The organism is Mycobacterium sp. (assembly GCF_044223235.1).
In the GTDB taxonomy this organism is placed as follows: Bacteria; Actinomycetota; Actinomycetes; order Mycobacteriales; family Mycobacteriaceae; genus Mycobacterium.
In genome coordinates this window covers 173,015-273,511 of sequence record NZ_JBGAME010000005.1, presented here as the reverse complement: position 1 = coordinate 273,511, position 100,497 = coordinate 173,015, and the positions used below count along the sequence as shown (strand labels likewise).

Here is a 100,497-nt window from a genome sequence, read left to right as displayed (position 1 = left end):
GTGCGGCACAACGTGGACTTACCCGAACCCGACGGTCCGAGCACCACCACCACCTGACCCCGATCAACCTCCAAATTGATGTCCTTGAGCACATGCAGACTGCCGAAATGCTTGTTCACAGCCTGAATCGAGACCATCGGGACGGGCTGCATCATCGAACCGCCTTCGCGTGCAGTTGATCTCGCACCACGAGGTCGCGAGGAAGCATCAACACCCCCAGGCGCCCAGGGATGATTGGATATCTGAACAACACGCTTACTTCACCTTCCGCTCCGGTTCCGCACTGCACAACCGCTGTAGCTACCGCGCTCGGCACCATGACCCAGCTCCACGTCGAAAATGATTGATCATCAATAACTTTCAATGATGCGGACATCTGAGATAGGGCGGCGCTCCAACGCTGACACCGCAAAGCCGCCCGACCCGGTTCCGCCGTAATGGCACAGAGCCCTCCTCAGTACCCGCACTCCCTCCATCGCCCAACGTGGAAAGCCAGGCGTTAGGCCGAATTAAGTAAGATGTATCAAATATTTGATGACACCTTAAACGGTGCGCCAACATCGCAACATCCGGCTGTGTTAAGTCTGGGTAATTCCTGGCAGCCGCGTACGTCGGGAACGGTGATCCCGATGTCGGTCAGCCCGGCGACACGTTGACCGCGCGCGTACTGTGCCGCACGACGAGCTGGGTTACCAGTTCGGCATGGCGCGGCGGCGCGCCGTCCATCTGTTCGATCAGGAGCTCCGCCGCGAGCGCTCCCTGCCCGCGAACCGGCTGTCGCACCGTCGTCAGGTCCGTCAACTCGGCCATCGGGTGGTCATCCACAGCTACCAGCGACATCGACTCGGGCACAACAATTCCCGCTCGTCGCAGGGTCCGCAACGCACCCATCGCGATCTCGTCGGAGAAACAAAAAACCGCCGTCGGCCCTACGGCCGCGCTAAGCAGCAACTCCATCCCGCGCGCTCCACCGTCGATGCCCCACGGAACCGTCGCGACCAGTTCGCTCGACGCCGCGATGCCGGCCGCCGCCAGGGATTCGTGGTATCCCGCCACCCGCGCCACATCGGCGGCCCAGGATGCGTTGTCAGGATCGACGGTGCGGATCATCCCGATACGGCGGTGGCCCGCCCTGACAAGGTGGTCAACTGCTTGGCGCGCGGCGCGAGTGTCGTCCACGCATACCGAGCCAAACACAGTTGACCGGCTCGAAATGACGACAACCGGCAGACCCAGTGAACGCAACCGCGATTCCGACCGGACTTCGAGCGGGAAACTGACCACGATCACCCCATCCGCGCGGCGCCGAAGCGGCATCCGCTCGAAGAACTCGAACCGGTCACGGGAAGTGGGTAGGCAGTACAGCGCGGTCTCCAGCCCCGCTTCGTGCAGTTCCTTCTCCGCGGCGGCGACGACCGTGGAGTAGTACCAGGTGTCCAGCTGGGGTATCAGCACGGCGACCCGCCCGGTCTTGCCCCCGGCCAATGCAGCGCCCGCGGGCGACACGACGTACGAAAGCGCCTGCGCCTCACGGAGTATGCGGGCCCGAGTAGCGGGGGCCACGCCGCGGTTGCCCCGCAAGGCACGTGAAACGGTGGAAACGGACACGCCGGATCGACGCGCCACATCCTCCATGCTGACGTCCTGTTTCGGGATCACCGCGCACATCATCACAGTTGGTGCAAATACTTGCAATCGCCCGCGCCCACGAGACGGAAGCCAGGCGACGACGCTGGTGAGATAGCTTGGAACGCTGCACAATTCGCCCTTCGCTTTGACAGCGGCCGTGCTAGCAGTCACAGTTGACCACCGCAAGCGATTGCGGTCACAGCAGGGTTGGGCGACATGATCAATCCCGCGTCGCGCACGACGGACTGACGGCGTCAAGGGGGATGAGCACTATCGAGTACTGGAAATCCATCGAGATGATGCTGCCGTCTACGCTCAGCGCCGACGACGTGCGGACATACGCGCGCGACCAGATCAGGATCGTGGCGTCGGAGGCGGGCGAGTTCGTACAACAGATCCGCGTCGGCGTCGGAGTCGACCAAGCCGGCGGATACACGAAATGGACCGCGTCATACCTGACCGGGCCACCGGGGGAATTTCCCGCCTGACCAGCACACTCGCACGGGCCCGCCCAGCCATACGGCGCTCGGAGGATCGTCTTTACTTCGGACTTCGCAGATCACCCGACGGCGATCGGCCAGAAGCTGTCCGGGCACGCGGTATTCAGCTGACCGCAGGTTCCGTTGGCTCCCGGTGAGGGCCTGCCGGACGCAAGATCGGTCCTGCCGCCGGATGGCAGAATCTGGTCGTGTCGCACATGACCGCCGAGGCGTACGCCGAGTCGGCGGTCGCGCAGGTTCGGGACAGCCCGGGACAACGGCTCGCGTTCCTTCGTGACCTCTACGATGTCCCCGCCGCGGCACATCGCCGCCACCTGCCGTTCCGGCGCGCGGCGTTGGCGTTCATGAATTGGCAGCTGCGCCGCGGCTTGCTCAACCCGATCGACAGTCCACTGCCGGGCAGCCCGTGGTGGCGAGCGATCAACGAATCACTGCTGCGCGACACCTGTGAAGCCAGTGCGCTGGCCCACGGCCACCCCGGCACGCCGAGCACCCCCGGCGTCGCCGCCCACCTCGACTTCATCGAGCATCCGACTGCGAGTCATTGGTATCGCGCACACAACATCACAATCGTGACTGGCTACCTCGCCAATCAGCAGGCCGCGCGCGACGAAGGCCGCGTCGAGCGGTTCTTCCTCAACGTCGTCCTGATGCGGGTGCTGTTCGCCCACGCTCTGGTCGCCGCGCCCCGGCTGGCGCTGAGCTGGCTGGCACCGATCGGCAGACCGCTCGGCGACCCGAGACTGGGCATGACCGGGATCTTCCTGTCGCTGTCGCGGGTGCTACCCGACCGCTATCCCGTGGGATCGGACGTCTCGCCCTACATCGCCGCCGAACTGCCGTTCGCCCACATGCTCGACGTGGGCGTCATCCTGCCCAGGGTCGGCCAGCTCTACGAGTGGTCGGCCGACGGACTCGCCCAACCCGGGCTCAGGACACTTCTCGACGGACCCACCCCCGCATACGCATGGGACCCGGGCGACGAAGCGGTCTGGCGGATGCAGCCGTCGACACTGGCACGCACCGCGATGCGCTTTCTCCCCGCGGCAACCTCACCCCGCTAGGCTCATCGGTCGTGCGGGCCGTGCTGATCGTCAACCCCAACGCGACATCGACAACCCGGGCCGGGCGCGACCTACTCGCGCACGCGCTGGAAAGCCGGGTAAAGCTCACCGTCGAGCACACCGATCATCGTGGCCACGCGATCGAGATCGCCCGTTCGGCCACCCGCGCCGGCGTGGACGTGCTGATCGTGCACGGCGGCGACGGCACGGTAAACGAGGTGGTCAACGGCATCCTCGGGGAATGCGGACCCGCGGGTGCCGGGCCGGCGGTCGGCGTCGTGCCGGGCGGGTCGGCCAACGTGTTCGCCCGGGCCCTGGGCATCAGCCCGGACCCGATCGAGGCGACCAACCAGCTCGTCGATTTGCTCACCGAGCACCGCCGCAGCAGGAGCTGGCGCCGCATCGGACTGATGGACTGCGGGGAGCGCTGGGCCGTGTTCACCGCGGGCATGGGTGCCGACGGCGAAGTCGTCGCGGCGGTGGAGGCGCAACGGGCGAAGGGCCGGACCGTGACGGCCGCCCGCTATATCCGTGTCACGGTGCGCGAGTTGCTGGCCAGTACCCGCAGAGAACCCGCGCTCACGCTGCACCTCCCCGATCGTGAACCCGTCTCCGGTGTGCACTTCGCATTCGTCTCCAACTCCAGCCCGTGGACCTACGCCAACAGCAGGCCGGTGTGGACGAACCCGGACACCACCTTCGAGACCGGGCTGGGAGTGTTCGCGACGACGAGCATGAACGTGTGGGCCAACCTGCGCCTGGCACGGCAGATGCTGGCAAGGGATCCGCGGCTGGAGGCCAAGCACCTGATCCGCGACGACGACCTGCCCTGGGTCAGAATCACCAGCGACACGCCCATCGCCTGTCAGATTGATGGAGATTATGCGGGGCGACGTGACGCCATGCGGTTCACCTCGGTGCCCGATGCGCTGGGCGTCGTCGCACTACCCGCGAAAGCCCGTTGACCTGCCAGAATGGCGAGAACTCGGCCGATTTAGGGCGCAGATGGGATTAGTGTAGTACAAACAGGTAAGGGTCTCGGTAACGAACCTCGGTAGTGAGATTGCCCACGTGTTAACTGATCGCTATTGACATCTGTTCAGCCTGTGAAAGCATCGGATGCAACAGCGCAGAAACATTTCGTGTGCATGCGTTAACAGCCGAAGAAAAACTCGTGCGCCCCGCCGCGCACACAGTAAGGAGTTAGATCAATGGATTGGCGCCACAAGGCAGTGTGTCGCGACGAAGATCCGGAACTGTTCTTCCCCGTCGGAAACAGCGGGCCCGCCCTCGCGCAGATCGCGGACGCGAAGCTGGTGTGCAACCGGTGCCCTGTCACCGCCGAGTGCCTTAGCTGGGCGCTGGATTCCGGTCAGGATGCGGGCGTATGGGGTGGCATGAGCGAGGACGAGCGCCGCGCACTCAAGCGCCGCAATGCGCGCACGAAGGCCCGCAGCGGGGTCTGACCGGCAGCCGATTCCCCAAACGGCTACGGCCCCGACGAGAAAGTCGGGGCCGTAACTTTGTGCGCTGACGGCGCGAGGGGAGTCACTGTGCGGCGCGCGTGCGGCGGCCGATGGGCACCCGCAGGACTACGTCGGTCCCCCCGGTGGGGACATCGTGGACACCGAGGGAGCCGTCGAGTTCGGCCGACACCAACGTTCTGACGATTTGTAGGCCCAACCGGTCCGACTTCTCCAAGCTGAAGCCTTCCGGCAGACCGACACCGTCATCATGGACGACGACGTCCAGCCAGCGTGCCGAACGGTCCGCGCGGATGGCCACGGCACCCTTGCGGGTGGCGTCGAACGCATGCTCGATCGCGTTCTGGACCAACTCGGTGATCACCATGATCAGCGCCGTGGCCCGATCGGCATCCAGCACGCCCAGATCCCCAACGCGGGTGATGCGGATCGGTGTATCGACGTTGGCGACATCGTTCATCATCGGCAGGATGCGGTCCACCACCTCGTCGAGGTTGACCTCCTCATCGACGGACATCGACAGCACATCGTGGACGAGGGCGATCGACGACACCCGGCGCACCGACTCGATCAACGCCTCACGGCCCTCGGCGTTATTGGTGCGGCGAGCCTGGAGCCGCAACAACGCGGCCACGGTCTGCAGGTTGTTCTTCACCCGGTGATGGATCTCGCGGATGGTCGCATCCTTGGACAGCAGCGCGCGATCGCGGCGCTTGACCTCGGTGACGTCGCGGATCAACACCGCGGCACCGACAGCGGTGCCGTCCACGACGAGCGGCAGGGTGCGCAGGAGCACCGCCGCGCCGCCCGCGTCGACCTCCATGCGCATGCTGGATCCGCCGGCCAGTGAGTCACGGACATGGTTGGCCAGCTCCTGCGCCTCGAAAGGGTCGGAAATCAGCGGCCGGGTGACCGTCACCAAGTTGTGCCCTTCGAGCTCCGACGTGAACCCCATCCGGTGATAGGCGGAGATCGCGTTGGGACTCGCGTAGACGACGGCGCCTGCCTCGTCCAGACGAATGAAGCCGTCGCCGACCCGTGGGCTCGACCGTGACATCGCCAGGTCGCCGACGTTGGGAAAGGTGCCCTCGCTGAGCATCACCAGCAGGTCGCCGGCGCAGTCCAGATACGCGGTCTCCAGCGGGCTTGCACTGCGCCCTTCGGCCAGCGCGGTTTCGTGCGTGAGAACCGCGACTACCTGATCGCGGTATCGCACCGGCACCGCCTCCACCTTGAGGCCGGGCGCGAAGCGGAGTCCGTCGGCGCTGTAGCGGCCTATCGTTCCCGACAGGAACGCCTCGTTCACCTGCCGGAGTTCGTCGGCCCTAGCCAGCGTGCCGACGGAATCCGCGACCAATGCGGTCGGAGCCGTGTTGGGGCGGATCTGCGCCACGCACACCAACAATTCGTCGTCACGGCGCACCCACATCAGATAGTCGGCAAACGACAGGTCGGCCAGGAGCTGCCACTCCCCGACCACCGCGTGCAGATGATCCACTGCGTTACCGGGTAGGACGGTGTGCTCTGCGAGCAGATCCCCAAGGGTCGACATCAGGACCTACGCGTACGACCGCGGCCGCTAGTTGATGACGGCGATGAGGTCGCCCGCCCGGATGACATCGCCCTCGGCCACGTTCACCTTGGTCACGACGCCGGACACCTCGGCGAGCACGGGGATCTCCATCTTCATCGACTCGAGCAGCACCAGGGTGTCGCCCTCGCCAATCTGATCACCCTCGTGAACCACGACCTCGAGCACGCTGGCCACGATCTCCGCGCGCACATCCTCGGCCATCCTCACCCCACTCTCCGGAGCCGCATACCGCTCAGTGCCGAGCGCCGCCGGTCCGCCGCTCCTATAGAACCACAGGGTGGGTGGGCGAAGCGGTAGGCGGGCCAGCGATATGGCCAAGTGAGAACCGGAGCACGGGTGCGGCCGTGCGATACTGGCGTGTAAGCACCAACCAGACGGAGGACCATCATGGCCAAGCGTGGCCGCAAGAAGCGCGATCGTAAGCATTCGAAGGCCAACCACGGCAGGCGTCCCAACGCATTCGCGGCGGTCCAATGTGTATCAGCCCCTGATGATGGTGGTTCGGCTGATCTGGATCCGCAGCCGCTCGCGCAACCCGTCGGGGGCCTTCTCTCCGCTGCACTTCGTGGCGATCAATCGTTTGACCCGATCCTCGACACCGTAGTAACGCAGGCAGGTCGGGCACTCTTCGAGGTGGTGGCGCAGCTTGTCGCGGATCTCGTCGGTGCACTCACCGTCGAGCAGCGTCCACACCTCGGCGATGACCGCGGCGCATTCGGGATGGTTTGGGTCGACGGGCCCGGTCGGGGGGCTCCAGCGCTCGTCGTCGGAAGGACCGGTCATGACGACACCTCCTCGGCATCGAGCTCGCCACCGCGGAGGAACCCGCGGTCGCGCGCAACATCGGCCAGTAACTCGCGGAGCTGGCGGCGGCCCCGGTGCAACCGGGACATCACCGTCCCAATCGGCGTATCCATGATTTCGGCGATCTCCTTGTATGGAAAACCCTCGACGTCGGCGTAGTACACCGCCATCCGGAATTCTTCGGGCAATGCCTGCAACGCCGCCTTGATCTCGGTGTCGGGCAGTGCTTCCAGCGCTTCGACCTCCGCCGAGCGCAGTCCGGTGGAGGAATGCTCGGCATTGGACGCGAGCTGCCAGTCGGTGATCTCGTCTGTCGGGTACTCCGACGGCTGGCGCTGTTTCTTGCGGTAGTTGTTGATGTAGGTGTTGGTCAGGATCCGATACAGCCAGGCCTTGAGGTTGGTGCCCTCGCGGAAGGACCGGAAGGCGGCGTAGGCCTTGACCATGGTTTCCTGAACCAGGTCCTCGGCGTCGGCGGGATTGCGCGTCATCCGCAAAGCGCCGCCGTACAACTGGTCGAGCAGCGGAATCGCGTCACGCTCGAACCTCGCCGTCAGCGCGGCGTCGGTCTCTTCGACGTTGGGCACGTCCGGCATGTCGTCCGGCATGTCGATGTCGGTCATCTCGGGAACCACCGTCCCTTTCGTTGCTGTGCCACCGGAGAGCCCCGGCCGATCCACCGGCCGCTCGAGGCATACCGTCGGCACCAAGAAGTCCTTTCACTCGATCCTAGAGGCTGCGACTGACAACATGGCGTCTGCGCCTTACCCTGCCGCCCCGAACAACACCGCACACCGGCAGGCTTGTTCCCGCCACGTTCCCGTCGCCGCGGCGGCACACCGTGCGCCGACGCTAGTGTGATGGCCGTGGCACGAGCGGCGACACCGGCGATCAAGGTGCTGGTCACCGCGGGTGTCCCGCACGATGTGCTGCAGTACCACCACGATCCGCGGACCGAATCGTACGGTGAGGAGGCCGCCAGCGAGCTGGCCGCGGTTGAAGGCGTCGACCCCGCACAGGTGTTCAAGACGCTGATCATCGAGTTGCCGAGCGGCTTGGCGGTGGCGGTCCTGCCGGTGCCCAAGAAGCTGTCGCTGAAGGCCGCGGCGGCGGCGCTGGGTGTCGCGAAGGCTCAGATGGCCGACCGGGCCGCGGCGGAACGATCGACCGGCTATGTGCTGGGCGGTATCTCGCCGTTCGGGCAGCGCAAGGCGCTGCCGACCGTCGTCGACGCATCCGCCCTGGAGTGGGACCGCGTGTTGTGCAGCGCGGGCAAGCGGGGCTGGGATGTCGCCGTCGGCCCGCAGGACCTGATTCGGCTCACCGGGGCGTCGACCGCGGATATCACCCAGGGCGGCTGACCGGCCCCGGCACCGGATTAGGGTGACCCCATGTCGCTCTCCGGGAAAACCATGTTCATCTCAGGCGCGAGCCGCGGCATCGGTCTGGCGATCGCCAAGCGAGCGGCCGCCGACGGCGCCAACATCGCCTTGATCGCCAAGACGGCAGAGGCCCATCCGAAGCTTCCCGGCACCGTGTACACCGCGGCCAAGGAAGTCGAGGAGACGGGTGGGCAGGCGTTGCCGATCGTGGGTGACGTCCGTGACGAAGATTCGGTGGCGGCTGCGGTGGCTCGAACCGTCGAGCAGTTCGGCGGCATCGACATCTGCGTCAACAACGCGTCGGCCATCAACCTCGGGTCGATCGCCGACGTGCCACTCAAGCGTTTCGACCTGATGAACAGCATCCAGGTGCGCGGTACCTACGCGGTCTCGCAGGCGTGCATCCCCCACATGAAGGGACGGGCGAACCCGCACATCCTGACTCTGTCGCCGCCGATTCGGCTGGAGCCCAAGTGGCTCACCCCCGCCCCGTACATGATGGCCAAGTACGGGATGTCCCTGTGCGCGCTCGGCATCGCCGAGGAGCTGCGGGACGAGGGCATCGCCTCGAACACCCTGTGGCCACGCACGCTGGTCGCGACGGCGGCGGTGCAGAATCTGCTCGGTGGCGACGAGGCGATGCGCAGGGCCCGCAAACCCGAGATATACGCCGACGCCGCCTATGCGGTCGTAACCAAACCGTCGCGGGAGTACACCGGTCAGTCGCTGTTGTGCGAGGACGTCCTGCTGGAATCCGGTGTCACCGACCTGTCTGTGTACGACTGTGTGCCAGGTGCCGAGCTCGGCGTCGATCTGTGGGTCGACAGCCCTAACCCGCCCGGCTACTCCGGGTCATGACGCCCGCCCGGCCGCGGTCGGCGACTCCGTCGCTCACAGCAGGGTGGCCTGCTCCGGCTCGGGGTTGGCCGTTTCGATCAGCTCGGGCCCGTTGTTGCGCACGCTGTTGACCAGCCGCGACACCTCGCGGATGTCGATCCTGTCGAGGTCGCCATGGCCGCGCAGCAGGCCTTCGTCGATGGGCGCATCCGGGTCCAACCAGCGGTCCCAATCGTCGGCGCTGATTGTCAGCGGCATGCGGTCATGAATGTCGGCCAGCGGCCCGACGGCATCGGTGGTGATGATCGTGCAGCTCAGCAGCGGTGGACGCATCGCGCCCGCGTCCTCGCGGGGCCGCCAGCTCGACCACAGCCCCGCCATGAACAGCGGTTCACCATCGCGGCCGTACATGTAGAACGGCGTTTTGGCGGCCTTCTTCCCGTCGGCACGCTCACCGCCGGACCGCCATTCGTACCAGCCGTCCATCGGCACCAGACAACGTTTGCGCTTGGCGGAGCCGCGGAAGGCGGGTGATGATGTCACCGTCTCGGAGCGCGCGTTGATCAGCAGCGGGCCCTTCGTCACCGGCCCGCCGTCCTCGGCGGTCTTCGCCCATGGCGGGACCAGGCCCCAGCGCATCAGCCGAACGCGCCTCGTCGGGTCGTCGTCGGGATCGGTGTGGCGCCGCACGACGGTGGCGACGGTACTCGTCGGCGCCACGTTGTAATTCGGGGCCGCTGGTTCCTTCCTGGCGGCCGTCGCTTCGTCGATCGCCTGGATCTTCTGCGCCAGCAGCGCGGGGTCGGTGGTCACCGCGAATCGTCCACACACGTATCCGATAGTGGCAGAGGATCCCGACAAGGCAGGATGGACGCCGTGAACAACTGGCCGGCCCCATCGACGTCGAGCCCGGTCCACGCGACGGTCACCGTGCCCGGCTCGAAGTCCCAGACCAACCGCGCACTTGTGCTCGCCGCCCTGGCGACGCTGGAGGGTTCGCCGCCCGCCGATGGCACGTCGACGATCAGCGGGGCGCTGCGCAGCCGCGACACCGACCTGATGATCGGCGCCGTCCGGTCCCTTGGCGTCACCGTCGACACGACCGGCGAAGACACCGAACTGACGATCGGCGGCAGCATCGCACCCGGGCCCGACGCACGCATCGACTGCGGGCTGGCGGGCACGGTGCTGCGGTTCGTCCCGCCGATCGCCGCGCTGAGCAGGGCATCGGTCACCTTCGACGGCGACGACCAGGCCAGGGCGCGGCCCATCGCTCCCCTGCTGACGGGGCTCCGCCGTCTCGGGGTGGACGTCGATGGCGACGCCATGCCGTTCACCGTGCGTGGACGCGGAGCCGTCGCCGGCGGCACCGCCCAGATCGACGCGTCGGGGTCATCGCAGTTCGTCTCCGGTCTGTTGCTGTCCGGAGCCGCATTCGAGGACGGCCTCACCATCGTCCACACCGGCACCTCGGTCCCGTCGGCGCCGCACGTCGCGATGACCGTCGCAATGCTGCGCCAGGCGGGGGTCGACGTCGATGACACCAGGGCGAACCGATGGCGGGTCCGCCCTGGCCCCGTCGCGGCCCGGCACTGGACCATCGAACCGGACCTGTCGAACGCCGTGCCGTTTCTCGTCGCGGCCGTGGTCAGTGGTGGCACGGTCCGCGTCACCGGCTGGCCGCGCCAGAGCATCCAGCCAGCGGCCGCCATCCTCGCCCTCATGGAGAAGCTGGGTTCCGTTGTTCGCCAAGCTGATTCGTACCTCGAAGTGTCCGGACCGGGCAGCTTCGCCGGCTTCGACGCGGATCTGCACGACATCGGCGAGCTCACCCCCGCGGCCGCGGCGCTGGGGGCGCTGGCCAGCCCCGGATCGGTGACCCGACTGACCGGCATCGCGCACCTGCGTGGCCACGAGACCGACCGGCTTGCGGCACTCAGCACCGAAATCAACAACCTCGGCGGCCGATGCGAGGAGACCGACAACGGCCTGATCATCACCGCCCGGCCGCTGCACGCCGGAGTGTGGCAGTCCTACGCCGACCACCGGATGGCCACCGCGGGCGCGATCGTCGGCCTGCGGGTGCCCGGTGTGGAGATCGAGGACATCGGCACGACCGCCAAGACCATGCCCGACTTCGCGCAGCGGTGGTCGGATATGCTCGCCGGCCAGGCCGTCGGGCCAGAGGCAGGCGATTGAGCCGTCCCGATTACGACGAGACCGATGTCCGGATCAGACCGGGCCGGGGTTCGCGGCCACGCACCAAGACCCGGCCCGACCACGCCGACGCGCGCTGCGCGATGGTGGTCACCGTTGATCGCGGCCGTTGGGGATGCGCGATCGACCGTGATCCCGAACATGTCGTCACGGCGATGCGGGCGCGGGAGTTGGGGCGAACGCCCATCGTCGTCGGGGACCTGGTCGATGTGGTGGGAGACCTGTCCGGTCGCCCGGACACCCTCGCGCGCATCGTGCGGAGGGGCGATCGCCGAACGGTGTTGCGCCGCACCGCCGACGACACCGATCCGACCGAACGGGTGGTGGTCGCGAACGCCGATCAGCTACTGATCGTCGTGGCGCTGGCCGATCCGCCGCCGCGCACCGGTTTCGTCGAGCGCGCCCTCATCGCCTCCTACGCAGGCGGGCTGACGCCGATTCTGTGCCTGACGAAGACGGACCTGGCACCGCCCGCGCCGTTCGCCGCCCAGTTCGACGGTCTGGATCTGACCATCGTCACCGGCGGGCGTAATGATCCGCTGTGCGCCGTCGCCCGCCTGCTCACCGACGAGGTCACGGTGCTCCTCGGTCACTCCGGGGTGGGAAAATCGACGCTGGTAAATCGTCTTGTGCCGGAAGCGGATCGGGCTATCGGCGACGTCACGGGCGTCGGCAAGGGCAGGCACACCTCAACTCAGTCGGTGGCTCTGCCGCTGGCCAGTTCCGGCTGGGTGATCGACACGCCCGGGGTCCGGTCATTCGGTTTGGCCCACATCGAACCCGGCGAGGTGTTGATGGCCTTCTCCGATCTGGCAGAGGCGGTGGCAGACTGCCCGCGCGGATGTGGGCATATGGGCCCGCCCGCCGATCCCGAATGCGTGCTGGACACGCTGCACGGAGCCGCGTCCAATCGGGTCGCCGCCGCCCGGCGTCTGCTGGCGGTGCTGAAGGATGCCTGAGAAGTGTCCGTCCCCGGAAGGATCACGGAGCGATAGCCGTTGCATCCTTTGGTAGCAACGATTGAGTACTCGACGAAGGGTTTGAATGTGAGCAGCGTCCCGACGATCCGGCTGAACGACGGCAGGGATATCCCGCAGCTGGGATTCGGAGTCTTCCAGGTCGCTCCCGACGACACGGCCGAGGCCGTCAAGACGGCGCTGGACATCGGCTATCGCCATATCGACACCGCCGAGATGTACCGAAACGAGAAGGGCGTCGGTGACGGTGTTCGGGCTGCGGGTATCGACCGGGGCGAGGTGTTTGTGACGAGCAAACTCAACAACGGCTTCCACAAGCCCGAAGACGCCCGACGTGCATTCGACGAGACGCTGTCGGCGCTCGACTTCGACTATGTCGACCTGTTCCTCATCCACTGGCCGCTGCCGACGCTGTACGACGGCGACTTCGTCTCGACCTGGAAGGTCCTCGAGGACTTCCACAGGGACGGCAGGGCACGCAGCATCGGCGTGTCGAACTTCCAGGTCCCGCACCTGGAACGCCTCGCCGCGGAATCCGACGCCGTACCTGCGGTCAACCAGATCGAGGTCCACCCCTACTTCACCAATGAGGACGTGCGCGCGTACGGCGCCCAGCACGGCATCGTGACGGAAGCGTGGTCGCCGATCGCCCAGGGCAAGGTCCTCGGGGACCCGGCAGTCACGCGGATCGCCGCGGCCGTCGGAAAGTCGCCCGCCCAGGTCGTACTGCGCTGGCACATTCAGCGCGGCGACATCGTGTTCCCCAAGTCCGTGACACCCGCCCGCATCGAGGAGAACTTCGCCTTGTTCGACTTCGAACTCAGCGCCGCCGACATGGACGCACTGAGCGCGTTGAACAAGGGCGAGCCGGGCCGCACCGGGCCGAATCCCGATGTCTTCGACTACGTTCCGCGCTGAATCGCCGGGTCAGCCCTTGCCCTTGGTCTGGTTGGCCGCGGCGGTGGCCTGATCCTGTTGGGCTTGCTGTTTCGCCGCGGCGATGGCTGCCCTGCCCTCGGGACTCGCCGCGGAGTTACCCGGGGTCTTGGCGGTGGCTACCTGCGCGCTGCAATCCAGGAACAGCAGGACGGTGTCGGTGACCGGCGAAAAGTCGTCGCCCTTGATCCACGGCGCCTTCTGCGAATGGGTGACGACGCAGTCGTCGTCGGCGACGGTGTCCCCTTCCTTGGTGGCGATCACACCCTTGAGGCCGGCGTCGCCGAGCGCCGACGAGACGTCCGAATACTTCTGGCCCTCATAGCTATCGCCGTCGGCCGCGGCGACACCGGCGCTGAGCATGCTCACCGGTACGGCGGCGGAACCCAAAACGAGGGCGGTCAGACCGCGCAGCTTCTTCACGTGTGTGACCTCCTGTGACGACCGGTTGCCTTGAACATCGGAGCGTACGGACGGAGGCTGGTGAATCCCTTGGATGTCGTGTCGCGACACCTGACAATGCGCTGACGATCGGCTGTGCACCGAGGCGAAGGGGTGTTCGGTGCGGGGCACCTCTCAGCCGCATCGCCGCCGGACGCGCGGCAGCGCCCGTGAGCCCATCGAAATCTGTTGCTGTACGAGACTTCCGCCACCCGCGGAGTCGGGACGCGGCCGCGGCCCGGCCGCTTGATGCGGCCGGGCCGGGTCGAGGTGGCGCTAGGCCGCGAGGTCGGCTTCGATCGACGTCCGCTTGGTGTTACGCCGATCCCGGCGCCAGGCCCGCACGGTCGCGATCGCCGTCTTCAGGCCGCGACGGTTGCCGGTGAGCGGGTCGGTGCCGCCGGCGCCGGGATCGAGCCCGGGACCGAGTACGGCGAACATCCGCTCGCTGCGGGTCTCCGGTGCGTCGTCGACCGTGTCGCGCAGGAACCGGTCCGGCAGCGACAGTTTGGCGATCGTGCGCCACGCCTTGCCGTACTGCAGCAGGAACGATCCCGTCGTGTACGGCAGGTCGTACTTGTCGCAGACCTGACGCACCCGCACCGAGATCTCGTGCAGCCGATTGCTCGGCAGATCCGGATAGATGTGATGCTCGATCTGATGGCACCAGCACCGGACCATTCTCGAAGTTGGCGCTGCCCAGCATCTGCCGCAGATACCACTGACCCTTGGACTCGCCGACCATGTCGGTCTTGGTGAACTTCTCCGCGCCGTCGGGGAAATGGCCACAGAAGATGACGGCGTTGGACCACACGTTGCGGATGATGTTGGCGACCGCGTTGGCCTTCAGAGTCGATTTGAAGGTGGCACCCGGCGACAGCGAGGTCACCGCGGGGTACAGGACGTAGTCCTTGACCACCTGATGACCGGCCTTGACCGAGAACTCCTTGACCCGCTGCTTGGTGGCTTCGCGGTCATCGCGACCCTTGAAAACCTTGCCGAGTTCGAGGTGTTGCAGCCCGACACCCCATTCGAAGAACGACGCCAGCAAGGTGTTGTACACCAGGTTGCCCAGGTTGAAGGGCTTCCACCGCTGGTCGCGGGTGACGCGGATCAGGCCGTAGCCGATGTCGTCGTCCATGCCGAGGACGTTGGTGTACTTGTGGTGCATGAAATTGTGGGTGAACCGCCAGTGCTTGGCGGCCCCGCTCATGTCCCATTCCCAGGCCGAGGAGTGGATCTCCGGATCGTTCATCCAGTCCCACTGGCCGTGCATGACGTTGTGACCGATCTCCATGTTCTCGATGATCTTGGCCACGCCCAGGGTCGCGGTGCCCGCCCACCAGGCGGACCGTCGCGAACTGGCCGCCAGCATGAGGCGGCCCGCCACCTCGAGTCCGCGCTGGGCAGCGATGGTGCGGCGGATGTAGCGCGCATCGCGCTCACCCAGGGAGTCTTCGATGTCCTGGCGGATCGCATCGAGCTCATTCGCCAGATTCTCGATGTCGGCGTCGGTCAGATGCGCGAATGCCGGTACGTCGGTAATTGCCATCGGTCAGCCTCCTTTCGATTACCTACGCTAGCGTAACCTACGCTGGCGTAGGTTACCAAGCAGTAAAGCTTAGACGTCGAGCACACAGTCGCCGGACGCGGCGGAAACGCACGTCTGGACCCGGGTACCCGGTTCGTATTCGTCACCCGTGCGCAGGTCACGGACATGGCCTTCGACGAGCCCGACCACGCACGACTGACAGATGCCCATCCGGCAGCCGAAGGGCATCTGTACGCCCACCCGCTCACCCGCGTCCATCAGAGATGTCGCGGCGTCCACGGTCACCGACTTGCCGCTGCGGTCGAAGGTGACCGTGCCGCCTTCGCCGTGCGGCTTGGCCCGCGACACCGCGAAGCGTTCCAGGTGCAGGTGGTCATCAAGCCCGGCCGAATGCCAGACCTTCTCGGCGTCGTTGAGCATGCCCTCCGGCCCGCAGGCCCAGGTCTGCCGCTCGCGCCAGTCGGGCACCACGTCGGCCAGTCGCGACATGTCGAGCCTGCCCTGCGTCCTGGTCGCGCGCAGCTCCAGTCGGTAGCCGGTGTGACCGCGCTGCAGCTCGGCCAGCTCGGAGGCGAACATCACATCGGATTCCGTTGGCGCAGAATGCATATGGACGATGTCGGTGACCTGTCCGCGACGCACCAGGGTGCGCAGCATCGACATAACCGGGGTGATCCCGGAACCACCGGTCAGGAACAGCACGGAGGCCGGGGCGGGATCGGGCAGCACAAAATTTCCCTGGGGCGAGGCCAACCGCACGATCGTGCCGGGGGCAACGCCACCCACGAGATGCGTCGACAGGAACCCCTCGGGCATCGCCTTCACCGTGATGGTGATGGTGCGTCCACTCCGGCCGGTCGGCCCAGAGCGGCCGCCGACGGTCACGGGACTGGAGGTCAGCGAGTACGAACGCCACCTCCAGCGGCCCTCGACCAGCAGGCCGATGCCGATGTACTGGCCTGGTTGGTAGTCGAACGAGAAGCCCCAGCCGGGCTTGATCACCAATGTCGCGGAGTCCTCCGTCTCCCGGCGCACCTCCACCACGCGTCCGCGCAGCTCCCGCGCAGACCACAGCGGGTTGGCAAGGTGCAAGTAGTCGTCCGGCAGCAGCGGGGTGGTGATCCTGCCCGCAATGGTGCGGAGGGCATTCCAGCCGGGATGCTGATTGGCGACGGTCGGCCGGACCGTGTCGGCGACATTGGCCGAGACCTTGATGTGGTTTTTGGCCATGAGTAACTCCTGCTCCGAATACCGGGTGCGAGTGTCGTCCCGCAGGATGGAACCTACGGTACCGTAACTTACGGTTCCGTATCCAGTCGTTCAGAGCAAATCGAGTAGAAACGGCAGCTCTTGTGTCGCATACCACGCCAGGTCGTGGTCCTGCGCATCGCCGACGGTGAATTCGGCGTCCTCGTCACCCAGATCGGCGGCATCGACGACGTCGATCGCGGCCCGCACGGCCGGCTCGGCGTCGGCATTGTCGACGTATACGGCGATCACCTCGTCGAGGTCGACCGGCGCCGACAACCTGACCACCGCGTCATCCAGATCCGGCCGGGCGGTCGCCCCTTCGGCGTCGGCGACCAGCACCGCCCGCCGCTGCGGAAGCCCCGACGACCCGTCTTCGGCGGCAAGCAGTCGCAGGGACGCAAGCGCCGCCTCCGCCAGTGCGACTTCGGCCAGTTCGTCGTCGTCCCCCTCGGCGTAGGCCTCACGCAGCGACGGGGTGACCGCGAAGGCGGTGCCGTTCACGGGGCGAACGGACCGGTCGGCCACGAGTTGCTGCAACATGGCCAGGGTGCAGGGAACGTAGACACGCACCCCGCGAGGGTAGCCGGTGACGATGCCGGCGAGGCACGAGCCGCAGAAGGAACCGGCCTACAAGCCCAGCCGATCACCCGGCAGGATCATTCGCGATCGCCGGTCAGCGCCGCCACGTGGCCGTCGACGTAGGTCAGGACGTCCCGCGAGGTGCGCCGGTAGTTGCTAGACACCACCGGCTTCTCGGGCAGCTCGACCGTCGGCTTCTCGACGTCGGTGTAGTCGATCGTGGACAGCAAATGGGCCATCATGTTCAGCCGCGCATGCTTCTTGCTGTCTGATTCGACGACATACCAGGGGCTGGATGTGGTATCGGTGTGCACCATCATCTGGTCCTTGGCCCGCGAGTAATCCTCCCAGCGGTACACCGATTCGAGGTCCATCGGCGAGAGCTTCCACTGCCTGACGGGGTCGTGCAGACGCTTGCGGAACCGGCGCAGCTGTTCTTCGGCCGATACCGAGAACCAGTACTTTCGCAGGAGGATCCCCTCCTCGATGAGCATCTGCTCGAAGATGGGTGTCTGCCGAAGGAACAGCGTGTGCTCCCGCGGGGTGCAGAAACCCATCACCTGCTCGACCCCGGCGCGGTTGTACCACGACCGGTCGAACAGCACGATCTCACCCTTGGCGGGCAGGTGCTGGATATAGCGCTGGAAGTACCATTGCCCGCGTTCGCGGTCATTCGGCGCCGGGAGAGCGGCGATGCGGGCGACCCGCGGGCTGAGGTACTCGGTGATCCGCTTGATCGTGCCGCCCTTGCCGGCTGCGTCGCGCCCTTCGAAGATCACGACGATGCGTGCGCCGGTGACCTTGACCCACTCCTGCAGCTTCACCAACTCAGTCTGCAGCCGGAACAGCTCGGCTTCGTAGACCTCCTTCGGCAGCTTCTGCACGTCTGATTTCTTACGCTTGCCCACCGCCAGATCCTACGGCCGAACACCCGGTTAACGTGCGATGTCGAGGAGCTCGTCGAGTGCTTCACGCAGGAGGACGGGCAGTACGTCGACGTCGCTCATCGCGTCCCTGTCGGCGTTGATGCCGAAGTACACCATTCCGTTGTAGGACGTGACACCGATCGCCAGCACCTGGTTGTGCAGCAGGGGCGGCACAGCGTAGGACTCCAAAAGCTTTGTGCCTGCGATGTACATCTGTTTCTGCGCCCCAGGCACATTGGTGATCAGCAGGTTGAACAGCCGCGCCGAGAAGCTGGTCGCGACGCGAATTCCCATGGCGTGCAACGTCGGCGGCGCGAACCCGGACAACGTGACGATGGTCCTCGCGTCGACCAGGCTCGTCGCGGTCGGATTCGCCTCGGCGGCGTGGGCGATTTGGGACAGCCGGACGACGGCGTTGCCCTCCCCGACCGGCAGGTCGACCAGGAACGGCGCGACCTCGCTGATCGGCTGTCCCGGACCAACGGAATCCAGCTCGGCCTCCGCATATACCGACATCGGGGCCATCGCCCGCACGGTCGACGTGGTCGTCACGGGTTCACCACGGGAGAGCAGCCAGTTGCGCAGTGCACCGGCGATCACCGCCAGCACGACGTCGTTGACGTCGCAGTCATAGCGCGAGCGCAGCTGCCGGTACTCCTCGAGTTGATGGCGCGCCACGGTGAACCGCCGATTGCGTGACACCGTGGTGTTCAGCGGGCTGCTCGGTGCGGCACCGCGCGCGACGATGCGTGCCAGATCCGCGACGCGCCGGCCGACCTCGGCGAGCTGGCCCGCGTTGGTAACCACCTCGGACACCGCGTCACGCACCGCCGTGACCTGCGCGCCGGGCCTGGCGATCCACTCACCCACCGCCCCGATCAGCAGCTGGCGGTCGCTCGGCTCACGGGCCGGGATCCAGATGTCCTCGCCGAAATCCGGCGGCTTCTGGGTACGGTCGGCGATAACGTGGCCGATCTCCAGCGCCGTCATGCCGTTGACCAGCGCCTGATGCGATTTCGTGTAGATGGCGACGCGGTTCTTGGTCAGCCCCTCGACCAGATACATCTCCCAGAGCGGCCGCGACTTGTCCAATGGCCGCGAGCCCAGGCGCGCCACCAGATCATGCAGCTGCGCGTCGGTGCCCGGCGACGGCAACGCCGAGCGACGGATGTGGTAAGTGATGTCGAAGTCGCGGTCGTCGATCCATACCGGCCGGGCCAGCCCGAGCGACACCTCACGTACCTTCTGCCGGTAGCGCGGGATCTGCGGGAGCCGCTGCTCGACGGTGGCCAGCAGCGTCTCGTAACTCAGGCCGTTTCGAGGTCGGCGAAGAATGGACAGCGACCCCACGTACATCGGCGTCGCGGTGTTCTCCAGGTGGTAGAACGATGAGTCGGGCGCCGACAGCCTCGTCACCATCCCCGCGCCGTCCTCCCGTCACCCGTGCCACTTCGGCCAGACCCCGACACGGTAACCGCCTCCCATGTGAACGCGCATCGCGGGTGCATGGGCCATGCCTCAGGGCGTGCGATCATGACAGGTGTCCGCTCCTCTCCGGTGGACGCCGTCCTGCTGCGCCACATCCCGGAGAGCTCGTGCCCACACCGCGTGTACCCGCGTCGTTCATATCGCCCATCGTCGACTACGAGCCGCCTGCCACGCCAGCGGCGGATGCTGCGTGCCGGACCCCGTCAGCCCTCACGCTGCGCAGGCACACCCCGCGCCCGCTGCGCCACACCCGGCCGCCCGACCAGGAAACGCCGTTGCCCCCGGCTGCGTCGCTGTTCGCCGACGCGACGCTGCGCCGGGTGCTTGAAGTTCTCGATCGGCGCAGGCCCGTCATCCAGCTGCGGGCGCTGCTGACGCCGGCATTGGTGGACGCGGTGACGTCAACGTTGCGGACGTCACAGATGTCGCCCTCGCGCCGCACCGCACCCGCCACACTGCGCCGCGTGCGACTGCGTCCCGCCGGCCCGGACGCGACGGCGGCGGAGGTGTTCGCCACGTACACCCGTGGCGGCAGGGTGCGCGCGCTGGCCGCACGCATCGAACTGTCCGAAGAAGCGGGACGCTGGCAGGTCGTCGCCCTGCAAATCGGGTGAACCGGGCAGGACGGCGACGGTTCAGCCCCGGCCGCGGGCCTTCGCCTGCTTGCGCGCAGCTTCCCGGCGCTCCCTGCGGGAGCCGCCGGCCTGGGCCGCGTGCCTCGGGCCGCCGTTGTCCTGCTGCACCTGGGCACTGCCGTCCTCGGCCGGGCCGCTATAGGTCAACGGCGGGGCATCGGTCTCGATGCCCTTTGCCCGCACCGCCGCCGGCGCCGGGCGCTCCTTGGTGGCCACCCCGGCGGGCTGGCCGGCGTCCTGGGCTTTGGCCGCGGCGGCCTCCGCGAACTCGGCCAGACCGGTTGGTGGCGCCATCGCCGCCACCTGGGGTGCGGGCGACGCCTCGACGGTGACGTTGAACAGGAAACCGACCGACTCCTCCTTGAGCGCATCGAGCATGCCGACGAACATGTCGTAGCCCTCACGCTGGTACTCGACGAGCGGGTCACGCTGCGCCATCGCGCGCAGGCCGATGCCCTCCTTGAGGTAGTCCATCTCGTAGAGGTGTTCACGCCACTTGCGGTCGATGACATTCAGCAGCACATTGCGTTCGAGCTGTCGCATCGCGCCCTCACCGGCGATCTCCTCCAGCTGCTTCTCGCGCTCGGCGTAAGCCCGCTCGGCATCGGCGATCAACGCATCAAGCAGTTCGTCGTGCGTCAGCTCGCCCGGCTCGCCGATCGCGTCGGAATCGAGGAGGTCGTGATGGTCGATGCCGACCGGATAGAGCGTCTTCAGCGCCGTCCACAGTGCCTCGAGATCCCAGTCCTCGGAGTAACCCTCGGCGGTGGCACCGTTGACGTATGCGGTGATCACGTCGGTGAGCATTTTGTGGGCCTGCTCCTGCAGGTTCTCACCCTCGAGGATGAGCCGGCGCTCGTCGTAGATGACTTTGCGCTGCTGATTCATCACTTCGTCGTACTTGAGGACGTTCTTGCGGATCTCGAAGTTCTGCTGTTCGACCTGGGTCTGCGCGCTCTTGATCGCCCGGGTGACCATCTTCGCCTCGATGGGCACGTCGTCCGGCAGGTTCAGCCTGGTCAACAGGGATTCCAGGGTGGCGCCGTTGAATCGGCGCATCAGCTCGTCACCCAGGGACAGGTAGAACCGCGATTCGCCGGGATCCCCCTGGCGCCCGGAGCGGCCGCGTAGCTGATTGTCGATGCGGCGGGACTCGTGGCGTTCGGTGCCCAGCACGTAAAGTCCGCCGACGGCGCGCACGTCGCCGGCCTCGGCTTCGGCTTCCGTCTTGATCTTCTTGACGTTTTCGTCCCAGGCGGCTTCGTACTCCTCGGGCGTCTCGACGGGATCGAGGCCCTGCTCGCGCAGCCGTTTGTCCGCCAGGAAGTCGACGTTGCCGCCGAGCACGATGTCGGTGCCGCGCCCTGCCATGTTGGTGGCGACGGTGATCGCGCCGAGCCGTCCCGCCTCGGCGATGATGTTCGCCTCCTGCTCGTGGTACTTCGCGTTGAGCACGTTGTGCGGGATCTTGCGCTTGGTGAACTGCCGAGATAGGTACTCGGAGCGCTCCACGCTGGTGGTGCCGATCAGGACGGGCTGCCCCTTTTCGTACCGTTCGGAGACGTCGTCGACGACCGCGATGTACTTGGCCTCTTCGGTCTTGTAGATCAGGTCGGACTGATCGGTTCGGACCATGTCCCTGTTGGTCGGGATGGTGACGACGCCGAGCTTGTAGATCTCATGCAGTTCGGCCGCCTCGGTCTGGGCGGTGCCAGTCATCCCCGAGAGTTTGTCGTAGAGCCGGAAGTAGTTCTGCAGCGTGATCGTGGCCAGCGTTTGGTTCTCCGCTTTGATCTCGACGTGCTCCTTGGCCTCGATGGCCTGGTGCATGCCCTCGTTGTAGCGGCGGCCGATGAGGACGCGGCCGGTGAACTCATCGACGATGAGCACTTCGCCGTTGCGGATGATGTAGTCCTTGTCGCGGGCGTAGAGCTCCTTGGCCTTCAGCGCGTTGTTGAGATAGCTGACCAGCGGTGAGTTGGCGGCCTCGTAGAGGTTGTCGATACCCAGCTGGTCTTCGACGAACTCCACGCCCAGCTCGTGCACGCCGACGGTGCGTTTACGCAGGTCGACCTCGTAGTGGACGTCCTTCTCCATCAGCGGTGTCAGGCGTGCGAATTCGGTGTACCAGTTCGATGCGCCGTCGGCGGGGCCCGAGATGATCAACGGGGTCCGGGCCTCGTCGATCAGAATCGAGTCGACCTCGTCGACGATGGCGAAGTAGTGGCCTCGCTGCACCATATCGGCAACGGAGTGGCCCATGTTGTCGCGCAGATAGTCGAAGCCGAATTCGTTGTTGGTGCCGTACGTGATGTCGGCGGCGTAGGCGGCGCGACGCTCGTCGGGCGTCATACCCGACAGGATCACTCCGACGTCCAAGCCCAGGAATCGGTGGACGCGCCCCATCCATTCGCTGTCGCGTTTGGCCAGGTAGTCGTTGACGGTGACGACGTGGACGCCGTTGCCCGACAGCGCGTTGAGGTACGACGGCAGCACCGCCGTCAGCGTCTTACCCTCACCGGTCTTCATCTCGGCGACGTTGCCGAAGTGCAGCGCCGCGCCACCCATCACCTGGACGTCGAAGTGCCGTTGGGAGAGCACCCGCCAGGCGGCCTCGCGGGCCACCGCGAACGCCTCGGGCAGCAGGTCGTCGAGGTCTTCCCCACCGGCGACGCGCTTCGTGAACTCGTCGGTCTTGGCCCGCAGCTCGGCGTCGGAAAGCTTTTCGACGTCATCGGACAAGGTGTTGACGTAGTCAGCCACCTTCTTGAGGCGTTTGACCATGCGGCCTTCACCGACACGGAGCAACTTCGACAGCACGCTTCATCCCCTGTGGGTTGAGGTATCAGACGAGGTCCATGGTAGGTGACACGCCCGACGGCTCACCTCGAGCGCCCGGCGGAAACTATCGCGCCGAGCAGACGGAAAGGTCCCGCCCACACGCGGTGGCCGGGACCTTTCCGTCTGCCGGTAACGGGTCAAGCCAGCCGAATCAGCCCGTAGTCATAGGCGTGGCGCCGGTAGACGACGCAAGCCCGGTCCGACTCCTTGTCGTGGAACAGGAAGAAGTCATGACCCACCAGCTCCATTTCATAGAGGGCGTCGTCCACGGTCATCGGCGTGGACGAATGTTCCTTGATCCGCACGACACGGCCGGGTTCGTGGTCGTCGAGGCCGACGCCGTCGATGGCCGGCGCGTCCCCGTCGGTCGCCGGCGCGGTGCCGGGAAGGGGGTTGAGCGCCGTCGCCTCGGCCAGCGACACCGGCGTCTTGTCGCCGTAGTGGATCTTGCGCCGGTCCTTGCTGCGCCGCAGCCGGCTCTCCAGCTTGCACACCGCCGATTCCAGGGCGGCATAGAAGCTGTCAGCGCAGCCCTCGCCGCGCACGACCGGCCCGCGCCCACGCGCGGTGATCTCGACGTGCTGACAGTTCTTGCGCTGACGCCGGTTGCGTTCGTGGTCAAGTTCGACGTCGAAGAGATAGATGGTGCGGTCGAATCGCTCGAGGCGCGACAGCTTCTCTGAGACGTAGATGCGGAAGTGCTCAGGGATCTCCACGTTTCGGCCCTTGACCACGACCTCGGCCTTGGCCTCGGGTGCAGGCTTGTCCTCCTCGACCACCATGGTGCGGTCGGGTTCCACGTGCTGGGTTGACATGCTTGGCAACTCGTTTCTCTCACACGTCGCACGCGAATCGCGTGCCGGGCTTGTCACGAAACGCGCCGACGGGTCATTGGATGTGGCTCCGCCCACCGGCGCAAGGTGTCGACTACTCACCTCCTACCGTTGTGCGGCGAAGTGGCGCCTCGTTATCCCCGGGCGCCGCCGTGAGACGTTCACGGATGGTTGGTGCCGACGGTAGTCGCTGTTCACCCGGTAGTGCCAGTAATTTCGTTGACGCGTTTTCAGTTCTTCATTTCCGATTGACCTTCGGGTAACGGCGGGCCCTTTTCACGCGTTCGCGACGGTCAACACGGCGACAACACGCGAGCCGGAGGTCTGCAGGCGGCGCACGGACTCCGCCGCGGTGGCCCCGGTGGTGACGATGTCGTCTACGAGCACAACGTCTCCCGCGACGGGTGCGATCAGCCTGACCCCGCCGGCGACGTTGCGTGCGCGGGCAGGTCCGGACAGCCCGACAGAGTCGCGCACGAGCGGGCGCATTCGCAGCGCGGTGACGATGGCGATGCTGTCGCCCGATGCTGCGGCCAGGGCCGCCATCCTGGTGACGGGGTCCCCGCCGCGGCGCCTGGCCACCGCGCGGCGGGTGGGGGCGGGGACAACCGTCAGCGGCGTGTCGACGATGCCCCAGCCCAGGAGGCGCGCGAGACCGGCGCGGAGCGCGCCACCCAGTGGCGCGATGAGGTCGGCGCGGCCGTGCTCCTTGACCGCGATGATGGCGCGGCGACGGGCGCCCACATAGCGACCCAGCGAGAACACCGGAACCCCGGGGTCGATGCGCGGTGCGACCAGCCGTGGCTGGTCCACACCGACGTGCAGGGCGCGGGCACAAGCCGGGCACCAGCGAACAGACGGTGCGCCACAGCCGCCGCACTGCAGCGGAAGGACGAGGTCGAGCACGTCCGCAGTGTGGCCGGCGGGTACGACATCACGCCCCGGCAGATCGCACCCCCCGGACAGCACGAGTGATCGCCCGGTCGCCGAATCAGGACGCGACGATGGAATCACCGTCGACGGTGATGTTGACGGCGGCAAGCGGGCGCTCGGCCGGCCCGTTGGCGACGGTGCCATCCAGGTTGAACTTGCTGCCATGGCACGGACAGTCGATCGTTCCGTCGACGATCGCGTTGACCGTGCACCCCTTGTGCGTGCACTTCGCCGACAGTCCTTTGAACTCACCGGCCGTCGGCTGCGTCACGACGATGTCGCCGACGATCACGCCCGAACCCACCGGGACGTCGGCGGTGCTGGCGATCGCTTCGGGACCCGCGCCCGCCGCGGGCGATGACTCACCGGTGCCGGTCGCCGCCGGCGTGCTGTCACCGCTTCCGCAGGCCGCCAGCGCGGTGGCAGCAACGGCCGCGCCGGCGCCGACGATGAACTGCTGGCGTGGGATGCGAAACTCCTCGAGATCCATCGTGAACCTTTCGTGTTGGGCTGTGCACGCCATCATCTCCGCTCGTCCGAGGAGGTGCGGACGGTTTACTCCCTGTCCACGTTGGACACCAACGGATGGTTCATGCCACCAGCCCGGCATCTCCCATGGCACCGCTGCACGGGGCGTCCGCGGGAGACGCGGGGACGGGACTGAGCGGACTCAGCCGGGCAGCACTGGGATCACCCCGCCGATCATCAAGGGACGAACCTCGGCCCAGGCCGCGTTCCCCTCCGCCGCGGCGCCGGAGAGCTGAAGCACGCCGCGCTGGTCGGCGACGTACACCGTCGACGGATTGGCGGCCACCGTCGTCACCGGCAACAACAAATTGCGGCTCGGGCCATCGGAATTCACACCGTCGAGGTTGACGTAGGACACCGGGTGCTGCGGATCGGTGCGGCTGACCACCATGTCGTCACCGGTCCGCCAACACAGCGACACCACCGAATTGCCCAGCCCGTAGCCGAGCCTGCGCGGGTAGGTGAGCACGTACTGCCCGTCCTGCGTCAGCTTGACTCCGGCCAGGATGACCTGACCTTCGACGATCAGCGCAGCCCGGGTGCCGTCACGGGACAGCTGCAGCTCGGTGATGGTGCCAGGAAATCTCGTCGAAATCGCGGTCGTGTCAACGGGAATCCGTGCCGATTGACCGGACGCGGCCTCCTGGATGACTCGCACGACATTGTTGCCGTCGACAACCACCCAGATGGCCTCGTCGAGTGACCAGCTGGGTCGGGTCAGGGTTCGGCCCTCGAGGGCCTGAGCGGCGATGCCGTCGAGTGGACCCACCCACAGGCTCGACGCCATGTCCGGCGCGCCCGGTCGCAGCGTCACGACCGATGCCCCGTCCATACCGGTCCGGGACACCGCCGCCGCCGTCTGATTCGGCATCTCCCCGAACGAACCCGGCACCCGGGGGGCCTGCTGGCCGTCCAGCGACACCATCGAACCACCCACGAGGGCGTGCAGTCCCGCCGCCGCGCCGGCGTCAGCGCCGGGGTCGGTGGCCGCGACATCGGAAGTCTCCCAGCCGTCGACGAATCGGTCGTCCAGCGCCGCACCGTCGGCGTTGATTACATACGGGCCGTTGATCCCCGCCCGGGATAGGGTCCAGATGAGCTGCGCGGCAAGCAGTTGCCTGCTATGCGGATCGGTCGTCGACAGGCTCTCCAGATCGATTCTCGCGCCGCCGTATCCCTTGCCGACGCCCGCCTTGCCACCGTCGGCCCTGGTCACCGGACCCCGAAGCCGCAACGGTGGCCCCAACAGGTTGCGCACCGTATCGGTCATCTCCGGGCGGGGGCCCGCCGTGAGTTTGGATACCAGCTCGGTGGCCAGCTGATCGGGGTCGGACACGGCGACGTAGCGAGGGTCGGGCACCACGGTGGTCCCGGTCGGGTCGACGAAGTACAGCGTGTTGCGCTTGTAGGTCTGCTGAAACTGTTGCCAGTCAAGGAAAACGCCGTTGGGCAGCCGGTCGATCCGCCAGCCGCCCGACGTCCGCACCAACTCGATGGATCCCGGGTCGGGCAGCGCACCTTCCGCGGTCTCGAAAACCCCCATGTCGGAAAGCGATCCGAGGATGTCGGCGCGCATCGTCACCGACACCCGATCGATGCGACGCGTCTCGACGAACACCACACGGTCGATGAGCAATGCGCTACCGGCGTCGTCCCACGCCTGCGACGCCGACTCGGTGAGGAACTGCCGCGCGGCCAGGTGCCGGTTCGCGGGATCGGCGGTTGCCTTGAGGAACTCGCGCAGCAGCACGTCGGGGTCCATGTCCGGCGTCGGTGTGGGCAGGCGAGGCGGCGCGGGGCGGTCGACTGTGCCGATGGCCTGGGGCGCAGAGGAACTGGGCACACCCGCACAGCCCGCGACGGCGATCGTGAACAGCAGCACCCACACCACCGCAAGTGCGCGCTTCACACATTCTCCCCGGCGGGCTCACGGGCAGGAACCGCCCGCCGCGGCGGGCGGTCCGGCCGGATGGGTTTGAGCGGCAGCGGGCTGGTGGTCACCTTGTGGCCGCGCACGAGAGGAAGGGTGAGCCGGAAACAGGCGCCTTTGCCGGGTTCGCCCCACGCCTCCAGCCGGCCCTGATGCAGCCTGGCGTCCTCGATGCTGATCGCCAAGCCAAGCCCCGTGCCGCCGGATCGTCGCACCCGCGACGGGTCAGAGCGCCAGAATCTGCTGAAGACCAGCTTCTCCTCCCCCGGCCGCAGGCCAACTCCGTAGTCGCGCACCGTGACCGCGACGGTGTCCTCGTCCGCGGCCATGCGTATCCGCACCGGCCTGTGCTCGGCATGGTCGATCGCATTCGCGATGAGGTTGCGCAGAATGCGTTCGACCCGCCGCGGATCGACCTCCGCGATCACGCCCTCGGCGGGGAGGTCGACGATCAACTCGATACCGGCGTCGTCGGCCAGGTGGCCCACGTTGTTCAGCGCACTGCGAACGGTGCTGCGCAGATCCACCGATTCGACGGAGAGCTCCGCGACACCGGCGTCGTGGCGCGAGATCTCCAGCAGATCGTTGAGCAGGGTCTCGAACCGGTCGAGTTCGTTGACCATCAACTCGGTCGAACGGCGCAGTGCGGGATCCAGGTCATCGCTGTGGTCATAGATCAGATCTGCGGCCATCCGCACCGTTGTCAGCGGGGTGCGCAGCTCGTGGCTCACGTCAGAAGTGAAGCGGCGCTGCAAGTTACCGAACTCTTCGAGCTGCGTGATCTGACGGTGCAGACTTTCGGCCATGTCGTTGAAGGACACCGCCAGCCGGGCCATGTCGTCCTCACCGCGCACCGGCATCCGTTCGGTGAGATGGCCCTCGGCGAACCGCTCGGCGATCCGCGACGCCGATCGCACCGGCAGCACGATCTGACGGGCCACGAGCAACGCGATGGCCGCCAGCAGAACGAGCAACACCGCGGCGCCGGTGGCCATCGTGCCGCGCACCAACGCGATCGTGCTCTCTTCGTTGTTCAGCGGAAAGATCAGGTAGAGCTCGAGATTGGTGACAGGTGAGGAGGTCGGGCTGCCGACGATCAGCGCCGGGCCGGAGAACCCGTCGGTATGCACTGTCGCGTACTGATAGCTGACCTGACCCGCCTTGACGAACTCGCGCAACGCGTCGGGCACCTGCTGCACCGGCCCCGCGGCGGTCGCGGCGCGGGGTCCGTCCCCCGGAACCACCAGTACCGCGTCGAACGCGCCTGCAAGGCCGGCGCCGGCGTCGGCCTTGCGGTCGACGAGGGTGTTACGCGCCAGCTGCAGGCTGCTGTCGAGCGAGCGGGTCTCCTCACCGCCGACAATGCCGCTGACGGTGTTGCGGGCGCGTTCGATCTCTTCGGTCGCGGCGTTGACCTTGACTTCGAGGATGCGGTCGGTGATCTGGCTGGTGAGGACGAAACCGAGGACGAGGATGACAGCAAGCGACAACCCCAGGGTGAGCGCGACCACCCTCAACTGGAGGGAACGGCGCCAGGCCAGACCCATGGCCCGACTCAGCGCCCCCAGTCCGCGCAGCAACGGGCCGGAACGCCCCCAACGGCCCCGGCTGCGTCGCCTCGATCCCCAGATCACGGCCACTGCCGAGGGTTCGGGATTTCGGCCACCGCGGGCGGTGAAATCACGGCCACCGCGGGCGGTGAAATCACGGCCACCGCGGGCGGTGAAATCACGGCCACCGCGGGCGGTGAAATCACGGCCACCGCGGGCGGTGAAATCACGGAGGTCCGGCCTTGTATCCCACTCCTCGAACGGTCAGCACCACCTGCGGATTCTCCGGATCCTTCTCAACCTTGGCGCGCAGGCGCTGGACATGCACGTTCACCAAACGGGTGTCGGCGGGGTGACGGTATCCCCACACCTGTTCGAGCAGCACATCACGAGTAAACACCTGGCGTGGTTTACGTGCCAACGCCACCAGCAGGTCGAACTCCAGCGGGGTCAGCGAAATCTGCTCACCCTGCCGCGTCACCTTGTGCGCGGGGACGTCGATGTCGACATCGCCGATCGACAGCAACTCGGCGGGCTCGTCCTCATTGCGGCGCAGCCGCGCGCGCACCCGCGCGACGAGTTCCTTGGGTTTGAACGGCTTCATCACGTAGTCGTCGGCGCCGGACTCCAAGCCGAGGACGACATCTACCGTGTCGGTCTTGGCGGTCAGCATCACGATCGGCACACCCGAATCGGCGCGCAGCACGCGGCACACGTCGATGCCGTTCATGCCGGGCAGCATCAGATCCAGCAACACCAGATCGGGGCGAAGTTCGCGCACCGCCGTGAGTGCCTGGGTGCCGTCGCCGATGACCGCCGTGTCGAAACCCTCACCGCGCAGGACGATGGTGAGCATCTCGGCCAGAGATGGGTCGTCGTCAACGACCAGAATCCTTTGCCTCATGGTGTCCATGGTGTCACCAGATCGCGACAAAACTCAGATACCACACGGGGCGTTTTGCTCTTTGGGACTCAGCTCCGCCGTCAGGACGCTGTCAGGGTTTGCGCGAGCGCGTCGGGATCGACATCCGGCCCGGCGACGAACCAGCGTCCGCACCACTCCGCGGAGGCCAGCGCGCTGTAGACCTCACCCGTACGTCTCTGCAGTCCGTCGTCACGCTCGTAGGCGTCCTTGGCGCGGTCGGCCTCGTTCGCCGCGCGGTGGGTGGCGCGTTCGGCGGCGAGCTCGGTGGGCACGTCGAGCAGCACCTGCCAATCGGGGGCAGGCAGCCGCAGGCGTCCGTACTCCAGCTCGCGCACCCATTCCACGGCCTCACCGTCGGCGCTCTGGTGCAGCCGCGCGGCGCTGTAGGCGGCGTTGGAGGCGACGTAGCGGTCGAGAATCACCACGTCATAGGCGGCCAGCAGGTGGCTGATCTCCTCGCGCGCGCCGGACCTGTCCAGGGCGAACAGCACCGCCATCGCGTACACGGACGAGGACAGGTCCCCGTGTGCGCCGTGCAGCGCCTCGGCGGCCAGATCAGCGGTGACGGAGTGCTGGTAGCGGGGAAACGACAGAGCGCCCACCGACCGGTGCGCTCCCTCCAGCGCCGCGCGCAGCCCGTTGGTCAGCGTCCGCTTGCCCGCGCCGTCGACGCCCTCGATCGCGATGAGCACGCGGCGAGCCTACCGGGCGGCCATCAGGGCGCGAACGTCACGACGTTCTGATCGAGAACCAGCTGGTCGCTATGCTCGCTGGTGGGCACATCCGGCACGGTCACCAGCGGGATACCGGTGCCCTCGGAGGCGTCGAAGGCCGCGGTGCTGGCCACCTGCGCGGTGATCGTGAACCGGTCGTACAGGTAGGGCAGGCCCTGCGCGGCCAGCGGCGACGGTCCGTCCATCACATGCAGATGCAGATGCGGCGCAACCGAATTGCCCGTGTTGCCGACCAAACCGATCACGTCGCCACGCGTGACGGTTTCGCCGACGGCGGGGCGCACACTGCCTGGCTGCATGTGCGCGTAGTTGACGAAGAAGCCGTCCCCGATATCGAGCACGACGAAGTTACCGTCCGCCTCGTCGATCGGAATGTTCGCCGGGTACGTCCCCGGCGTCTGCTCGGGAAGGTCGTTGCGCGCCCCGACCACGGTGCCGTCGGCGACCGCGTATACCTGCTCACCGAAGATCGCATAGCTCGCGGGATCCTTCGGGTCTCCGGCGAAGATGCGGTTCTGCTCGTCGGCCTGCTCGAAATCGATCGCGTAACGCTGCGCCAGGAAGGTCTGGCCGTTGACCGGAAGAACGGCGCGGGTGTGCCGAACCGCATCGCAGCAGCCGTCAGCGGCGATGTAGCGGTCTCCGGCCAGCGGTGCCGACACCACGGGCAGCCTCCGCCGGTCGACGGCCGTTGCGCCAAGCGTCTCGGTTACGCGGTCCTGCCCCGGCGGCATCGCGGCGCTATGCAGCTCCGCCCGATGAAGCAACCGGCCGGGCACGGCGTCACCGTCGTCCAACACCAGGTGGATGAACACCGTCCCCGATTGTCCCGCCAGGAGTTCGCCGGTGCCGTCGCGTCGGCCGGCGGGGGTGAGACGCTGCCTGAGTGCGGCCCCGTCAAGCCGCCCGACGGGTTGCCCGGTCGCGGCGTCCAGCACCGCCAGATCGTTGACGGTCAGCGGCCCGTCGGTGAAGTTGGTGACGAAGAGCTCGTACACCAGATGGGTCTTTCCATCCGAGCCGGCGAACGGGATGGGAGCAAAGGGGACCGACCCGATCAGCGGGGTGAGCGCGTCGGGTGCCGGCGCCGCCGTGACAGTGCCTGCCGGCGACGGCGCCGCATCCGAAGTGGAACTGGCCGTTGGCTGAGAACCACACGCGCTGACAATTACGAGCAATGCCGGAATGACGAAGCACCGGCGAACTGTCACGATGGTTTCCGTTCGTCGCTGCCGGACACGTGTCATTGCGAAAGTGGCCCGGGGGCGGCGCGCTCAGGCCGCCCTTCTCAGTAGCGGTAGTGCTCGGGCTTGTACGGACCCTCGACGTCGACGTTGATGTACTCCGCCTGATCCTTGGTGAGCTTGGTCAGCGTTCCGCCCAGCGCCTCGACGTGGATGCGCGCGACCTTCTCGTCGAGGTGCTTGGCGAGCCGGTACACCGCGTTGTCGTACTCGTCGTTCTTGGTCCACAGCTCGATCTGCGCGATCACCTGGTTGGAGAAGCTGTTGCTCATCACGAACGACGGGTGGCCCGTCGCGTTGCCCAGGTTCAGTAGCCGGCCTTCCGACAGCACCACGATCGACTTACCGTCACCGAAGATCCATTGGTCGACCTGAGGCTTGATGTTCAGCCTCGTCGCACCCGAACGCTCGAGTGCGGCCATGTCGATCTCGTTGTCGAAATGGCCGATGTTGCCGAGGATCGACTGATCCTTCATCGAGCGCATGTGCTCGATGGTGATGATGTCCTTGTTGCCGGTCGCGGTGATGACGATGTCGGCCTCGCCGATGCCCTGCTCGACGGTGACGACATCGAAGCCGTCCATCAGCGCCTGCAGCGCGTTGATCGGGTCGATCTCGGTGACGGCCACGCGCGCGCCCTGACCGGCCAGCGACTCCGCGCAGCCCTTGCCCACGTCGCCGTAGCCGCAGATCAGCACCTTCTTACCGCCGATCAGCACGTCGGTGCCGCGGTTGATGCCGTCGATCAGCGAATGCCGGGTGCCGTACTTGTTGTCGAACTTGGACTTGGTCACCGAGTCGTTGACGTTGATGGCCGGGAACGGCAGCTCACCGGCCGCCTCGAACTGGTATAGCCGCAGCACGCCCGTCGTCGTCTCCTCGGTGACGCCCTTGACGGACTCCGCGATCTTGGTCCACTTGGTCTTGTCCTTATCGAACCCCTCGCGGACCAGTGCCAGAAAGACCTTCCACTCGGCCGGGTCGTCGTCCTCCGCGGGCGGCACCACGCCGGCCTTCTCGTACTGCGCGCCGCGCAACACCAGCATGGTGGCGTCGCCGCCGTCGTCGAGAATCATATTCGCCGGGGCAGGCCCGGCTTCGTTATCGGGCCAGGTCAGCATCTGCTCGGCAGCCCACCAGTACTCCTCGAGCGTCTCGCCCTTCCACGCGAACACCGGGGTGCCCTTGGGCTCCTCGGGGGTCCCATGCGGCCCGACAACCACTGCTGCCGCCGCGTGGTCCTGGGTGGAGAAGATGTTGCAGCTCGCCCATCGAACTTCGGCACCGAGGGCGACCAAGGTCTCGATCAGCACCGCAGTCTGCACGGTCATGTGCAGCGAGCCCGAGATGCGTGCCCCCTTCAACGGCGCCACGTCGGCGTACTCACGCCGCAGCGACATCAGACCCGGCATCTCGTGCTCGGCGAGCCGAATCTCCTTGCGCCCGAAATCTGCGAGAGACAGGTCGGCGACCTTGTAGTCGATGCCATTGCGGACGTCGGCGGTCAGAACAGTCATGTGAATTAGAGCCCCTTTTTCGTCAATGCATGTGAACCGCACAGATGTGCGCAACGACGACATCCGTGCCGAAACACGTAGCCTGCGGGCTCGCGGGACAGGCGCCTATGTGCATTAACAGCGGCGGCGCACTGACAGCTACGGGTTGTCTATGACACCGTAGCGCTCCGCGAACGGTGTCATCAATCGGGCCAGATCTCGGGCCACGTCATGGTCGGCTTCAGGGGGCATCGAGACGTAGCTCATGCACAGGCGCACGACGGCCCGAGCCAGGATGCCTGCGTCCTCGTCGCTGGCCCTGACCCAGCTGTGCTGGAAGGTCGCCGTCAACCGCTCCGAGCAACGGGTGATGATCGGCCCGCTGTCGGTGGTGATGATCTGCAGCAGATCCGGCTTCGTGCCACCTGTGAGCAGCGAGATCACCAGGGGGTCGGCCGCCGACTCGGTGAAGAACGCCCGGAATCCCTGCAGGAAGGCCGCATAGACGTCACCCACGTTCGCGTCGATCGCATGGTCGACGGCGTCGACGAGGCGGTCCGCCAGCCGCAGCGCGTAGCCCTCAGCCAGGCCCTGCCGGGACCCGAATTCGTTGTAGATCGTCTGTCTGCTGATGCCGGCCGTCTTCGCGACGTCGGACAGCGTGATCGACGACCAGTCCCGGGCCGTCAGCAATTCGCGCATCCCGTCGAGGATGGAATCGCGCAGCAGCACCCTCGACGCCTCGGCGTAAGGGATGCGCTTGTCGCTGGGACGGCTCACACGCGCGACCCTATCCCTTTCCGGTGCCGTTCTCACCGCGCCACCGACCTGCGCCGCGGTCACGGACGGGCGACCTCCACCATCTCGAAATCCGACTTGGCCGCGCCGCAGTCCGGACAGCTCCAGTCGTCGGGGATGTCGTCCCATCGGGTGCCCGGCGCAATGCCGTCCTCGGGCCAGCCCTTGGCCTCGTCGTACTCGAATCCGCATTGCACACATACGAACAGCTTGTAGTCGGTCGCGCTCATTGCTTCACTCCCATCGGTTCGAAATCGACCTTCTCGCGAACGCCGCAGTCCGGGCAACACCATCCGTCGGGGACCACCTCCCACGGCGTGCCGGCCGGAAATCCCTCCCGCGGCGCCCCATTGGCCTCGTCATAGACGTAATCGCATACTGGGCAACGGTATTCGGCCATCAGACTGTCACCCCGTACTTCGCAAGCACCTTGGCCCGTACCCGCGGGTGCAGGTTCACTCGGGTGATGTCCCCGTCGTAGTGGTCAAGCACGCGGTGATCCATGACGCGCCGCCACAGGGGCGGGACGTAGGTCAGCGCGATCATCGAGGCATACCCGCTTGGCAGATTGGGTGCACCGTCCATGCTGCGCAGCGTCTGGTAGCGGCGGGTCGGGTTGGCGTGGTGATCGCTGTGCCGCTGCAGGTGGTAGAGGAACAGGTTCGTCACGATGTGGTCGGAGTTCCAACTGTGTTCCGGCGTGCAGCGCTCGTAGCGCCCGCTCGCGGTCCGCTGCCGCAGCAGTCCGTAGTGCTCCAGGTAGTTCACCGTCTCGAGCAGCGTGAACCCGAATACCGCCGAGATCACGATGTACGGGATGAGGGCCGGTCCGAAGACAGCGATCAGTACGCCGTAGAACACCACCGACATCGCCCACGCATTGAGCACATCGTTGCTCCAATGCCAGGGACTCGTACCGACGCGACGCAGCCGCTGCGCCTCGAGTGCCCACGACGACTTGGCGCTGCCAACAACACTGCGCGGCAGGAACTCCCAGAACGTCTCTCCGAAGCGTGCGGAGGCAGGATCCTCGGGCGTTGCGACCCGCACGTGATGGCCGCGGTTGTGCTCGATGTAGAAGTGGCCGTAGAGGGTCTGGGCCAGCGTGATCTTGGACAGCCAGCGCTCGAGCGAGTCCTTCTTGTGGCCGAGTTCATGCGCGGTGTTGATCCCGATCCCGCCCAGTACGCCCACCGACAGCGCCAGGCCGATCTTGGCGGGCCAGCCCAGAGCGCCGTCGAAGCGCAGCCAGCCAAGGTCCGAGGCGGTGAACAGGTAGGCGCCCATGATCACGCTGGCGTACTGGAACGGGATGTAGGCGTAGGTGCAGTACCGGTAGTACGTGTCGTTCTCCAGGCGCTCCATCACCTCGTCGGGCGGGTTCTGTCCGTCGGGGCCGAACCGCAGGTCGAGGGCGGGCAGCAGCACGTAGAGCAGAATCGGCCCGATCCAGAACGGCACCTGCGCCGCGACGTGCCAGCCGAGCCGGTTGAATGCCCACACCACCGGCAGCATGACGAACAGCGCCGTTGGTGCGATCAGACCCATCAGCCAGAGATAGCGCTTCTTGTCGCGCCATTGCCCGACGGCGGCTTCCATACCCACACCTCCATGTGATGGCCCTCACGTCAATGACTTGACTATAGCTCGCTATTTGTCGCCTGCATAGACATATATCCATGCTTTGTAAACCCACCTCCCGCGCTGAGCGTGTACCTATGACACGCGTCGGGCGGTCCGCGTGTGATAACTCGACACTCGCCGAGCCAAGGGCAGTCAGCCGCCCGCAGTGCCTCAACGACCCTGTGCACGATCAGCCACGGCCGGTTGCGCAGCAGCGCCGAACTCACCCGGACGATGGACCACCCGTCGGCACCCAGCGCGATATGCCTCTCGATGTCGTATGCCCGCTGCCGAAGGGTCCGTCCAGTGCTGTTCGCCGTCATACTCGACGCCCACCTTGACGTCCTCGTAACCCATGTCGATACGGGCATACGCATAACCCGTCTCGTCGCGGACGGCGATCTGGGTGCATGGCCGTCGCAGCCCGGTTTTGAGCAGAGTCAATCGTGTTCGGGTCTCCTGCGGCGATTCCGCGCCGCCGTCCATGATGGCCAGCGTGCGGCGAAGTTGTACCAGGCCACGCTCACCCGGGTGGCGGATGACCAATGGCTCGACGTCCGCGGCGGTCAGCCCAGTGGCGTTGGCGAGCGCATCGAGCCGCACGGCGGCGATCGTCGGACCCGCCCTCCTGCCGAGGTCGAACGCGGTGCGCGCCGCGGTGGTAACCGACATGCCCAGGATCGTGCACACCTCGTCGGGTTCGGGAACGCGGCGGTGGATGACGAGGCCCGAACAACCCGCGTCGGGCCGCATCAACTCAGGCATTCCGCGGTCCAGCCATTTGTCTCCGTGCAGTGCCGCCGCCGATATACCCGCGAGGACCGCCTCGCGACCTGCGAACAGCCACGCCGCCTCGGCGAGGGTGACCGGCGTCAGCATCGCGTCCGCGTCGATGTACACGTTCCGGAAGATCCGCCGGTGCCGCGAGATCAGCGTGCGGCGGGTGACAAGCCCCGCAGAGAGTGCCTCGGTGCCCAGGAACGGTCGAGCGGTAGTAGCCATGGGCGCAGCGAATCGGTCAACTCCGACAACGCCGCGCCGAACGTGGACATTTCGCACGCGAATCGGCCTCCCGCGTGCGAAATGTCCACAGTCACGGATTCATTCACAGGCGACGCTCAGCGCGGGAGGAGGCCCCGTTCCCGCTGACCCAGCACCGAGTGACGGCGGCCGTAGAACACGTAGACGAGCACCCCGATACCCATCCAGACGAGGAACCGGATCCACGTGAGCCCGGTCAGGTTGAGCATCAGCCACAGGCAGGCCAGTATCGACGCGGTCGGCAGCACCGGAACCCAGGGTGCACGGAAGCCGCGCGGCAGGTCCGGCCGGGTCCGGCGTAACACGATGACCCCGGCCGAGACCAGGACGAACGCGAACAGGGTCCCGATGTTGACCATCTCTTCGAGCTTTCCGATCGGGAACACCGAGGCCGCGATGGCAACCAGCACCCCGACGAGGACGGTGATGCGCACCGGGGTGCCATGCGAACCGGTCTTGGCGAGCTGGCGCGGCATCAAGCCGTCGCGCGACATCGCGAAAAGGACCCGCGTCTGCCCGAGCACCAGCACGATCACCACCGTCGTCAGGCCGGCCAGTGCCCCGATCGAGATGACCTTCGCGGCCCAGTCGATGCCGTTGACGGCGAACGCACTGGCGAGGTTGGGATGGCCCTCCTCGCGCAACGTCGTGTAGGACACCATGCCGGACAGCACAACCGCGACCGCGATGTAGAGCACGGTGACGATTCCCAGCGACGCCAGGATGCCGCGGGGCACATCGCGCTGAGGGTTCTTGGTCTCCTCCGCGGTGGTCGCCACGATGTCGAAGCCGATGAAGGCGAAGAACACGATCGACGCGCCGGCCAGCACGCCGTACCAGCCGTAGTGGCTGCCTTCGGCGCCGGTCAGCAACGAGAACAGGGACTGCTCGGTGCCCGAGCCTCCCTTGCCCGCCTCACCGGGCGGGATGAACGGCGAGTAGTTTGCCGGGTTGATGTAGAAGGCACCCACAACCACGACCAGTAGCACCACCGCGACCTTGATCACCGTGATCACCAGGCTCACCCCGGCCGACAGCTTCGTCCCCATCGCCAGGAGCATCGTGACGGCCGCGATGATCAGCAGCGCTCCCCAGTCCACCGAAACTCCACCCAGATCGGCTATGCCACCGCTGAATCCGAACACGGTGCCCAAGTAGCTCGACCAGCCCTTGGCCACGACGGCCGCTGCGACGGCGAATTCGAGGATCAGATCCCAGCCGATGATCCACGCGATGAATTCACCGAAGGTCGCGTAGGAGAATGTGTACGCGCTACCCGCGACCGGCAGTGTCGATGCGAACTCGGCATAACACAGCGCCGCGAGTCCGCACGCAACGGCCGCGATCAAAAACGAGATCGATATGGCTGGACCGGTGAGATTGGCTGCCGTCGATGCCGTGATCGTGAAGATGCCTGCGCCGATGACCACCGAGACACCGAAAACCGTGAGATCCCACCAGGTCAGGTCCTTGCGTAGCCGGGTCGACGGTTCGTCGGTGTCGGCGATGGACTGCTCGACCGATTTGGTGCGCCACCTACCTGACATGGGAGATCCCTTCTCCAGGCTGATCTCCGAAATCTACCGACTACCGTGCCGGCCACGGGCCAGAGTTATGAACACGCAACCGTCATCGCCGAATTGTGCCGCTCGATCGGGCCGTCAAGCGACTGCTAGATCCCGATCGTGACGCGGAAGATGCGGGAGGGGCCGTGCGCGACGAGCCGGATCGGTCCCTCGTCGGCCGCGACCCAGGCGGCAGCGCCACGGACGAGCGTGACGCTGCTGGCCTTCGCGTGCACCACGGTCGTGCCCTCGGTGCACAGCAACACCTGAGGTCCGTCATGGCGCGACGGAGCATCGACCTCGTGGCCGAGCATCCCACCGTCGATGCACAGCACCGACACCGCGAACTCCGGTGCGGGTGTCTGGTAGATGAGTTCCATTCCTTCCCTGGCGATTTGGGCTCTCAGGGCGGACTCTGGCGTCGGCGTGAAATCGAGCACGCGCAGCAGCTCGGGCACATCGACGTGTTTGGGCGTCAGACCGCCGCGCAACACGTTGTCCGAGTTCGCCATCACCTCAACACCCACGCCGTGCAGATAGGCGTGCAGATTTCCGGCGGGCAGATAGATGGCTTCGCCGGGCTGGAGGGTAATCCTGTTCAGCAACAGCGACGCGAGCACACCGGCGTCGCCCGGATAGCGTTCGCCCAGTTCCAGCACCGTCTTGGTGTGCGCCGCAAACTCGGTGGCCCCGGAGCGGATATAGGCGATCGCACCCTCGAGGACCGCGGGCACGAGCACGTCGAGGTCCGGCTGCGGCGCGGTGATCCAGGTGGTGAAAAGAGCGCGCAGGCCGTCGGCGTCCGACTGACCCGACAATAGGTTGATGTAGGGGTCGAGGTCGGACACGGCCAGCGCGCGCATCAGCTCGACGGTCTGCACTGCGGGCCGGAATCCGGCAAGGGCGTCGAACTGATCGAGCGCCACCAGCAGTTCGGGTTTATGGCTGCGGTCGCGGTAGTTGCGCGTCGGTGCCGATACCGGGATGCGCGATCGATCCTCGCGGGCGTAGCCCTCGACGGCCTGCTCGGCACTCGGGTGGGCCTGCAGTGACAGCGGCTCGTCAGCGGCCAGCACCTTCACCAGGAACGGCAGCGTGTCACCGAAACGGGCTACGGCCGCCGCGCCCAGCTGCCCCTCGGGATCGCCGCGCAGCGACTCGAGCAGGGACTGCTCACCTTGCTCGGTCTGCAGCCAGGCCGGGTCTCCGGGGTGAGCGCCGAACCACAGTTCGGCCTCGGGATGCGCTGTGGGACTTTGCCTTCCGGTGAACTCAGCGATTGCAGTCCGCGAACCCCACGCATAGGTTCGCACCGCTCCGCGTAGCAGGTGCACTCGATCAACCTCGAACCAGTCGCAGGTAGACGGCCGCCATCTCCAGCCGCACGGCCAACATCGCCAATTGCTGTTCGGGGCGGCCGGCGGGCCGCGACGTACCAGCGCCGTCGGCAGCGCCGGGCACATCGAACGCATCGATGACGTCGATTCCATCGAAACCGCTCACGCGTGCCGTGACAGCGGGCCTGTCGGCGTCGGTCGTCAGCACGAAGGTCCGGACCTGGGCCGGTAACGGGCCATCGAGCTCCTCGTCGTGGAACAGCGACCGCTCGTAGTCCACGCCCGAACGCCCAAGCCCCATGCGCATCGCCACGAGCACATCACCCAGCCCGACCGCGGCAACCGTGTCCTGGGCGATGCGCAGCATGGCCGCGGCGCCGTGCCTGGCCAGCGCGAGCATCGCGGCGTTGTCGCCGGCGAGCACCACGGACCTCCCCGACATCCGGTCGGCCAGCGATTTGGCGGGGTTGGTGAACAGCTCGCGTCCCGCGCTGTTGCGCAACACCTCGGCGTCCAGCTCGTCGGCCATCACAGCCAGGTCCGACCGCAGGCCTGGGTTCACGATCGACAGCGCGCCGAGGCCGGCGGCGAGGTAGTGGGCGAGCGCGAAATCGTCGGAGACGGCCACACGCGGGGCGACGCAGACCGATCGCCCGACGGTGACGTCGCGCAGCGGTCCCTCGTAGGGGGCGACGACGACCACCCGCGCGCCGCGCCGCACCCCGGTGGCGGCAGCGGCGACCAGCACCGGGTCGCCTGGGTCATCGCCGGCCACGATGAGGACGTCAAGGGCGCCGATCCACGGTGGAGCTTCGGCGGCGACCACGATCGGAGACGCCGAGGACGCACCGAGTGCGGCCGCCAGCATCGCCCCCGCAGACTCGGCGGTGCCGCGCCCGGCCACCCAGATCACGGTGCGCGGCGGTTGACCTGAGCGCAACGAGTCAAGGTCCGCCTCATCGAGCGCCGCCGCGGCGGCGCGTACCTGCGCCCCCGCCATCGAGGCGGCACGCAGCAAGCCGTGCCGGTCGGCGGCCAGTAAGCCGTCGCCGTCGTCGAGATCGACGATGGCGCGGGTCACGTTCACGGCGCGGCTCCGCCTTGGGAGGCGATGGTGGTGGATACCTGCCCGACAACCCCGTCGACCTCTTCTTCGGTGCGGGCCTCGACGTTGAGCCGCAGCAGCGGCTCGGTGTTGGACGTGCGCAGATTGAACCAATTGCCGCCGCCCAGGTCGACCGTCACCCCGTCGAGGTGGTCGATGGAGTGGATGCGAGGGCCGAACGCGCTGAGCACCGCGTCCACGCACGCGGCTGCGTCACTGACCGTGAAATTGATCTCACCCGAGGCGGCGTAGCGCTCGTAGTCGGCCATCAACTCCGAGAGCGGCCGCTCCTGCTCACCGAGCGCCGACAACACGTGAAGCGCGGCGAGCATCCCGGAGTCGGCACCCCAGAAGTCCCGGAAGTAGTAGTGGGCGGAATGCTCACCGCCGAATATCGCTCCGGTGTCGGCCATCAAAGCCTTGATGTAGGAGTGCCCCACACGCGACCGCACCGGGGTGCCGCCACGCTCCACGACGAGTTCCGGGACGGCACGCGAGGTGATGAGGTTGTGAATCACCGTTGCGCCGGTCTCACGATTGAGCTCCCTGGCGGCCACGAGGGCGGTCACCGCCGACGGCGACACCGGCTGGCCCTTTTCGTCGACGACGAAGCAACGGTCGGCGTCACCGTCGAATGCCAAACCGATGTCGGCACCGGTGGCGACCACATGCGCCTGCAGGTCGACAAGGTTGGCCGGATCCAGCGGGTTGGCTTCGTGGTTGGGGAACGTGCCGTCCAGCTCGAAGTACAGCGGCAGCGCGGTGATCGCCTCGATCGGCCCGAGCACCGCAGGCGTCGTGTGGCCTGCCATACCGTTGCCGGCGTCGACGGCGACCCGCAGCGGATGCAGGGCGCTCACGTTGACCAGCGATCGCAGGTAAGTGCCGTACTCGGCCAGGACGTCACGGTCGTCGGCGGTCCCCGGAGACCCGTCGTACTCCGGGATGCCCGCAATGACGTCCTCGGAGATAGCGGTCAGCCCGGTGTCCTTTCCGACCGGCTTGGCGCCCGCACGGCACAGTTTGATGCCGTTGTAGGCCGCCGGGTTGTGACTGGCCGTGAACATGGCACCCGGGCACTCGAGCAGCCCCGACGCGAAGTACAGCTGATCGGTCGACGCGAGCCCGATCCTTACGACGTCCAGGCCCTGCGCCATCACGCCTTCGGCAAACGCATTCGCCAGTGCCGGCGAACTTGACCGCATATCGTGGCCGACGACGACCTGCTTGGATCCGCGTCCGGCTGCCTCATCGCGAACCAGCCGCGCGAAGGCGCCGCCGACATCAGCCACGAAGAGCTCGTTGATCTCCTCGCCAACCAAGCCGCGCACGTCGTACGCCTTGATGACACGATGAACCGCCGCGGCCGGCCAGGACATAAGACTCCTCGCAACAAAGATCGTTGCCGTCAGCCTAACCGCCGCGGCGCTACGACGCCTCGGCTACCTCGTCGGCTACTCCGCCGGATCGGGCAACACACGCAGGTGGCCGCGTCTGCGGCCGGTCGATTCCGGTCGCCTGGCGGGGGCCGCCATCACCGAGCCGCCGTGCACGCCGGTGGCGGGGTCGGAAAAGCCGGCGACCATGCCGTTGACGGGGGCGGCACCGTCGCGCCCCTCCCGTACCGCGTCGGCCAACGCCACCAGATCATCCTCGTCGGGGTGGGACGGCAGCGGTCCGGCGTGCCGAACCAGTTCCCAACCGCGGGGCGCGGTGATCCTGCTGGCATGCCCGACGCACAGGTCCCAGGAGTGCGGCTCGGCCACGATGGCCAGCGGACCGACCACGGCAGTGGAATCGGAGTAGACGAACGTCAGCGTCGCCACCGCATAGTGGGGGCACCCGGGCCGGCAGCAGCGACGGGGAGCATTCACGGACGAGAGGTTATCGTGCGGAAACGCCGCGAGGGCACGGACACGCGCAGCGTCGGGACGGCCGATCTCCAACCGTTACGATCAGTCGCGTGGCCGAGCGTAACCATCGGGTATCGCGCCGCGGCCGGGATTTGCGCGGCCCGCTGCTACCTCCGACGGTGCCGGGCTGGCGCAGCCGGGCTGAGCGGTTTGACATGGCGGTGCTCGAAGCCTACGAGCCCATCGAGCGACGCTGGCAGGACCGGGTGTCCGCGCTCGACGTCGCGGTGGACGAGATTCCCCGCATCGCGCCGAAGGATCCCGATAGCGTGCAGTGGCCCGCGGAGGTGGTGGCTGACGGGCCGATCGCCCTCGCCCGCCTCATACCCGCCGGCGTCGACGTCCGCGGTAACGCAACGCGGGCGCGGATCGTGTTGTTCCGCAAGCCCATCGAGCGCCGCGCGAAGGACAGCGAAGAACTCGCCGAGCTGTTGCACGAGGTGCTGGTGGCGCAGGTGGCCACCTATTTGGGAGTCGAACCTTCTGTCATCGATCCGACGATCGACGACGACTGACGTCGTTCGTTGAATGCCAGGTGCCGGACGTCAGATGATGCCGCGCTTGAGCCTGCGGCGCTCCCTCTCGGACAGGCCACCCCAGATACCGAAGCGTTCGTCATGGGCGAGCGCGTACTCCAGGCACGCATCGCGCACCTCACACCCCATGCAGATCCGCTTCGCCTCGCGAGTCGAGCCTCCCTTCTCGGGGAAGAACGCCTCGGGATCTGTTTGCGCACACAATGCGCGGTCTTGCCATTGATCTTCGGTAGTTGCCGGTTCAACATCGAACTGGTCCGGGACCAAACTCAATTGAGGACGTCCCGCTGCCCCCATCGGTGTCTGCCCGGTGTCGATGTGCGGTGCACTGCCCACTGAGCCGTACATCCGGCTGTCAAACCGGACTAGACGATCGAAATCGCTTCGCTCATAAGACATGTCCCGCCTCCTCACTCGGTCTCGTAGGTCCTCAATGGAGCCCCACTGTGGTGACGTGCGGCCGTCTCAATCGAACAAATGGTCGAATCTCGGTATGCGGCACCGGAATCGGGAGCCAACCGGGAAATGACACTGGTGTGATTACACACGCGTTAGCTGCCGCGGTCAAGCGCAGGAACAGGAATTCATACCATCTCGTGACACGAATTCGGCGCGTCGTTTCATCGGCGTGTCCTTGGCGTGACGCGCGCCGCCCGTGCGCCCCTTTCGACGGCCGGTTCACATCCGGGTCTGCGTGCCCTCACAGCCGGTCCAAACCCACTTTCGTGCGGAGGCCTAATGTCGAACGCTGTGAAGGTCACTGTTTTGGTCGGCGGGGTCGGCGGGGCCCGGTTCCTGCTGGGAGTGCAGGCCCTGCTGGGGATCGGCGGCGGCAGCCGCCAATCCGAACACAGCGGCGCGAGCCCGTCAGACGCCGGCGGCGATCATGAACTTACCGCGGTGGTCAATATCGGCGACGACGCCTGGATGTTCGGCGTTCGCATCTGTCCGGATCTCGACACCTGCATGTACACGCTCGGCGGCGGAATCGACCCCGACCGCGGCTGGGGCCATCGCAACGAAACGTGGAACGCCAAGGAGGAACTCGCCGCCTACGGTGTGCAGCCCGATTGGTTCGGCCTCGGCGATCGCGACCTCGCCACGCATCTCGTCCGCAGCCAGATGCTGCGTGCGGGCTATCCGCTCTCGCAGGTGACCGAGGCGCTCTGCGCGCGGTGGTCACCCGGGGCGCACCTGCTGCCTGCCAGCGACGACCGCAGCGAAACCCATGTCGTGATCACCGACCCCGCCGACGGCGAGCGCCGCGCGATTCACTTCCAGGAATGGTGGGTGCGGTACCGCGCGAAGGTTCCCACCCACGGTTTCGCGTTCGTCGGCGCGGACAAGGCGACCGCAGGGCCCGGCGTCACCGAGGCCATCGCCAACGCGGACGTGGTGCTGTTGGCTCCGTCGAACCCGGTGGTCAGCATCGGTGCGATCGTGGCCGTTCCCGGCATTCGCGGTGCGCTGCGTTCCACATCGGCGCCGGTGATCGGCTACTCTCCCATCATCGGCGGAAAACCGTTGCGCGGCATGGCCGATGAGTGCCTGTCCGTCATCGGCGTCGAATCGACCTCGGAAGCTGTCGGTCGCCATTACGGGGCCCGGTCGGACACCGGGTTGCTCGACGGCTGGCTGATACACGAGGGCGACAGCGCGCAGGTCGACGGGGTCGACGTCCGCGCCGTTCCGCTGCTGATGACCGATCCCCAAGCCACCGCCGAGATGGTGCGCGCGGGAATGGAATTGGCGGGCGTCACCGGGGGCATGCGGCCATGACCGAACACGGTTCGGCGGCGGCCATCGAGGTACATCCCGTGGCCGGACTGCCGGAGTTCCGACCCGGGGATGATCTAGCCGGTGCCATCGCCGCCGCCGCGCCCTGGGTGCTCGACGGCGACGTCGTGGTGGTCACCAGCAAAGTCGTGTCCAAGGTCGAGGGCCGAATCGTCGCCGCGCCAAGCGACAGTGACGAGCGGGATGCGTTGCGGCGCAAACTAATCGATGCCGAAGCAGTACGGGTGCTGGCACGCAAGGGCCGCACCCTCATCACCGAGAACGCCCTCGGTCTTGTGCAGGCCGCAGCTGGAGTCGACGGTTCCAACGTCGACTCGACGGAACTTGCCTTGCTGCCGGTGGATCCCGATGCCAGTGCCGCGGCGTTGCGAGCGAACCTGCACGGCCTCCTCGGGGTCACCGTTGGCGTGGTGGTCACCGACACGATGGGCCGCGCATGGCGGAACGGCCAGACCGACGTTGCGATCGGTGCCGCGGGCCTGACGGTGCTGCACGGCTATGCCGGGGCACGCGACAGCCATGGCAACGAACTGTTCGTCACCGAGGTGGCCGTCGCCGACGAGATCGCCGCGGCCGCCGATTTGGTCAAGGGCAAGCTCACCGGCCTGCCCGTCGCGGTGGTGCGCGGATTGAAGTTGCGCGACAACGGATCCAATGCGCGAACTCTCGTGCGCGCCGGCGAGGAGGATCTCTTCTGGCTCGGGACCGAGGAGGCACTGACCCTCGGTCGCCAGCAGGCCCAGCTGCTCCGCCGATCGGTCCGCGCGTTCACCACCGAACCGGTGCAGGCGGATCTCATCGAGGCCGCGGTCGGCGAGGCGCTGACCGCTCCCGCACCCCATCACACCCGCCCGGTGCGATTCGTGTGGGTGCAGGACGGCGGCGCTCGCACCCGGCTGCTGGACCGGATGCAGGAGAGGTGGAAAGCCGATCTCAGCGCCGACGGCAGGACGCCCGACGCCGCCGAACGTCGTGTGGCTCGCGGTCAGATCCTCTACGACGCACCGGAATTGATGATCCCGTTCATGGTGCCCGACGGCGCACACAGCTATCCCGACCCGAGGCGCACGGCCGCCGAGCACACGATGTTCACCGTCGCCGTCGGCGCGGCGGTCCAGGGTCTGCTGGTGGCACTGGCGGTGCGGGGCGTTGGCAGCTGCTGGGTCGGGTCGACGATCTTCGCCGCGGACCTGGTGCGAGACCAGCTCGGACTGCCGGAGGAGTGGGAACCGCTCGGCGCGATCGCGATCGGATACCCGCGTAACCCGTCACCCCCGCGCGGCCCGGTTCCGACCGACGGCCTCCTGCTGAGACGATGACCCCTCCCCCAGCGATTTCGGCGCGCTTTCGTGCGCTCACCGTCGAAAAGCGCGCCGAAATCGCGGAGCGATGACCGGCTTGCACGCGTCGGTCGTCGCACTCCTCACCTCGTGGGATGCCCCCGATCCCGCACAGGACGCACTGCGGCATGCGGTGCTGTCGTTCCTGATCGCCCGGCCTGACGCCTGCATGCGCGAGTGCGTGCCCGGCCATATCACCGCGTCGACGCTGGTACTCGACGCGGCGGGCACCCACGCGCTGCTCACCCTGCACCCCCGTTTCGGCCGCTGGCTGCAACTGGGCGGACACTGCGAGCCCACCGACACCGACATCCACGCCGCGGCGCTTCGGGAGGCGACCGAGGAGTCAGGGATAGAAGGGCTGACGGTCGACCCCGAACTGGCGGCCCTGCATGTACACCCCGTCACCTGCTCGTTGGGTCAGCCGACCCGACATCTCGACGTGCAGTTCCTGATGCACGCCCCGCCAGGCGCCGAGATCAGTTGCAGCGACGAATCATTGGACCTGCGGTGGTGGCCGATGGACGCGTTACCGCATGACATGGACTTCGGCCTGACCCAGCTCGCCGACGCGGCCCGCCTGCGCCGGGACGGCGGGCGGGGGCGCAGAGCCCGTCACACGTCAGATGAGTAGCGGATGCCGCCGTCGGGGATGGTGACGCCGGGCCAGACCCGCGCACCGCGCAACAGCTCGCACCGCGCGCCGATGTCGGCGCCGTCTCCGATGACACCGTCGCGGATCAGTGCCCGCGGCCCGATCCGGGTTCCGAAGCCGATGATCGACCGCTCGATCACCGAGCCGGCCTCAACCCGGACGCCGTCGAAGATCACCGCGCCGTCCAGCCGCGCGCCCGCGCCGATCTCCGCGCCACGCCCGACCACGGTGCCGCCGATGAGCACCGCGCCCGGCGCGACGGCGGCTCCGTCGTGGACGAGCGACTCCCCGCGGTGGCCGTGCAGAGCGGGCGATGGGGCGATCCCCCGGACCAGGTCGGCGGAACCGCGGACGAAGTCCTCCGGGGTGCCCATGTCACGCCAATAGGTGGCGTCGACGTAGCCACACACCCGCAGGCCGGCGGCGAGCATCGACGGGAACACCTCGCGCTCCACCGATGAGGCGCGCCCGACGGGAATGCGATCGATCACCTCGCGCCTGAAGACGTAGCAGCCGGCGTTGACCTGATCGGTCGGCGGGTCCTCGGTCTTCTCCAGGAAGGCGGTGACCACGCCGTCGCCATCGGTCGGCACGCAGCCGAAGGCGCGGGGATCGCCCACCCGCACCAGGTGCAGGGTGACGTCGGCCCCGTGAGTGATGTGGTGATCCAGCAGCGCACCGAGATCCGCACCGGACAGCACATCGCCGTTGAACACCATCGCGGTGTCGTAGCGCAGCTTGTCCTTCACGTTGGCGATCGCGCCGCCGGTCCCCAGAGGCTCGGTCTCGGTGACGTAATCGATCTGCAGCCCGAGCCCGGACCCGTCGCCGAACTCGGCCTCGAACACCCGGGCCTTGTAGGAAGTGCCGAGCACGACATGCTCGATGCCCGCCGCGGCGATGCGCGACAGCAGATGGGTCAGGAACGGCAGCCCCGCCGTCGGCAGCATCGGCTTCGGAGCGGACAAGGTGAGTGGGCGAAGCCGGGTGCCCTGGCCACCGACCAGGACGACGGCGTCGACCTTCGACCGATCGACCGCGTCGGACACCTCAGCCACGCCCTTTCGCCTGCTTGCGTCGGCAACCCTGTTTACGTCGGGAACTCTGCACCGCCAGACCGCTTCGCGCGGCAAGGGCGCCCCGTATCGTCCATCGCAGCGGCGCCTGCCACCGCCTCGGATACCGATCCGCGAGGAAAGTGTAGGTACTGGTGTGATGGGCCGCCAGGTTGCGGGCCGGGTCACGACCGGTGGAGTGACCCTTGTCGTGCAGAACCTCCGCCGAGGGCACGTATACGTTCTGCCAGCCCGCCTTTCCCAGGCGATCTCCCAAGTCGACGTCCTCCATATACATGAAGTAGCGCTCGTCGAAGCCACAGACCTCATCGAAGGCGTCACGGCGCAGCAACAGGCACGAACCAGACAGCCAGCCGACGGACCGTTCGCTGGGGTCCAGCCGGTCCTGTCGGTACGCAGCCGTCCACGGATTGTCGGCCCACCACGGCCCCACCACCGCGTGCATGCCACCACGGACCAGGCTCGGCTGGTGGCGAGCCGACGGATACACCGATCCGTCGGGGTCGCGGATCAGGGGGCCGAGCGCACCCGCGGTCGGCCAGCGTACGGTCGCCGCCAGCAGCGCGTCGATGGACCCGGGCCCCCATTGCACGTCGGGGTTGGCCACGATGAAGAAGTCGACCCCCGGCACATCCTGAAGATTGGCGGCCACCGCACGATTGACCGCCCTTCCGTAGCCCAGGTTCGAACCGGTGCGAAACAGCCGGACGTTGGGATAGCGCCGCTCGGCCGCCTCCGGATACCCGTCGGTCGACCCGTTGTCCGCCATGACGACCGTGACCGGCCGTTCGGTGGCGTGCGCCAGCGACGCCAGGAATCGGTCGAGATGCGGACCCGGGGAGTACGTCACCGTGACCACCATCAGGGGCCGGGCCGCTCCGTCACTCACGGCGTAGAGGGTAGCGGGCGAACGTCGGCGAGCGCTGCGGTGAGGGCCTCGCGCCACGGCCGAAGGGGGGTGAGGCCCGCCTGCGCCGAGCGCACACCCGACAGCGCCGAGTACATCGGCCGCGGGGCCGGACGCGGATGGCGGTTCGTGCCGACGGGGCGGATCCGCTCGGGATCGGCACCGATCTCTTCGAATACTGCCCTGGCCTGCTCATAGCGGCTCACCGCGCCCTTGTTGGCGGCGTGCAGCACGGGTTCCCGGATCGCGCCGTCGGCCACCTCGAGCAGCGCGCCCGCCAGGTCCGAGACGTAGGTCGGGGAGCTCACTTGGTCCGCCACCACGTCGACCGTCCCTTCGCCGGGGGCGAGGCGGCGGATGGCGGCCACGAAGTCCGCCCCGTCGCGGCCCTCGAAGATCCACGCGGTCCGGACGATGTGTGCGTCGGGCATGGCGGCCAGCACCGCGAACTCACCTGCGAGTTTGGTGCGCCCGTACACGCCGAGCGGACCGGGCTCGTCATCGAGCTCGTACGGCCGCGGCTCGGCGCCCCCGAAGTCTCCGCTGAACACATAGTCGGTCGAGATGTGAACGAGTTCCGCGCCCGCGCGAGCGCATGCGTGCGCGACATTCTCGGCGCCGACGCTGTTGACCGCGTGCGCGCGGTCCGGATCGGCCTCGGCCCGATCGACCTGGGTATAGGCCGCGCAGTTGACCACCACGTCACCGGCGGCCACGAAACGCTCGGGCGCGGCTGGATCTGTGATGTCACACTGCGCCGACGTCAGCGTCAGCACCTCACGCCCTTGCCGGGCCGCCTGACCAGCCAAGACGCGGCCGACCATACCTCCGGCGCCGGTGATCACGATTCGCTGCGACATAGTCATGAGTCTGGCACGCCGCTTGTCGTTACCCATTCTCTGCACGTCTCGCAAGTAGCCTTGGCTGATGCCCGCTCGCCTTCTCCGCACTATCGCCGTGACGATTGCGGTCGTCGTGGTGCTTGGAACCGGGGTGGCGTGGAGCCGGATCCGCTCGTTCGAGTCGGGTATCAACCACATTTCGTCCGCCGCGCTGGGTGAGGGCGGCGATGACGGCGCGGTCGATATCCTGCTCGTCGGGCTTGACAGCCGCACCGACGCCCACGGCAACCCGCTGAGCCAGGACGAGCTGGCCACGCTGCGGGCCGGCGACGATGTCTCGACGAACACCGACACGATCATCCTGGTGCGCATCCCCAACAACGGGCAGTCGGCCACCGCGATCTCCATTCCCCGCGACTCCTATGTCCAGGCTCCCGGCCTGGGCAAGATGAAGATCAACGGTGTATATGGCTCCGTTCACCTGGAGAAGATGAAGGAGCTGGTCGAGACCGACGGCATGGACCCCGCGCTGGCCGCACCGCAGGCCACCGAGGCCGGCCGAGAGGCGCTGATCAAGACGGTCGCCAAACTCACCGGAGTCACCGTCGATCACTACGCCGAGATCGGGCTGCTGGGTTTCGCACTCATCACCGACGCGCTCGGCGGTGTGGATGTGTGCCTGAAAGAGCCTGTCTACGAACCGCTTTCGGGCGCCGATTTCCCGGCCGGCTGGCAGAAGCTGGACGGTCCGCAGGCGCTGAGTTTCGTCCGCCAACGTCACGACCTGCCGCGCGGCGACCTCGACCGGGTCACCCGCCAGCAGGTCGTCATGGCTTCGCTGGCGCACCAGGTGATCTCGAGTAAGACGCTGTCCAGCCCCGCCACGCTGAGCCGGCTGGAGGCCGCCATCCAGCGCTCGGTGGTCCTCTCCGACGACTGGGACATCATGCAGTTCGTCGAACAGTTGCAGAACCTGGCAGGCGGCAACGTGGCATTCGCAACGATCCCCGTGCTGCGCGAGGACGGCTGGAGCGACGATGGGATGCAGAGCGTGGTTCGAGTCGACCCGGATCAGGTCCGCGGGTGGGTGCAGGGACTCCTGCACGATCAGGATGAGGGTAAGACCGACGAATTGGCCTACACGCCAGGCACAACCACGGTCGACGTGATCAACGACACCGATATCAACGGGCTGGCGGCCTCGGTGTCGGAGGCGTTGACCGCCAAGGGGTTCGTGGCGGGCGACGTCGGCAACAACGAGGAGGCCAGGGTCAGTTCCAGTCAGGTCCAGGTAGCCGACGCCGATGACCTTGGCGCCCAGGCGGTCTCCCGCGAGCTCGGCGGCCTGCAGGTGGTCGAGAACTCATCGGTGCGGCCCGGCTCGGTGCGGGTGGTGCTGGCCGACGACTACACCGGCCCCGGTTCGGGGTTGGACGGCGCGAGCGCCGCCCTGACCACCGTCGACCACACCGCGGCAAGCCCGACCGAGACGGCACCGCCGCCGCCCACGATCATCACCGCGGGTGCCGACGATCCGCAGTGCGTGTATTGACGCCGGGCGCACACCGATGACCACCCTGAGTTCGGCGGTGCTGGATCCGCTTCTGGCGTCCGACCCGGCGGGGCCGCGAATCACGTACTACGACGACGCCTCCGGCGAGCGCATCGAGCTATCCACCGTGACGCTGGCCAACTGGGCCGCCAAGACCGCGAACCTACTGCGCGACGAGTTCGGCGGGGGACCCGTCAGCCGGGTGGCGGTGCTGCTGCCGGCCCACTGGCAGACCGCGGCCGTGCTGTTCGGGGTGTGGTGGATCGGGGCGGAGGCGGTACTCGACGGTGGCGACGCCGACATCGCGCTGTGCACCGCCGATCGGTTGGACGAGGCCGACGCAGCCGTCGGCGCCGGCGAGATCGCCGCACTGTCACTCGACCCATTCGGCAAGCCGGTGCCCGGACTGCCGATCGGAGTTACCGACTACGCCACCTCGGTGCGCGTCCACGGCGATCAGGTGATACCCGAACGGAAGCCGGGTCCGGCGCTGGACGGCCGCTCGGTTGCCGACGTCCTCGTCGGCGGCCACGCATCCGCGGCGGCGCAGGGCATCACCGCGGCCGACCGGGTGATGTCGTCGGCCGGCTGGGCGACCGCCGACGAACTACTCGACAACCTGCTGGCCATCTACATCGTCGGTGCTTCGCTCGTTCAGGTCTGCCATCCCGATCCGGCCGCGCAGGAGCGGCGCCGGGTGACGGAGAAGGTGACCCGCGTCCTGGGCCGGTGACATCCGTTGACATCAGGTGACATTCGGCCAACGGGAACGTCGTGGGAATGGGCGCTCGGAAACCTGTGGACTCTGGCGGCGATGGTGTCGTTCGTCTGTGGCTTCGACGCGCTCAACGCATCGTCGCGGCACCAGAGGCAGACTGCTCACGATGTGGAGACGCTGGGCAAACCGCGCACGTGTGGAACACGATGCGAACGGGACGGTCGGCACGGCCGGCGGTCAACAGGCGGGGCGGTCGGTGCGCCGGCACCGGACAGCACGTTAAGGTCGGGGCCATGTCCGACATTGTCCGAAGCCCGTTGGACCAGGCGCGCTTGCAACGCGCAGCGGTGTCAACCGGGGTGTGGCGGCGTCTCGACGTCGTCGCGGAAACCGGCTCGACCAACGCCGATCTGCTCGCCCGCTCGGCGGCGGGAGAGGACATCGCGGGCGCGGTGCTGCTGGCCGAGTACCAGTCGGCCGGACGCGGACGGCACGGTCGCACATGGGTGGCTGCCCCGCGGTCGCAGATCACGATGTCGGTGGGCGTCGACGTCGCAAATGTAGCCCCGGCGTCGTGGGGCTGGATACCGTTGTTGAGTGGTGTCGCGGTGGTGGATACCGTCCGCGAAATCCATGGGGTCTCCCCCACCCTCAAGTGGCCCAACGATGTGCTTGTCGGCTCGGCAAAGCTGGCAGGTATTCTTGCCGAAGTGGCAACTCCGGCGCCCGTCGTGATCGTCGGAATCGGCCTCAATGTGACCCTGACCGCCGATGAAGCCCCAGATTCCGTCGCTACGTCACTGGCCATGCTTGGCGTCACGGACATCGATCGCACCGAGCTGACGGCCCGACTGCTGGCCAATTTGGCAGCGCGATTCGAGCACTGGAAATCGTTGGGCGGGAACGATGCCGACCTCGCCGCCGACTACACGAGCATGAGCAGCACCCTGTCGACTGAGGTGCGCGTGTTGCTTCCCGGGGGCCGGGAGATCACCGGAGTGGCATGTTCGATCGACGATTCGGGCCGGTTGTTGATGAACGAAGGCGATTCAGTGGTGCCGATTTCGGCGGGCGATATCACCCACCTTCGACCCGCTTCCGGCGATCAGCGCAACAGTGCTCGAGACATCACGACGCGCTGAATCTGGTTGGTGCCCTCGTATATCTGAGTGATCTTGGCGTCGCGCATCATCCGCTCGACGGGGAAATCGGTGGTGTAGCCCGCGCCGCCGAACAGCTGGACGGCGTCGGTGGTGACCTCCATCGCCACATCGGAGGCGAAGCACTTCGACGCCGCCGAAATGAAACCGAGATCGCCCTCCCCCCGTTCGGCACGGGCCGCCGCCGAGTAGACCATCAGACGCGCGGCCTCCACCTTCATCGCCATGTCGGCGAGCAGGAACTGCACGCCCTGAAACTCACTGATCGCCTTCCCGAACTGCTTGCGGTCTTTGGTGTAGGCGATGGCAGCGTCCACCGCGCCCTGCGCAATGCCCACTGCCTGAGCGCCGATCGTCGGGCGGGTGTGGTCCAGGGTCGCCAGCGCGGTCTTGAACCCCGTCCCCGGCTCACCGATGATCCGATCCCCCGGGACGCGACAGTTCTCGAAGTACAACTCGGTGGTCGGCGAACCCTTGATCCCGAGCTTCTTCTCCTTGGGCCCCACCGAGAATCCTTCATCGTCCTTGTGCACCATGAACGCGGAAATGCCACTGGCGCCCTTATCCGGATCGGTCACCGCCATCACCGTGTACCACGTCGACTTACCGCCGTTGGTGATCCAGCACTTGGAGCCGTTCAGAATCCAGTCGTCACCGTCGGCGCGCGCCCTGGTGCGCATCGCCGCCGCATCACTGCCGGCCTCCCGTTCCGAAAGCGCGTAGGAGGCCATCATCCCGCCGGTGGCCAGATCCGGCAGCACCTTCTTCTTCAGCTCGTCACTGCCCCTCAGAATGAGCCCCATCGTGCCCAGCTTGTTGACCGCCGGAATCAGCGACGCCGATGCGTCCACCCGCGCAACCTCCTCGATGACGATGCACGCCGCCACCGAATCCGCACCCTGACCGCCGAACTCTTCAGGGATGTGGACCGCGTGGAAACCGGAGGCATTCAACGCATCCAACGCCTCCTGCGGGAAGCGGGCATTCTCATCGACGTCCGCGGCATGCGGCGCGATCTCCTTCTCGCACAAGCCCCGAATCGCCGCGCGCAACTCGTCATGCTCCTCCGGCAGCTTGAACACATCGAACGTTGGATTCCCGGCCCAACCAGCCATCGCAGCCTCCTTATTACTCACGGGTAACGTAACGGTACTCCGGCCTCGGACAGCGAAGGCAGACCAGTGCCGTCACGCCGACTCGCTCCCAGATCTCAGGATTCCATCAGTATCGTTGCGTCTTTGTCTAAGGCAGCGCGAATAATCTGCGTGACATGGACATTCACGTGAACGCAAGCCCGTTCCGAAATCGGGCCGCGTGCGAATGCGGGTGGCTGGGCAGATCGCGGTGGTTCCGCGGATCCGCGTCGGTGGACGCGGGGATTCACGCCGCACACAGTGGTCATGCGCCGGCTCCGACAGCTCTGATGAGCACTTCGGCCGTCCCGCTTCACATACGAGCCTCGTGAGCAAGCGACCGCCTCAGATCGGATACCGCTGTCAGTCGGATGGAGTGCCGAGAATTCGCTGACGAAGCGCCTCGTCCTTCTTTAGTACCAGCTCCTCGAGCGTCGCCTGATACCGCAGCATCTTCTCGCGCAGCGGGATATCGGTGGCTCCGAGAATCCGAACAGCGAGCAGACCGGCGTTACGGGCCCCCCCGATCGAGACGGTTGCCACCGGTACGCCCGCAGGCATCTGCACGATCGACAACAACGAGTCCAGGCCGTCGAGGCGAGCCAGCGGTACCGGCACTCCGATCACCGGCAGCGGGGTTGCCGCGGCGACCATGCCAGGCAGGTGCGCTGCTCCCCCGGCTCCCGCGATGATCACTTCCACACCCCGCGAGGCGGCGCCTTGGGCGTACCTCAACATCCGCTCCGGGGTCCGGTGCGCCGAGATCACCCCGACCTCGAACGGAACCTCGAATTCCGCGAGCGCCTCCGCCGCGTCGGCCATCACCGACCAGTCGCTGTCGCTGCCCATGATCACTCCGATCCGGGGGCTGGTCGTCATCCGTGTGAATCCCATCCGTCGGTCCATTGCGCGTGCGACAGCCAGTGTGCAGCGCGTGCGGCGCGTTCGCGCACGTCGGCCACGTTCTCGCCCGCCTTGCCCACGACGTTGACATGTCCGAGCTTTCGACCCGGCCGTTCGCCTTTGCCGTACAGATGGACCTTGGCGTCGGGCAGGCGGGCAAACAGATGGTGCAGGCGTTCGTCAATGCTCATCGCCGGGGTTTCCGGCGCACCCAGCACGTTCGCCATCACGGTCAGCGGCGCCCGTGCGGAGGTGTCGCCGAGCGGATAGTCCAGCACCGCCCGCAGGTGTTGTTCGAACTGGCTGGTGACGGCGCCGTCCATAGTCCAGTGCCCGGAATTGTGCGGGCGCATCGCCAATTCGTTGACGAGCAGCGTGCCCTCGACAGTCTCGAACAGTTCCACAGCGAGCACGCCGACCACCCCGAGTTCCTCGGCCAGCCGAAGACCCAGCTCCTGGGCGGCGACGATGACGTGATGGGCCAGGTCGGGCGCCGGGGCGATGACCTCGACACAAATGCCGTCCTCCTGCACCGTCTGGACCACCGGCCAGGCCGCACCCTGTCCGAACGGGGACCTCGCGACCAGCGCAGAGAGCTCTCGGCGCATCGACACCCGCTCCTCGACGAGGATCGCGACACCATCGCGGAGGTACTGAGCCGCGATGGCACGGGCCCGCTCGGGGTCGCCGGCCATGATCACACCGCGGCCGTCATAGCCGCCACGAACGGTTTTGATCACCACGGGCCGGTTCACTTCGCGTGCGAAGGCCTCGACGTCCTCCGTCGTCGCGACGGCGCTGAACCGCGGCACCGGCACCCCCAGCTCGGCCAGCCGCCGACGCATGACGAGCTTGTCCTGGGCGTGGAGCAGCGCCGACGGTGGCGGTGCGACGTTGACGCCCTCGGCGACGAGCGTGTCCAGCATGTCCGTGGGCACGTGCTCGTGGTCGAAGGTCATGACGGTGGCGCCGTCGGTGACGCGCCGCAGCGCCGCGAGGTCGGTGTGCGAGCCGATCACGATGTCGGGACTGACCAGGGCGGCGGGATCGGCGCCGTCTACGGCGAGCACACGAAGCGACTGGCCCATGGCGATCGCCGCCTGATGGGTCATCCTGGCGAGCTGTCCGCCGCCGATCATCGCGACCACGGGCGGGTCGTTAGCAGTTCTCGGCACGCCATCATCGTGTCATGGCCGCCCCGGCGGCGTTACGCGGCGACCCGCCCTCGACACGCGACGATTACCGTCACCAGGGACCGGTCCGTACACTGGTTAGTTGTGTCCTTCGCTGATGCCACCGTCGCGCGGCTGCCTCGCCCGCTTCGTCCGTTCGCCGAGCGGCATCATGAGCTCATCAAGTTCGGCATCGTCGGCGCCACCACATTCATCATCGATTCGGCGATTTTCTACACTCTCAAGCTGACGATCCTGGAGCCCAAGCCCGTTACCGCCAAGATCATCGCGGGCATCGTGGCGGTCATAGCGTCGTACATCCTCAATCGGGAATGGAGCTTCCGGGACCGGGGCGGGCGTGAGCGACATCACGAGGCTTTGTTGTTCTTCGGCGTCAGCGGTGTCGGAGTGCTGCTGTCGATGGCGCCGCTCTACTTCTCCAGCTATGTGCTGCAACTGCGGGTGCCCGACGTCTCGCTGACGGTCGAGAACATCGCCGACTTCATCTCGGCATACATCATCGGCAACCTGCTTCAGATGGCGTTCCGGTTCTGGGCGTTCAGACGGTTCGTGTTCCCCGACGAATTCGCCCGGAGCCCAGACAAGGCCCTGGAGTCAGCGCTTACCAGCGGCGGCATCGCTGAGGCCATCGAGGACGAGTACGAACTCCGTCATCGGGACGCCGCGAACGTGACCCCGATGCGCAGGCACCGCGCCGGTCAGCCGGGAGAATCCCCCGACTCCAGGGTGTCGAAGACCTCGTGATATAGCAGCGAGTGGACCTGCTCCACACGCGGAATGTCGTAGAACTCCAGCGGATCCTGTGACGCGGATTCGATCGTGAGCGTGCCCGTGCGCAGAATGCGGTCGAGCAGACCGTGGCTGAACTCGACGCTGTTGATCCGAGCCAGCGGGATGTCGATTCCGCTGCGTGTCAACATCCCGTGGCGGAACATCACTCGGCGGTCGGTGACGACGAAATGCGTCGTCCACCAGCTCAGAAGGGGTGAGGCCACGAACCAGCCGACCAAGATGAGCCAGATGGCCAGCACAACGAGCGACACCACCATCTTGGCCGTCTGATCCCAGCCGGTTTGGTTCACCACTGCCGCGCAGAACGAGGCGATCGCGGTCACCGACAGCAGAACCAGGATCGGGCCGACGAGCCGTTTCCAATGCGGGTGGCGATGCAACACCACCTGCTCACCCTCCGCCAGGACGCTGTCGGGATAACCCACGAGGGCACTCTAAACGACCGCTATGCTGCGTCCTTCACCTCGGGCGCATCGTCAGACCGACTGGTGCGAGTTCGCGTTGGTGCGCCCGGCGAGTCACCGGCCGGGGAACTGACCGGGGCCTTCGGGGCTGCCGGGGCCTTCGCGCCTCTCGGGGCTTCCGGGGCTGTCGAGGGGGCTTTCGGCGGGGCTTTCGGGGGCTCGCTGTCGTCCTCGACCGTCGCACGGCTGACCGGCGAAATCGCCGCGGGCGACGAGGTGTCTACAGCGCCGACCTGCTTCGTTCCCGGCACCGCTTCGCGGGATTCACGGCGTGCTATTGCGGGTCCTGTTGGCCGCTGCGGATCGTCGGCTGTGTTTGCCGATGCTTCGGCGGACACACCCGACCGGCGTGTGCCGTTCTGCGCGCCGGCACCGGGCCGTGCAGACCCAGCGTCGCCTTCGGGCTCCTCCGCACCGGCGACGGTGGTCTGCGTGGATCGTGCCACGCCAATTGTCCCAGTCATCCCAGCTGGGGTTGCCCCGGCCTGCGTGCCGGCAACCGCGTTGCGAATACCCTGCTCCGCGGCCTTGGCCAACGCAGGACCAAGGGCGAGGGTCGCCTCAAGCGATGGCGACACCTTGGCGCTCTGTAGCTGCCCAACAGGGATGGACCGGTCGTAGCCGTAGTCGACCCAGACCTTCAGGGTCGGCTCGACGAGGTCCAGCGCCGGTGTCGGGAATCCCGCGTCGTAGAGCGGTCGGAGCAAGGGCAGGCGCTTAGTGCCGACGGTGACATACTTCGTCCCACCATGCGTTGTGTAGGTCATGTTGGGGTTGTCGACCGCGTCATCCAGATCAGCTTCGTAATAGTTGGTGTGCTGGTACAGGAATGCCATTCCCGAGTTCGCCGTCGCGAGCAAATTCAGCGGGTAGGTGGGGAAGTCCGAGATCGGGTCGTACTCCCAGCTCACGTCCATCAGCGGATAATCGGTGTCCGGATTGGGACCGTCGTAGGTGAAGCCAAGCGCGGATACCAGATCCGGAAAGCGGTTGTAGATCCCCCCGTTGGGCCTGTTCGGACTACCGAGGACGATGAAACTGAGGTCTGCCCGGTGCGGGCTGCCCTTGGCGTCGAGACGACGGATCTCACGAATGATGACATTGGCGCTCGACGAGTAGCCCACGACGACCACATCATCCCCGGGCTGCCCCGCTGCAAACGCCTTCGAGATCGCGGCAGCGATCTTGCCGCGCCCCTCTTCCTGGGAGGCTTCGTAGTCACCGATGTTCGCCGACCACGTGACCTTCTCGAGCTGATAGCCCGGGAAGCCGTACTTCGGGCTTGCCGGATTGAGGTAGCCGTCGAGCTGGTACTCCATGGCCTGACCCTGAGGATTGGAGTTCCCGCCCATCACAAGCACCGTGCCGAGCAGCCGAACGCTGGGAGACGATGGGAGCCAGAGCGCGGCAATGAAGGCCGCCGCAGAAAGCACTACGGCCAGTGACCGCGCTCCGCGCACCCACGATGGATTCCAGCGAACGACGCCGTACGCCGACCCGTGCGTAGACACCGTTGTCCGGGACTCGTGGGTCGTCAGTACGCGCCCGACGGGGCGATCATGGTCTTCACCGTCTTGAAGACGATGACGAAGTCGGCCATCATCGACCAGTTCTCGACGTAGAACAGATCAAGTCGGACCGAGTCCTCCCAGGACAGGTCGGATCGGCCGCTCACCTGCCACAACCCGGTGATGCCGGGGCGGACGAGCAACCGGCGCTTGACATGGTCGTCGTAGGCCACCACCTCACGACCGAGGGGCGGCCGCGGGCCGACAACGCTCATGTCCCGCTTCAGCACATTGATGAATTGGGGCAGCTCATCGATGCTGTACTTGCGCAGGAACTTGCCGACCGGCGTCACACGAGGATCCTGCCGGATCTTGAAGAGGACCCCGCCCTCGGATTCGTTCAGATCTTTCAGCGAATCCACCATGGTGTCAGCGCCGTCGACCATCGTTCGAAACTTCACCATTTGGAACGGCTTACCGTCGAGGCCGATTCGCTCCGAGAGATAGAAGACCGGGCCCCGGCTGGTGAACTTCACCGCGGCGGCGATCACGAGCAGGATCGGTAGCGCCAGCAGCAGGACCGCACCCGAGAAGACGACGTCGAAGGCGCGCTTCTCGAATCGCTTCGCTCCGTTGTACTGCGGCTTCTCGACATGGATGAGGGGCAGACCCGCCACCGGACGCATCGTCAGGCGTGGTCCGGCGACATCGACCACCCCGGGCGCCACCATCAGATCGACGTCAAGTTTCTCGAGTTGCCAAGACAGATCCCGGATCCGGCGGCTGTTGAGCCGTTCGGTCGCGGTGATTGCGACGGCGTGACTTCCCGTGTCGGACAGCGCGGAAAGCACTTCGGCTTCGTCGCCGTAGACCGGAATGGTGCCGACCTGCGGAACGTCGATCGTCTGACGGAAATAATGCCCTGGGACGCAGGCACCGACGACCTGGTAGCCCGCACCTGGGTCGCGGGCAAGTGACCGCGCAAGATCGCGCACCGCGGGCGGATTGCCTACGACGAGCACCCGTGTCATGCAAGTTTCGTGGCGTTTCCGGTTGTTAGCAACCACGTACCGGGCGAAGTACCGCCCCGCGAGCAGTAACACCACGCCCACGGGCAGGGCGATCATGAGGTAGCCCCGCGCGATGTCCAGTTTGAACAGCGTGGACACAATCGCCACCGCGCCGAAGACGGATACCGTGGCCAACCAGACCCGACGGTATTCCTCTGCGCCCGCACCGATGATCCGGCGCGAGCGGGTGCGGAATATCGCCAGCGCCGCAAGCCAACCTGCGGCGATGATGATCGAAACGGTGGTGTATCCGAACTCGCGATAGGTATCGAACGGGCGGTAGGTCAGGTCAGTCCCGAGCAGTCCGCCGAAGCGCACCCACTGGGCGACGCCGACCGCGGCCACAACCGCAACTGCGTCTATCACCAGCAAGCGCTTCGAATACGTTGCGCGCCACAACTGCTGCGGCACGTTGCGCTCCGAAGTCGGCTCCGGCAAACGTTTGTTAGCCTCTGCCGATGTCAAGCGAGTCCCCCTACCATCTACGTGGTCCTTCAGACAAATATGCTTGTTCCGCCGTTGGACTTACTTATCCTCGCAAAGGCCTCGGCATTTCGCGAATTGTGCGATGCGACCTTCGCCACACATGACGTCGCATATTTCGGATCATAATGCTGACGTGGCGATTGTCCAGCAAACGGGGGAATTTCGTTACCCAGCGTTAACGCCGAAGGACCGTTCTGGCCATCGACTGCCGAGTGCGGGCCGTGACCACGCCCGGACGCCCACCCGTGGAGAAGACACCGCGTATGCCGCGCTCCGAGGCCGTATCGCGTTGCTCAGCGCAGTTCGCCGGATGGGATAGCGTTGGCCGCAATGATCATCCCGGGACCCCGCCTGCGCGTGCGCGAAGCGATATGGATCCTCGTTGGCGGCGCTGCCGGTGCGGCGACGCGGTTTCTGTTGAATCGCACCTGGCCGTCACCGCTGGAGAAGCTGCTGATCACAGGCGCCGTCACGATGGTGACGATGCTCGGCATCGGGCTGCTGATGGCACTGCCCTCGAGGCCCTTGGTCCGGATGCTCGCGTGGGGAATCGCCGCCGGCACGGCGAGTGTAAGCGCCTACGCCACCTTGGCTGTGGGCCAAACACCCACGCGCGCAATTGTTTTCGCAGTCTTGCTGCCAGCATGCGCGATCGCTGGCCTCGCCCTCGGCCTCATGACGGGCCTCGCGATCAACGGCCGTACGGAAAACGAAGCCCGGCCCTGATGCAATGGCTGGTGATCTGCTCCGGCGGAGCGCTCGGCGCCTTGCTCGCCGCGACGCTGCTGCGGCGCGGCGAGCAGGGCGGCGACACGTTCCGCACCATCGCATTCAACTGCCTGATCTGTTTCCTGGCGGGCGCCATCGCCGCATCGAGATACACAAGTTTTCTGCCGGTCGGGTCTCTCCTGGGTTCTGGCTTCCTGATCACCGCCGCCCCGATGGCATCGCTGATCCGGTCGGCGAACGAGACGAGGCCGACTGACCTGTGGCCCACGGTACGTGGATTCGCGCGATCCCTGCTGATCAATAGCGTGTACGGATTGGCCTCAGCGGTGCTTGGCTATCTCACTGCCTTCGCAGTTGTGAGCATTGTCTACAAGCTGACGTGGTAGTGGCACCGGTTACCGTTCATCGGCCGAACAGTCCAGCGTGGCCAGTGCCTTCGCGAATGCCAGGAATTGATAAAAGTAGATGTATTCCCACAAGGCAGTGGGCAGGCGATACTGCCGCGGAACGGCGCGCATGATCATCATCGCGGAATCCGCAGTAAAGCAACGTTCAAAGACGTACCGGGTCCGCGGGAGGTGGTATTGCCAGGTGACGACCACCACGCGTTTCCACCGATGCTCCGCCACGAGTTCCTTGATCAGGAGCGCTTCACCGTAGGTCGTTGACGGTTCGGGCCGTCGGCAGATAACCGGGACCTGCGCCTCTCGCGGGTTACACATCGTGCGCATCAGTGAATCCGACGACGGATAGGGATTGGAGAGCACGAGCATCGGAGCGACACCGTCGCGCACCAATTGGCGTCCGTAGGACTCGCGCCCATCGTGCTCACCACCCAGCACAAACACCGCGTCGGCTGGACCGAACGGATCCTGCGGTGCGTTCCGGAAGATCGCTGTCCCGCCGATGCCGAGGAACGCGAGCACCACCACCACGACCGTCCCAACGACGGAGACAATTCGTCGCATCAGCGCGGCTTCCGCGTTGCGCAGCCGTTCTCAACGGATTCACCGGCGAACCGGCCTCGGAGCCACTCCAGTTGGCTGAGAGTGTCCAGGTCCGCGTGGCCCTTTCCGGACTCCGCGGTCTCAAGAACGATTCCACCCAAATCGCAAGCCCGATCGATCGCCCGCTCAGTCCACTGGTGGTCGACGAACTTGTCGCTCGTGCCGTACACCACCGACAGTGGAGCATTCAACATTCGCTGAGGTACCGCCCACGCTTCGACGAGACTACGCAGCCGATCGGCGGCTTGCGCTGAGCTCGGGGAGATGTCGGCAGGGGGTATTTTGCGGGCCAGGGAGGTCCGCTTCGCTGCCGTGCCGGAGCCGTCGCAGGCTAGGAGCGCACCCCAGTTCTGCGCCGCAAACCCACGCCGGTAGTCATCCAGGTTGAGGTCCGGGTGAATCTGTGCCAACGAAGCGAGTACCCACAGGAACGGGACCATCTGCTCTTCGGTCAATCTGTTGTCCACGGCCTTGTCGACGGCACCCGACACATCCGCCGTTGGCGCCATTGCAACCGCGCCGACCAGGTCCAGTTCCGGAGCGTAGTCCGCGGATTGCTCGTCGGCAGACCAGACCGCGCCGCCGCCTTGGGAGAGGCCGAATCCGGACCAACGCGACGATACGCCGGGAAAGGTGGCCCGCAGCGCCCGCACGGAATCGATGACGTTGTAGCCGGCGGTGTGCGAGTCGAGATAGGGGTGCACCCCAGCGGCCCCCAGGCCCTGATAGTCGGCGACGGTGACAGCAAAGCCGGCTTCCACGATCTGCTCGACGAGCGGTGCGAGGTCCGAGAGGTTCGGAGAAAGCGAGGGGGCGCACGGTTGCTGTATCCCCGTCGTGCCGTGGCCGATCGCCACGACCGGCCAGCCATCGGCCGGCGGCGCGTCGGCCGGCACGGCAACGATGCCCGAAACCACGGTCGGCTGGCCCGTGTTGGCGTCAGTCGATCGGTACGTGATTCTCGCCACTCTCCCGCTGTCAACGATCGTTTCGACTGCGGGAGCGGACATGGCGGTGACCACCGATCCGGGTGCCGCTCCAGTCAGATCGGCCGAAGCGATCGGCGTAGGCGGGCCCGCCGGCTGCCTCGTGATGCCGCCGACCAGCCCACATGCGGTGAGTCCGAGCGTCAACACCGACACCAGACATACCACAGCCCTGGGTCGGTCACGGGTAGCCACATCGTTACGCTACCCATCTGCGGCACAGCCGTCCTGCGCTGCAGATCGTCGCCGTTGCCTCGTTCGAAGATGCCTGCCCCATCTCCCCTCTTCGACAAAGGGGAGATGGGGCAGGCATCTTCGAGCGAACTACGCCGTCGACTGGACGGTGTCGATGACGCTGATCGTTCCCGTGTCGCGGTTGGCGATATACGCATACGTACCGCTTGGCGCAATCGCGGCAGCCCATGCGTTCTTGCTATCCGGGACCACCGCGACCGTTGCCTTGGTGGTGGTGTCGACAACCGTCACCAGGCCGGCGGGCTGCGTCTCACTGACGATGCTGGTGACGTACAGGTAGCGGCCATCAGGGCTGAGCGTCACCGACTTCGGCAGCGCCGTCACCGGCAGGCTGTCGACCACCGTGTTGGTGGAGGTGTCGATCACCGAGACGGTACCTGAGCCGCTGTTGGCGACGTAGGCACGGTTGCCCTGGGACGCCACCGAAACAGGTGCAACCCCAACGCCGATGGTCTTCGTCACGGTGTTTGTCGTGGCGTCGATGACTGACACGGTGTTATCCAGCTTGTTGGTCACATACACGCGATTTCCGTTGACGGCAATGCCGTTGGGCTGCCGCCCCACCACGATGTTCTTGACGACGGTGTTGGTTGCCGTGTCGATGACCGACACATTGTGGCTGTCGGAATTGGTGACATACAGCTGGCTACCTCCGGGAGATACCACGGCGTTCCAGGGTCGTCGACCCACGTTGACCGTGCCGATCACCGCGTTGGTGGCGGCGTTGATCACGGAGACGGTTCCCGAGTGATAGTTCACGACATACAGGCGTGTGCTATCCGGATTCGTTGCGACACCGAGAGGTCCATCGCCGACCGTGATGGTCGTCATCGGAACACCCGTGCTCGCGTTGATGACCGTAACGGTATCGGAGTTTATATTGCTCACGTATGCCCGCGTCCCGATGGGGTTGAACGTCACGCCGATCGGATGAGCACCGACGTTGATCGTCTTGGTCACAGGCAGGCTCGGCGGTGAGGCCGCCTGCCACGTGTAGGTCACGGTTTTGGTGGAAACGCCGCCGTGATTGTCGCTTGTCGTGACGGTGAACGTGTCGGTGGTACCCGCGCCGCTGCTCTGGAAGTAGGCGAGATCCGGTGTGTAGGTGAATCGTCCACCACCGTTGTTGGTAACCGTCCCGTGTGCGGCCTGGCTCGACGAGCTGACGAGCTCATCGCCGTCGTCATCGGTACCTGACACCTGATACGTCGCTACACCTGTTGTCGGAGTGGAACTTCCGACTTGGCCGACGGCCGTCGCCGGGGCAACGTTGGCGGCATCGCGATCAATGGACAGTGTGGTGCCCACGATTGAGACGGCGCCGTTGTCCCGCTTGAGGACGTAGGCGTATGTCCCGTTGGGCGCCACGGCGACAGCACGCGCCTTGGCGGTCGGCAGTACGGCGACCGTGGTGTTGGTCGCCGCCTCGATCACCGAGAGCGTGCCGCCCTGCGTGCTTGTACCCACGGCTGCGACATACAGGTACTTTCCGTCGGGGCTGACGCTGACCGACCGTGGGTTAGCACCCACCGCCATCTTGCCAATCACTGTGTTCGTTGCCTTGTCGATGACCGACACGGTGTTCGAGGTGCCGTTCGTGACGTAGATCCGCGTGCTGTCAGGAGACACCGCAACAGCCGACGGACCGTTGCCGGCGCCGAGGTTGATCGTGTTCGTGACGGTTCCATTCGTCGTGTCGATCACCGAGACGGTGTTCGACACGCTGTTGGTGACGTACGCGCGGGTTCCCTTGATCGCTATGGCAGTTGGCGATTGACCGACATTGATCGTCTTGGTGACGGTGTTCGTGGCGGTATCGATGAGCGAGACGGTGTTGCTTCCGGAGTTGGTGACGTAGACGCGCGTTCCGTCCGCGGTGGTCGCCAGGCCGGAGGGCGCGTTGCCCACGTTGATGTTGCTCGATACCGCGTTGGTGTTGTTGTTGACAACGGAAACAGTGTTGCTCTTCTGATTCGCCACGTACACGCGAGTGGCGTCCGGGCTGATAGCGATAGCGGTTGGGCCTTTACCGACGACGATATGCCGGACCGCGTTTGTCGTCGTGTTGATCAGCGTGAGCGTGTTGGAGTCGTAGTTGGTGACATATGCCCGCGTGCCGGACGGCACGAAGGCCACCGCACTCGGACCGTTGCCGACCTTGACCTCACCCGTGGTCGGCACTTCCTTCGACACCAGCGATACGGTCACCGGGATCGAGACCTGGCCACCGTCCGCATCGGACACCTTGATCGTGAATCGGTCCACCTGCTGTTCGGCGGTGGCGTTCAGAGCGACCGCGTTGTGGCGAGCTTGGTAGGTAGGTGTGTACACCCACGCCCCAGTGGACGAATTCACACTCGCCGTACCCTTGGTGGGCGCCTTGACCACCGTATAGGTCATCGGATCGCCATCTCGCTGAACCACATTGACGATTCCCGTCACCACCCCGTTCGTTCGGGACGGGACGCCCACCGATGCCGGGGACGTGACGACGAGCCCGGATGGGCCGTCGAAGACGAGGTTGTAGGTGGTGTTGGTTGCGGGCGTGACGATCGTGTGTGTCTGCGCCTTTCCATCGGACCAGTTGTTGAAGACCAGCTGCCCGCCGTCCACATACTGCGGCGAGGGGGCATCGAGGATTCGTTCAACGCCGACAACGGCTCGCTCGGTGTAGACGCCCTTCCTCGGTATGCCGTCGATCGTGTATATGGCGTCGGGATTGTTGGGATTGAACGTGAGGTTCACCAGACGCGGCTTGACGTCGACGTACTTTGTCGTGGACAACCCGCTGCTGTCGGTGACGGTGAGGTTGATCCGGTACCAGGTCGTGTCGATGTTCTCCGCGCTGCGCGGGATGGTGACACTGCCGGACGGGCCGATGATGTTGTCTTCGAACGGATGCGTGTGGTCGGCGTGGTGCAGCACGACTGACCATTTGTAGGCGCTGTCGGGAAGTGTGCCGTCTTCTGCATCGGTGGCGGTAGCCCGGAACGAGATGATGTCCCCCGCCGAGTACAGCGAGTTGTTCGCCGGCGTGATGATGTTGACCGTCGGCGGAGTGCTGCCCACGGTGATCTTCTGGGTTGCCTGGCTCGTCCTGACACCGTCACTGACGGTCAGCGTGACGTTGTAGGTGCCCTTGGTGTTGAACGTCTTGGCCGGGTTGGCCGCCGTTGACGTGGTGCCGTCCCCGAAGTTCCAGGCGTAGGTCAGCGGGGCGCCTTCGGGGTCGCTCGAGCCTTGAGACGAGAAGTTCACCGCCAAAGGCGCTTGTCCGTAGTTCGGCGTCGCGGTGATGACCGCCGTCGGTGCCCGGTTGCCGCTCGCCGGGGCGATACGCCAGAGCTTGCCGTCGGCGATGGTCAATTGGTAGATGCTGCCGTCCGGCGCCTGGACCATCTTCACCGTGGATCCAGCCTGGGTGTCGAACATGCGTTCACTGATCAAGCTCGTAAAGTTGGGATCGAAGGTGAGTTCTTTGATCCAGCCGACTGCGTAGTCGGCAATGAAGACCTTGTTATTGGCACCGTCCCCCCCGAACGCCGAGCCGTTGTAGACCATCACCGAAGTGATCGCTCCGGCGCTGGCTGGCGGGTCGGTGTGCTTGTAGACGTAGATCGGGTTGATGTACGAGCAACCGGTGCAGGTGCCTTCGGCCTGAGGCCAACCGTAGTTGCCCCCCGGCGTTACGAGGTTCAGCTCTTCCCACGTCGCTTGACCCACATCGCCGACCAGCATCTTGCCGTCCGGCGTGAAGGTGAAGCGGAATGGGTTGCGGAAACCATAGGCGTAGATCTGCGGGATCGCGCCCGGAGTGTTGACGAATGGGTTGTCGGCCGGGGCACTGCCGTCCGCATTGAGCCGCAGGATTTTGCCGTGAATGTTCGACAGATCCTGGGAGTTCGGCCCGTAGGTGTTGTCACCCACCGCCCAATACAACTTGCCATCGGGACCGAACTCGATCTCACCGCCGTGATGAATATTGTTGGCCGGCTGGTCTGATTCCATGAGCACGTATTCCGATGCGGGGTTGGCAACATCTCCCGTCACCTTGAATCGCGACAACCGGTCGCGGTTCGCCGCGGTCGTATACGCGATATAGATATAGCCGTTGCTGCTGAAGTTCGGATCGACCTCGATTCCGACCAGTCCACGCTCGTTATCCGTCTTGGTCGGTACCGTCAGCATGGGTTGCTCATGCAGGTGCCCGTCGTGGTACACCATTACCGTTCCGTCTTTTTCGGTGATCAGAATGCGGCCATCGGGCAGCACCTCGAAGTCGGTCGGCTTGTCAAGCCCCGTAATCAGTTCGGTCCGCTCGAATTCGGCCGGCACTGCGGCAGGTGCCGCCGCCGCCGCCGTCACCACGGGTTCCACCGGCTCCACCTTCGCCGCGGCGACCGGCGCGACGACCTGGTTGATCTCGGGGAACGCCTCGCCCAGCTGGCGACGGGCCCACCCCAACACCGCGAGCAGTATCGGCGACTCCGGCGGTGTGCCAGCTGGATCCTGTGATGCCAGGAAAGGAGATAGGGCAGCCGTCAGCAGATCAGTCACGACTTTGGTGATCGTCTGCGGTACCACCTTCTGCTGCACGGTGGTTGACTCCAGCGTCTGCCCCGGGGTCGAGGCGAACGCCTTGGGGATGGGCGCCGATCCGCCAAGATTCCCGGCCAGCGTCACGTGCGACAACGGCACGACGACCCCTTCCGACGAATGCTCCGACTGCTGTTCGTCAAGGGTTGCTGCGTCCTTGTCCGTCAAGCCACCGTCAGCGTCGCGCTCCGTACTCTTCGACGTTGACGTTGATGTTGACGTTGACGTTGACGTTGACGTTGAAACAGACGAACCGATGCCGCGCGTTGGAACCGATTGGAAATCATCATATTTCGAATCGGAGTCCTTGACGGGTCGCACCATCGTCGTGACGGGGGTGTCAGTCGGCGCTTCGACGTCCGGTGTCAGCTCACCGTCGCCATCACCCGTATCCGGAAGGCTGGGCTCGTCGTCATCGCCGTCCGCCGCGACCGATCCATCGTCTGCAGGTTGCGGCGTGTGTACGTCGGTGACGTTCGGTTCGTCGTCCGTTTTGACCGCGTCGGTGTCGGTGTTGTCCGTCTGGACGGAGCCTTCGTCCCCGGAAGCATCGTCGGTGTCAGTTGTATCGGTCGTCGTCCGGCCGCTGTCGGCGCGGGATTGTTCACCCCGCTTGTCGGGCTTGCTCTCCGATGGGGAGGTCGAAGTGGCAGGATCACTTGCCCCGCCGTCAGATTCGTCCGTCGCCGTCTTGGTGGCCGGTCGATCAGCCGACTGCTTGGAAGTGCTCTTCGTCGCCACTTTGGGACTCTTGGATGATGACGACTCGGACTCGCTGCCGGTCGAATCAGACGAGGACGAGGAGGCACCGGACGAATCGTCCGCCAGCGCCACCGGTGGAGCCGCGACAATCGCGCCACCCACGCCGAGCATGACCGCGAGTGCACCGACCCTGCCAACGTATTTGGCGTAGGTACTGGTCTTTGACCGTCGCGAAGCCGAAGCATTCGCCAGCACCGACCTTGCCGGCAACGCGGTGGCAACCGCGCGCTCAGCTGAGCCGGTCAGTTCGCCGAGATGAGCTACCAGCGCCCCCGACGCCTCGACCGCAGCATGATCCGTGTGGCGTGCACGTAACTCTGATGACATCGTCCCCCCTGCTCGAAACACCGCGATGCGGCGGCGTTTATTTGTCGCTCTCTTTGTTGTGTTCGCACCATGAACCGCACAGCATTGCATTTGACGTGAAGTCCTTGGCGAACGCTGCGCCTAGTTAATGGGTGTGACAATTCGTATCGTGTCTGCCTGCAGCATAGGACACTAGGTTACAAAGTGCACCCGAATGTGCGAGTTTGGCAAATTTTCTCTCCATAACTGTTCTCGCATGTGGCGGTACAAACGACGACTTGGGGCCCTCTGCGAGGGCCTCCAGGAAATGGGAGAGGCATGATCGTTACGGAATGCCGCGGCCGCTTGCGATCGGCGATGCCCCACATACTCAAACCGATTCGGTGATTTCCGCGGGATGCGCCGCATTGCCACCTCATCGTCGAGGCGTCGTGGCACCTGTCACCGGGCGCCGTGCGGCAGTGGGGGGGCGCGCGAGACTGCACAGATTTGGTTGGACGGGCCAACTTGGCGCACGCATGGGCTGTCCGCGCGGGCGGTCATGCGTCGGCGGCGGACCGCGGCTGGTCGCCTGACGATGCCGTGAGCGATTGACACGATGGGGCCGCGACGATCACGGCAAACCATCACCGCGTAGTCGACCATCGGGCAGTGGACTTCTGTCGGGATCGACCGCGCCGCGGGGTACCGTCACATTTCTTCGAGCTACTGCTCGGCGAATGCCGTTGCGACCGCGGTCATCGCGCACCGTTGGGCGATAGTGGCAACTGTGACCGCCACGTCGAGCTGTCCGGCGATCCGGTCTCGGTGCACCGCGACTGACTCCCAGGTCGCGCAGAAGCGGTAGAACCGGTCAACGGCAGTGGTGATCTCGTAGCGCAGTCCGCCGCGGTCAGCGCACGAAAGCAGTTCGCGCAGTAGCTCTTTGGCGATCCATGCTGCGGCGATGTCCTCGTTGGGGTCGGCGGACAGCAGCTTGGCGAACAGCGTGGCGCGCTGGTCTGCGGTGAGCCGCTGGGCACCGCGCAGCAGCCGGCGGCGGGTTGATCCACTCAACGTCGGCCTTGCGGCCGCGCCGGCCCCGCTGGGCCCAGGTGACCCGGCGGCGCACCGCATCGATCATCTCGTTGGCCCTTTTGACCAGATGGAACCGGTCGGCGATCACGACCGCCTGCGGCAACGTCTCGCGCGCGACCCGGGTGTAGGCCGCTGAGCGGTCGATGGCCACGTGGGTGATCGCCGTCCTCCACGTGGGATCCTGAGCCGCCAGCCAGTCAGATCACCACCGCGGAGTTTCTCCCGTTGATCTGGGCCAGCAGGCCCCGCTCGCCGGTGATGTCGACCAGACCGGTGTCCCAGCGATCCACCCACACCCGCCGCCCGGTGGCTGGGTCGGATTCCCATTTCGCTTTGCCCCGCCGGGTCTCGTCGATGCCGAGCACCGCAACCGGAGCCGGCTCGGTATTCAGAACACCCAGCTCACAGGGGCGCGGCCCCCAATCAATCACCGACACGAAACAATGTCGGACAACACCAGACCCCCACCAAGTGCGAGGAGCGCTATTTCATCGAAAAGCCTCACCCGGTGCCGGCGCCCGCGCTTCGGCGATGGCCGACGCTAGGTACTTGTGGATGGTTTGCGATCGACGCCCAGCGCCCGATGAATCTGCACCTCGAGATCGCCCGGCATGCCAATGCGGAACATCTCCACGAAATAAGTGACCGCTGACAGCCGGCCCACCCGATGGCTTGTCTCGAGGGTCGGGTGGGCGATCGCCATGTGCTGACCAGGACCGTGCGTGTGGCCCTATCGTGAACCGACCGCCGTCACCGGCCATCGCGCCGAATTCACCTGTAGCACTTCGATATCGATGAGTTCCGCCCTGCCGTTGGCATGTCGATCCCCGGCCGACCATCGGCGCGCACCAACGCGGGTCGCACGAGCGAACGGGGCGAGTTCGCGTGCGGAGCGAATCTAGGGGGTGTCGATGGGCGCATCGTCGCGCATGAACCCGGACGCCTGGATCCTGTCAGCGGGGACGTTCGAATAGATGGCCGGTAGGTCGGTCCTGGTCAGTCGGATATCGTGGATCGAGACGTCGCTGACATCACCCCCGCCGACCGCCTCGACGGTGATGTTGCGCTCAGCGGTCGCGGGGGTGTCGGCAATCGTCAGGTCGGAAATTCTCACACCCGCGATTGGCAAATACCCGCTGTAGACGGCGATCGCACCCTTCATCACCCTCGGCGCGGTGTTGGCGTTGGTGATCGATCCTCCCGATATTTCGACTCCGTTCACCGGACTCGTGAATATGGGATCGGCCTGCGAGGTGATCAATACACCGGCGCTACTCGTATTCGAGACGTTGATATTCCGGAACACGATGTTCTCGCCGCCCGAGACGATCAAGCCGCGTGCCTGCGTCGTGCCGTTCACCACCGGAGAATCGATAACGATGTCGCGGCACGGTGGACCCCGATAGCCCCGATATCGATCGGTGTAGGACACGACGGAAATACCATCGTCCCCGGTTCTCTCCGTGAGGGCGTTGTTGACCTGCCCCGCACTGGAGCCGGCCGACATCGCGATTCCGTCGGCGCGCGTATCCCGCACCGTCACTTGATCGAGGCGGAAATTGCTTGCGCCTGCGATGTAAACACCCGCGGCAGCCGAACCCGTGATCGTCACATTACTCAACGTCACACCATCGGCGCGCACCAGAAGTTTATGTTGATCGGTGCCGTAATAGCGCTGGCCCGCCAAGGGAGCGGCGAGATTCATATTGCGAATCGACACGCCGTCCGCCCATATCTGAAGCCCGGAGCGCGCGTCGTTGGTGGCGACCAACGTCGCGCCGTTGCCGTCGATCTGAACGCCGGGCACGCGAATCGTGAGGATATCGCTGTGCTGGTAGGTTCCCGGCTCGAGGACGAGCGTCTGGCCCGGGGCGAGTTGATCGAGTTCGGCCTGGAGATGTGCCGTGGCGTCACCGGGCGGAATGCCTGACGCCGCCGGGGCCAATACCACCCCCGTGGCGAGCGTCACGACGGCCGCCACTGCCGCAATAATGGCGACAAACGGCCTTGGCGTGCCGTTACTACCCCGGTATCCGCTCCACCGCATATTGCGCCGCACGCCCTTCCAGTTCCCTCTAATGCCGGGATTTCGCTCCCGGCTTATGCGAGGCCCCTGATCGAAGAGTACCGGTAGAGGTCTAGCCCTTCTGCGGGCAATAGGCGGTGATGGCCAACCGGCCGAACGCGACCATCTGGTCTTGGCTGTAATTGGTGCGGCTGTGCAGGTACTTCGCCGCTTCGTCGATGTTGCTCATGCCGGGTCCGACTATTCCGCACAGCGTTTTGGCGTACGAAATGGCGCTGGCTTCGGTTCCATAGTCCAGGCCACGGTCGTTGAGTGCAGCTATGAAAGCATCATCGGTGGGAGTAGCCGACGCCGGCGCGGCCAGGGCCGACTGCAGCCCGAAGGCAACAAAACCTGCGGCGAGTACGCGAAGCAATACCGGTGAAAATCTCATTCGACCAGTATCCCCCATAGCCGCGCTCGCCGCCCATTTTGGAATGGCACAAACCCGGGGGGCAGCGAATGGCGAGGACGCGCGTGCCAAACGAGCTGCACAGCGCCGTGGCGGCTAGGCCGTGTCGATCGCGTCCGGATTCGCGTGAGCGTCGTGCGCGGCAGGCAAGTCCCGCTCGTCAGGCACGATGAGCGCGGCCCTCAGTGCCCGCTCTACCTTCTCGCCGTCGAACTGGCTCGGGAAGTACGTCGCGCTCAGCTGCAGCTCCCCTTTGGCGGCGCTGCAGATTGCGATCGTGAGGTGAGAACCCGTCGCGGGAGGTGCCGCGATCAGGACCTGCCGGTTTGTGCTCGCCGAGAAATTGAACAGTTTCGGGATCCCCGCCCTGCTGACATCGGTGAACGTGATCGTCGCCTTCCCGTCCGGCCGACCGGGCGCCGGTGCCCAACCCCGGCGCGGCTTTCGTGACGTGAACACCGAACGAACCCGCTCAAGTGCGATGTGCCCCAACAGCTTCACAACCGGACGCGTAGATCTGATGCTCTCTGCCACATCGGACCCGAATTGCTCGTACGTCGAGTTCTTCCCGTACCGCACGGTCACGACGCCAGCCAAGTTGGCGTAGGTGTTGCGACCGCGAGGCAGAAAGCGGCGGAGGTCAACGAGCACTTCGACACCGGAATCGACGGCAATGCCTTCTGCCTCCAGAGCCCTGCAGACCGAGAGCATCGTCACCGCCGACGGGCTCGCCGCGATACCGCTTGCCTTCATGAACTGGTTGAGTCGCGATATGTGATCCGACGCGCTTGTCGCGACGACCGCTTGATAGGGCTCTTCGGGCGCACGCACTCGTGCCTGTCCCGTGCCGCGGCGGAGTACGGAGCCCACGATCACGCGGAGTACCCGAGCAAACGCGTCGAACAACGCAGAGAAGGCGTCCACGGCGCACTGAAGCGGGGCCGAGCGCACGGAGTTCAAGAGCGCCAACGCCAATGGGAATCTGACGTTCGGCTCAACTGCCGGCGTGTACGTGTCGACACTGGATGCCCACGTAATTGCGGCCGCGACATCGACCATGAAGCAGGCGTCCCCCACGCTGTGGTCGAAGTAAAGGATGAGGGTATCGCCCTGTTCGGCAACGGCCATCGGTACATCCGGCGAAGTTCCCAGGACGGCGTTCAGCATGCCAACGCGCTGATCCCTCGATCGCGCACCCGCAGGGACTTCGATGACTGCCCGCTGCGGATAGTCGTGGTCGAACTCCCAGCCGCTGGTTCCCGGGCGGGGCATCAAGCCGATTCTGTTCAGTGCATCCTCGCGCGAGAAGGCCTTGAGCGACTTGACAATCGCCTCGCGGCCAGCGGGTGCGACCGGACCGACACAAACCCAGACGGGCGTACCGACGAAGAGCCGATCGAGCCCACCAATCCGGACCTTATCGGACATCGGTCACTCGATCGGGCGCACAGCCATACGTCACCATTCCGCCCCGTCTCGTATAGCGCTGGCTACCTCGCGGGTCGGGTCCCATACCTCGCAGTAGTGTGCCTTCGACATCCCTTGATCCCTCCACCCGGGCTGCCCGACGGCGCGCAGGCCCGAGCCCGACTGCGCCGCTCGCGTATGGTCCGCGCGGGCCCAGGCGGGCACAACGAGCGTAACCTACTTTGCCGCCGGGCAGTCGGCAAGTTCGCCCCTGGGCGAAGGCCGCTTCTGAACCGCAGCGTCCCGCCCGTGGGTGCGACACATGGGTCGTCGTCCTGCTGGAATGGATCGGTTGCCAAACCCGCACCTGGCGGTGACACAGCGCGGGAACCGAGCGCACCGGCAACCTCTGAGCGCCCTCAGGCCGAGCGCCGCTCCACCGAGCGCAGTCCGTTCGCCACAGGAAGCTCGTGGGTGGATGCGAGGGTACCGGCCGCTTCCCCGGCCATCTCACGGCACCACCTGTCATAGCTTGCGATCGCGCTGCCGGCGCTCAGTACATCGTCGGCGTAGGACTTGCCGCGGGCACCCAGCCGAGACCTGAGTTGATCGTCGGCTCCCAGTTGCCGCGCCGCGTCGAGAAGTGCGCTCGGCTGCCCTGGTGGCACGATGATTCCCGCTCCCGACGCCCGGAGCTCCTCTGCCGAGCCACTGTGCGGATCCGTCGCCGCCAGAACAGGTTTCCCTGCCACGAAGTAGGACGTGAGCTTGCTCGGCACCGCCATCTCGCCAACACCGGGCCGTTCGTTGACGAGCAGCACGTCGGCGGCGTCCAGCGCGAGCCGGAATTCATCGGCCGGCAGCGGGTTCAACAGGTTCACGCTCTCGACACCCGTGGACAGTTCGTCGAGCAGTTCGCGCTGATTTCCGTCGCCCACCATGACGAACCGCACCCTCTTGTCGTGGGCGTTGGAGCTGTCGGCGAGCCGTCCAGCGGCGACGACGTTCTCCAGGCCCTGCTTGACGCCCATGTTGCCGGTATGCAGCACGACGAGCTCGTCCGGTTTCCAGCCGAGCCGACGACGCGTCTCAGCGGGATCCGCACTCTTCGGCGACTCGCCGATGTGAGTCCAGTTGCGAATCACGTTGATCTTGTCTTCGTGCAAACCCATGTCCTGCAGGACCTCGGCGAAGCGATGGTGAATCGCCGCAACCGAACTCGCGACGCGAAGCGCCCCGACTTCCAGCCGCTTCGTCGCGTTCGCCGCCCGCCCGCTCATCGCGCCGGTCTCGACCACACCCTTGCTGTAGATGTCCTGGACGATCACGCCGACGGGGATTCGCGCCATTCGGGCGCGAGCCACGACCGCCACCGTCGACAGGAGCGTCGGGCTCACGGCGATGACGGCGTCGGGCTTGTTCAATCCGTGCATCGACACCGCACGGGCGAAGCTGGCCTCCATCAGGATGCGCCCACGCGCACTCGGACGCTCCGGCACGTGATGACGCAAACGTCGGACATCGACACCGTTGATGCGCTCCGTATAGCTGCGTTCGCCGACGAATGCGTCGTTGACACGCCACTCCGGATAGTGCGGCAGTCCGGTGATCACCGTGACGCTGTGGCCCAGCCGAGTCAGTCCTTCGGCGATGCCGGTCGTGTACGGTGCGATGCCGGTGACCTCGGGAGCGTAGTTGATACCGACAACGGTGATTCTCAAGGCAATGACCTCACTAACGGGTATGGATGACCGATTTCGGCGACGTCGACCGATGCCATCCGAACAGGGCGGCAATTTCGCATGTCAGCTGCGCACGACCGACTCGTGCTCCCGGTACCACGCGACCGTGCTTCGAATGCCGTCCCCAAGGCTGATCGAAGGACGCCACCCAGTGCTGAAAAGCAGGTTCACATCAAGCAGTTTGCGCGGTGTGCCATCAGGTTTAGTTGTGTCCCAGTGGGTTTCACCCTCGAACCCGACAGCGTCGGCCACGATGTCGGAGATCTCGCGGATCGTCTGGTCTTCACCCGTCCCGACGTTGACCTGCGCGGGACCGTCATAGTGCTCAAGCAGATGCAGGCAGGCCGAAGCCATATCGTCGGCGTGAAGGAACTCCCGCTTCGGTGTCCCTGTCCCCCAGTTCATTACGACACCCTCGCCACTGGCTCGAGCGGCTTCGTATCGACGAATGAGGGCCGGCAGGACGTGCGAATTAGTCGGGGAGAAGTTGTCTCCCGGACCGTACAGATTGGTCGGCATGGCGGAGATCCATGGCAACCCGTATTGACGCCGCACCGATTGAACTTGGAGGATCCCGGCGATCTTGGCTATCGCGTATGCATCGTTCGTGGGTTCGAGAGGTCCGGTCAGCAGGTAGTCCTCGCGAATCGGCTGCGGCGCCAGTTTCGGGTAGATACACGACGAACCGAGGAACAGCAGCCGATTGACCCCGTACTTCAACGCCGCGTCGAGCACGTTGACCTGGATCTGAAGGTTGTCGGAGATGAAATCGACAGGGTAGGTGTTGTTGGCGAGGATGCCGCCCACCTTTGCGGCTGCCAGAATCACCAGTTCGGGACGCATGCTGTCGAAGAACTCGAACGTCGCATCACGATTCTTCAGGTCCAGTTGTGCGTGCGTACGCACGATGATGTTGGTGAATCCCGCCGCCAGCAGCTGGCGCTGTATCGCGGAACCAACCATGCCCCGATGCCCTGCGATGTAGACCGGCGTATCCCGGTCTATCGGCATCGGAACGACAACGTCAGCGGGATTCATCCTCAACTCCACGAAGCCAATGCAGGCTCGTCAACCCAGATCCGGCCGGCGCATTCCAACGCGGCGACATCCGCGTCGACCATGATGCGTGCCAGTTCGGGTGTGCGCACCGACGGACGCCAACCGAGCAACTCGTCCGCACGGCTTGCGTCGCCGATGAGAGAATCGACCTCCGTCGGCCGCAGGTACCGCTCGTCGAAGCGGACGTGGTCCTGCCAGTCCAGTCCGACATGGTCGAACGCTGCCTCAAGGAAGTCCCGCACGGTGTACGCGTCCCCGGTGGCCAGCACGTAGTCACGCGGCTCGTCTGCCTGCAGCATCCGCCACATACCCTCGACGTACTCGGGCGCGTACCCCCAGTCACGCACGGCGTCGAGGTTGCCCAGATAAATCTCCTTGTCGACGCCGGCCTTGATCCGCGCCGCCGCCCGGGTGATCTTACGGGTTACGAAAGTCTCACCACGCCTTGGTGACTCGTGATTGAACAGGATCCCGTTGACCGCGAACATGTCGTATGCCTCGCGATAGTTGCGCGTGATCCAGTACGAGTACACCTTCGCCGCGCCGTAGGGCGATCGCGGGTAGAACAGCGTGTCCTCATTCTGCGGCGGGGGCGACGCGCCGAACATCTCAGAGCTGGAGGCCTGATAGAAGCGGCAGGGCACCTTGCTGATCCGGACCGCCTCCAACAGGCGGATGGACCCGATACCCGTCGTGTCACCGGTGTGTTCCGGTTCGTCGAAGCTGACGCGCACATGCGACTGCGCGGCGAGGTTGTATACCTCATCGGGCTCGATGGACGACAACAGCGTCACCAATCGAGCACCGTCGCTGAGGTCGCCGTAGTGAAGGAACAACCGCGCGTCCGGATCATGCGGGTCGACGTACAGATGATCGATCCGGCCGGTATTGAAGGTCGATGAACGGCGAATCAGGCCGTGCACCTCATAGCCTTTGGCGAGCAGCAACTCCGCCAGGTAGGAACCGTCCTGTCCGGTAATACCGGTGATCAGCGCCTTCTTCAATGGAATCCTTCTCCCAAATTGTTGGCTCTGTCCACGCATTAGCGCTCGACTCCAGGGGACATAATGCGGTCCACCATTTGAAGGCAAGACTCAAGACGCACGCGCATGTGATGCAAAGCACAGTTACAACAGCGTTCGGGAACGGAGAACTCACAACTCCCAAGACTGTGGAGATTCTCGACCCGATTTCTCGCACCGATGCGATAAGCAAACTCTCTCATGGTCGTTGAGAGACCTCAACCTGAGTCGCTATTGTGATCGACCGATCTTCATCACACTAGCAGCAAAGAGTCGTTCTTCCTGCACATCGCCGGTCGCGGTCGCCGTTCAGACGCGCGCTCACGACCCGGTCAGGGAGAACGAAAAGGTACTCAACTCGCCTGGCGCCATCGTTACGGGAAGAACGGCGCCATATGGAGAGTAAACGATTCGGAAACTGCGAGACACGGCGGCATCATTGTAGCAATACAAGACGACGGTGTCGTCGGGATTCCTGAATGCGGTGGTGATAACGTCGCCTGGCAATTGAGCGGTCGGGGGCATATCGCGTTCCACCACATAGGGTTTCCCCCAGCTTGTGGAGCTAACCCTGACCGCTCCCGGCTGCAGCGCCGTCGACAGCTGCGCAAGCACGTAGTACTCGGGACTCCTGACGATGTCACCGGAACCGTCTGACGGCACAGTTACCACACCTCGGCGCCCCGGCGAGTACGGTGTCGGGTTTCCGCCCTCGTCCAGCGCGAGATTCCACAGGGTGTACACGGTCGTCCCGCCATTGAGCGACGACACCAAAAGGCTCGCCATCCTTGCGGTGGTGTATGCGACCGATTCATCGAGCCGCGACCGGAATTCTGTCATCCAGGTCTCGACCCGAGGAAATTGCTTTCGGAAGTCCGACTGCGTCGACGCGGCGCCGACATACCCGTGCCAGGCGACAATATCCAACGGCGAGAAGCTGAGGTCCTTGAACATCGCGGTGACCTCTGGTTCGCGTGACCAATTGTCGTCGACCAGGTAAATCCTGGTTGTCTTTCCGGCAGCGTCCAGCATATTCCGCAGCCTGCGGGCAGTGGTTTCGTGGGTGTTGATCGTCATGTGAGCGGTGCTGAACGGCTCATTCAACGGGGTCACAGCGTACAAAGGGATCCCGGCACGTTCATACTCTTCAACCGAGCGAAACAGGTACCGGGCCCAGATGTCAATATTCGATACGCCGAGCTGGTTCGACGGGGATTGGACCAATGCCGCGTCTCTCAGCATCCACCTGGGGTGAAACCAGGGCGCCCCGATGACACGAACATCGGGATTGATCTCCAGTATCTCGTGGAGGATGGGGATGATGTAGCGCTCGTCCCGCGCGATCGAGAAGCCGCGCAGATCCGGATCCGTCTCGCCCAACGGCACGTCGTTGTATGTGTACAGCTCCGTCTGCGCCCTGAAGTCGGAGTCGCCCAGGCATATTCGCACAACGGACCATTGGCATCCGCCGACCGGTCCGAACAGGTCCTGCAGCAGTTCCCTGCGCTGCTCCCCCGACAGGTACGTCCACAAGCAGTAGGCCGCACTGTCCGTCAGCGCGGCTCCCACCCCGAAGAACGTCTGATCGGACTTGTGAGAGTCGATCACCACATCGTCAGGTCCCGGCTCCACATTCGACCGCTCAAGCTCGGTCGTTCGCTCCTCCATGACGCTGGAGCGATCCACCAGCGTCTTGGTATGGCGTACCGTCAGCGTCGGCCCGGACTCTCCAAGGCAGGCCGTCGCCGCGGCTGTCGACCCCACCACACCCAGAAGCTTCAACAAGGCGCGCCGGTCGATCGCGCGAGCCCCGGTCATTGGTTCACGCCTTTCATCCTGGACGCCGCGCCTCCCCGTGCCGACGTAATGGTCGTTTGTTCCAAGACCGGATTCCACCAGTCACACGACGATAAGCCAATCTCGGGGCTTCACCCCCGGCATTCGGTACCGCGCTTGGCCCAGCGCCGAGGATGCCGCTCGGGGAACGCGACGTCGAACCGGCCCCAACTAGGCCATCATCGATTTGATGCCCTCGGTGAAGTTGAGAATCATGTCATCGATCGACGGGTATTGCTTGGCTTGATGGTGACGAACCTCACCGTTGTCGCTCGTGCGGCTCAGTGCCAGATCCGCGAAGCTCTTGACTCCGTTGTGCGAAACGAACACGTCGACACCCGGCGTGAGGTATTCGTATTCGGGCGCGTGAAACTCCCAATCCGTCGACAGGATCGGCACGCCCAGCGCGATGCATTCCACGGCCAGCAAGCCGACTCTGCCGGGGTTCAGCAGCCCCTGGGAAACCCTGGAGATCATCGCCTTCTCCTGTGCACCGACATACCCCAGCAGGATGGCCTGGCCGCGCTGAGCTGCGGGTGACAGCAGATTCTCCTGATCGCCCTTCCCGCCGATGAGCACTTTCACGGCGGGATCCAGTTGCCAGAGAACGTCGAGGACGTCGACCAGGAAGTCGACGCGTTTCGATGCGTCCAGGCCACCGATGTACCCGAAAGTCTTCCCCGGGGTCAGACCGTGACGTTCCTGAAATTCGCCGATCTCCTCGGGCTGGAGCGATTCATACGTCTTCAGCACGTTGGAAACATCCGTCGAATTCATCACCGGTGTGACGTTCGCAGTTTCCACGCCTGCCGCCCGTGCGAACTCGGCGCCCGATTTGGTGTAGGCGAACACATGATCGCTCCGTCGCATCTGACGGCGCTCAACTGCAAGGTCGACGGGGTGGCCGGGGTTGGTGAAGGGTTTGACGTGACCCCAGACCCCCACTCGCCGCCCGGAGAACCGTTTGATCAGCAGCTCCCTGTGCAGATCCAGCGACGTGCCGCGCAGCTCCATCACGACACCATCGCAGTCACGCCAATGCTTGTCGCTGCCGTAGAAACGAATCGTGCGGCTACCCACCTCTATTCGGCGGGGATCTGCCAGGCGAAGCCACTCCAGGTCCTCGGCGGCATCACCGCGAACGGCCTGAGCACCTCCGGGGCGTCCGGCCACGACGAAACAGTCAATATCGAAGTCGCACAACCGATTTATCAGCCCGGCGAACAGGTTGACGCGATACCGCGGCACATACTCCTGGACAATGGCGACGCGCAGACGGCTCATGTCTCCTCCCCGGTGGTGATCTTGACGGGTCGCACTTCATCACCGTGCTTCAGATTCTCGTTGTCGTGTGGACCAGGAGGCCCGCCGGCGGCGAGCAGCTTCCGGTACACAGCGTTGGCCGGCAGCACGAAGACGACGGGATTGGTCAGCGCCGCCACGACAAGCCCGACCACCAGAGCGCCATCGACGCCGTCGAGCATATAGCCGACAACGAATCCCGCGGTGGCGATCGTGACCAGAGTCACCCGGCCTGCGGCCACCAGGCCATTCCTCCCGAGCAGGTGCAATACCACCGCGTCGATGCTGGCAAAGCCGCTGAGAATGGCCAGGAACCCCACCAGCGCCAGGCCGACCAACAGCGCGTGAGAACTGACACCGCGGAATCCAACTCCCGATATCCATGCCAGCAGCAGTACGACAGGCACGAGCACCGTGGCCAGGCCGCCCAGCCGGCGCGCCAAGCTGCGGCCCCTTGTGATGAGTGCCGCTGTCGGGGACAAGGACTCACGTGTGACGCTGTCTACCGCGAGATTCATCGCGAATGCCATGAAAACCAAGTTGAGGGGCCCCAGGACTGTCTGCGCGAGACGCACACCACCCAGGTACGTCGAAGGCCCGAACCCGCCCAGTATCAGCAGCGGAACGGCCGCCATCAGCTGGCCGGCAAGAAAGTCCGTCAGGAGGTGGCTGGCGGGGCGCAGATATGGCCGCCGGGGAGAGAACTGCGTGATCGGGGAAACGCGAAACACCAGGACAATGAACGGAAGAAACCACGAGCCAAGTACCGAGATGAAGTACAGCGCCACGTCCCCGGTGCTCCAGAGCACAACCGGGGTGAGCAACGAGGCAACGAGGCGGGCACCGTCGGCGATGACGAGATCGCCTCGGCAATCGAGTGACATCGCTCGGTACCGCATCCACTCGGACCACAACGGTGCCGTGCTCGCAATCGCCAGCACCGCGGTCGTCGACGTGCTGAAGTAGCCGAAAAAGAGGACAGTGCAGCCAAATATCAGCGCCGTCAGCAATGCCGCGGCGAACACGTAAACCACCTTGACGTGTGCCGATTTGTCCTGGCGCATCTGCACGAGCGACGCCTGGTACAAAAACGCCGCGACCGCCCCGCTGACCACCTGCACGAGCAGAACCAACAAGGCGAAATGGACGAAGTCGGAAGGGTTCATGAAAACGGCCGCGGCGACCATGACATACGCGCCGGATGCCGACGCCATCGCCTGCGACACCAGAAGCGGGTTGCCGGTTATCAGCCTCCAGACCGAGCCGATCACCTACCGCTCCTCGCTGCTGTTGCGCTCCATGGGCGGGGCACCGCGCGGCGGGCGTCCGAACCATCTTCTCTCACAGAGTGACGACATCCGCTGAAACTTTCGCCTCGCAACGACAAAGTGTGAGATGTCCCTCAGACGGCGCCACCACACGCGAGCAGCACGCGTGCTAGCCGAGTGACCTCGCTACGCCGGGTCGCCTGCGCCGAATATCCGAACTGATACTCTCCCATGTCGAAGGCCCATTCCGGACGCCGGTCACCCGGCACCGTGACGAGAGTGTCGCACGGAATGGCGCGGGCCGCATTTCAAAAGGCCAGCATACCGCCAATACACCGAACAAAGAATGTGAGATCGCGGCTCAGGACTGGCACTTTCCGCATGCTCCGTTACCGTAAGTACATCCCTGTTCGGCGCATCTGGACGTGCCGTTCCGTCTAAATGGGGCGTTCGAAGGAGATGAATTGAGGATGGGCGTGCGCATAAAGCGACCGACAGCTCGAGGAGCGTGGCGCACTATCGGGTGGCCAATGGTCGTTCTCTCAGTGGTGTTCGCCATCGCGGTCGGCACGGTCGTCGTCGCTGCTCAGCGGGATAGAGACGCCAGGGCACTCGCGGCTGAACTCGCACCCAAGCCGACCGCGGCACCCGCCACGGCGGCAACGCCCACGCCCGATGCACAGACGCGGACTCGCCGAGTGGTGGTCATCGGCGATTCGTACACCGGAGGTTCCGACGAAGGTGGCCGCGGCAAGAACGGCTGGGCAAAACTTGTCGAACAACAACTCGACGATAGCGGCATGCCGACAGCCGTAACGGTTGCCGCAATGGGGGGCATCGGTTACGCCGCCACCAAGGACGGCATCAATTTCACGCAGATCGCCAGGCGAGTCGCCGATACCGAAAGTCTCCACGACGCGGACGTCGTCGTTGTGTTCGGCAGTCGCAATGACATCACCTATCCCGCTGGGGGTGTCGCCGACGCGGCCCGCCAGACCTTCGCGACCATCCAAGAAAGCCTGCCCGATGCCAAGCTCATCGTGATCGGGCCGGAATGGCAGAGTGAGACCCCGCCCGCGCAGTTGCTGGTGCTGCGGGATGCGGTGGCCGCAGAAGCTGTAGTCGCCGGCGCCGAGTTCGTTGATGCACTCACAGGTCAATGGTTCACCCGCGCTGAACCGGATCTGATCGGCAGGGACGGTATCCACCCGACTGATGCGGGACACAGGAAACTGGCTTCGGTGATCTATCCGGTCATCAGGTCCGCGCTTGAGGAGCAACCCCAATGACGAACCCGCGCAACACAAAATCGCTTACGAAACTCATCCCGGCCGCCATGGGTAACCTCGCCGTCGGGTTCACGCTGTTCGCCGTCATCGGCGTGATCGTCGGTTCGCTGTGGGCTGCGACGAGGGCCACCGAGTACAACGCGACGACGCTCTACTACCTGCGTCCGCCCGAGACGACGGACGCCACACAAGCCCTGACCGCGGATATGTACTCGTTCAACAGGGCCAAACTCTATGTGTCGCTGTTCACGAGTACCGAACTCGCGGATCGCGCGGCCAAGCGCATTCGGTCCGACAAGTCGCCAAGCGAGTTGGCAGCGTCGGTTTCCGCTAGCGATGTCTATCAGACCTCGTTGATCTCGGTGACGGTCACTGCACCGACGAGCGATGAGGCGCTGCTGATCGCACGTGGATACGCATCCGAAGTACCTTCGTACGCAGCGCATGTGGAGAAGGACAGCGGTCTTCGCAATGCCGCCGGTCTGATCGCCCCGGTTGACGGTCCCCGTACCAGCGAGGCCAGTACCGGTGGATGGATGCTCCCCGCGATCGCGGGAGCCGCATTCGGACTGATCGGCGCCCTGCTTTCGCTGTGGTACCGCCGGCGCTTCCTGGTCGACGACCTCGTCTCCATCAGTGCATCGCTGGGTATCTCCCCCTACGTCGAACTCGATTCCCGCGATCCCGACGCCGTCGATCGGCTGACCGCTCGCGTCATGTCCGACCCGGAGATCAAGCACGTCCTCACGCTCGCCAGCCCCACCCAGGGCGACGGAGCTAAGGCGCTCGCCGAGGCAATGGCGGAATCCGGTGATCGGCTCGACATCGCTGTGCGCGTTGTGAATTCCGACGGGCATCCGCAGGCGTCCGACGATCTGAAACTGACCTGGCGCGGCGTACTGGAAGAGACGCCGACACGCCACGTTCACACGGCAGGACCACTTTTGGTGGTCGCCCGCCGGTATGCCACCACGAAGAGCGGTCTGCAGAACACGGTGCGACTTCTGAGCGCCAGCGGTCTCGATCCGGCCGGCGTCGTCGTCCTCAAGGGCCGCAGCCTCCGTTCGAGGTTCGGGCGTTCGCGTTCCGGCGGATCCGGCGAACGGGCCGAATCGCCCACGCCGGCAGTCCCTGTCGGAGGCTGAGCGTTGACGAACGCCGTACTGCTCCTCGTCGGGGTGCTTGCGTGTGTTTTCTGCGTCGTGATGGCGCGGACGCGCAACCCCGCCAACTGGTCCCCGGCCGCAATGGCTTTCACGTTCATGATTGTGGCGCTCTTCGGGCCCTCGCTGTGGACGTGGTCACGCTACTCCGGCGGTGCCGGATTGCCGGACACGGTCGACTCCTCGACACCACTCGATTCCGCGGCGACTCCTCCGTTGGTGTGGGCCACGGTCGGCGCCGCTGTGGCCACCTTGCTGATTCCGGCAGCGCAAGTCACCGCCGACAAGTACTTTCTGGGACGCACGCACGCCGGCGTGACGCCCAACCTGCCCGTTGCGCGGAACTCGGATGACGAACGCACCACCCGCGCCCGTGCAAACGAAAACGGTTCTTCCGGAGCCCGATTCATGCTCGTCGCGATGGTCGTGACGTACGGGGTCTGGCTGTTGGGCCAGGGCCCCAGTGTGTTGAACCGTGTCGAGTACCTGCAGACGGACGGCGAGCCCACGCTGCTTCGTGCCACCTACCCGGCGGGAGTCGTGCTGGCCCTCGCCTCGCTGTGGCTGGCCTCCAACGACCGCTCCGCCATCGTGCGATGGGCGACCTACGCGATGGCCGTCGTGTGGTTCGTCAGCCTTTCCTCTGTTGGGACGCGGACGGCCGTCGCCTTCCCGCTGCTGTTCGCCGTGATCATGATCAGGAAGGGCACCGCTCGCAACCGCCTCAACGCGGGTGCACTGATCATCGGGTGTGTGGCGGCGGTCGCCGTCGTCATCACGTTCGGCGTCACGCAGGACGCGCGGCAGTACCCGCATGGACTCCTCAACTACTGGTCGCTGCTCACGGGCGTGCTCGACGGGAATGCGCTGACAACGACATTGCAGCGGCTGACGTCATCGATTTTCGCCGCGCATCCCATTATCGAGCGCTCTGCGCTTACTCAGGTCGATCCGTCGTTCCTCATCGCCAACGCCAACCCGATACCCGGTACGGCGCAGCCGGCTGAGCTGGAGCGGCTGTGGCCATATGAGTGGGTACCGCTCGCATTCGTCGGCACCTGGTACTCCGCACTGGGCACGCTGGCACAGGTGTTCCTCTTCGGCTCGATGGCTTACTCCTGTGGAATCACAATGCACAACCTGCGATTGGGCCGTCTTCAGGCAGCCAGCATCCTGCCTGTCGGCCTGGCGGTGCTCATGGCGCTGCTGTCGATCCAGTACCCGTCCCGGATGGTGTTCCGGATCTTCTCGATCGCGGTGATGTTGGCCGTGCTGTCCTACCTCGTGCGATCTCGCAGATCCCGGCGGGCTGACCTCGTCACTCGTCGTGAACCACAAGAGGCATTGGCGGCACGATAGAGTAGCTCGCGCGCAGCAGCGGACCGAATGTGTTCTCACTCTGGTACTGAAGCGGTCGCATGGAGGACATGATCGGAGCACCGCTGTTGCCTGCCTGGGTGATCGGACCGTAGTGTCCCCCAATGATTTTCGACGTCGTCGAACGAATCAGCGGGATGGGAGACCGGTCGCCGATACCGTTGGTCAGGACGCTGTCGACGGTGTGCCCGGCGATCCAGCCACCTGATTCCTGATCGAGAACCGGCCAGCGCCCGCCTCCGACGAGATCGGCTGCCGATTCGTCGGCGTACACGATGCGAAAGTCCCTGGCATCCAACCCCTCGTTGCCGAATTTGCATCGGGTGATGACCATTCCGGCCCCGCTGTTGACATCTGTCGGTGCCGGCACGAACCAGACGTCTATCCGTGGCACGCCGTCATACGGGCGGAAACGAAGAAAGTCGTTGTTGTAGATATAGGTGTTGTTCCCGCCACGATCAAGTCGGATGTGGATTCGATTGGTCAGGAACTCGTTGTCGGAGATGGTCGTTCCGTCGGTGAGTCCCGACAGTGAAACGCCGACCGACGACGTGCAGTTGCTGGACTGAAAGATGTTCCGCTGGATCTTCCAGTACGGATGATCCGTGCTGTGCGTCGAGATCGAGGCGGTCGAGTAGTCGACGAATGAGCAGTCGGTCACCACGAACAGGTCGTTGACGTTGACGTCTGTACTCCTGTTGCGGACATGTCCCATACCGCCCTTGAAACGAATGCCCTGCAGCAGCAGTTGCGGCCACCGACGATCCGAATCGAGAAAGTAGGTATCCGGCGACAGCGTCACCACGGTGGCGCCCTGGCCGGCGCCTACGACTCGTGGAGACGGTAGATCGAGTGCGGGGCCGTCGAAGCGATACCGCCCCGGGGGAAGATAGATCGGCTGCCCCGATTCCGCGGCCGCGCGGAAGGCGCCCGTGGAGTCATCGACTCCGGTCGCGTCAGCGCCCCCGCCGAACTGCTCGTCGGTAACGACCGCATACGACGACGGGTCGATACTGAGGTACAGCGGCAGTTCTTGCGAGGGCGGTTCAGTCGGCGCCGACAGATCGTCGTCCGCCTGCCATCCGCCGGGGTTATAGGCGTACAAGCCGGCGCCCGTGACCGCGGCACCCGTTATCGCTGACGCACCCCCGATCAGGAAGTCACGTCTTCTCATCGACCCCAAGTATCCGCTACAGCCCTACATCAGTCATTGATAGGTCAATCCGCCAGGGCTAGCTAGGACACAGGGGCAGCCGGCTCGACGATCGACTCGACCTCGACGACATTGCAGAGCGTCATGCCGACTACCGGAACTCGCAGGCCGGCTAGAACAGATGCCAGTTCCTCGACATCCTTGCGTTTGCTGATGCCGGCCACACCGACAATCACCGCACCATCGGCGAGAGGCGTCACGGCAACTCCCGCAGGCGAGACAGTGGCCGCTGCGCCATCGACGATCGTGAAGTCGAACTTCGAATCGAACGCCTGGTTCACCGAGGCGAAGTCGAAGCGAACCAGCAGCGATTCCAGCTGATTCGGCCAGTTGCCGATCGCGATCTCGGTCAGGTTCGACACGTCCGCCCTCTGCGCGACTTCGTCGAGGTCACGCACGGACAGCAGGAGGTCCGTCAGTCCGGGCGTTCCGGGAGCGGATTTGCCTGCGACATCGGCCAGTTCGGCGCGGGCGTCGATGTAGAGCGTGCGTGCGCCCGACTCAGCCAGATAGGCCGCCAGGCCCCGTGCGACGGTCGAGGTGGTCATCGGATCACCAGGGCCGGTGACGAGCAGCCGGGAAGCGTTCGAGCGCTTGGCACTTGCCGCGACAGCGGCAGCAAGCCGGCGATAGTCCGGTGCGTAGTCGATGTCGTCCCAACTGTCGATGTGACCCTCGGTCGCCTTCACCGAACCTTGGTAGTCAGCGCCCATCTCCTCGAGCTCGCGACCGGTGGTGATGCGCCGGCCCAGCCGCTCCCCAAGTGCCGCGGCAATGACACCGACCAGGAGGCCGAAGAACGCCGCCAGCACGAGCCGGCTGACGATGTTCCCGTCCACCTCGACCTCGGGATGAATGTTGGCGGGTCGCACCGACACATCGACGCCGTCAGACAGTTCCAGCTCTGACGCATAGTCCGAGAACACCTCCGCGAGGTCCGTCGCGATGGCGACGGCCCTGCGAGGATCACTATCGACGACCGCGATGCGAACGATCGGAATATCCCGTGTCGTGCGCACATCGAGCGCATCCTGAATCTCGTCCGGAGTCACGCCCTGGCCGACCCGCGCAGACGTCCTGGTCAGAACTTCACGATTCTGAATCAGCTGTGCGTAGGTGGGTGCACGTGCCGCCGAGAGCCGTTCCGCGTTGTAGACGTACTCCGACGTCGTGCCGAAACCGCCGCCGGACGCCGTGATCAACAGGTCGTTACGGGCAACATACTTCGTGCCGCTGACGATCAGGACCAGCGCCGTCGCCCCCACTGCAGTGAGAACACACAAAGCGACCCATAACCATCGTGACTTGACTGCCCGCCATATGTTGAGGATCTCCAAAGCGTTCTCTCCTGTGATGGCCACGGCTGCTTGTGGCAACCGCGGAAAATCGATACTGCCTTGCCCCCGGGACGCAACTGCGCCTTCCGGTCGAGCGCGACGTCACAGCGTGTAAGCCGTCTCCAGGCTTGTCGCGATCGCGCACATACTTCTCTCGGCCCGGACCGTCTCCCGGCCCTTGGCGCCCTGCCGCTGCGCGGCGGCGGGATCCGACAGAAGACGCCGCATCGCGTCAATCAATGTTTCGTCGTCGTGACCGACAACTATCCCAGCATCGGACCTCTCGACGAACTCCGCAAGTCCACACGACTTGGTGATCACCACCGGCAGGCCCACGGACATCGCCTCGAGAACCGACATCGGATACGGCTCGTCCACGGACGGCAGCACATACACCGACGCCGCCGACATGCGCTTGAGGGTCTCCGCCGGGGATATCGCCCCTTCCCAGGCGATCCGCGTTCCTCGTGCGGCCGCGCGTTCGATCTGCCGGGTGATCTCCGCACCCTCGCCTTCGTCGGGGCCGACGAGAACGAATCTGACATCGGGGAATTCACTGCTCAGCGCCTCCGCGGCGCGCACGAAAGCATCGGGGCGTTTCCGGCCGGCCAATCGAGCCAGATAGAGAACCTCGCGGCCGGAGCCATCGCTGGAAGCCGAGGTCGCCGAGATATCTGTCTCGGGAACCCCGTTCGGCAGCTCTGCAAGATTTATGCCCTTGCCCGCGGCGACGTGTTGCAGTGAGTCACGCTCTTGGGGAGTGAGGAAGAACACCCGATGGGCCCTCGTCAGCACGGGCACCGTCAGCCCCTTGTCCAAGGGTTTCGACATCGCTCGGTCGGACTCGTCAATCATTCCGTGGGGCTGCAGCACGTAGGGCAATCCCCGCAACCCGACCGTGCGCGCCGCCGGCAGCGTCACGAGATCACGGGCGGCGTGGATGTGAGCAACGTCGAAGCTCCCCGCCGCTCGTGCGAGCCATGCCCACAGCCGAGGTGCGGCCAAACCCGCAAAGCCGCTCTTGGGAATCACCTGCACACCCGGAAACAGCTTGGTCGGCACACCTTCGATATCAGACGGCGCAACGTCGTATCCACGGTATGAACCGGCAATCGTCACGGTATGGCCGCGTTCCGCCAGCGCGACAGATTGGTTCACCGCCACCCGAAGCGGTCCGCCATACTCCCCGAAGGGACTCACGAGTGTGACCACCATGAGAATCTTCACGTGTTCCCCGCCGTCCTGGCCGTCCCCGCCCGCTCAGCCGGGTTCCATTCCACAGCAACAGGAGCGACCATCACTCCTCCTGGGGCCACCTTCGTGCCCGCCACCAGTGCCGTGGCTCCGATCACCGCGTCGCGGCCGATGACGCTGCCCCGAAGGACGGTGGCGCGGGCCGCGACCCACGCGCCGTCATCGATCGTGATGGGCCCGTTGTCGAATTCGAACGTCGGCGAACGCCGATCGTGACTTCCCGTGCACAGCAGAACATCCTGCGAGATACAAACATGGGAACCGATCACGACAGGCTCCAGATTGAGTATCCAGGTGTCCTCACCGATCCACGAATGATCGCCGATGGACAGCTTCCACGGCCAGTGGATGCGTACGTTGTGACGCAGGTTGACTCCTGTGCCGATCTTCGCGCCGAACAGTCTGAGGATCGAGATCCTCACACGCGTCGGACACCACCACCGCATGACGATCAGCCCGGAGACCGTCAACCAGGCGATCTGCCATGGGAACGAACGCCCCCGCTCGTATCCCGCGCCCGTGAAACCGGCGAGATTACGCGCCGTCCCGGTCATCCAGCCCGACGCCTTCCGAATCCCCGATATTCCCAGCCGGCGGCCCGCCAGGCTTCCGGATCGAGGCAGTTGCGGCCATCGATCACACGGGGATGGCGAACCACGGAGGCCAACCGGGCGGGGTCGAGTTCACGGAACTCATTCCACTCGGTCAGCACCAGCACGACATCGGCCCGGTCGCACGCCTCGTCGACGGACACCGCGTAGCCCAGTGTGGGGAAGAGCTTTCGCGAATTGTCCATCGCCTTGGGGTCGTAGACGTTGACCGAGGCTCCCTGCAGCTGCAGCTGGCCGGCGACATTCAATGCGGGCGAATCCCGCACATCGTCCGAATTCGGTTTGAACGCCGAGCCGAGCACCGCGACACGGACACCCAGCAGCGACCCGCACATCGTTCGGGTCAGCTCCACCATGTGCGTGCGCCTACGCATGTTGATGTTGTCGACTTCGCGGAGGAAGGTCAGCGCTTGATCGGCGCCAAGCTCGCCCGCGCGCGCCATGAACGCCCGGATGTCCTTGGGCAGGCAGCCGCCCCCGAATCCCAGACCGGCATTGAGAAACGCCCGACCGATCCGGTCGTCGTACCCGATTGCGTCGGCCAGTTCGACAACGTCGGCACCCGCCGCCTCGCACACCTCGGCAACGGCGTTGATGAACGAAATCTTCGTCGCCAGAAATGCGTTCGCCGAGATCTTGACAAGCTCAGCCGTGGGCAGGTCGGTCGTGAGGAACGGAACACCGGCGTCGAGCAGCTGCCCGTAGATCTCCTTGGCGACCAGCGTCGGACGATCGTCGCTGTCCTTCGCGACGCCCAACACGAGGCGGTCGGGCCGGAGCGTGTCGGCGATCCCATGGCCCTCGCGCAGGAACTCGGGGTTCCAAGCAAGCTCAAGATCCTCGCCGACGGGCGAGAGTTGTTGCGCCATCGAGCGCAGCCGCTCCGCGGTGCCCACCGGGACGGTGGATTTACCGAATATCACCGCTGGGTGGTCGATCAGAGGTGCCAGTGCCGTGATGACGCTGTCGATCGCCGACACGTCTGCAGCAAACTCGCCCCGCTTCTGCGGGGTGCCCACCGCCAGGAAGAATGCATCCGCGAACTCAGCGGCCTCAGCGTACGACGACGTAAATCGCAGCTTGCCGGAGTTCAGCATCTCCCGCGTCAGATCCGCCAGACCCGGCTCGAAAAACGGCATCTCGCCGGATCGGAGCTTCTCCAGCTTGGCCTCATCGACGTCCATACCCAGGACATCGTGGCCCAGGCTTGCCATACAGGCCGCATGGGTCGCGCCCAAGTAGCCCGTTCCGAGTACTGCGATCCTCATCCCCGCTACCTCGTGAATCCTTGTCTCGTGGGCCCGGAACTGTGATTACAGCCGTAGACCGTACCTGTGAACAAACGACTGCTTAATTGGCGAAGAACGTACCTTGTCGGCAACTTCACCAGCGGACCGTGGACCTTTGCGGACCTTTGCGGACCTTTGTGGACCTTTGCGGACCTTTGCGGACCTTTGTGGACCGCCTCTTTGGGCACCTTTGCCACCAGCCGGATAGAGCGAACAGGACATGGCCGGTCCGAATTGACTATCCCACACGCGCAGTGGAGGTGCCACTGCACCAAGGTGTCGTGCGTCATAACACTTCTTGACGCGGCGATGAGTTCGCCCCATGTCAAGCGGGTGTCCGCAGCAATATCCACAAACTAGTTGATGCTCAGCGATTGGGCCATCTCGGCTATCGACACCTGCTGTTTTTGTTGGACTAGTTCGCGTGCCGCACCGGCCTTTTGGCGAGCCCAGGCAGGGTCGTGCGCAATTTTCAGCACCGCGGGCACCAAACCCCGCATTGAATTGGGATCATCGAGGTCGAACAACCACTCACCGAGGCCGATATCGTTCCACATCATTCCCTTGGTCGTCTGCTCCGCTGAACGGCAGACAATCGCGGGCACGCCATTGCCAATGCAAATAACGGGACTGTGCATCTCATTACCAAAGAGACCGGCGGAACGCACGTACACCGACAATGCTTCATTCGGCAACCAGAACTGCTCACGGATGACGACATTGCCCTTGACGTCATCAGGCAGTGGGTCAAAGAGCAGTTCGCGCCCGATCTTGGTCTGGCTCACATCCTCAGGGCAGATAAGAATGCGTAGCGAGGTCTGCCGCACGATTTCGACAATCGCCTCGCGCAGGAGCACGTGATCGGGCCCCTTCATCGCCTGGTTGCGTTCATCCTGATCCCGGTTGTACGGCTGGCCGGAGATGTCCCAGTACGGGGTGTACCGCAAACGCGGAATCACACACATGAACCGGCCGTCCGCCAGGCCGTTCTGGGCCAGGAAACGCTCGGCCGCCGAATCATTGCGCAGATTGAAGGCAAAGGCAGCATCGGGAGCGAATCCCACTTCCTTGTCGTCGGCGAGCACGCTCTCAGCGACGGCAAGCGAACCGGAATCGCGGAAGAACGCCGATGCCGCACCGTTGAGGAGATCGATCTCCAAGGCAGATGGCGATGCCAACGTGATTCCGTAGACCGAGTACGGCTTGTCGCTGTCCTGAACCCACTCACCCAGCTGTCTCCTGCCGACCAAACCGGGACCCGACCCGTGAATCAGGCAGTCGTTGCTCCGAAACGCAGCGACCACGTCCCGCTCCGTCGCGACCACGCTGACATCGGGAAACGCGGGCGTGATCATCGCGCTCAGCTCGTCGTTCCAGGTGGCCGGCCATAGTGTCACTTCGGCATTCGGGATGTGCTTCGCGAGCAACGACAGCAGTCCCGGCGCCTGCGCGACATCGCCGATGTTCACCTGCTGCCACAACGCGCGGACCAGTACTTTGGGCGGCCCAGTCCTGCCGGTGTCGGATCCGCACGACGCCAGCGCGCCCGCAGACGCTGCGGCGACGATGGTCAAGCCCGCCTGCCGGAGAAAGCCGCGACGGGTGAGCGGCCCGCGGTTCAGGGGCCTGTCGAATTGCTCCTCGGTTCGCACGCAATCACTGCCCGATACCTGCAGATGTGGCCTCGGGCAGTTCTGAACTGCTGGCCGTGAACTGGTGAAGGGCCGTTGTCAATGCAGCGGAAGCCTCCTTCACCAATTTGTCGATTCTTTGGGCTTCGCTGTCGGAAAGATCCAGGTCGAATGACATCCGTTCAGCCGACGGCGTATGCAGCCAAACCGACTGCGGCTCGAGGATGAAATCCAGAGTGGCGTGGAGTTTGCTTTCCCCCAGGCTGTCCGCGATCACCGGGATGGCGCCCTGGCGACATCCGACTACGAGTGCGTGTAATCGATCGCTGACCACCGCAATGCACTGTGCGTACGTCTCGACTACCAGACGTTCCTGCTCGAGCTGACTGCGGCCATCAGGCCAATCGACGTGACGGAAACCGCACTCGTTGGACAGCACGTCGTGAATCTCACGATCCTGGCGCACCTGGGTCACCAGGACGATGTCGAATCCCCTCGCTCGCCAGTGCTCGGCAAACTCTCGAACCAGATCGATGCTGGGGTTGCGGTCGTATCTCAAAGACAGGGCAATGAACGGCCTGCCCGAGCCTGATTCCGGTGCAGCACCTGAACGAGCGGCGCTGTCGGCGAAGCCGAGGTCGGGTCTTGCCTGGGCCGGCGAGCCCACGAGTTCGGCGGTTTGCGGATCCCTCGCCAAGTACACCACGGTGGAACGCGCGATCAACCGCTCGGCCTGAAGGGCGACCGGGCCCGACCCGCGTAGCGCCCTGCCGAGTACGGCGACACGATTGCCCGACAGTCGAGCAAACATCAGCATGAGGGCTACCCCGAGTCGCTTGACCAGCGGCGAAAGCCGCGTTTCCAGCTGGGCGGGGCCTGGCGCCATGATGACCGTCGCCTTGCGCCTGAGGCAGGCGCCCAGCAGAAGTGTCAGGAATTGGCGAGGTGAGGCGGTGACGACCCAATCGCTCGGAAACTCAAAGGCTTCGACATAACCGGGACCCATCGCGCCGGTGTAGACGACGGCGTCCATCGCGTCGTCGGCCATGGCGCGGGTCACTGCGCGCCTGATGTAGATATCCCCAAGATTCCACTCTGCGGCCGCAACACTCAAAAACGCAGTTCTTCTCATACCGCCCTCTTCGAGAGAATGATCATGGTAGCGATTTGCAGGACAAGCTGGATCACATAACTGGATGCCAAGGCAATTCCAGCCCCCACGGCGCCGTACGGTATCGCGAGGACGACAATTGCGACGAGACAGTAGACCGTCGTGCAGGTCGCGATAACCGCCACCGGTCTCAGATATCCCCAACCCTGCATCAGCGCGTTGAACTGCGATGTGATGGCGGCGGCGATCAGCCCGAAACAGACGATCTGTATGACGGTCGACGCAGGTTCGTAGCTGGGACCGAGGATTACCGGAACGAGGATCGGTAACGCAACGGCCAAACCCACGTACATGACCGTTGTGAGGGCAGTCATGGCGGCGATGGCCTTGATGAACGGCCTGGCGTTACCGCGGGTACTTCTGGTCGTCGCAGGAAGCAGCACTGCGGCAAATGACGTGGGCACCATGCGAAGTGGTGTGGTAAGCCGACTGGCCGCCGCGTAGTAGCCCGCGGCAACCGGCGTGGTGACCAGCGCAACTATCGACACATCGAAGTTTCTGGCCTGCACACTCAGCGAGTTCACCCAATATGGCCGCCCAGCCTTGAGCAGTCGGCGCACCGGGACAGCCGCGGCAGTGTGGACTCCATCGGTCATGTAGTAGGCCAGCGCCCACGCGAGCAGCGAGAACAGGGCCAAGCCGAAGACGTATGTCGTGACGGGGTCCATGCCGAGGAAGTAGCCGGCCACGAGCACAACCAATGCACCGATCCGGCGAAAGACCAGGGAACTGGCGTTCTGCCACGTGTTGCCGTCGGCCAGCGCAACCGCAAGCCAAGCTTCGACCTGTTTCTCCGAAGCCATCCACAACGGCAACAGAACCAACGGGAACAACGATGGCGCAACGAAACCCGCCGCCACCAGGAATCCCGTACCGACTACCGTCGTGAGGATTGTGATGTTTCTTCCAAGCCGCAGCGCGGCGCCAATCTCCCCGCTGTCAGGATCGGCCGCACGTAAACGCGTGATATGAGTCGTCAATCCGAAATCCACAACCGTTTGGATGACGATCGCAATTCCGTATATTGACGAAAACAATCCGAATGCCTGCGGACCGCTCCACCGGGCGACCAACATAAGGCTGAGTGCCTGGATCACAGCCCCGGCGAGGCGGCCGACCAGAATCCAGGAAAACTGTCGTCTTAGCCCGATCGAGCTCACCTCCGGTATGGGCCGACTCCGCGGGCATTTCATGCGGACGACGGGGCGTAGTAAAGGCGTAGTAAAGCCGATGCGATTCCATCACGGTTCGACCATGTACGCATTCGAAGGAAGCCTGCGTGACGGGGCGCGGTGGCAGATCGGAGGCCCAGCGCTTACAACGCTGAACATACGTTATCGGCCTCAACGCTGGTCGAGCATATGCAGGTCGATGTCGGGGAATGTGAAGAATCTCATATGTCTCCCCTACATCGTCGATGTGCCTGCAGGCCAACGTCTCAGGAGTCGATACGGGACCTGCCTACATCGCCGGCGACGCCTGTCGTCGAGGGTGTAACGCCACACGGGCCGCGTGCACGCCGAGCGGGTCTCGACACCCCAAGCCCGCGCCAGCACGAAATCCGCTCCAACACGAAACCAAAGGCGCTGGCTGAGTTTCGATCTGGCGATGGCGAGCGCCTGTATCGCATCACATCCGGTCACGATCCGACATGCGATCGGGAATCACCCACGACAGCACCCCGGTTATGATTCACCTCACCAACGCATGCGCCGAAGGCGTTGCGGCACAACATCGGCGTGAGTGTGACCAGCCTGTGAGTGCGACCGCTTCAGACGACGCGGCCCGCATGCGCGCCGGAGCTCAGCGCACCACGACGGGCCGTCCGTTCATCGTGATACCCGTCGCCGTGTACGTGCCTGGCGCGTTCGAGTACAGCACCGGCCGTTCTGGCCACTCGATGATCGCGATGTTCTTGTAGACGATGTTGCTGAGGGTGCCCCCGAAACTGGCGTGGCCGATGTTGAACCACGGAGTGATCGGATTCCGTAGCGTCAGGTTTGAAATCGTGACGTTGCTCGTGGATGAGTCGGGGTTCTCGTTGACGACCGTCACCGCGCCCAACGGGAACCCGGTTGTCGTGTTGGCATCTGTGATCGTGCCGCCGTTGACGATGACATCCGAGGTCGGACCTGTGAAATAGGGTGTTCCCTGCGTCCCGACGAAAACTCCCGAGAGGGCCGTGTTCGTTACCGAAATGTTGTTAATCGTGATTCGCTTACCGCCGCTGACCACAATGCCGCGCGTGTGGTAGGAGTCGGTGACGACCGGCGAATTGATCGTGATGTCAGTCGTCACAGGTTCGTTCTTATAGGACACCACGGCAATCGCATCATCGCCGGTGCGCAGGGTTTTCGCGTTATTCACCTGGCCGTTGCTGGCGCCTGCGGTGATCATGAATCCGTCGGCGGCGGTGTCTTTCACAGTGACGCGGTCAAGGCGGAAGTTTTTGGCACCTCCGACATACACGCCGGCCCCTGCACCCCCGGTGATGGTCACGTCGCTGACCTTTGCTCCCTCAAAGCCGGCGAGAACCAGCCCGGCGGTATAGGGAGTGTCGTTGCGCGGCGCCCCGACTGGAGCATTCAGTTTGAGGTTCTTGACAGTGACGTTGTCGGCGAGTATCCCGACCGCCGATGTATCGGGATTCGTCGCTACCAGCGTTGCGCCATTTCCGTTGACCGTTACGTTTCGAACCCGGATCAGCAGGTTTCCGCTGTGGTAGTAGGTCCCGGGCTCGAGGTTGAGCGTGTCGCCGGGCTTGAGTGCGTCGAGTCGCGCCTGGAGCGCCGCCGTGCTGTCCGCAGGGGCGGCAGCGGCGGGAGTGCTGGAGGCCGCCTGCTGGGCTGTTGCGCCGCCACCGAAGAGTGCGGAGGATTGCCTGCGCGCCCAAGAGAGCACGGCGAGCACCACGGGATTATCGGCTGGCGGGTTCGAGGGGAACACCTGATTCAGAAGCGCTGTGACCTGGTCAGGAACTCCGACGGGAGTGAAGGCAGCCGTAGATTGCACGGCCTGAAGCCCCGTCTCGGCTGCACCCGTTTCTTGAGTGGACTCCGTGCTTGACGCGGCAGGCGACACATTCCGTGTCGTTTTCGCCGGTGCGGTGGAAGCACTCACTTCGGCGGACTCACCGGCCGCACTTGGCTCTTCGTCAGGGGAGCCGGATTCGGCCGCGGAGTCCTTTTTACGACTCGAGCTGGTAGGGCCTTTCACGGTCGACTTGCCGGTAGTCGCCGAAGTTGCACCTGACCCATCGCCCGACGATGTCACAGCAGTCGGAGATCCCGACGTGGACTTCTTCGTCGACGAAACCGACGGCGATGAACCGGAATTCGTTGACTTCGTACCCGATCGCTTTCCGCCCGGCGGGGTGCCCGACACCCCCTTCTCGGATCCTGCAGCGGCATCCGATCCTCCCGCGGACGAGCCGCCGCCATCGCCTTTGGCGGTAGTGGAACCTTTGGCGGTAGTGGAACCCTTGGTGGTAGTGGAATCCTCCTTGGTGCCGGAACCCTTCTTGGTGCTGGAACCCTTCTTGGTGCTGGAATCCCCGGAATCCGATGTGGCAGAAGCCTTTCCCGAATCGGCGGGGGCGGACCAGGCGGTAGCCGGGTTGGTGCCGATGGCCACGCCGATGCCGAGGGCGACCACGAATGCGCTGACCCGCGCTACGCATTGCTTCTCGGCAGCGGTTAGCTGCCGGATCAAGTGGGGCCGTGGCGGACGGCACGATGGGGCATTCGCCTCACCACCCGCCAGCCTGGCGGGTCCCGCTGGACCGACAATGCCACGGTCGGCACTGACCAGACGTTCGCTAGATGAAGTCATGGACCCCCCTGTACGGATCACGAAGAGGAAATTCAGCAAAGGAATAGAGTCGACTGAAATTGATCTAATCACACACGCCGGAATTCGTCGCGCCATAGCCGATGAAACGACTATCTATATGGTCCAGTTTGCAGCTTGACAGCTCCACCCGCCTGTCAATCCGTGGCGATTAATGGCGGAATACGCGACTTTGGCAAACGTCAATTAATTCGCTCGAATCGCAATGCGACGCGTCGCCGCGCCGGTTTCGATCGGCGTCTAGCCTTGAAATTACCTGTCAGACGCCTGTGCAGCATTCGACCGCGCGTCCGATGCGCCGCGATCTTGGTTTGCTGGTTCCCTTTCCTTATCGTTGCATCGCCAATCCCGTCAGCATCGGCTCACCGCAATTCGGAATCCCTGCGCCGACGGAACGGGTCACCAGTGCCGCAAGCGGGCGCAGTGGTCAGGGTGGCCGACTCGGCCCTGAGTGCCACTGAATCCGCGGATCGCAACCGGCCGGCGCGCCATCGTCAGGCGTTGTCCAGTGGTTCACGTGACCGCGCTCAGATGACGACCGATAGCATCGACACCCATGACCAGCGTCACCGAGCCCGCGCCAGGCCACAAGATCGACATCCACACCACCGCGGGCAAGCTCGCGGATCTGAAGCGCCGTACCGAGGAGACATTGCACCCGGTCGGTGAGACGGCCGTGGAGAAGGTGCACGCCCGGGGCAAGCTGACGGCCCGCGAACGCATCTACGCACTTCTCGACGACGACTCCTTCGTCGAGCTTGACGCGCTGGCCAAGCACCGGAGCACCAACTTCGGCCTCGGCGAGAACCGTCCGGTCGGCGACGGCGTGGTCACCGGCTACGGCACGATCGACGGCCGTGACGTCTGCATCTTCAGTCAGGACGCCACCGTGTTCGGCGGCAGCCTCGGCGAGGTGTACGGAGAAAAGATCGTGAAGGTCCAGGAGCTGGCCATCAAGACGGGCCGCCCGCTCATCGGGATCAACGACGGCGCCGGCGCCCGCATCCAGGAAGGCGTGGTCTCGCTGGGTCTGTACAGCCGGATCTTCCGTAACAACATCCTGGCTTCCGGCGTGATCCCGCAGATCTCGCTGATCATGGGCGCCGCCGCGGGTGGGCACGTCTACTCCCCCGCGCTGACCGACTTCATCGTCATGGTGGACCAGACCAGCCAGATGTTCATCACCGGGCCCGATGTCATCAAGACCGTCACCGGCGAGGACGTCACGATGGAGGAACTTGGCGGCGCTCAGACCCACATGTCCAAGTCGGGCACCGCGCACTACGTCGCCTCGGGCGAGCAGGACGCGTTCGACTGGGTGCGCGACCTGCTGAGCTACCTGCCGCCCAACAACTACGCCGAGCCGCCGCGCTACCCGGCGCCTCATCCGGCGCCAATCGAGGAAAGCCTTACCGACGAGGACATCGAACTCGACACCCTCATCCCGGATTCACCCAACCAGCCATACGACATGCACGAGGTGATCACCCGCATCCTCGACGACGGCGAGTTCCTGGAGGTCCAGTCCGGCTACGCGCAGAACATCGTCGTGGGATTCGGGCGGGTGGACGGCCGCCCCATCGGCATCGTCGCCAACCAGCCCACCCAATTCGCCGGTTGCCTGGACATCAACGCGTCGGAGAAGGCGGCCCGGTTCG

General features: G+C 65.3%; 88 protein-coding genes and 4 pseudogenes (1 of these 92 running past the window's edge). 26 read left to right on the top strand and 66 right to left on the bottom strand.

Annotated features, from left to right (window positions below; genetic code table 11):
- The coding region (locus ADBZ6K_RS10790; protein ID WP_526346363.1) for an ATP-binding cassette domain-containing protein at positions 1–137 on the bottom strand (137 nt) is incomplete at its 3' end.
- A 499-nt stretch (positions 138–636) separates the two neighbouring features.
- On the bottom strand, positions 637–1,659 hold the full coding sequence (locus tag ADBZ6K_RS10785) for a LacI family DNA-binding transcriptional regulator (RefSeq protein ID WP_526346317.1): 1,023 nt from the start codon (positions 1,657–1,659) through the stop codon (positions 637–639).
- Between the two features lie 233 nt (positions 1,660–1,892).
- Here ADBZ6K_RS10785 and ADBZ6K_RS10780 point away from each other — a divergent pair, with 233 nt between their 5' ends.
- The 4 genes from ADBZ6K_RS10780 (at position 1,893) to whiB1 (ending at position 4,659) form a co-directional block, all read left to right on the top strand.
- On the top strand, positions 1,893–2,117 hold the full coding sequence (locus ADBZ6K_RS10780) for a hypothetical protein (RefSeq protein WP_526346315.1): 225 nt from the start codon (positions 1,893–1,895) through the stop codon (positions 2,115–2,117).
- Positions 2,118–2,326: 209 nt separating this feature from the next.
- The gene (locus tag ADBZ6K_RS10775) at positions 2,327–3,193 is read left to right on the top strand and encodes a hypothetical protein (protein WP_526346361.1); all 867 of its coding nucleotides are present in this window, start codon (positions 2,327–2,329) and stop codon (positions 3,191–3,193) included.
- Between the two features lie 11 nt (positions 3,194–3,204).
- Positions 3,205–4,158, top strand: coding sequence for a diacylglycerol/lipid kinase family protein (locus tag ADBZ6K_RS10770; RefSeq protein ID WP_526346313.1), 954 nt, complete (start codon positions 3,205–3,207; stop codon positions 4,156–4,158).
- Positions 4,159–4,404: 246 nt separating this feature from the next.
- Positions 4,405–4,659 carry a transcriptional regulator WhiB1 gene (gene whiB1, locus ADBZ6K_RS10765; RefSeq protein ID WP_046364816.1) on the top strand — a complete coding sequence of 85 codons (255 nt, stop codon included), beginning with the start codon at positions 4,405–4,407 and terminating at the stop codon, positions 4,657–4,659.
- Positions 4,660–4,741: 82 nt separating this feature from the next.
- Here whiB1 and pdtaS read toward each other — a convergent pair whose 3' ends face one another.
- Entirely contained in the window at positions 4,742–6,229 is a 1,488-nt protein-coding gene (gene pdtaS / locus ADBZ6K_RS10760) for a two-component system sensor histidine kinase PdtaS (RefSeq protein ID WP_526346311.1), read from the bottom strand.
- 27 nt (positions 6,230–6,256) lie between these two features.
- Positions 6,257–6,472, bottom strand: coding sequence for a biotin/lipoyl-binding carrier protein (locus ADBZ6K_RS10755; RefSeq protein ID WP_526346359.1), 216 nt, complete (start codon positions 6,470–6,472; stop codon positions 6,257–6,259).
- A 186-nt stretch (positions 6,473–6,658) separates the two neighbouring features.
- Here ADBZ6K_RS10755 and ADBZ6K_RS10750 point away from each other — a divergent pair.
- Positions 6,659–6,730, top strand: a pseudogene (locus tag ADBZ6K_RS10750) (50S ribosomal protein bL37); the annotation flags it as partial.
- Positions 6,731–6,751: 21 nt separating this feature from the next.
- Here ADBZ6K_RS10750 and rsrA read toward each other — a convergent pair.
- Positions 6,752–7,054 carry a mycothiol system anti-sigma-R factor gene (gene rsrA, locus ADBZ6K_RS10745; protein ID WP_526346309.1) on the bottom strand — a complete coding sequence of 101 codons (303 nt, stop codon included), beginning with the start codon at positions 7,052–7,054 and terminating at the stop codon, positions 6,752–6,754.
- Positions 7,051–7,698, bottom strand: coding sequence for a sigma-70 family RNA polymerase sigma factor (locus ADBZ6K_RS10740; protein ID WP_526346307.1), 648 nt, complete (start codon positions 7,696–7,698; stop codon positions 7,051–7,053). Before ADBZ6K_RS10740 ends, rsrA begins: the two co-directional genes overlap by 4 nt.
- 237 nt (positions 7,699–7,935) lie before the next feature.
- Here ADBZ6K_RS10740 and ybaK point away from each other — a divergent pair, with 237 nt between their 5' ends.
- Positions 7,936–8,436: a Cys-tRNA(Pro) deacylase gene (gene ybaK / locus ADBZ6K_RS10735; protein ID WP_526346305.1), complete on the top strand. Its 501-nt coding sequence runs from the start codon at positions 7,936–7,938 to the stop codon at positions 8,434–8,436.
- A gap of 30 nt (positions 8,437–8,466) precedes the next feature.
- A complete protein-coding gene (locus tag ADBZ6K_RS10730; protein WP_526346303.1) occupies positions 8,467–9,315 on the top strand; it encodes an SDR family oxidoreductase in 849 nt (282 codons plus the stop codon).
- 33 nt (positions 9,316–9,348) lie between these two features.
- On the opposite strand, the gene ADBZ6K_RS10725 is transcribed toward ADBZ6K_RS10730, so the two are convergent.
- Positions 9,349–10,125 (bottom strand): SOS response-associated peptidase, encoded by a 777-nt coding sequence (locus ADBZ6K_RS10725; protein WP_526346301.1) that lies wholly within the window; start codon positions 10,123–10,125, stop codon positions 9,349–9,351.
- Positions 10,126–10,161: 36 nt separating this feature from the next.
- Between ADBZ6K_RS10725 and aroA the strand changes: the two genes are divergently transcribed.
- From aroA to ADBZ6K_RS10710, 3 genes are all read left to right on the top strand, one after another.
- On the top strand, positions 10,162–11,493 hold the full coding sequence (gene aroA, locus ADBZ6K_RS10720) for a 3-phosphoshikimate 1-carboxyvinyltransferase (RefSeq protein WP_526346299.1): 1,332 nt from the start codon (positions 10,162–10,164) through the stop codon (positions 11,491–11,493).
- On the top strand, positions 11,490–12,470 hold the full coding sequence (gene rsgA, locus ADBZ6K_RS10715; RefSeq protein WP_526346297.1) for a ribosome small subunit-dependent GTPase A: 981 nt from the start codon (positions 11,490–11,492) through the stop codon (positions 12,468–12,470). The genes aroA and rsgA overlap by 4 nt, the downstream gene beginning before the upstream one ends.
- A gap of 87 nt (positions 12,471–12,557) precedes the next feature.
- Complete coding sequence (locus tag ADBZ6K_RS10710; RefSeq protein WP_526346295.1) at positions 12,558–13,406, top strand: aldo/keto reductase; 849 nt, start codon at positions 12,558–12,560, stop codon at positions 13,404–13,406.
- A 9-nt stretch (positions 13,407–13,415) separates the two neighbouring features.
- Here the strand turns inward: ADBZ6K_RS10710 and ADBZ6K_RS10705 are convergent, their stop codons facing one another.
- From ADBZ6K_RS10705 to ADBZ6K_RS10680, 6 genes and pseudogenes are all read right to left on the bottom strand, one after another.
- Positions 13,416–13,847 carry a hypothetical protein gene (locus ADBZ6K_RS10705; RefSeq protein ID WP_526346293.1) on the bottom strand — a complete coding sequence of 144 codons (432 nt, stop codon included), beginning with the start codon at positions 13,845–13,847 and terminating at the stop codon, positions 13,416–13,418.
- A 294-nt stretch (positions 13,848–14,141) separates the two neighbouring features.
- Positions 14,142–15,417, bottom strand: a pseudogene (locus ADBZ6K_RS10700) (fatty acid desaturase family protein).
- A gap of 69 nt (positions 15,418–15,486) precedes the next feature.
- A complete protein-coding gene (locus tag ADBZ6K_RS10695) occupies positions 15,487–16,647 on the bottom strand; it encodes a ferredoxin reductase (RefSeq protein ID WP_526346291.1) in 1,161 nt (386 codons plus the stop codon).
- A gap of 90 nt (positions 16,648–16,737) precedes the next feature.
- Positions 16,738–17,262 (bottom strand): DUF6912 family protein, encoded by a 525-nt coding sequence (locus ADBZ6K_RS10690; RefSeq protein ID WP_526346357.1) that lies wholly within the window; start codon positions 17,260–17,262, stop codon positions 16,738–16,740.
- Between the two features lie 62 nt (positions 17,263–17,324).
- Positions 17,325–18,161: a polyphosphate kinase 2 gene (gene ppk2 / locus ADBZ6K_RS10685; RefSeq protein ID WP_526346355.1), complete on the bottom strand. Its 837-nt coding sequence runs from the start codon at positions 18,159–18,161 to the stop codon at positions 17,325–17,327.
- A 21-nt stretch (positions 18,162–18,182) separates the two neighbouring features.
- Entirely contained in the window at positions 18,183–19,592 is a 1,410-nt protein-coding gene (locus tag ADBZ6K_RS10680; RefSeq protein ID WP_526346289.1) for a WS/DGAT/MGAT family O-acyltransferase, read from the bottom strand.
- Between the two features lie 176 nt (positions 19,593–19,768).
- On the opposite strand from ADBZ6K_RS10680, the gene ADBZ6K_RS10675 reads away from it, so the two are divergent.
- Positions 19,769–20,275: an Rv3235 family protein gene (locus ADBZ6K_RS10675; protein WP_526346287.1), complete on the top strand. Its 507-nt coding sequence runs from the start codon at positions 19,769–19,771 to the stop codon at positions 20,273–20,275.
- Between the two features lie 21 nt (positions 20,276–20,296).
- On the opposite strand, the gene secA is transcribed toward ADBZ6K_RS10675, so the two are convergent.
- The 20 genes and pseudogenes from secA to ADBZ6K_RS10575 all read right to left on the bottom strand — a co-directional run bounded on the left by secA (position 20,297) and on the right by ADBZ6K_RS10575 (position 42,653).
- On the bottom strand, positions 20,297–23,116 hold the full coding sequence (secA, locus tag ADBZ6K_RS10670) for a preprotein translocase subunit SecA (protein ID WP_526346285.1): 2,820 nt from the start codon (positions 23,114–23,116) through the stop codon (positions 20,297–20,299).
- 158 nt (positions 23,117–23,274) lie between these two features.
- Positions 23,275–23,919 carry a ribosome hibernation-promoting factor, HPF/YfiA family gene (hpf, locus tag ADBZ6K_RS10665; protein ID WP_526346353.1) on the bottom strand — a complete coding sequence of 215 codons (645 nt, stop codon included), beginning with the start codon at positions 23,917–23,919 and terminating at the stop codon, positions 23,275–23,277.
- A 327-nt stretch (positions 23,920–24,246) separates the two neighbouring features.
- A complete protein-coding gene (locus ADBZ6K_RS10660; RefSeq protein ID WP_526346283.1) occupies positions 24,247–24,876 on the bottom strand; it encodes a ComF family protein in 630 nt (209 codons plus the stop codon).
- Between the two features lie 85 nt (positions 24,877–24,961).
- The gene (locus tag ADBZ6K_RS10655) at positions 24,962–25,393 is read right to left on the bottom strand and encodes a QcrA and Rieske domain-containing protein (protein ID WP_526346281.1); all 432 of its coding nucleotides are present in this window, start codon (positions 25,391–25,393) and stop codon (positions 24,962–24,964) included.
- Positions 25,394–25,573: 180 nt separating this feature from the next.
- Positions 25,574–27,340, bottom strand: a complete 1,767-nt coding sequence (gene lpqB / locus ADBZ6K_RS10650; RefSeq protein ID WP_526346279.1) for an MtrAB system accessory lipoprotein LpqB — start codon at positions 27,338–27,340, stop codon at positions 25,574–25,576.
- Complete coding sequence (gene mtrB / locus ADBZ6K_RS10645) at positions 27,337–28,995, bottom strand: MtrAB system histidine kinase MtrB (RefSeq protein WP_526346351.1); 1,659 nt, start codon at positions 28,993–28,995, stop codon at positions 27,337–27,339. Before mtrB ends, lpqB begins: the two co-directional genes overlap by 4 nt.
- A 142-nt stretch (positions 28,996–29,137) precedes the next feature.
- Positions 29,138–29,824, bottom strand: coding sequence for a two-component system response regulator MtrA (gene mtrA / locus ADBZ6K_RS10640; protein WP_069415918.1), 687 nt, complete (start codon positions 29,822–29,824; stop codon positions 29,138–29,140).
- A gap of 71 nt (positions 29,825–29,895) precedes the next feature.
- Positions 29,896–30,528: a dTMP kinase gene (locus ADBZ6K_RS10635; protein WP_526346276.1), complete on the bottom strand. Its 633-nt coding sequence runs from the start codon at positions 30,526–30,528 to the stop codon at positions 29,896–29,898.
- Positions 30,529–30,551: 23 nt separating this feature from the next.
- Positions 30,552–31,781 carry a M23 family metallopeptidase gene (locus ADBZ6K_RS10630; RefSeq protein WP_526346274.1) on the bottom strand — a complete coding sequence of 410 codons (1,230 nt, stop codon included), beginning with the start codon at positions 31,779–31,781 and terminating at the stop codon, positions 30,552–30,554.
- Positions 31,782–31,858: 77 nt separating this feature from the next.
- Positions 31,859–33,331 (bottom strand): adenosylhomocysteinase, encoded by a 1,473-nt coding sequence (gene ahcY, locus ADBZ6K_RS10625; protein ID WP_526346272.1) that lies wholly within the window; start codon positions 33,329–33,331, stop codon positions 31,859–31,861.
- Between the two features lie 138 nt (positions 33,332–33,469).
- Positions 33,470–34,012, bottom strand: coding sequence for a TetR/AcrR family transcriptional regulator (locus ADBZ6K_RS10620; protein ID WP_526346349.1), 543 nt, complete (start codon positions 34,010–34,012; stop codon positions 33,470–33,472).
- Between the two features lie 137 nt (positions 34,013–34,149).
- Entirely contained in the window at positions 34,150–34,338 is a 189-nt protein-coding gene (locus tag ADBZ6K_RS10615) for a rubredoxin (protein ID WP_526346270.1), read from the bottom strand.
- Positions 34,335–34,508, bottom strand: coding sequence for a rubredoxin (locus ADBZ6K_RS10610; RefSeq protein ID WP_526346268.1), 174 nt, complete (start codon positions 34,506–34,508; stop codon positions 34,335–34,337). Before ADBZ6K_RS10610 ends, ADBZ6K_RS10615 begins: the two co-directional genes overlap by 4 nt.
- Positions 34,508–35,707: an alkane 1-monooxygenase gene (locus tag ADBZ6K_RS10605; RefSeq protein WP_526346266.1), complete on the bottom strand. Its 1,200-nt coding sequence runs from the start codon at positions 35,705–35,707 to the stop codon at positions 34,508–34,510. Before ADBZ6K_RS10605 ends, ADBZ6K_RS10610 begins: the two co-directional genes overlap by 1 nt.
- Before the next feature lie 170 nt (positions 35,708–35,877).
- A pseudogene (locus ADBZ6K_RS10600) lies at positions 35,878–36,733 on the bottom strand (endonuclease domain-containing protein); the annotation flags it as partial.
- A gap of 116 nt (positions 36,734–36,849) precedes the next feature.
- Complete coding sequence (locus ADBZ6K_RS10595) at positions 36,850–38,319, bottom strand: amino acid permease (RefSeq protein ID WP_526346264.1); 1,470 nt, start codon at positions 38,317–38,319, stop codon at positions 36,850–36,852.
- Positions 38,320–38,444: 125 nt separating this feature from the next.
- A complete protein-coding gene (gene manA / locus ADBZ6K_RS10590; RefSeq protein ID WP_526346262.1) occupies positions 38,445–39,671 on the bottom strand; it encodes a mannose-6-phosphate isomerase, class I in 1,227 nt (408 codons plus the stop codon).
- 4 nt (positions 39,672–39,675) lie between these two features.
- Complete coding sequence (locus tag ADBZ6K_RS10585; protein WP_526346260.1) at positions 39,676–40,761, bottom strand: TobH protein; 1,086 nt, start codon at positions 40,759–40,761, stop codon at positions 39,676–39,678.
- Entirely contained in the window at positions 40,758–42,158 is a 1,401-nt protein-coding gene (locus ADBZ6K_RS10580) for a phosphomannomutase/phosphoglucomutase (RefSeq protein ID WP_526346258.1), read from the bottom strand. The genes ADBZ6K_RS10585 and ADBZ6K_RS10580 overlap by 4 nt, the downstream gene beginning before the upstream one ends.
- A 75-nt stretch (positions 42,159–42,233) precedes the next feature.
- On the bottom strand, positions 42,234–42,653 hold the full coding sequence (locus tag ADBZ6K_RS10575; protein ID WP_526346256.1) for a DUF3499 family protein: 420 nt from the start codon (positions 42,651–42,653) through the stop codon (positions 42,234–42,236).
- A 131-nt stretch (positions 42,654–42,784) separates the two neighbouring features.
- On the opposite strand from ADBZ6K_RS10575, the gene ADBZ6K_RS10570 reads away from it, so the two are divergent.
- A complete protein-coding gene (locus ADBZ6K_RS10570; protein WP_526346347.1) occupies positions 42,785–43,207 on the top strand; it encodes a metallopeptidase family protein in 423 nt (140 codons plus the stop codon).
- Between the two features lie 30 nt (positions 43,208–43,237).
- Here ADBZ6K_RS10570 and ADBZ6K_RS10565 read toward each other — a convergent pair whose 3' ends face one another.
- Positions 43,238–43,525 carry a WhiB family transcriptional regulator gene (locus ADBZ6K_RS10565; RefSeq protein WP_526346345.1) on the bottom strand — a complete coding sequence of 96 codons (288 nt, stop codon included), beginning with the start codon at positions 43,523–43,525 and terminating at the stop codon, positions 43,238–43,240.
- A 453-nt stretch (positions 43,526–43,978) separates the two neighbouring features.
- On the opposite strand from ADBZ6K_RS10565, the gene cofD reads away from it, so the two are divergent.
- From cofD to ADBZ6K_RS10550, 3 genes are all read left to right on the top strand, one after another.
- Positions 43,979–45,007, top strand: a complete 1,029-nt coding sequence (gene cofD, locus ADBZ6K_RS10560) for a 2-phospho-L-lactate transferase (protein WP_526346254.1) — start codon at positions 43,979–43,981, stop codon at positions 45,005–45,007.
- On the top strand, positions 45,004–46,344 hold the full coding sequence (locus tag ADBZ6K_RS10555) for a coenzyme F420-0:L-glutamate ligase (RefSeq protein ID WP_526346252.1): 1,341 nt from the start codon (positions 45,004–45,006) through the stop codon (positions 46,342–46,344). The genes cofD and ADBZ6K_RS10555 overlap by 4 nt, the downstream gene beginning before the upstream one ends.
- Positions 46,345–46,414: 70 nt before the next feature.
- A complete protein-coding gene (locus ADBZ6K_RS10550) occupies positions 46,415–46,999 on the top strand; it encodes an NUDIX hydrolase (protein WP_526346250.1) in 585 nt (194 codons plus the stop codon).
- Here the strand turns inward: ADBZ6K_RS10550 and manB are convergent.
- From manB to rfbD, 3 genes are read right to left on the bottom strand one after another with little or no spacing between them, the layout of a single operon-like run.
- Complete coding sequence (gene manB, locus ADBZ6K_RS10545; RefSeq protein ID WP_526346343.1) at positions 46,981–48,069, bottom strand: mannose-1-phosphate guanylyltransferase ManB; 1,089 nt, start codon at positions 48,067–48,069, stop codon at positions 46,981–46,983. The genes ADBZ6K_RS10550 and manB overlap by 19 nt on opposite strands.
- 1 nt (position 48,070) lies before the next feature.
- Positions 48,071–48,958 (bottom strand): glycosyltransferase family 2 protein, encoded by an 888-nt coding sequence (locus ADBZ6K_RS10540; protein WP_526346341.1) that lies wholly within the window; start codon positions 48,956–48,958, stop codon positions 48,071–48,073.
- Positions 48,959–48,981: 23 nt separating this feature from the next.
- Positions 48,982–49,863 carry a dTDP-4-dehydrorhamnose reductase gene (gene rfbD / locus ADBZ6K_RS10535; protein WP_526346248.1) on the bottom strand — a complete coding sequence of 294 codons (882 nt, stop codon included), beginning with the start codon at positions 49,861–49,863 and terminating at the stop codon, positions 48,982–48,984.
- 67 nt (positions 49,864–49,930) lie between these two features.
- Here rfbD and ADBZ6K_RS10530 point away from each other — a divergent pair, with 67 nt between their 5' ends.
- The 3 genes from ADBZ6K_RS10530 to ADBZ6K_RS10520 all read left to right on the top strand — a co-directional run bounded on the left by ADBZ6K_RS10530 (position 49,931) and on the right by ADBZ6K_RS10520 (position 53,257).
- On the top strand, positions 49,931–51,397 hold the full coding sequence (locus ADBZ6K_RS10530) for an LCP family protein (protein WP_526346246.1): 1,467 nt from the start codon (positions 49,931–49,933) through the stop codon (positions 51,395–51,397).
- A gap of 16 nt (positions 51,398–51,413) precedes the next feature.
- A complete protein-coding gene (locus tag ADBZ6K_RS10525; protein ID WP_526346244.1) occupies positions 51,414–52,130 on the top strand; it encodes a TIGR03089 family protein in 717 nt (238 codons plus the stop codon).
- A gap of 278 nt (positions 52,131–52,408) precedes the next feature.
- Entirely contained in the window at positions 52,409–53,257 is an 849-nt protein-coding gene (locus tag ADBZ6K_RS10520) for a biotin--[acetyl-CoA-carboxylase] ligase (RefSeq protein WP_526346242.1), read from the top strand.
- On the opposite strand, the gene ADBZ6K_RS10515 is transcribed toward ADBZ6K_RS10520, so the two are convergent.
- From ADBZ6K_RS10515 to ADBZ6K_RS10505, 3 genes are all read right to left on the bottom strand, one after another.
- Entirely contained in the window at positions 53,221–54,390 is a 1,170-nt protein-coding gene (locus tag ADBZ6K_RS10515) for an acyl-CoA dehydrogenase (RefSeq protein ID WP_526346240.1), read from the bottom strand. The two genes, ADBZ6K_RS10520 and ADBZ6K_RS10515, sit on opposite strands and share 37 nt — an antisense overlap.
- Before the next feature lie 381 nt (positions 54,391–54,771).
- Positions 54,772–55,287 (bottom strand): 5-(carboxyamino)imidazole ribonucleotide mutase, encoded by a 516-nt coding sequence (gene purE, locus ADBZ6K_RS10510; RefSeq protein WP_526346238.1) that lies wholly within the window; start codon positions 55,285–55,287, stop codon positions 54,772–54,774.
- Positions 55,284–56,486, bottom strand: a complete 1,203-nt coding sequence (locus ADBZ6K_RS10505) for a 5-(carboxyamino)imidazole ribonucleotide synthase (RefSeq protein ID WP_526346236.1) — start codon at positions 56,484–56,486, stop codon at positions 55,284–55,286. The genes purE and ADBZ6K_RS10505 overlap by 4 nt, the downstream gene beginning before the upstream one ends.
- A gap of 102 nt (positions 56,487–56,588) precedes the next feature.
- Between ADBZ6K_RS10505 and ADBZ6K_RS10500 the strand changes: the two genes are divergently transcribed.
- Positions 56,589–57,248 (top strand): GtrA family protein, encoded by a 660-nt coding sequence (locus tag ADBZ6K_RS10500; RefSeq protein WP_526346234.1) that lies wholly within the window; start codon positions 56,589–56,591, stop codon positions 57,246–57,248.
- On the opposite strand, the gene ADBZ6K_RS10495 is transcribed toward ADBZ6K_RS10500, so the two are convergent.
- The 3 genes from ADBZ6K_RS10495 to ADBZ6K_RS10485 all read right to left on the bottom strand — a co-directional run bounded on the left by ADBZ6K_RS10495 (position 57,203) and on the right by ADBZ6K_RS10485 (position 60,749).
- Positions 57,203–57,721 (bottom strand): PH domain-containing protein, encoded by a 519-nt coding sequence (locus tag ADBZ6K_RS10495; protein WP_526346232.1) that lies wholly within the window; start codon positions 57,719–57,721, stop codon positions 57,203–57,205. The two genes, ADBZ6K_RS10500 and ADBZ6K_RS10495, sit on opposite strands and share 46 nt — an antisense overlap.
- Before the next feature lie 20 nt (positions 57,722–57,741).
- Positions 57,742–59,112 carry a PE-PPE domain-containing protein gene (locus ADBZ6K_RS10490; RefSeq protein ID WP_526346230.1) on the bottom strand — a complete coding sequence of 457 codons (1,371 nt, stop codon included), beginning with the start codon at positions 59,110–59,112 and terminating at the stop codon, positions 57,742–57,744.
- A 182-nt stretch (positions 59,113–59,294) separates the two neighbouring features.
- A complete protein-coding gene (locus ADBZ6K_RS10485) occupies positions 59,295–60,749 on the bottom strand; it encodes a sugar transferase (protein WP_526346228.1) in 1,455 nt (484 codons plus the stop codon).
- 405 nt (positions 60,750–61,154) lie between these two features.
- Between ADBZ6K_RS10485 and ADBZ6K_RS10480 the strand changes: the two genes are divergently transcribed.
- Positions 61,155–61,550 carry a chromosome condensation protein CrcB gene (locus ADBZ6K_RS10480; RefSeq protein WP_526346226.1) on the top strand — a complete coding sequence of 132 codons (396 nt, stop codon included), beginning with the start codon at positions 61,155–61,157 and terminating at the stop codon, positions 61,548–61,550.
- Positions 61,550–61,939 (top strand): hypothetical protein, encoded by a 390-nt coding sequence (locus ADBZ6K_RS10475; protein WP_526346224.1) that lies wholly within the window; start codon positions 61,550–61,552, stop codon positions 61,937–61,939. Before ADBZ6K_RS10480 ends, ADBZ6K_RS10475 begins: the two co-directional genes overlap by 1 nt.
- A 9-nt stretch (positions 61,940–61,948) precedes the next feature.
- Here ADBZ6K_RS10475 and ADBZ6K_RS10470 read toward each other — a convergent pair whose 3' ends face one another.
- The 14 genes and pseudogenes from ADBZ6K_RS10470 to ADBZ6K_RS10405 all read right to left on the bottom strand — a co-directional run bounded on the left by ADBZ6K_RS10470 (position 61,949) and on the right by ADBZ6K_RS10405 (position 82,658).
- Positions 61,949–62,488 (bottom strand): YdcF family protein, encoded by a 540-nt coding sequence (locus ADBZ6K_RS10470; protein WP_526346222.1) that lies wholly within the window; start codon positions 62,486–62,488, stop codon positions 61,949–61,951.
- A 32-nt stretch (positions 62,489–62,520) separates the two neighbouring features.
- Positions 62,521–63,702 carry a lipase family protein gene (locus tag ADBZ6K_RS10465; RefSeq protein WP_526346220.1) on the bottom strand — a complete coding sequence of 394 codons (1,182 nt, stop codon included), beginning with the start codon at positions 63,700–63,702 and terminating at the stop codon, positions 62,521–62,523.
- 168 nt (positions 63,703–63,870) lie between these two features.
- On the bottom strand, positions 63,871–69,486 hold the full coding sequence (locus ADBZ6K_RS10460) for a PQQ-dependent sugar dehydrogenase (protein WP_526346218.1): 5,616 nt from the start codon (positions 69,484–69,486) through the stop codon (positions 63,871–63,873).
- An 810-nt stretch (positions 69,487–70,296) separates the two neighbouring features.
- A pseudogene (locus ADBZ6K_RS10455) lies at positions 70,297–70,925 on the bottom strand (ISL3 family transposase); the annotation flags it as partial.
- 158 nt (positions 70,926–71,083) lie between these two features.
- A complete protein-coding gene (locus ADBZ6K_RS10450) occupies positions 71,084–71,245 on the bottom strand; it encodes a hypothetical protein (RefSeq protein ID WP_526346216.1) in 162 nt (53 codons plus the stop codon).
- 195 nt (positions 71,246–71,440) lie between these two features.
- Positions 71,441–72,523, bottom strand: a complete 1,083-nt coding sequence (locus ADBZ6K_RS10445) for a right-handed parallel beta-helix repeat-containing protein (RefSeq protein ID WP_526346214.1) — start codon at positions 72,521–72,523, stop codon at positions 71,441–71,443.
- Positions 72,524–72,680: 157 nt separating this feature from the next.
- Positions 72,681–73,001 (bottom strand): DUF732 domain-containing protein, encoded by a 321-nt coding sequence (locus ADBZ6K_RS10440; RefSeq protein ID WP_526346212.1) that lies wholly within the window; start codon positions 72,999–73,001, stop codon positions 72,681–72,683.
- 114 nt (positions 73,002–73,115) lie between these two features.
- Positions 73,116–74,447, bottom strand: coding sequence for a hypothetical protein (locus ADBZ6K_RS10435; RefSeq protein ID WP_526346210.1), 1,332 nt, complete (start codon positions 74,445–74,447; stop codon positions 73,116–73,118).
- Between the two features lie 398 nt (positions 74,448–74,845).
- On the bottom strand, positions 74,846–76,147 hold the full coding sequence (locus ADBZ6K_RS10430) for a glycosyltransferase family 4 protein (protein WP_526346208.1): 1,302 nt from the start codon (positions 76,145–76,147) through the stop codon (positions 74,846–74,848).
- 84 nt (positions 76,148–76,231) lie between these two features.
- Positions 76,232–77,206, bottom strand: a complete 975-nt coding sequence (locus ADBZ6K_RS10425) for a GDP-L-fucose synthase family protein (RefSeq protein ID WP_526346206.1) — start codon at positions 77,204–77,206, stop codon at positions 76,232–76,234.
- A gap of 2 nt (positions 77,207–77,208) precedes the next feature.
- A complete protein-coding gene (gene gmd / locus ADBZ6K_RS10420; RefSeq protein WP_526346204.1) occupies positions 77,209–78,231 on the bottom strand; it encodes a GDP-mannose 4,6-dehydratase in 1,023 nt (340 codons plus the stop codon).
- A gap of 339 nt (positions 78,232–78,570) precedes the next feature.
- Complete coding sequence (locus ADBZ6K_RS10415; RefSeq protein WP_526346202.1) at positions 78,571–80,145, bottom strand: glycoside hydrolase family 30 protein; 1,575 nt, start codon at positions 80,143–80,145, stop codon at positions 78,571–78,573.
- Between the two features lie 111 nt (positions 80,146–80,256).
- Positions 80,257–81,369, bottom strand: coding sequence for a glycosyltransferase (locus ADBZ6K_RS10410; protein WP_526346200.1), 1,113 nt, complete (start codon positions 81,367–81,369; stop codon positions 80,257–80,259).
- Entirely contained in the window at positions 81,366–82,658 is a 1,293-nt protein-coding gene (locus tag ADBZ6K_RS10405; protein WP_526346198.1) for a hypothetical protein, read from the bottom strand. The genes ADBZ6K_RS10410 and ADBZ6K_RS10405 overlap by 4 nt, the downstream gene beginning before the upstream one ends.
- Before the next feature lie 542 nt (positions 82,659–83,200).
- On the opposite strand from ADBZ6K_RS10405, the gene ADBZ6K_RS10400 reads away from it, so the two are divergent.
- The 3 genes from ADBZ6K_RS10400 to ADBZ6K_RS10390 are packed head-to-tail and all read left to right on the top strand — an operon-like array spanning position 83,201 to position 86,466.
- On the top strand, positions 83,201–83,944 hold the full coding sequence (locus ADBZ6K_RS10400) for an SGNH/GDSL hydrolase family protein (RefSeq protein WP_526346196.1): 744 nt from the start codon (positions 83,201–83,203) through the stop codon (positions 83,942–83,944).
- Complete coding sequence (locus tag ADBZ6K_RS10395) at positions 83,941–85,089, top strand: YveK family protein (protein WP_526346194.1); 1,149 nt, start codon at positions 83,941–83,943, stop codon at positions 85,087–85,089. Before ADBZ6K_RS10400 ends, ADBZ6K_RS10395 begins: the two co-directional genes overlap by 4 nt.
- A gap of 3 nt (positions 85,090–85,092) precedes the next feature.
- A complete protein-coding gene (locus tag ADBZ6K_RS10390; protein WP_526346192.1) occupies positions 85,093–86,466 on the top strand; it encodes a hypothetical protein in 1,374 nt (457 codons plus the stop codon).
- On the opposite strand, the gene ADBZ6K_RS10385 is transcribed toward ADBZ6K_RS10390, so the two are convergent.
- From ADBZ6K_RS10385 to ADBZ6K_RS10345, 9 genes are all read right to left on the bottom strand, one after another.
- The gene (locus ADBZ6K_RS10385) at positions 86,426–87,589 is read right to left on the bottom strand and encodes a right-handed parallel beta-helix repeat-containing protein (RefSeq protein ID WP_526346190.1); all 1,164 of its coding nucleotides are present in this window, start codon (positions 87,587–87,589) and stop codon (positions 86,426–86,428) included. The genes ADBZ6K_RS10390 and ADBZ6K_RS10385 overlap by 41 nt on opposite strands.
- 131 nt (positions 87,590–87,720) lie before the next feature.
- Positions 87,721–89,034 carry a hypothetical protein gene (locus ADBZ6K_RS10380; protein ID WP_526346188.1) on the bottom strand — a complete coding sequence of 438 codons (1,314 nt, stop codon included), beginning with the start codon at positions 89,032–89,034 and terminating at the stop codon, positions 87,721–87,723.
- A gap of 102 nt (positions 89,035–89,136) precedes the next feature.
- Positions 89,137–90,249 carry a glycosyltransferase gene (locus ADBZ6K_RS10375; RefSeq protein WP_526346186.1) on the bottom strand — a complete coding sequence of 371 codons (1,113 nt, stop codon included), beginning with the start codon at positions 90,247–90,249 and terminating at the stop codon, positions 89,137–89,139.
- Positions 90,250–90,257: 8 nt separating this feature from the next.
- On the bottom strand, positions 90,258–90,842 hold the full coding sequence (locus tag ADBZ6K_RS10370) for a putative colanic acid biosynthesis acetyltransferase (protein WP_526346184.1): 585 nt from the start codon (positions 90,840–90,842) through the stop codon (positions 90,258–90,260).
- The gene (locus ADBZ6K_RS10365) at positions 90,839–92,167 is read right to left on the bottom strand and encodes a UDP-glucose dehydrogenase family protein (protein ID WP_526346182.1); all 1,329 of its coding nucleotides are present in this window, start codon (positions 92,165–92,167) and stop codon (positions 90,839–90,841) included. Before ADBZ6K_RS10365 ends, ADBZ6K_RS10370 begins: the two co-directional genes overlap by 4 nt.
- A 377-nt stretch (positions 92,168–92,544) precedes the next feature.
- On the bottom strand, positions 92,545–93,840 hold the full coding sequence (locus ADBZ6K_RS10360) for a polysaccharide pyruvyl transferase family protein (RefSeq protein WP_526346180.1): 1,296 nt from the start codon (positions 93,838–93,840) through the stop codon (positions 92,545–92,547).
- Positions 93,841–93,844: 4 nt separating this feature from the next.
- A complete protein-coding gene (locus tag ADBZ6K_RS10355; protein ID WP_526346178.1) occupies positions 93,845–94,867 on the bottom strand; it encodes a polysaccharide pyruvyl transferase family protein in 1,023 nt (340 codons plus the stop codon).
- Positions 94,868–94,947: 80 nt separating this feature from the next.
- Complete coding sequence (locus ADBZ6K_RS10350; protein WP_526346176.1) at positions 94,948–96,150, bottom strand: lipopolysaccharide biosynthesis protein; 1,203 nt, start codon at positions 96,148–96,150, stop codon at positions 94,948–94,950.
- A 643-nt stretch (positions 96,151–96,793) separates the two neighbouring features.
- Positions 96,794–97,900, bottom strand: coding sequence for a right-handed parallel beta-helix repeat-containing protein (locus ADBZ6K_RS10345; RefSeq protein ID WP_526346174.1), 1,107 nt, complete (start codon positions 97,898–97,900; stop codon positions 96,794–96,796).
- Between the two features lie 382 nt (positions 97,901–98,282).
- Between ADBZ6K_RS10345 and ADBZ6K_RS10340 the strand changes: the two genes are divergently transcribed.
- On the top strand, positions 98,283–98,960 hold the full coding sequence (locus tag ADBZ6K_RS10340; protein WP_526346172.1) for a hypothetical protein: 678 nt from the start codon (positions 98,283–98,285) through the stop codon (positions 98,958–98,960).
- A gap of 435 nt (positions 98,961–99,395) precedes the next feature.
- A protein-coding gene (locus ADBZ6K_RS10335; RefSeq protein ID WP_526346170.1) for an acyl-CoA carboxylase subunit beta crosses the window boundary here: on the top strand, positions 99,396–100,497 show its 5' portion. Its footprint extends 524 nt past the window's final position; 1,102 of the gene's 1,626 nt are visible here — the first part of the coding sequence; it begins with the start codon at positions 99,396–99,398; the stop codon falls past the right edge of the window.

Bases quoted from the DNA above. Each gene is read 5' to 3' on its own strand.
- ADBZ6K_RS10780 (WP_526346315.1), top strand. From the start codon at position 1,893: ATGAGCACTATCGAGTACTGGAAATCCATCGAGATGATGCTGCCGTCT.
- ADBZ6K_RS10695 (WP_526346291.1), bottom strand. From the start codon at position 16,647: ATGGCCAAAAACCACATCAAGGTCTCGGCCAATGTCGCCGACACGGTC.
- ADBZ6K_RS10530 (WP_526346246.1), top strand. From the start codon at position 49,931: ATGCCCGCTCGCCTTCTCCGCACTATCGCCGTGACGATTGCGGTCGTC.
- ADBZ6K_RS10555 (WP_526346252.1), top strand. From the start codon at position 45,004: ATGACCGAACACGGTTCGGCGGCGGCCATCGAGGTACATCCCGTGGCC.
- ADBZ6K_RS10605 (WP_526346266.1), bottom strand. From the start codon at position 35,707: ATGGAAGCCGCCGTCGGGCAATGGCGCGACAAGAAGCGCTATCTCTGG.
- rsrA (WP_526346309.1), bottom strand. From the start codon at position 7,054: ATGACCGGTCCTTCCGACGACGAGCGCTGGAGCCCCCCGACCGGGCCC.
- ADBZ6K_RS10755 (WP_526346359.1), bottom strand. From the start codon at position 6,472: ATGGCCGAGGATGTGCGCGCGGAGATCGTGGCCAGCGTGCTCGAGGTC.
- ADBZ6K_RS10410 (WP_526346200.1), bottom strand. From the start codon at position 81,369: ATGAGCCGTCTGCGCGTCGCCATTGTCCAGGAGTATGTGCCGCGGTAT.
- ADBZ6K_RS10680 (WP_526346289.1), bottom strand. From the start codon at position 19,592: ATGGTGACGAGGCTGTCGGCGCCCGACTCATCGTTCTACCACCTGGAG.
- ADBZ6K_RS10655 (WP_526346281.1), bottom strand. From the start codon at position 25,393: ATGGATCTCGAGGAGTTTCGCATCCCACGCCAGCAGTTCATCGTCGGC.
- ADBZ6K_RS10620 (WP_526346349.1), bottom strand. From the start codon at position 34,012: ATGCGCGAATTGCTGACGGCCCGGGACTGGTCGTCGATCACGCTGTCC.
- ADBZ6K_RS10395 (WP_526346194.1), top strand. From the start codon at position 83,941: ATGACGAACCCGCGCAACACAAAATCGCTTACGAAACTCATCCCGGCC.
- ADBZ6K_RS10775 (WP_526346361.1), top strand. From the start codon at position 2,327: ATGACCGCCGAGGCGTACGCCGAGTCGGCGGTCGCGCAGGTTCGGGAC.
- purE (WP_526346238.1), bottom strand. From the start codon at position 55,287: ATGACGACCAGCCCCCGGATCGGAGTGATCATGGGCAGCGACAGCGAC.
- ADBZ6K_RS10580 (WP_526346258.1), bottom strand. From the start codon at position 42,158: ATGTCCTGGCCGGCCGCGGCGGTTCATCGTGTCATCAAGGCGTACGAC.
- aroA (WP_526346299.1), top strand. From the start codon at position 10,162: ATGGACGCCGTGAACAACTGGCCGGCCCCATCGACGTCGAGCCCGGTC.
- ADBZ6K_RS10515 (WP_526346240.1), bottom strand. From the start codon at position 54,390: ATGGCTGGTTGGGCCGGGAATCCAACGTTCGATGTGTTCAAGCTGCCG.
- ADBZ6K_RS10425 (WP_526346206.1), bottom strand. From the start codon at position 77,206: ATGAATCCCGCTGACGTTGTCGTTCCGATGCCGATAGACCGGGATACG.
- ADBZ6K_RS10475 (WP_526346224.1), top strand. From the start codon at position 61,550: ATGCAATGGCTGGTGATCTGCTCCGGCGGAGCGCTCGGCGCCTTGCTC.
- rfbD (WP_526346248.1), bottom strand. From the start codon at position 49,863: ATGTCGCAGCGAATCGTGATCACCGGCGCCGGAGGTATGGTCGGCCGC.
- whiB1 (WP_046364816.1), top strand. From the start codon at position 4,405: ATGGATTGGCGCCACAAGGCAGTGTGTCGCGACGAAGATCCGGAACTG.
- pdtaS (WP_526346311.1), bottom strand. From the start codon at position 6,229: ATGTCGACCCTTGGGGATCTGCTCGCAGAGCACACCGTCCTACCCGGT.
- ADBZ6K_RS10365 (WP_526346182.1), bottom strand. From the start codon at position 92,167: ATGAGGATCGCAGTACTCGGAACGGGCTACTTGGGCGCGACCCATGCG.
- ADBZ6K_RS10370 (WP_526346184.1), bottom strand. From the start codon at position 90,842: ATGACCGGGACGGCGCGTAATCTCGCCGGTTTCACGGGCGCGGGATAC.
- ADBZ6K_RS10540 (WP_526346341.1), bottom strand. From the start codon at position 48,958: ATGGTGGTCACGGTGACGTACTCCCCGGGTCCGCATCTCGACCGATTC.
- ADBZ6K_RS10440 (WP_526346212.1), bottom strand. From the start codon at position 73,001: ATGAGATTTTCACCGGTATTGCTTCGCGTACTCGCCGCAGGTTTTGTT.
- ADBZ6K_RS10550 (WP_526346250.1), top strand. From the start codon at position 46,415: ATGACCGGCTTGCACGCGTCGGTCGTCGCACTCCTCACCTCGTGGGAT.
- ADBZ6K_RS10610 (WP_526346268.1), bottom strand. From the start codon at position 34,508: ATGGCCGAATACCGTTGCCCAGTATGCGATTACGTCTATGACGAGGCC.
- ADBZ6K_RS10565 (WP_526346345.1), bottom strand. From the start codon at position 43,525: ATGGGGGCAGCGGGACGTCCTCAATTGAGTTTGGTCCCGGACCAGTTC.
- ybaK (WP_526346305.1), top strand. From the start codon at position 7,936: ATGGCCGTGGCACGAGCGGCGACACCGGCGATCAAGGTGCTGGTCACC.
- ADBZ6K_RS10595 (WP_526346264.1), bottom strand. From the start codon at position 38,319: ATGTCAGGTAGGTGGCGCACCAAATCGGTCGAGCAGTCCATCGCCGAC.
- ADBZ6K_RS10615 (WP_526346270.1), bottom strand. From the start codon at position 34,338: ATGAGCGCGACCGACTACAAGCTGTTCGTATGTGTGCAATGCGGATTC.
- ADBZ6K_RS10520 (WP_526346242.1), top strand. From the start codon at position 52,409: ATGTCCGACATTGTCCGAAGCCCGTTGGACCAGGCGCGCTTGCAACGC.
- ADBZ6K_RS10375 (WP_526346186.1), bottom strand. From the start codon at position 90,249: ATGGTGGTCACACTCGTGAGTCCCTTCGGGGAGTATGGCGGACCGCTT.
- ADBZ6K_RS10480 (WP_526346226.1), top strand. From the start codon at position 61,155: ATGATCATCCCGGGACCCCGCCTGCGCGTGCGCGAAGCGATATGGATC.
- ahcY (WP_526346272.1), bottom strand. From the start codon at position 33,331: ATGACTGTTCTGACCGCCGACGTCCGCAATGGCATCGACTACAAGGTC.
- mtrA (WP_069415918.1), bottom strand. From the start codon at position 29,824: ATGGACACCATGAGGCAAAGGATTCTGGTCGTTGACGACGACCCATCT.
- hpf (WP_526346353.1), bottom strand. From the start codon at position 23,919: ATGGTGGTCGAGGAGGACAAGCCTGCACCCGAGGCCAAGGCCGAGGTC.
- ADBZ6K_RS10740 (WP_526346307.1), bottom strand. From the start codon at position 7,698: ATGACCGACATCGACATGCCGGACGACATGCCGGACGTGCCCAACGTC.
- ADBZ6K_RS10490 (WP_526346230.1), bottom strand. From the start codon at position 59,112: ATGGGCGGGAACTCCAATCCTCAGGGTCAGGCCATGGAGTACCAGCTC.
- ADBZ6K_RS10355 (WP_526346178.1), bottom strand. From the start codon at position 94,867: ATGGCCGACGACGCGATGGACGCCGTCGTCTACACCGGCGCGATGGGT.
- ADBZ6K_RS10435 (WP_526346210.1), bottom strand. From the start codon at position 74,447: ATGTCCGATAAGGTCCGGATTGGTGGGCTCGATCGGCTCTTCGTCGGT.
- ADBZ6K_RS10460 (WP_526346218.1), bottom strand. From the start codon at position 69,486: ATGTCATCAGAGTTACGTGCACGCCACACGGATCATGCTGCGGTCGAG.
- ADBZ6K_RS10525 (WP_526346244.1), top strand. From the start codon at position 51,414: ATGACCACCCTGAGTTCGGCGGTGCTGGATCCGCTTCTGGCGTCCGAC.
- ADBZ6K_RS10450 (WP_526346216.1), bottom strand. From the start codon at position 71,245: ATGGCGATCGCCCACCCGACCCTCGAGACAAGCCATCGGGTGGGCCGG.
- ADBZ6K_RS10730 (WP_526346303.1), top strand. From the start codon at position 8,467: ATGTCGCTCTCCGGGAAAACCATGTTCATCTCAGGCGCGAGCCGCGGC.